Source organism: Leifsonia shinshuensis (assembly GCF_022606355.1).
Classification (GTDB): Bacteria; Actinomycetota; Actinomycetes; order Actinomycetales; family Microbacteriaceae; genus Leifsonia; species Leifsonia shinshuensis_B.
In genome coordinates this window covers 897,561-992,552 of sequence record NZ_JAHHZQ010000002.1, presented here as the reverse complement: position 1 = coordinate 992,552, position 94,992 = coordinate 897,561, and the positions used below count along the sequence as shown (strand labels likewise).

84 protein-coding genes, 1 pseudogene and 1 riboswitch (1 of these 86 cut by a window edge) are annotated in these 94,992 nt (G+C 71.3%); of the genes and pseudogenes, 44 read left to right on the top strand and 41 right to left on the bottom strand.

The annotated features are described in order from the left end of the window. Window positions 1-5 precede the first annotated feature (5 nt). Window positions 6-1,289: a serine/threonine-protein kinase gene (locus KNO15_RS11590; protein WP_241703877.1), complete on the bottom strand. Its 1,284-nt coding sequence runs from the start codon at window positions 1,287-1,289 to the stop codon at window positions 6-8. A gap of 97 nt (window positions 1,290-1,386) precedes the next feature. On the opposite strand from KNO15_RS11590, the gene KNO15_RS11585 reads away from it, so the two are divergent. The 3 genes from KNO15_RS11585 to KNO15_RS11575 all read left to right on the top strand — a co-directional run bounded on the left by KNO15_RS11585 (window position 1,387) and on the right by KNO15_RS11575 (window position 2,395). Continuing rightward, window positions 1,387-1,893, top strand: a complete 507-nt coding sequence (locus KNO15_RS11585; RefSeq protein WP_241703876.1) for a MarR family winged helix-turn-helix transcriptional regulator — start codon at window positions 1,387-1,389, stop codon at window positions 1,891-1,893. Window positions 1,894-1,964: 71 nt separating this feature from the next. Further along, window positions 1,965-2,129: a hypothetical protein gene (locus tag KNO15_RS11580; RefSeq protein ID WP_208039134.1), complete on the top strand. Its 165-nt coding sequence runs from the start codon at window positions 1,965-1,967 to the stop codon at window positions 2,127-2,129. Window positions 2,130-2,140: 11 nt separating this feature from the next. Further along, a complete protein-coding gene (locus KNO15_RS11575) occupies window positions 2,141-2,395 on the top strand; it encodes a DUF6458 family protein (protein WP_241703875.1) in 255 nt (84 codons plus the stop codon). 55 nt (window positions 2,396-2,450) lie between these two features. On the opposite strand, the gene KNO15_RS11570 is transcribed toward KNO15_RS11575, so the two are convergent. Further along, window positions 2,451-3,818, bottom strand: a complete 1,368-nt coding sequence (locus KNO15_RS11570; protein ID WP_241703874.1) for a pyridoxal phosphate-dependent decarboxylase family protein — start codon at window positions 3,816-3,818, stop codon at window positions 2,451-2,453. 115 nt (window positions 3,819-3,933) lie between these two features. On the opposite strand from KNO15_RS11570, the pseudogene KNO15_RS23500 reads away from it, so the two are divergent. The 3 genes and pseudogenes from KNO15_RS23500 to KNO15_RS11560 all read left to right on the top strand — a co-directional run. After that, window positions 3,934-4,098 (top strand): annotated as a pseudogene (locus tag KNO15_RS23500) (class I SAM-dependent methyltransferase); the annotation flags it as partial. Continuing rightward, a complete protein-coding gene (locus KNO15_RS11565; RefSeq protein WP_241703873.1) occupies window positions 4,092-4,727 on the top strand; it encodes a class I SAM-dependent methyltransferase in 636 nt (211 codons plus the stop codon). The pseudogene KNO15_RS23500 and the gene KNO15_RS11565, both read left to right, overlap by 7 nt. 34 nt (window positions 4,728-4,761) lie before the next feature. Then, window positions 4,762-5,643, top strand: coding sequence for an aminoglycoside phosphotransferase family protein (locus KNO15_RS11560; protein WP_241703872.1), 882 nt, complete (start codon window positions 4,762-4,764; stop codon window positions 5,641-5,643). Between the two features lie 120 nt (window positions 5,644-5,763). On the opposite strand, the gene KNO15_RS11555 is transcribed toward KNO15_RS11560, so the two are convergent. Beyond that, a complete protein-coding gene (locus tag KNO15_RS11555; RefSeq protein WP_241703871.1) occupies window positions 5,764-7,905 on the bottom strand; it encodes a DEAD/DEAH box helicase in 2,142 nt (713 codons plus the stop codon). 272 nt (window positions 7,906-8,177) lie between these two features. Here KNO15_RS11555 and KNO15_RS11550 point away from each other — a divergent pair, with 272 nt between their 5' ends. The 3 genes from KNO15_RS11550 to KNO15_RS11540 all read left to right on the top strand — a co-directional run bounded on the left by KNO15_RS11550 (window position 8,178) and on the right by KNO15_RS11540 (window position 10,844). Beyond that, the gene (locus tag KNO15_RS11550) at window positions 8,178-9,674 is read left to right on the top strand and encodes a phytoene desaturase family protein (protein WP_241703870.1); all 1,497 of its coding nucleotides are present in this window, start codon (window positions 8,178-8,180) and stop codon (window positions 9,672-9,674) included. Next, window positions 9,674-10,129, top strand: a complete 456-nt coding sequence (locus KNO15_RS11545) for an SRPBCC family protein (protein ID WP_241703869.1) — start codon at window positions 9,674-9,676, stop codon at window positions 10,127-10,129. Before KNO15_RS11550 ends, KNO15_RS11545 begins: the two co-directional genes overlap by 1 nt. 247 nt (window positions 10,130-10,376) lie before the next feature. Then, window positions 10,377-10,844, top strand: coding sequence for a GNAT family N-acetyltransferase (locus KNO15_RS11540; RefSeq protein WP_241703868.1), 468 nt, complete (start codon window positions 10,377-10,379; stop codon window positions 10,842-10,844). 13 nt (window positions 10,845-10,857) lie between these two features. Here the strand turns inward: KNO15_RS11540 and KNO15_RS11535 are convergent, their stop codons facing one another. Continuing rightward, window positions 10,858-11,256, bottom strand: a complete 399-nt coding sequence (locus KNO15_RS11535) for a phage holin family protein (RefSeq protein WP_241703867.1) — start codon at window positions 11,254-11,256, stop codon at window positions 10,858-10,860. Between the two features lie 95 nt (window positions 11,257-11,351). Between KNO15_RS11535 and KNO15_RS11530 the strand changes: the two genes are divergently transcribed. After that, complete coding sequence (locus KNO15_RS11530) at window positions 11,352-12,416, top strand: S1C family serine protease (RefSeq protein ID WP_241703866.1); 1,065 nt, start codon at window positions 11,352-11,354, stop codon at window positions 12,414-12,416. Window positions 12,417-12,654: 238 nt separating this feature from the next. On the opposite strand, the gene KNO15_RS11525 is transcribed toward KNO15_RS11530, so the two are convergent. Then, the gene (locus KNO15_RS11525) at window positions 12,655-13,413 is read right to left on the bottom strand and encodes an IclR family transcriptional regulator (protein ID WP_241703865.1); all 759 of its coding nucleotides are present in this window, start codon (window positions 13,411-13,413) and stop codon (window positions 12,655-12,657) included. Window positions 13,414-13,533: 120 nt separating this feature from the next. On the opposite strand from KNO15_RS11525, the gene hutH reads away from it, so the two are divergent. From hutH to hutI, 3 genes are all read left to right on the top strand, one after another. Further along, on the top strand, window positions 13,534-15,123 hold the full coding sequence (gene hutH / locus KNO15_RS11520) for a histidine ammonia-lyase (RefSeq protein WP_241703864.1): 1,590 nt from the start codon (window positions 13,534-13,536) through the stop codon (window positions 15,121-15,123). Between the two features lie 98 nt (window positions 15,124-15,221). Then, entirely contained in the window at window positions 15,222-16,895 is a 1,674-nt protein-coding gene (gene hutU, locus KNO15_RS11515) for a urocanate hydratase (RefSeq protein ID WP_241703863.1), read from the top strand. Then, window positions 16,895-18,055, top strand: coding sequence for an imidazolonepropionase (hutI, locus tag KNO15_RS11510; RefSeq protein WP_241703862.1), 1,161 nt, complete (start codon window positions 16,895-16,897; stop codon window positions 18,053-18,055). Before hutU ends, hutI begins: the two co-directional genes overlap by 1 nt. A 103-nt stretch (window positions 18,056-18,158) precedes the next feature. Here hutI and KNO15_RS11505 read toward each other — a convergent pair whose 3' ends face one another. The 3 genes from KNO15_RS11505 to KNO15_RS11495 all read right to left on the bottom strand — a co-directional run bounded on the left by KNO15_RS11505 (window position 18,159) and on the right by KNO15_RS11495 (window position 23,473). Next, the gene (locus KNO15_RS11505) at window positions 18,159-19,094 is read right to left on the bottom strand and encodes an arginase family protein (RefSeq protein ID WP_241703861.1); all 936 of its coding nucleotides are present in this window, start codon (window positions 19,092-19,094) and stop codon (window positions 18,159-18,161) included. Between the two features lie 156 nt (window positions 19,095-19,250). Next, window positions 19,251-22,715, bottom strand: coding sequence for an efflux RND transporter permease subunit (locus KNO15_RS11500; protein WP_241703860.1), 3,465 nt, complete (start codon window positions 22,713-22,715; stop codon window positions 19,251-19,253). Between the two features lie 104 nt (window positions 22,716-22,819). After that, a complete protein-coding gene (locus KNO15_RS11495; protein WP_241703859.1) occupies window positions 22,820-23,473 on the bottom strand; it encodes a TetR/AcrR family transcriptional regulator in 654 nt (217 codons plus the stop codon). Between the two features lie 90 nt (window positions 23,474-23,563). Between KNO15_RS11495 and KNO15_RS11490 the strand changes: the two genes are divergently transcribed. Then, complete coding sequence (locus KNO15_RS11490) at window positions 23,564-24,520, top strand: SDR family oxidoreductase (RefSeq protein WP_241703858.1); 957 nt, start codon at window positions 23,564-23,566, stop codon at window positions 24,518-24,520. On the opposite strand, the gene yczR is transcribed toward KNO15_RS11490, so the two are convergent. Further along, a complete protein-coding gene (gene yczR, locus KNO15_RS11485) occupies window positions 24,484-25,962 on the bottom strand; it encodes a MocR-like transcription factor YczR (protein ID WP_241703857.1) in 1,479 nt (492 codons plus the stop codon). The genes KNO15_RS11490 and yczR overlap by 37 nt on opposite strands. 63 nt (window positions 25,963-26,025) lie before the next feature. Between yczR and yczE the strand changes: the two genes are divergently transcribed. Further along, complete coding sequence (gene yczE, locus KNO15_RS11480) at window positions 26,026-26,946, top strand: membrane protein YczE (RefSeq protein ID WP_308220435.1); 921 nt, start codon at window positions 26,026-26,028, stop codon at window positions 26,944-26,946. A gap of 80 nt (window positions 26,947-27,026) precedes the next feature. On the opposite strand, the gene KNO15_RS11475 is transcribed toward yczE, so the two are convergent. Next, window positions 27,027-27,803 carry a MerR family transcriptional regulator gene (locus KNO15_RS11475; RefSeq protein ID WP_241703856.1) on the bottom strand — a complete coding sequence of 259 codons (777 nt, stop codon included), beginning with the start codon at window positions 27,801-27,803 and terminating at the stop codon, window positions 27,027-27,029. Between the two features lie 65 nt (window positions 27,804-27,868). Between KNO15_RS11475 and KNO15_RS11470 the strand changes: the two genes are divergently transcribed. Then, window positions 27,869-28,606: an MBL fold metallo-hydrolase gene (locus tag KNO15_RS11470; RefSeq protein ID WP_241703855.1), complete on the top strand. Its 738-nt coding sequence runs from the start codon at window positions 27,869-27,871 to the stop codon at window positions 28,604-28,606. Here the strand turns inward: KNO15_RS11470 and KNO15_RS11465 are convergent. The 5 genes from KNO15_RS11465 to KNO15_RS11445 form a co-directional block, all read right to left on the bottom strand. Continuing rightward, the gene (locus KNO15_RS11465) at window positions 28,603-30,780 is read right to left on the bottom strand and encodes an APC family permease (RefSeq protein ID WP_241703906.1); all 2,178 of its coding nucleotides are present in this window, start codon (window positions 30,778-30,780) and stop codon (window positions 28,603-28,605) included. The two genes, KNO15_RS11470 and KNO15_RS11465, sit on opposite strands and share 4 nt — an antisense overlap. A 249-nt stretch (window positions 30,781-31,029) precedes the next feature. Beyond that, the gene (locus KNO15_RS11460; RefSeq protein WP_241703854.1) at window positions 31,030-31,662 is read right to left on the bottom strand and encodes a PadR family transcriptional regulator; all 633 of its coding nucleotides are present in this window, start codon (window positions 31,660-31,662) and stop codon (window positions 31,030-31,032) included. Continuing rightward, the gene (locus KNO15_RS11455) at window positions 31,659-32,486 is read right to left on the bottom strand and encodes a DUF4097 family beta strand repeat-containing protein (protein WP_241703853.1); all 828 of its coding nucleotides are present in this window, start codon (window positions 32,484-32,486) and stop codon (window positions 31,659-31,661) included. Before KNO15_RS11455 ends, KNO15_RS11460 begins: the two co-directional genes overlap by 4 nt. Before the next feature lie 239 nt (window positions 32,487-32,725). Beyond that, window positions 32,726-33,325, bottom strand: coding sequence for an antibiotic biosynthesis monooxygenase (locus KNO15_RS11450; protein ID WP_241703852.1), 600 nt, complete (start codon window positions 33,323-33,325; stop codon window positions 32,726-32,728). Window positions 33,326-33,440: 115 nt separating this feature from the next. After that, window positions 33,441-34,484 (bottom strand): LacI family DNA-binding transcriptional regulator, encoded by a 1,044-nt coding sequence (locus tag KNO15_RS11445; RefSeq protein ID WP_241703851.1) that lies wholly within the window; start codon window positions 34,482-34,484, stop codon window positions 33,441-33,443. Between the two features lie 283 nt (window positions 34,485-34,767). Here KNO15_RS11445 and KNO15_RS11440 point away from each other — a divergent pair, with 283 nt between their 5' ends. The 5 genes from KNO15_RS11440 to KNO15_RS11420 are packed head-to-tail and all read left to right on the top strand — an operon-like array spanning window position 34,768 to window position 40,895. Further along, entirely contained in the window at window positions 34,768-36,021 is a 1,254-nt protein-coding gene (locus KNO15_RS11440) for a sugar ABC transporter substrate-binding protein (protein WP_241703850.1), read from the top strand. 14 nt (window positions 36,022-36,035) lie between these two features. Then, window positions 36,036-37,169, top strand: a complete 1,134-nt coding sequence (locus KNO15_RS11435; RefSeq protein ID WP_241703849.1) for a carbohydrate ABC transporter permease — start codon at window positions 36,036-36,038, stop codon at window positions 37,167-37,169. After that, window positions 37,166-38,077, top strand: a complete 912-nt coding sequence (locus KNO15_RS11430; RefSeq protein WP_241703848.1) for a carbohydrate ABC transporter permease — start codon at window positions 37,166-37,168, stop codon at window positions 38,075-38,077. Before KNO15_RS11435 ends, KNO15_RS11430 begins: the two co-directional genes overlap by 4 nt. Next, the gene (locus KNO15_RS11425; RefSeq protein ID WP_241703847.1) at window positions 38,074-38,904 is read left to right on the top strand and encodes a peptidase E; all 831 of its coding nucleotides are present in this window, start codon (window positions 38,074-38,076) and stop codon (window positions 38,902-38,904) included. The genes KNO15_RS11430 and KNO15_RS11425 overlap by 4 nt, the downstream gene beginning before the upstream one ends. Beyond that, window positions 38,901-40,895, top strand: a complete 1,995-nt coding sequence (locus KNO15_RS11420) for an amylo-alpha-1,6-glucosidase (protein ID WP_241703846.1) — start codon at window positions 38,901-38,903, stop codon at window positions 40,893-40,895. Before KNO15_RS11425 ends, KNO15_RS11420 begins: the two co-directional genes overlap by 4 nt. Before the next feature lie 794 nt (window positions 40,896-41,689). Here KNO15_RS11420 and KNO15_RS11415 read toward each other — a convergent pair. Beyond that, window positions 41,690-42,763, bottom strand: coding sequence for an NAD(P)-binding domain-containing protein (locus KNO15_RS11415; protein ID WP_241703845.1), 1,074 nt, complete (start codon window positions 42,761-42,763; stop codon window positions 41,690-41,692). Window positions 42,764-42,949: 186 nt separating this feature from the next. Between KNO15_RS11415 and KNO15_RS11410 the strand changes: the two genes are divergently transcribed. Then, a complete protein-coding gene (locus tag KNO15_RS11410; RefSeq protein WP_374113162.1) occupies window positions 42,950-43,135 on the top strand; it encodes a DUF3073 family protein in 186 nt (61 codons plus the stop codon). Between the two features lie 111 nt (window positions 43,136-43,246). On the opposite strand, the gene KNO15_RS11405 is transcribed toward KNO15_RS11410, so the two are convergent. Genes KNO15_RS11405 through KNO15_RS11390 form a run of 4 tightly spaced genes read right to left on the bottom strand, consistent with a single transcriptional unit; the run spans window position 43,247 to window position 46,685 of the window. Next, window positions 43,247-43,855 carry a response regulator transcription factor gene (locus tag KNO15_RS11405; protein WP_241703843.1) on the bottom strand — a complete coding sequence of 203 codons (609 nt, stop codon included), beginning with the start codon at window positions 43,853-43,855 and terminating at the stop codon, window positions 43,247-43,249. Beyond that, window positions 43,852-44,994: a sensor histidine kinase gene (locus KNO15_RS11400; protein WP_241703842.1), complete on the bottom strand. Its 1,143-nt coding sequence runs from the start codon at window positions 44,992-44,994 to the stop codon at window positions 43,852-43,854. Before KNO15_RS11400 ends, KNO15_RS11405 begins: the two co-directional genes overlap by 4 nt. A 27-nt stretch (window positions 44,995-45,021) precedes the next feature. Further along, window positions 45,022-45,765 carry an ABC transporter permease gene (locus tag KNO15_RS11395; RefSeq protein ID WP_241703841.1) on the bottom strand — a complete coding sequence of 248 codons (744 nt, stop codon included), beginning with the start codon at window positions 45,763-45,765 and terminating at the stop codon, window positions 45,022-45,024. Then, the gene (locus KNO15_RS11390) at window positions 45,762-46,685 is read right to left on the bottom strand and encodes an ABC transporter ATP-binding protein (protein ID WP_241703840.1); all 924 of its coding nucleotides are present in this window, start codon (window positions 46,683-46,685) and stop codon (window positions 45,762-45,764) included. The genes KNO15_RS11395 and KNO15_RS11390 overlap by 4 nt, the downstream gene beginning before the upstream one ends. Window positions 46,686-46,799: 114 nt before the next feature. Then, a riboswitch (M-box (ykoK) riboswitch) is annotated at window positions 46,800-46,978 on the top strand. 263 nt (window positions 46,979-47,241) lie between these two features. Here KNO15_RS11390 and mgtA point away from each other — a divergent pair. Both mgtA and KNO15_RS11380 read left to right on the top strand, forming a co-directional pair. Beyond that, window positions 47,242-49,974: a magnesium-translocating P-type ATPase gene (gene mgtA / locus KNO15_RS11385; protein ID WP_241703839.1), complete on the top strand. Its 2,733-nt coding sequence runs from the start codon at window positions 47,242-47,244 to the stop codon at window positions 49,972-49,974. A gap of 10 nt (window positions 49,975-49,984) precedes the next feature. Next, on the top strand, window positions 49,985-50,698 hold the full coding sequence (locus tag KNO15_RS11380) for an MgtC/SapB family protein (RefSeq protein ID WP_241703838.1): 714 nt from the start codon (window positions 49,985-49,987) through the stop codon (window positions 50,696-50,698). A gap of 46 nt (window positions 50,699-50,744) precedes the next feature. On the opposite strand, the gene KNO15_RS11375 is transcribed toward KNO15_RS11380, so the two are convergent. The 7 genes from KNO15_RS11375 to KNO15_RS11345 form a co-directional block, all read right to left on the bottom strand. Further along, window positions 50,745-52,025, bottom strand: coding sequence for a Calx-beta domain-containing protein (locus tag KNO15_RS11375; RefSeq protein ID WP_241703837.1), 1,281 nt, complete (start codon window positions 52,023-52,025; stop codon window positions 50,745-50,747). 186 nt (window positions 52,026-52,211) lie between these two features. Next, complete coding sequence (gene purM, locus KNO15_RS11370) at window positions 52,212-53,333, bottom strand: phosphoribosylformylglycinamidine cyclo-ligase (protein ID WP_241703836.1); 1,122 nt, start codon at window positions 53,331-53,333, stop codon at window positions 52,212-52,214. A 26-nt stretch (window positions 53,334-53,359) separates the two neighbouring features. Further along, entirely contained in the window at window positions 53,360-55,216 is a 1,857-nt protein-coding gene (locus KNO15_RS11365; RefSeq protein ID WP_241703835.1) for a putative Ig domain-containing protein, read from the bottom strand. 201 nt (window positions 55,217-55,417) lie between these two features. Beyond that, the gene (locus KNO15_RS11360; RefSeq protein ID WP_241703834.1) at window positions 55,418-57,259 is read right to left on the bottom strand and encodes a putative Ig domain-containing protein; all 1,842 of its coding nucleotides are present in this window, start codon (window positions 57,257-57,259) and stop codon (window positions 55,418-55,420) included. A gap of 159 nt (window positions 57,260-57,418) precedes the next feature. Continuing rightward, a complete protein-coding gene (gene purF / locus KNO15_RS11355) occupies window positions 57,419-59,005 on the bottom strand; it encodes an amidophosphoribosyltransferase (RefSeq protein WP_241703833.1) in 1,587 nt (528 codons plus the stop codon). 33 nt (window positions 59,006-59,038) lie between these two features. Further along, window positions 59,039-59,512 (bottom strand): MFS transporter, encoded by a 474-nt coding sequence (locus tag KNO15_RS11350; protein ID WP_241703832.1) that lies wholly within the window; start codon window positions 59,510-59,512, stop codon window positions 59,039-59,041. Between the two features lie 63 nt (window positions 59,513-59,575). Beyond that, the gene (locus tag KNO15_RS11345; RefSeq protein WP_241703831.1) at window positions 59,576-59,932 is read right to left on the bottom strand and encodes a sterol carrier family protein; all 357 of its coding nucleotides are present in this window, start codon (window positions 59,930-59,932) and stop codon (window positions 59,576-59,578) included. 59 nt (window positions 59,933-59,991) lie between these two features. Here KNO15_RS11345 and purD point away from each other — a divergent pair, with 59 nt between their 5' ends. After that, window positions 59,992-61,254 (top strand): phosphoribosylamine--glycine ligase, encoded by a 1,263-nt coding sequence (gene purD, locus KNO15_RS11340; protein WP_241703830.1) that lies wholly within the window; start codon window positions 59,992-59,994, stop codon window positions 61,252-61,254. A gap of 441 nt (window positions 61,255-61,695) precedes the next feature. Here the strand turns inward: purD and KNO15_RS11335 are convergent, their stop codons facing one another. After that, window positions 61,696-62,946, bottom strand: a complete 1,251-nt coding sequence (locus KNO15_RS11335; RefSeq protein WP_241703829.1) for an FAD-binding protein — start codon at window positions 62,944-62,946, stop codon at window positions 61,696-61,698. A 178-nt stretch (window positions 62,947-63,124) separates the two neighbouring features. Here KNO15_RS11335 and KNO15_RS11330 point away from each other — a divergent pair, with 178 nt between their 5' ends. Beyond that, on the top strand, window positions 63,125-63,598 hold the full coding sequence (locus KNO15_RS11330) for a DUF6325 family protein (protein ID WP_241703828.1): 474 nt from the start codon (window positions 63,125-63,127) through the stop codon (window positions 63,596-63,598). Window positions 63,599-63,608: 10 nt separating this feature from the next. After that, a complete protein-coding gene (locus KNO15_RS11325) occupies window positions 63,609-63,965 on the top strand; it encodes an SHOCT domain-containing protein (RefSeq protein WP_241703827.1) in 357 nt (118 codons plus the stop codon). Between the two features lie 318 nt (window positions 63,966-64,283). Here the strand turns inward: KNO15_RS11325 and KNO15_RS11320 are convergent, their stop codons facing one another. Then, complete coding sequence (locus KNO15_RS11320) at window positions 64,284-64,796, bottom strand: MarR family winged helix-turn-helix transcriptional regulator (protein WP_241703826.1); 513 nt, start codon at window positions 64,794-64,796, stop codon at window positions 64,284-64,286. A 53-nt stretch (window positions 64,797-64,849) separates the two neighbouring features. Between KNO15_RS11320 and KNO15_RS11315 the strand changes: the two genes are divergently transcribed. The 3 genes from KNO15_RS11315 (at window position 64,850) to KNO15_RS11305 (ending at window position 67,332) form a co-directional block, all read left to right on the top strand. Next, window positions 64,850-65,578, top strand: coding sequence for a hypothetical protein (locus tag KNO15_RS11315; RefSeq protein WP_241703825.1), 729 nt, complete (start codon window positions 64,850-64,852; stop codon window positions 65,576-65,578). Then, window positions 65,575-66,333, top strand: a complete 759-nt coding sequence (locus KNO15_RS11310) for an SDR family NAD(P)-dependent oxidoreductase (protein WP_241703824.1) — start codon at window positions 65,575-65,577, stop codon at window positions 66,331-66,333. The genes KNO15_RS11315 and KNO15_RS11310 overlap by 4 nt, the downstream gene beginning before the upstream one ends. A gap of 96 nt (window positions 66,334-66,429) precedes the next feature. Continuing rightward, a complete protein-coding gene (locus KNO15_RS11305; protein ID WP_241703823.1) occupies window positions 66,430-67,332 on the top strand; it encodes a phosphoribosylaminoimidazolesuccinocarboxamide synthase in 903 nt (300 codons plus the stop codon). Between the two features lie 105 nt (window positions 67,333-67,437). Here the strand turns inward: KNO15_RS11305 and KNO15_RS11300 are convergent, their stop codons facing one another. Next, a complete protein-coding gene (locus tag KNO15_RS11300; RefSeq protein ID WP_241703822.1) occupies window positions 67,438-69,339 on the bottom strand; it encodes a heavy metal translocating P-type ATPase in 1,902 nt (633 codons plus the stop codon). A gap of 175 nt (window positions 69,340-69,514) precedes the next feature. On the opposite strand from KNO15_RS11300, the gene KNO15_RS11295 reads away from it, so the two are divergent. Together KNO15_RS11295 and KNO15_RS11290 are read left to right on the top strand one after the other, a co-directional pair. Then, entirely contained in the window at window positions 69,515-70,219 is a 705-nt protein-coding gene (locus KNO15_RS11295; RefSeq protein WP_241703821.1) for an RraA family protein, read from the top strand. Window positions 70,220-70,271: 52 nt separating this feature from the next. Beyond that, the gene (locus KNO15_RS11290; RefSeq protein WP_241703820.1) at window positions 70,272-71,165 is read left to right on the top strand and encodes a VOC family protein; all 894 of its coding nucleotides are present in this window, start codon (window positions 70,272-70,274) and stop codon (window positions 71,163-71,165) included. Between the two features lie 110 nt (window positions 71,166-71,275). Here the strand turns inward: KNO15_RS11290 and KNO15_RS11285 are convergent, their stop codons facing one another. The 3 genes from KNO15_RS11285 to KNO15_RS11275 all read right to left on the bottom strand — a co-directional run bounded on the left by KNO15_RS11285 (window position 71,276) and on the right by KNO15_RS11275 (window position 74,794). Beyond that, window positions 71,276-73,000, bottom strand: coding sequence for an MFS transporter (locus KNO15_RS11285; RefSeq protein WP_241703819.1), 1,725 nt, complete (start codon window positions 72,998-73,000; stop codon window positions 71,276-71,278). A 13-nt stretch (window positions 73,001-73,013) separates the two neighbouring features. Then, entirely contained in the window at window positions 73,014-73,595 is a 582-nt protein-coding gene (locus KNO15_RS11280; RefSeq protein WP_241703818.1) for a PadR family transcriptional regulator, read from the bottom strand. Window positions 73,596-73,771: 176 nt separating this feature from the next. After that, a complete protein-coding gene (locus tag KNO15_RS11275; protein ID WP_241703817.1) occupies window positions 73,772-74,794 on the bottom strand; it encodes a hypothetical protein in 1,023 nt (340 codons plus the stop codon). Window positions 74,795-75,311: 517 nt separating this feature from the next. Here KNO15_RS11275 and KNO15_RS11270 point away from each other — a divergent pair. The 3 genes from KNO15_RS11270 to KNO15_RS11260 all read left to right on the top strand — a co-directional run bounded on the left by KNO15_RS11270 (window position 75,312) and on the right by KNO15_RS11260 (window position 77,769). Next, window positions 75,312-76,088: an ATP cone domain-containing protein gene (locus KNO15_RS11270; protein WP_241703816.1), complete on the top strand. Its 777-nt coding sequence runs from the start codon at window positions 75,312-75,314 to the stop codon at window positions 76,086-76,088. Window positions 76,089-76,297: 209 nt separating this feature from the next. Next, complete coding sequence (locus tag KNO15_RS11265; protein WP_241703815.1) at window positions 76,298-76,870, top strand: TetR/AcrR family transcriptional regulator; 573 nt, start codon at window positions 76,298-76,300, stop codon at window positions 76,868-76,870. Continuing rightward, entirely contained in the window at window positions 76,867-77,769 is a 903-nt protein-coding gene (locus tag KNO15_RS11260; RefSeq protein WP_241703814.1) for a DMT family transporter, read from the top strand. Before KNO15_RS11265 ends, KNO15_RS11260 begins: the two co-directional genes overlap by 4 nt. On the opposite strand, the gene KNO15_RS11255 is transcribed toward KNO15_RS11260, so the two are convergent. From KNO15_RS11255 to KNO15_RS11235, 5 genes are all read right to left on the bottom strand, one after another. Further along, the gene (locus KNO15_RS11255) at window positions 77,759-78,370 is read right to left on the bottom strand and encodes a uracil-DNA glycosylase (RefSeq protein ID WP_241703813.1); all 612 of its coding nucleotides are present in this window, start codon (window positions 78,368-78,370) and stop codon (window positions 77,759-77,761) included. The two genes, KNO15_RS11260 and KNO15_RS11255, sit on opposite strands and share 11 nt — an antisense overlap. A 54-nt stretch (window positions 78,371-78,424) precedes the next feature. Then, the gene (locus KNO15_RS11250; RefSeq protein WP_241703812.1) at window positions 78,425-79,081 is read right to left on the bottom strand and encodes a TIGR00645 family protein; all 657 of its coding nucleotides are present in this window, start codon (window positions 79,079-79,081) and stop codon (window positions 78,425-78,427) included. A gap of 70 nt (window positions 79,082-79,151) precedes the next feature. Then, the gene (locus KNO15_RS11245) at window positions 79,152-80,300 is read right to left on the bottom strand and encodes an alcohol dehydrogenase catalytic domain-containing protein (protein ID WP_241703811.1); all 1,149 of its coding nucleotides are present in this window, start codon (window positions 80,298-80,300) and stop codon (window positions 79,152-79,154) included. A gap of 11 nt (window positions 80,301-80,311) precedes the next feature. Continuing rightward, complete coding sequence (locus tag KNO15_RS11240; RefSeq protein ID WP_241703810.1) at window positions 80,312-81,340, bottom strand: HAD family hydrolase; 1,029 nt, start codon at window positions 81,338-81,340, stop codon at window positions 80,312-80,314. Window positions 81,341-81,447: 107 nt separating this feature from the next. Then, entirely contained in the window at window positions 81,448-82,605 is a 1,158-nt protein-coding gene (locus tag KNO15_RS11235; protein WP_241703809.1) for a TIGR03364 family FAD-dependent oxidoreductase, read from the bottom strand. A 192-nt stretch (window positions 82,606-82,797) separates the two neighbouring features. Here KNO15_RS11235 and kynA point away from each other — a divergent pair, with 192 nt between their 5' ends. From kynA to purQ, 6 genes are all read left to right on the top strand, one after another. Beyond that, window positions 82,798-83,658 carry a tryptophan 2,3-dioxygenase gene (kynA, locus tag KNO15_RS11230; protein ID WP_241703808.1) on the top strand — a complete coding sequence of 287 codons (861 nt, stop codon included), beginning with the start codon at window positions 82,798-82,800 and terminating at the stop codon, window positions 83,656-83,658. A gap of 47 nt (window positions 83,659-83,705) precedes the next feature. Continuing rightward, on the top strand, window positions 83,706-84,980 hold the full coding sequence (locus KNO15_RS11225) for a hypothetical protein (protein WP_241703807.1): 1,275 nt from the start codon (window positions 83,706-83,708) through the stop codon (window positions 84,978-84,980). Next, window positions 84,977-86,296, top strand: coding sequence for a kynureninase (locus KNO15_RS11220; protein WP_241703806.1), 1,320 nt, complete (start codon window positions 84,977-84,979; stop codon window positions 86,294-86,296). Before KNO15_RS11225 ends, KNO15_RS11220 begins: the two co-directional genes overlap by 4 nt. Then, on the top strand, window positions 86,293-87,180 hold the full coding sequence (locus KNO15_RS11215) for a PaaX family transcriptional regulator (protein WP_241703805.1): 888 nt from the start codon (window positions 86,293-86,295) through the stop codon (window positions 87,178-87,180). Before KNO15_RS11220 ends, KNO15_RS11215 begins: the two co-directional genes overlap by 4 nt. A gap of 64 nt (window positions 87,181-87,244) precedes the next feature. Further along, on the top strand, window positions 87,245-87,502 hold the full coding sequence (purS, locus tag KNO15_RS11210; RefSeq protein WP_241703804.1) for a phosphoribosylformylglycinamidine synthase subunit PurS: 258 nt from the start codon (window positions 87,245-87,247) through the stop codon (window positions 87,500-87,502). Beyond that, on the top strand, window positions 87,502-88,200 hold the full coding sequence (gene purQ / locus KNO15_RS11205) for a phosphoribosylformylglycinamidine synthase subunit PurQ (protein ID WP_241703803.1): 699 nt from the start codon (window positions 87,502-87,504) through the stop codon (window positions 88,198-88,200). The genes purS and purQ overlap by 1 nt, the downstream gene beginning before the upstream one ends. A gap of 82 nt (window positions 88,201-88,282) precedes the next feature. Here purQ and KNO15_RS11200 read toward each other — a convergent pair whose 3' ends face one another. After that, the gene (locus KNO15_RS11200; RefSeq protein WP_241703802.1) at window positions 88,283-89,074 is read right to left on the bottom strand and encodes a helix-turn-helix transcriptional regulator; all 792 of its coding nucleotides are present in this window, start codon (window positions 89,072-89,074) and stop codon (window positions 88,283-88,285) included. 76 nt (window positions 89,075-89,150) lie between these two features. Here KNO15_RS11200 and ilvD point away from each other — a divergent pair, with 76 nt between their 5' ends. Both ilvD and KNO15_RS11190 read left to right on the top strand, forming a co-directional pair. Further along, entirely contained in the window at window positions 89,151-91,016 is a 1,866-nt protein-coding gene (gene ilvD / locus KNO15_RS11195) for a dihydroxy-acid dehydratase (protein WP_241703801.1), read from the top strand. Window positions 91,017-91,133: 117 nt separating this feature from the next. Then, window positions 91,134-91,553, top strand: a complete 420-nt coding sequence (locus KNO15_RS11190; RefSeq protein ID WP_241703800.1) for a hypothetical protein — start codon at window positions 91,134-91,136, stop codon at window positions 91,551-91,553. Between the two features lie 7 nt (window positions 91,554-91,560). On the opposite strand, the gene KNO15_RS11185 is transcribed toward KNO15_RS11190, so the two are convergent. Beyond that, entirely contained in the window at window positions 91,561-92,229 is a 669-nt protein-coding gene (locus KNO15_RS11185) for a cyclase family protein (RefSeq protein ID WP_241703799.1), read from the bottom strand. A gap of 3 nt (window positions 92,230-92,232) precedes the next feature. Then, the gene (locus tag KNO15_RS11180) at window positions 92,233-92,610 is read right to left on the bottom strand and encodes a TfoX/Sxy family protein (RefSeq protein WP_241703798.1); all 378 of its coding nucleotides are present in this window, start codon (window positions 92,608-92,610) and stop codon (window positions 92,233-92,235) included. 161 nt (window positions 92,611-92,771) lie between these two features. Between KNO15_RS11180 and purL the strand changes: the two genes are divergently transcribed. Then, a protein-coding gene (purL, locus tag KNO15_RS11175; protein ID WP_208039065.1) for a phosphoribosylformylglycinamidine synthase subunit PurL crosses the window boundary here: on the top strand, window positions 92,772-94,992 show its 5' portion. The gene runs 98 nt beyond the window's last position; the window shows 2,221 of its 2,319 coding nt (coding positions 1-2,221); the start codon lies at window positions 92,772-92,774; its stop codon lies off the right edge, out of view.

Here is a 94,992-nt window from a genome sequence, read left to right as displayed (position 1 = left end):
AGCTCTCAGCCCTTGCCCTTGCCATTGCCGGAACCGTTGCTCTTGCCGTTGTTCTTCCCCGATCCCTTGCCGGGATGGTCGCCCTTCTGCGGCGCGGGCGGCTGCTGGACGTGCTGCGCCGGCGCCGCCGGTGGCGGGGGCTGGGTCGTATCCGCCGGCTCCACGGTCTGCGGCGGAGCCGTCACAGTCGGAGTCGGTCGGTGCGTCGGCTCGCTCCGAGCCGCGGGTGCCGCCGGCGCGAAGACGATGCCGAGGCTCAACGCGACGGCCACGATCGCCGTCACGCCCGAGACCAGGAGCGCGCCGTCGGTGAGCCGCCGCCGACGGCGAGCGGCGCGCCCGCCGTTCCGCGGGCGTCGCAACGGAGCGGGGCCGGTCACCGGCAGAACCGCGGGCGGCATCGCCGCGGTCGGCGCCTCACCTCCCCTGTCGGAGTCCGCGACGGGTCCCGGGGCGACCCAGCCGGCAAGCTGCGGAGCGAGCTCCCGCGCCATGACCGCGACCTCCAGTGCCGTCGGCCGCAGATGGGGATCACGCGAGGTCATGGCGCCGATCAGGCCACGCCACTCCTCCGGCAGCGACGCCGGGATACGCGGGTCGCGCACGAGCCGCGCGGTCACGGCCTCCACCGGGGTACCCGGATACTCGCGCACACCGGTCAGCGCCTCCAGCACCACCAGTCCCAGGGAGTAGACGTCCGCCGCCGGGCCGGGCTCCGCACCGGTCGACTGTTCGGGGCTCAGGAAGCCGGCCGTGCCGATGATGGTCCCCGCCGTCGTCACGCGCTCGGCGCCCATCAGGTGCGCGATGCCGAAGTCGGTGAGCTTGGCGTGCGGCATCCCGCCCGGCACCTCCGAGTCGGCGAGGAGGATGTTCGCCGGTTTCAGGTCCCGGTGCACGATCCCCGCGGCGTGGACGACCACGAGCGCCTCGGCGATCCCGGCAGCGATCGCCGCGACCTCCGCGCCCGGCAGCGGACCGCGGTCCAGCCTGGTGCCCAGATCCTCCCCCTCCACGAGCTCCATCACCAGGTAACTCGGTGCGAGGTCGTCGTCGGCCGAGAGGTGCGCGTCATACAGACACACCAGGTTCGGGTGCGACAGGCGAGCCAGCGCCATGGCCTCGCTGCGGCGGCGGGCGCCGTCGGCCGCTCGACCCGGCACGAACAGCTTGATCGCGACGGAGCGCCCGAGTTCGCGATCGTCGGCGCGGTAGACCGTCGCCATTCCGCCACGACCCAGCGGTTCACGCAGTTCGTAGCGGTCGAGCATGACGGTGTCGGGAAGCACCCCGCGAGCATACGCGCTCGATCGGATGCCGTGAATCCGCCGACAGTCATCGATCCGCCCGTTGAAATCGTCGACGAGCGGGAGATGACTGAGAGGAGTGAGCGAACGATCGGATGCGCTGCCCGCGGATGTGCCGCCGCCCGACCGGGGCGTGCTCGAGGCGCTCCAGGTCTACCGGGCCGCGGAGACGGCGATGCGCCGGCGCACCGGGGCGGCCATGGGCATCGGCGAGAACGACTTCCTCGCGCTCCGGCTGATCCTCGACAACGCAGCGGGAGGCCGGCGCACCGCCGCCAAAGACGTGAGCGCCTATGTCGGTGTCTCGAGCGCCTCGACGACCGCTCTGATCGACCGGCTGGTGCAGGCCGGTCTGGTCGAACGACGAACCAACGACACCGACCGCCGGTCCGTCGATCTGGTGCCGACGCGCGCGGCCTTCGGCGACACCGGGCCGATGGTCGCCGCCCAGGAGCAGATCGCAGCCCGGGCGGCCGAGCTGAGCGAGGAAGACGCCAAGACGGTGACGCGCTTCCTCACCACGATGCGCGAGACCGTCGACCGCATCAGTGCGGAGCGACACGCGAATAGGCCGGAAAGGACCTGACGTCAAGGGGATTGTTCGACAACCGAAGCAGTTGTTCGGTGGTCTATGTCAAGGAAAGGACAACCCCTCCCATGAACATCCTGCTCATCATCATCGCCATCATCGCGATCGTCCTGCTGCTCACCGGCGGCTTCGTGCAGTCTCTGAACTTCCTGCTGTGGGTCGGCATCATCCTGCTGGTCCTGGCCGTGATCGTCTGGCTGGTACGACTGCTGACCGGCAGCCGCCGAGTGTAGGGAGGCCCGCCATGAGCCTCGGTACCGGAATCGTCCTGTTCGTCATCGGCGCCATCCTGGCGTTCGCCCTGAACGTGCAGGTCAGCTGGATCGACCTCCACCTGGTGGGTTACATCCTGATGATCGCCGGCGCCGTCGGCATCATTCTCGGCATCATCCTGATGACCCGCCGTCGCCGCACCATCGCGACCACACGCACAGCGGTCGATCCGGTGAGCGGTGAGCGCGTCACCCGCCGGGTGGGCGACAGCGACGACATCGTCTGACCCGGATGACGCGAAGGCCCCCGCCGTGCGGCAGGGGCCTTCGTGCTGTGCGGACTCAGTCCATGGTGTCGAGGATCTCGATGAGGTCTTCGTACGTCGTCAGCGGGTTGAGCACGGCGAAGCGGGTGTTGGGGCGTCCGGCGTGCGAGCTGGGCGTCACGAAGGCGCGCTGCTCGTCGAGGAGGCGGGCGGACCAGAGCGCGTAGTCCTCCTTGGTCCAGCCGTCGCGCTCGAACACCACCACCGAGAGCTGCGGCTGGCGCACCAGGTGGAATCCTTCGCGCCGGTCGATCTCGTCGGCGATCCGCCGCGCCAGCTGGAGCGACGCGGTGACGGCGTCGCGGTACGCGCCTGCGCCGTGCGAGGCCAGCGAGAACCAGAACGGGAGGCCGCGAGCGCGCCGCGTGAGGTGGGCGGCGTAGTCCGACGGGCTCCACTCGGTGGTGTCCGTCAGCGTGTCGAGGTACTCGGCGTGCTGCGTGTGGGCGCGACGGCCCGCCTCCGGATCGCGGTAGAGCAGCGCGCAGGCGTCGAAGGGTGCGAACAGCCACTTGTGCGGGTCGACGATGAGCGAGTCGGCCCGCTCGACGCCGGCGAAGCGCGACCGGGCGACGGGCGACAGCATCCCGGCGAGACCGTAGGCGCCGTCGACGTGCAGCCAGAACCCGAACTCGTCCTTCAGGGCGGCGATGGAGGCGATGTCGTCGACGATTCCGAAGTTGGTGGAGCCGGCGGTCGCGACGACCGCGAAGACCGCGTCGCCGTGCTCGACGAGCGCCGGGCGCACGGCTTCGCCGGTGAGCACTCCGGACTCGCCCGGCGAGACGGTCACCACCTCCACGTCCATCACGCGGGCGGCGGACGCCACGGAGGAGTGCGCCTCTGCGCTGCAGACGATGATCCAGCTGCCGGGAGGGTTGCCGCGTTCGGCACGGGCGCTGTCGCGCGCGGCCACGAGCGCGGAGAGGTTGCCGAGCGTCCCGCCCTGCACGAAGACGCCGCCCGCCGTGGGAGGCAGCCCGAACTCCGACGCCAGCCAGGTCAGCACCTGGTTCTCGGCGTAGACGGCGCCCGAGCCCTCCAGCCAGGAGCCGCCGTAGACGGCGCTCGCGGAGACGACGAGATCGAAAGCCGTCGCAGCCTTGGTCGGCGCGGTCGGGATGAACGAGAGGTACCGCGGGTGGTCGGTGGTGATGCACGCCGGGGCGAGCACGTGCTCGAACACGGCGAGCGCGCGCTCGGCACCCATTCCGCCCTCCGACACGGTGCGCCCGGCGAGCCTGCGCAGCTCCGACTCGGGCAGCGGCTTGTCGAGTGGCGTGTCCGTGGCGAGGATGCGCCGGCGCGAGTAGTCGAGCACGAGATCGACCAGTTCGCTGGTCTCGGCGGTGACACTGTGCATGCGTGCGGAATCGGTAGTCATGGGTCCTCCGCACCCATGCTGACATACGCTCCCTGTCACCTTTCCGTCCGCAGACGCAGCTTTGCTGCGCGTTTTCGACTGCCCACGCGCATTACCCGCGCAGTAGGGTGTGGCCATGCCCGGCGGGAGCGGTATCTGGGGACGCGGCAGCGCCTACGAACGCTATGTCGGGCGTTGGAGCAGCCGGGTCGCTCCGCTCTTCCTCGACTGGCTCGACCTGCCGCCGGGACTGAGCTGGCTCGATGTCGGCTGCGGCACGGGCGCCCTCACCGAGTGCATCCTCGACCGGACGGCGCCGGCACGGGTGGTCGGCGTGGACCCGCCGAGGGGTTCGTCGCCGCCGCGAGGCAACGCCTGGGCGGGCGATCGACCTTCTCGGTCGCCGCCGCGGACGACCTCCCCCTGCCCGACTCCTCCGTCGACTGCGCGGTGTCGGGGCTGGTGCTCACATTCGTGCCGGACGCGCCGTCGGCGCTGGCCGAGTCGCTCCGCGTCGTGCGCGCAGGCGGGACGGTCGCCGCCTACGTGTGGGACTACGCGGGCCGGATGGACCTGATGCGACGCTTCTGGGACGCCGCGGCGGCGCTCGACCCGGCGGCCGCGGAGCTCGACGAGGGCCTGCGGTCCGCGCTCGCGCATCCCGACGCCCTCGCGGCGCTGTTCGGGGACGTCGGCTGCTCCGGCGTCGGGGTGACGGCGCTCGACGTACCGACGGTCTTCGCGCACTTCGACGACTACTGGGAACCGTTCCTCGGCGGCCAGGGGCCGGCGCCCGCGTACGCGATGTCTCTCGACGAGGACGCACGGGAGGCGCTCCGCCGCCGGTTGGACACGACCCTGCCGCGCGAGCCCGACGGCTCGATCGCGCTCGTGGCGCGAGCGTGGGCGGTGCGCGGGATCGTGCCATAGGTCTGTCAACAACCTCCTGCGCTAAGGTCGCACGGTGTCATCGACCCCCACCGCCGATATCCCCACGGACGCCGAACTCGTCGCCGCGCTGGTGGCGGCGCAGCATCCCGACTTGGCCGGACCGCTTCGGCTCGTCTCCGACGGCTGGGACAACCAGTTGTACCGGCTGGGCGACGATCACGCCGTCCGCATCCCGCGGCGCGAGGTCGCGGCGCACCTCATCGAGCACGAGCAGCAGATGCTGCCGGGGATCGCCGCACGCGTCCGCGCACGCGTGCCGGTGCCGATCCGCGTGGGCGTTCCGTCCGCGGCGTTCCCCTTCCCCTGGAGCATCGTCGACTGGATCGACGGCGTCGACGGGGCCTCGGTGGCCGCAGCCGAACGCTCGGGGCTGGCGGAGCCGCTGGCCGCGTTCGTCGGGGAGCTCGCCGTGCCGACTCCCGACGCTCCCCGCAACCCGGTGCGGGGTGTTCCGCTCCGGACCCGCGCGGAGGTCGTGGGCACGCGGCTCCGCTCGCTGTCCGGGCGGATGGAGGTCGCGGCTCTCGAGCAGGCGTGGCGCGAGGCGCTCGCGGCACCCGAGTGGGACGGGCCGCCGCTGCTGCTGCACGGCGACCTCCACCCGGGCAACCTGCTGCTGACCCCGGCCTCCGGCCTGGCGGCGGTTCTCGACTTCGGCGATGTCACCTCGGGCGACCCGGCGACCGACCTCGCCACGGCGTGGCTGACGTTCGACGAGGAGGCGCGCGAGCGTTTCCGTGCAGCGCTGCCCACCCCGCCCGACCCCGCGACCTGGCGCCGAGCGCGCGGCTGGGCCGTGACGATGGGCACCGCGCTCGCAACGTCGTCGGACGACAACCCGCGGATGGCCTCCCTCGCCCGGCACGCCCTCGACCAGATCAACGCCGACGACTGATCGGGACGGCGCGACGTGGGCGCGAATCGCGCGAGACGACGTACTTTCGGCCGTCTCGCCCGACGAGAAAGCCCCCGCCCGCAGCGTGAGCTGCGGGACGGGGGCTGAGGGTTCTGCGGATCAGACCTCGTCGGAGGCCTCGGGCGCGGACGCCGCGAGCGCGAGGTCGGTGATCAGCTGGTCGCCCGGGATGGCCGGCACGAAGTCGGCCTCGATCTCGGCGCGCTGCAGCAGGTCGCCCATGCGGCGCTGACGCTGACGCGGGATGAGCGTCACGACCGTGCCCTGCTTGCCGGCGCGGCCGGTGCGGCCGGAGCGGTGCAGATACGTCTTGTACTCGTCCGGCGCGTCGGCCTGGATCACCAGGTCGATGTCGTCGACGTGGATGCCGCGGGCGGCGACGTCGGTCGCGACCAGCACGTTCACCCGGCCGCTGGTGAGCTGCGCCAGGTTGCGCGTGCGACGCGACTGGTTGAGGTCGCCGTGGAGGCTGACGGCCGGGATGCCGGCGTCGTCGAGCTGGTCGGCGAGCATCTCGGCGAACGCGCGGGTGCGGGCGAAGATCAGCGTCTTGCCCTCGCGGTCGGCGAGCTGCTCGATGATGGCGGGCTTGTCGCGGTGCTCGATGACGAGGACGCGGTGGTCGATGGTCGAGGACGCCTGGTCCTCGCCGGCGACCTCGTGCACCGCCGGGTCGACGAGGAACTCGTCGACGAGCTGAGCCACGCCCTTGTCGAGGGTCGCCGAGAACAGCAGCTTCTGGCCGCCCTCCGACGTCTCGCGCAGGATGCGCTGCACCGGCTCCAGGAAGCCGAGGTCGCACATGTGGTCGGCCTCGTCCAAGACGGTGACGACGACCTCGCTGAGGTCGAGGCGGCCCTGCTCGATGAGGTCCTCGATGCGGCCGGGGGTGCCGATCACGATGTCGACGCCGCGCTGGAGCGCGCCGACCTGGCGGCCCTGCGGCACACCGCCGTAGATCTGCGTGGTGAAGAGGCCGACGCTGCGCGCGATCGGCTGCACCGTGCGGTCGATCTGGAGGGCGAGCTCGCGGGTCGGAGCGAGGATCAGCGCGCGGGGCGCGCGGCCCAGCTGACGCTTGCCGCCCGACTTGCCCTGCTCGGCCCACAGCTGCATGAGCCGCTCGACCAGCGGCGCGCCGAAGGCGATCGTCTTGCCGGAGCCGGTGCGGCCACGACCGAGGACGTCCTTGCCCGCGAGCACGTCGGGAATGGTGGCCGCCTGGATCGGGAACGGCGTCTCGGCGCCCAGCTCCGCGAGGGCGCGGACGATGTTGCCGCCGAGGCCGAGGTCGCCGAAGGTCACGCCCTCCACGTCGGACGCCTGGATGGCGTCGGCCTGGAGGCGCTCGAGCACGACGTCGTCCTGCGCGTTGAACGCGGGCTTCTCGTCACGCGACGGGTAGTAAGAGGAGTCGCGGCGCGGGCGCTCGGCGCGGTCGTCGAACGAACGGCGCGGACGCTCGTCGCGGTCGAACTGACGGCGCGGACGCTCGTCGCGGTCGAAGTCGCGGCGGGGCCGCTCGGCGCGGTCGCCACGGTCGTCGAACTGACGGCGCGGACGCTCGTCGAGGTCGCGACGCGGGCGGGCGGCCCGGTCGGCGCGGTCGTCGAACTGACGGCGCGGACGGTCGTCGTCACGACGGGGACGGTCGGCGCGGTCGTCGAACGAGCGGCGCGGACGCTCGTCGCGATCGAAGTCACGACGCGGACGGTCGGCGCGGTCGAACTGACGGCGCGGACGCTCGTCGCGGTCGAAGTCGCGGCGGGGCCGCTCGGCGCGGTCGCCACGGTCGTCGAACTGACGGCGCGGACGCTCGTCGAAGTCGCGACGCGGGCGGTCGGCCCGGTCGGCGCGGTCGTCGAACTGACGACGCGGACGGTCGTCGTAGTCGCGACGGGGACGGTCGTCTTCACGACGGCCGGCGCGCGAACGGTTGTCCCACTCGCGCTCGGTGCGACGCGCGTCCTTGCCGCGCGGCTCCCAGTTGGGGCGCTCGGTGCGGCCGGCCGAGCCGCCGCGCTCCGAGCCGCCGCGCGCGTTGTCGCGGGTGCCGAAGGTGTCGCGGCCGCGGGCGGCGCGGTCGTCGGCGGTCCAGCGGGCCTTCTTGCCGGCGGCCGGGGCCTCGTCGCGGAATCCGCGGTGCTTCGGGCTGCGGCTGCCCGCACCCTTCGGGGCGCCGTGGGAGGCGCCGGTGCGCGGCTGCGAGGATCGTCGGTCGGTCTTCTTGTACGGGGGCATACGTGTTCTTCCTGGGTTGCTTGAGAAATGCGCGGCGGCACGCTGAAGCGCACCGGAGATTCCCCGGCAGACATCGCCCGGGGCCGTTCACATCGTGATGAATCCGCTTGCCGAATGGCTGCGGAACCGGCCCACCTGACTGACAAACCCATCCGCGCCGAAATGCGCGGTGTCAAGAGCCGACTGATAAACGATACAGGATGCAGGCTGGGAAGACACTGCTGATCGTCGAGCTCCCTGCCGGGCCGCGACGAGCGGGGTATACAGGAGGCATGACCTCCGTCGACGCGATCGTCATCGGCTCGGGACCGAACGGCCTCGCCGCCGCCGTGACCCTGGCCAGGGCCGGGCTGCGCGTGCACGTCTACGAACGCAATGCGACCGCCGGCGGCGGGATGCGGACCGAGGAGGTCACCCTCCCCGGCTTCCGCCACGACATCTGCTCGGCCGTGCACCCGCTGGCGTTCGCCTCCGGCTTCTTCCGGAGGTTCGGGCTCGCCGACCGGATCCCGTTCATCACGCCGACGGCCTCCTACGGCCACCCGCTGCCCGGCGGGGAGGTCGCGCTCGCCTACCGCGATCTCGAGCGCACCGCGGAGGCTCTCGGCCCCGACGGCCCGGCCTGGCGCGCCCTGCTGGGCCCGCTGGCACGCGAGGCCGACGCGGTCGCCCAGTTCACCGGATCGAACCTGCTCCAGCTTCCGCGGCATCCCCTCGTCGCCGCCCGGTTCGGCCTCGCCGCCCTCTCGCAGGGCGGACCGTGGTGGAACCTGCCGTTCCGCACCGAGAAGCCCGGCGCGCTGCTGACCGGCGTGATCGCGCACACCACCCTGCCGCTGCCGAACCTCGCGGGAGCGGCCGCCGGGCTCGCACTGGCGACGTACGCTCACGCCCGCGGGTGGCCCATCCCCGTCGGCGGCTCGCAGTCGATCGCCGACGCCCTCGTCGACGACCTGCGCGCGCACGGAGGCGAGGTCGTGACCGGCGCCGAGATCCAGTCGCTCGGCGACCTCCCCGACGCCAGGGCCGTGCTCTTCGACACGCACGTGGCGATCGCGGCCCGGCTCGGCGAGGACCGCCTTCCCGCGGATTACCTGCGCAGGGTCGGGGCGTTCCGCAACGGCAACGGCGTCTTCAAGATCGACTTCGCGCTCTCGGGACCCGTGCCGTGGCGCAATCCGGAACTCCTGGAGACCGCGACGGTGCACCTCGGCGGCGAGCGCTCGGCCATCGCCCGCTCCGAGCGGGTCGTCGCAGCGGGGCGCGAGAGCGACGACCCGTACGTCCTCGTCGCGCAGCCCACCCTCTTCGACGCCGGCCGGGCTCCCGCCGGCAAGCACGTGCTCTGGGCCTACACACACGTGCCGCGCGGGTCGACCTCCGACCGCAGCGAGGCCGTCATCGCCCAGATCGAGCGGTTCGCCCCCGGATTCCGCGACCTCGTCCTCGCGACGGCGACCAAGACGGCGCACCAGATGGAGGCGTACAACCCGAGCTACATCGGCGGCGACATCTCGTCGGGAATGCCCAGCCTGTCCCAGCTCGTGATGCGACCGGTGCTGTCGACGGACCCGTGGCGGATGCCGGGACGCGGGCTCTACCTCGCGTCTTCGTCCACGGTCCCCGGCCCGGGCGTCCACGGGCTGGCCGGCTACTACGCGGCGCGCAGCGCCCTGCGTCACGAGTTCGGCGTCACCCGGATGCCGTCGCTGTCGCCCTCCGCCTCCGCCGCGCGGGCGATCCCGGACGACGAGGACGAGGTCGCCTGATGTCCGTCAACGTGCGCCGTTTCGCCTGCACCCCCGACGAGGTCTTCACGGCGCTCGCGGACCCGTGGGTGTTCCCGACCTGGGTGGTGGGGGCGTCGCGGATGCGTGCGGCCGACGGCCGCTTCCCCGAGCCGGGGTCGCGCCTCCACCACTCGATCGGCGTGTGGCCGTTCGTGCTGAACGACGAGACGACGGTGCAGGTGTGGGACCCGCCGCGGCGCGTCGAGCTGGAGGCCAAGACGCGGCCGTTCGGAACCGAGCGCGTCGTCATCGAGGTGCGCCGGCGCGGCCGGGGCTGCGTGGTGCGCATGGAGGAGGAGGCGATCACGGGGATCGCCGCGCGCATCCCTCGGCTGATCGCCCAGCCGATCCTCTGGATCCGCAACCGGGAGGCGCTGCGCCGCCTGGAGTGGGTGGCGCGCGGCATCAGCCGACAGAAGTCAAGGACCTCCTGACGTCGGCCTGTAGTTCTGACCTCGGTTGCAGGCTCTCACCTCGGTCGCAGGCTCCCTCGGCGCTGGGGTCGCGGCATCGCTCCGCGCTGCCCCTGAGCTCCACCGCGCGGCGCTGGGGTCGCGGCATCGCTCGGCGCTGCCCCTGAGCTCCACCGCGCGGCGCTGGGGTCGCGGCATCGCTCCGCGCTGCCCTTGAGCTCCACCGCGCGTAACCTCCACGACACACGCGCTGGCTAGCATCGTGCGCATGATCACGAGCGTGTCCGCCGAGCCCGCCCGCTCCCCCGGCGTCGAGGAGCTGCTGCGGCTCAGCGACGAGTTCACCTTCGCGCTCTACCCGGCCGAGAGCTGCTACCTGCTCGACGTGTCCGAGCTGGAGCTCCCGGGGGTCACCGTGTTCGTCGGGCGCGACGAGAAGGGCGGGGCGCTGGGCATGGCCGCACTCGTCGAGAAGGGCGACGGCACCGCCGAGCTCAAGCGCATGTTCGTCCACCCGGACGCGCGCGGACGCGGTCTCGCCGCCGGCCTGCTCCGTGCCGTGGAGGCGCAGGCGGCCGTGGCCGGCATCCCGGTGCTGCAGCTGGAGACAGGCCCGCTGCAGCACGCCGCGATCGCCCTCTACGAGAGCCGCGGGTACGTGCGCATCCCGAACTTCGGCGACTACGTCGGCGACCCGCACTCGGTCTGCTTCGCGAAGACGCTGCGCGCCGCGTGACGTTCGGTGCCGCTCAGCCTCGCGCCGCGGCTCCCCTGCCCGCCACCTTCTTCTTGAGGAAGATCAGCGGAAGCAGCCAGCCGCCCAGCGCGGTCACGATCCAGACCACGAGTGCGGCGAGCACCCAGGTCACGAAATCGTCCACGCGGATCCCGCCGGGGAACAGCGAGGCGATGATCAGCGCGAGCAGCGTCGAGACCAGTCCGATTCCGCCGAGGACGGCGGAGGCGTACTTGCGGGCGAGATTGAAGATGAAAGGCGCCAGGATGCTCTGGGCCACGGCGAAGACCGCCACGGCGATGAGGAGGCCCTCCCAGTCCAGATGGAAGCCGGGGAGGAGCCAGGACGCGACCAGGAGGCCGAGCGCAGCGGTGACGACGAAGATGGCCGCACGGATCAGGAATCTCACCATGCACGAAGGGTAGCGCCCCCAGAAGCGATGAGGACGGTCCTGGTGCTCCGTCGACGCTCCCGCTAGCCTGGCGCCACCGTCGAGAGAGGCCGCCTGTGACCGACACGAAGTCCACCCTGCGCCCGTGGACCGTCGCACTGCTCGTCGTCGGCTGCGCCCTGGTCCTGATCGGCGGCGGGATGGTCGCGGGAGGCTTCGCCGTGGCCGCGCTCTCGGCCGGCCGCAGCGGATCGTGCGACGCCGCGCGCGTGGCGGACCAGGTGCTGCCGAGCGTTGTGACGATCGCGGTCGTCGGCCAGCGCGGCACCAGCAATGGAAGCGGCGAGATCATCACCGATGACGGCTACATCCTGACCAACAACCACGTGGTCGCCGACGCGGCGTCCGGCGCGAAGCTCACGGTCCGGTTCAGCGACGGGCACGAGCTGCCGGCGACGCTCACCGGACGCGACCCCAAGACCGACCTCGCGGTGATCAAGGTGACCGACGACCAGCCCCTCCCCGTCATCGCCACCGGCGACTCCGGATCGCTCGTCGTCGGCCAGCCGGTCGTCGCACTGGGTGCGCCCCTCGGGCTGTCCAGCACCGTGACCGCGGGGATCGTCAGCGCGCTGGGACGCACGGTTCCCGTCCCGAGCGACGACGACAGGAACGCGGTGCTCGCCGGCGCCATCCAGACGGACGCATCCATCAACCCCGGCAACTCCGGAGGTGCGCTCGTCGACTGCAGCGGCCGCCTGATCGGCATCAACACCGCGATCGCGACGGTTCCGGGTTCGGGCGGCCAGGCCAGCACCGGAAGCGTCGGCATCGGCTTCGCCGTGCCCGAGTCGCTCGCGCTGCCGATCGCCGACGAGCTGATCGCGCACGGAAAGGTCTCGCACCCGACCGCCGGGCTGACGGTCGTCCCCATCCCGCCGTCCGCCGCCGCGGCGTTCGGCGTGACGGACGGGCTGTTCGTGCAGTCGATCGTCTCGGGCGGCCCGGCGCAACGGGCGGGCCTCCGCGTCGGCGACGTGGTCACCTCGGTGAACGGGCACACCGCGAGCAACATCGACGTGCTCACCGCGATCCAGGTGACCAGCAAGGCGGGCGACGAGGTGACGGTCGAGTACCTCCGCAACGGCGCCTCCCATACGACCACCCTCACGCTCGAGTAGCGCTGCTTCGCCCGCGCGAGGCGGCGCCGAGGGGCACCCAAGTGCCCCTTTAGGGCCGGTTTAAGGGCGCTTGCGTGCCCCTCGACTCGGGCCACGCGCTCGGCGCGCCCGAACCGGCAGCGGGCGCGGGCCACTCCGGCGACCGAAGGGTCGTCGAGGGGCACGCAGGCGCCCCTAAAGGGCGGGTTTTAGGGCGTTTGCGTGCCCCTCGCGGGCGGGTCGGCGAGCACGCTCGCGCTCAGCTGCCGCGGATGCGGCGCGAGAGCTCGGCGGCCGCCTCCCGTACCCGGGCGGCCAGCGCGTCCCACTCGGCCGGCGGCACGTTCTCGCGCGGGAAGGTGACCGCGATTCCCGCCGCAGGCCAGCCCGCGTGGTCCCGCACCGACACCGCGACCGACGCGAAGCCCGGGGTGACGTCGCCGTCCTCGGTCGCGTAGCCGCGCTCCCTGGCCTCCACCACCAGGCGGCGCAGCTCGGCGTAGGAGTGCGGCCCGGCGCCGGTGCGGTCTTCGAACGCGTCGGCGTCCGGGTACAGGGCGCGCAGCTGGCCCGGCGGCAGCGACGCGAGCAGGGCTCGGCCGCTCGCGGTCAGGTGCGCGGGCAGCCGCACGCCGACGTCGGTGACCAGTCGCGGCCGCCGCGGCGCTCGCTCCTCCACGATGTAGACGACGTCGCGGCCGTGCAGCACGGCGACATGCCCGGACTCGCCCAGCGCATCCACCAGCGCCGCGACGATCGGGCGGCCGAGCCGGCTCAGCGGCTGCTGGCGGGAGAACCCGCTCGACAGCTCGTAGGCGGCGACGCCGAGGCCGTACCGGCGTGCCTCGGGGAAGTGCAGCACGAAGCCGTGCTCGGCCAGAACGGTGAGCAGGTGGTAGACGGTCGAGCGCGGGAGGCCGAGGGAGGCCGCGATGGCGGCGGCCGGCACCGGGCCGCGCTGGGTGGCCAGGAACGCGAGGATCCGCAGGGTGTTGTCCGCGGCGGGGACCTTGCTCATGGCGCCTCCACTGTGCGTTCGCGCGGCAGCGGGCAGCCCGCATCCGCGAGTCTGGTATCCCGGACACCGAAGAGCCTAACCCCCGGGCGCCGACACGGCACCGCGGCGCATGATCGGAGCATGTCCGCCCTCACCACCGGTTCCACCCCCGCAACCACCCGACCGTCCGACGGCGACACCACGCCCGTCACCGTCGGCGCGCGACCCCTCACCATCGCCGAGGTCGTCGCCGTCGCCCGCCACGAAGCGCCCGTGCACCTGGACTCCGCCGCGCTGGAGAGCGTCGAGGCCTCCCGGGCGATCATCGAAGCCCTCGCCGACGACGTCGAGCCGCACTACGGGATCTCCACGGGATTCGGCGCGCTCGCGACCACCTTCATCCCGGAGCAGCGCCGGGCGCAGCTGCAGGCCTCCCTGGTCCGCTCCCACGCGGCCGGCTCCGGCCCGGAGGTCGAGCGCGAGGTCGTGCGCGCCCTCATGCTGCTGCGCTTGGCGACCCTGATGACCGGGCGCACCGGCGCGCAGCGGCACACGGTCGAGACGTACGCCGCACTGCTCAATGCGGGCATCACGCCGATCGTGCGCGAGTACGGCTCGCTCGGCTGCTCCGGCGACCTCGCCCCGCTCGCCCACTGTGCGCTCGCTGCCATGGGCGAGGGGCAGGTGCGCGTCGACGGACGGCTCATGGAGGCCGCCGACGCTCTCGCGGACGCGGGCATCGAGCCCGTCGTGCTGGCCGAGAAGGAGGGCCTGGCGCTCATCAACGGCACCGACGGCATGCTCGGGATGCTCGCGCTGGCGCTCGACGACCTCGACACCCTGCTCACCACGGCCGACATCACCGCGGCGATGAGCGTGGAGGCCCTGCTCGGCACCGACGCGGTCTTCGCCGCCGACCTCCAGCAGCTGCGGCCGCAGGCGGGCCAGGCCGTCTCGGCGGCCAACCTCCGCGCCCTGCTGGCGGACTCGCCGCTCGTCGCCAGCCACAAGGGCCCCGAGTGCACGCGCGTGCAGGACGCTTACTCGCTCCGCTGCGCACCCCAGGTGCACGGCGGCGCGCGCGACACCGTCGCCCACGCCACCAGCGTCGCCGAGCGCGAACTCGCATCGGCCATCGACAACCCGGTGCTCACGCCGGACGGCCGCGTGGAGTCCAACGGCAACTTCCACGGCGCGCCCGTCGCCTACGTGCTGGACTTCCTCGCGATCGTCGTCGCCGACGTCGCCAGCATGTCGGAGCGCCGCACCGACCGGTTCCTCGACAAGGCCCGCAACCAGGGCCTCCCGCCGTTCCTGGCGCACGAGGTCGGCGTCGACTCCGGACTGATGATCGCCCAGTACACCGCTGCGGGCATCGTGTCCGAGCTCAAGCGGCTCGCCGTGCCGGCGTCGGCGGACAGCATCCCCTCGTCGGCGATGCAGGAGGACCACGTCTCGATGGGCTGGGCCGCCGCGCGCAAGCTGCGCCGGGCGATCGACGGCCTCGGCCGGGTGCTCGCCATCGAGCTGATGACCGCGGCGCGCGGCGCCGAACTGCGCGCACCGCTACGGCAGGGTCCGGCGACGGGTGCTGTGACCGCCGCGCTGCGCGCGACCGTCCCCGGCCCCGGCCCCGACCGCCACCTCTCCCCCGAGATCGAGGCCGCCGTCGCCTTCGTCGCCTCCGGCGCTGCCGTCGCCGCCGCCCTCCCCGTCACCCCCCTCCACTAACCCGCCTCCGACGCCATCGCTTCCTCACTTCCTCCCGCGACACGCCGGTGGAAGGCGGGAGAAAGTGAGGAACGGATAGCTTGAAAGGACCACACGACATGCAGGGATCACGACCGGTGCGCGCGCCGCGCGGCACCGAGCTGAGCGCGAAGAGCTGGCAGACCGAGGCACCGCTGCGCATGCTGATGAACAACCTCGATCCGGAGGTCGCGGAGCGCCCCGACGACCTGGTCGTCTACGGTGGCACCGGCCGCGCAGCGCGCAGCTGGGAGGCGTTCGACGCGATCGTCGCCACGCTGCGTGATCTGGAGGCCGACGAGACGCTCCTCGTGCAGTCCGGCAAGCCGGTCGGGGTGTTCCGCACCCACGAGTGGGCGCCGCGCGTGCTCATCGCCAACTCCAACCTCGTCGGCGACTGGGCGACCTGGCCCGAGTTCCGCCGGCTGGAGGCTCTCGGGCTGACCATGTACGGCCAGATGACCGCCGGCTCCTGGATCTACATCGGCTCTCAGGGCATCCTGCAGGGCACGTACGAGACGTTCGCGGCGATCGCGGACAAGAGGTTCGCCGGCACCCTCGCCGGCACGCTGACCCTCACCGGCGGCTGCGGGGGGATGGGCGGCGCGCAACCGTTGGCCGTCACACTCAACGGCGGCGCCGTGCTCATCGTCGATGTCGACCGCACCCGACTCCAGCGCCGCGTCGACCACGGCTACCTGGACGAGCTGACCGACGACCTCGACGACGCGGTCGCCCGCGTGACCGCGGCGAAGGACGAGCGCAGGGCGCTCTCGGTCGGGCTGGTCGGCAACGCGGCCACGGTGTTCCCCGAGCTGCTGCGCCGCGGCGTGCCGATCGACATCGTGACCGACCAGACCAGTGCGCACGACCCGCTCAGCTACCTCCCCGAGGGCATCACCGTCGAGGAGTGGCACGACCGCGCCGCCGCCGACCCCGAAGCGTTCACGATCGCCGCACGGCTGTCGATGGCGAAGCAGGTGGAGGCCATGGTCGGCTTCCTCGACGCCGGCGCCGAGGTCTTCGACTACGGCAACTCGATCCGCACCGAGGCGCAGCTCGGCGGCTACGACCGCGCGTTCGCCTTCCCCGGGTTCGTGCCCGCCTACATCCGGCCGCAGTTCGAGGAGGGCCGCGGCCCGTTCCGCTGGGCGGCGCTCTCCGGCGACCCGGCCGACATCGCCGCGACCGACCGCGCGATCCTCGAACTGTTCCCCGACGACCACAAGCTCCGCCGGTGGATCACGCAGGCCGGCGAGAAGGTGCACTTCGAGGGCCTGCCCGCCCGCATCTGCTGGCTCGGCTACAAGGAGCGGCACCTCGCGGGACTGAAGTTCAACGAGATGGTCGCCTCGGGCGAGCTCTCGGCGCCGATCGTGATCGGCCGTGACCACCTCGACTCCGGTTCCGTCGCCTCCCCGTACCGGGAGACCGAGGCGATGAAGGACGGCTCGGACGCGATCGCCGACTGGCCGCTGCTCAACGCCCTCCTCAACACCGCGTCCGGCGCCACCTGGGTCTCCCTCCACCACGGCGGCGGCGTCGGCATCGGCCGCAGCATCCATGCCGGCCAGGTGGTGGTCGCCGACGGCACACCACTCGCCGCGGAGAAGATCGAACGCGTGCTGACCAACGACCCCGGCACCGGCGTCATGCGCCACGTGGACGCCGGCTACGAGCACGCGGCGGAGGTTGCGCGCGAGCGTGGACTCCGGGTCCCGATGGGCGAGCGCACCCCGACGCAGGAGGCGTGATGCCGCACGCGACGCTGCTGACCGGGATCGGCGAGCTCGTTACTTTCGACCCGTCGCACGAGGGGCCGCTCGGCGTCGTCCGCGACGCTGCGCTGCTCGAGGTGGACGGCCGGGTGGAGTGGACCGGACCCGCGGCGGCGGCGCCGCGCTCGGACGCCGACGCGGTCTTGGACGCCGGCGGCGCAGCGGTGATCCCGGGCTTCGTCGACAGTCACACCCACCTCGTCTTCGGCGGCGATCGCGCCGCGGAGTTCGAGGCGAGGATGGCCGGGCGACCGTATTCCGCAGGCGGCATACGAAGCACGGTGGCGGCGACACGGGAGGCGTCCGACGAGGTGCTGCGTGCGCGGCTCGCGCGCTTCGTGATCGAGCTGCGGGCACAGGGAACGACGACGTTCGAGATCAAGAGCGGCTACGGCCTGACCGTCCCGGACGAGGAGCGCATCCTGCGGCTGGCCGGGGAGGTCACGCCCGAGACCACATTCCTGGGGGCGCATGTGGTCCCCGCGGAGTACGCCGATGACCCGGAGGCCTACGTCGAGCTGGTGACGGGCGCCATGCTGGACGCGTGTGCGCCGCACGCCCGCTGGATCGACGTGTTCTGCGAGACCGGCGCCTTCACCGTGGAGCAGTCACGCCGCATCCTGACCGCGGGAGCAGAGCGGGGGCTCGGCGTGCGCGTGCACGCCAGCCAGCTCGGGCCCGGCGACGGTGTCGCCCTCGCGGTCGAGCTGGACGCCGCGAGCGTCGACCACGGCACCTACCTGACCGACGCCGACGTGGCGCTGCTGGCGGGCTCGGACACGGTGGCGACCCTCCTGCCGGGCGTCGAGTTCTCGACGCGGCACCCCTATCCCGACGCTCGAGGCCTGATCGACGCCGGCGTGCGAGTGGCGCTGGCGAGCGACTGCAACCCGGGTTCGTCGTTCACCTCGTCGATGCCGTTCTGCATCGCCGTCGCCGTGCGCGACATGGACATGACAGTGCCGGAGGCCGTGCGTGCTGCGACCCTCGGCGGCGCGGAGGCGCTGCGCCGCGACGACGTCGGCCACCTGCGCCCCGGCGCCCGCGCCGACTACGTCGTCTTGGACGCCCCCACGTACGTGCACCTCGCCTACCGCCCCGGCGTCCCCCTCGTCGCGAGCACCCACGTCGCCTGAGGGCGCGCGCTCCGAGACGGCGCGAACCGGGCTCCACGCGCGCGAGCCGGCCGAGACGCGCCGCCTCGACACGCAGCCGGGAGGCCGGACGCGGCTCGGGCGATCAGCGCGCGCGGGAGGCGAGGCCGGCGGCGGCCTCCAGCACCAGCAGGGCGGCGAGGCGCACGGTGCGCTGGTCGTCGGCGTCGGAGGTGGCGTCGACTTCGGCGATGTCGATCGAGTGCACCAGCGGGGAGGCGCCCGCCAGCCGGGCGAAGCGGCGCAGCTCCCACGCGGCGAGGCCACCGGGCACGGAGGCCGGGCAGCCGGGCGCGACCGACCGGTCGCAGACGTCGACGTCGAGGTCGACGTGCACCGGTCCTCCCGCGGCACCGGCGATCTCCAGGGCCTCGGCCATCACGTCGTCGAGCGGTCGGCCGTGCAGCGCATCACGCGGCACGACCGTGATGCCGAGCTCCTCCGCGCGCCGGGAGTAGGCCGCCGAGTTCGCGAAGTCGGCGATCCCGATCTGGACGATCCGCCGGCCGTCGAGCCCGGCCTCCACCAGTCGCCGCACCGGAGAGCCGTTGGAGACGCCGTCGCGCAGGTCGTGGTGGGCGTCGAGGGTGATCAGTCCGGCCGACGGGAGCCGCTCCCCCCACGCCCCGAGCGCCGCGGGCACGGTCAGCGAGTTGTCGCCGCCGACGGCGACCGTCACGCGCGAGCGGTCGGCGGCCTCCCGCATCGCCGCGATGGCGCGCTGCTCGCCGTCAGCGCCGTCCGGTTCGGCGACGTCCCCGGCGTCGGCGAAGCGCAGCGCCTCCACTTCGAGTCCGGGGACGTGCAGCGAGTAGCGTCGCAGCGCATCCCGTACGGCCGCCGGCGTCGCGTGCGCGCCGGTCGCCGACAGGGAGGTGCGCCAGGTGGGGAGGCCGATCAGCGCGAGATCGACAGCCTGACCCGTCGGCACGTCCGCGAGCGCCGGCCAGGATCCGGCCCGCGGCCAGAGCGGGTCGACGGAGAGGGCACCGGAGGAGAGGGCACCGGAGGAGAGGCTCATACCCGCGACGCTAGCAATGTGCCCGCACGCCAGTGAGCCCCCGGACCGCTCGCTCGTCTGGCATCCCGGACATCCGGCGACCGAAACCGATCGAGGGGCGCGCAAACGCCCTCATCCGCGCAGGATGAGGGCGTTCGCGGGCTCCTCGGTGTCAGGTCAGAGCTGCTGGCCTCCGGCCGGCGTCGTGAACACGGGAGGCTCGGGCGACTCGGCGTCCGCGTCCTGCTCCGCCGCACCCGGACCGTCGGGTCCCGATCCCTCCGGACCGGATCCGCCGTCACCGTGGCCGCCCTCGCCACCGGCGCCGCCGTCACCGCCGCTCTTGGCCGCGCGGCGGGCGAGCCGCCGTTCGCGGGCGCCCTCCACGAGGTTGTACAGCGTCGGCAGCACGACGAGCGTCAGCACGGTCGACGACAGCAGGCCGCCGATCACCACGATCGCGAGCGGCTGCGAGATGAAGCCGCCGTGCCCGGTCAGGCCGATGGCCATGAAGAACAGCGCCGCGATGGTCGCCAACGCGGTCATCAGGATGGGCCGCAGACGGCGGGAAGCGCCGTGCACGACCGCCTCGCTGACCGACATGCCTCTGGCCCGGTACTGGTTGACGAGGTCGATGAGCACGATCGCGTTCGTCACGACGATACCGATCAGCATCAGCACGCCGATGAGCGAGGCGACACCGAGCGGGATGCCCGACACGAGCTGCAGCAGGATCGCGCCGGTCGCCGCGAACGGCACCGACACGAGCAGCAGCAGCGGCTGACGCAGCGACCGGAACGTCGCCACCATCACGATGTAGACGATCAGGATGGCCGCCAGCAGGGCGATCCCGAGCTGGCCGAACGCGCTCGACTGGCTCGACGAGACACCGCCGATCTTCGCCGTCGCGCCAGCCGGGAGGTCGGCGGCGTTCAGCGCCTTCGTGACCTCCTGGTTGGCCGTCGTCAGGTTGTCGCCCGGCGTCGCGGTCACCGTCGACGTGCGCAGCCCGCGCTGCGTGGTGACGGTCGACGGCCCCTTCGTCTCGGCGACGGTCGCGATCGAGCTCAGCGGCACCACGCCCGTGGCCGTCGGGATGGGCAGCTTGGAGAGCCCGGCGACGGTCGTCGGCGGATTGTCCGCCTGCAGGTAGATCTTGAGCGTGGAGTTGTCGATCGCGACGGAACCGATCTGCGTGGGCTGCATGGTCTGCGACACGAGCGTGCCCACGGCGACCTCGCTGAGGCCGACCTGCGCCGCTTTCGTGCGGTCGACGGTCACCGACACGTACGGCAGGGAGGCGCTCAGGTTGTCGGTGACCTGACTGAGCGACTTCTGCTTCTTCAGCTCGGCGACCACAGAGTCCGTGGCCTTCTGCAGATCGGCGTTGCTGCTCGCGGTGATGTCCACCTCGATGTCCGTGGAGCCGCCGAACCCGCTGGACGCCGACACCTGCACGTCGCCGGCGTCGGTGATGCCGCTCAGTTCGCTCTGGATCGTCGTCTGGAGCTTGTCCTGATCGGCGTTCGGGTCGGTCGTGATCGAGAACGTCGTCGCGCCGCCTCCGCCGGTGAACGCGTCGCGCAGCGAGGAGCCGCTGGAACCGATCGACACCTGGACCGTCTTCACGCCCTTCGTGTCGAGCAGCTTCTGCTCGACCTTCTTGGCCGCGTCGTCCTTGGCCTGGAGGCTCGCGCCCGGCTCGAGCGTCTGCGTGACGGTCAGCGAGTTCTGTCCGCTGGATCCGAGGAAGTTCGTCTTGAGGAGCGGGAACGCCGCGAAGGTCAGGACCAGCACGATCGCCGAGGCGATGATCGTCAGCCACGAGTGCTTGAGCGTCCAGTGGATGATCGGCAGGTAGCCGCGCTGGAGCAGCGACGGGTGCTCGAGCTCGTCGTGCCCGGAAGCGATCGCGTCCGCGATCGACAGATGGGCCGCCTCGTCGTCGTGCTCGCCGCCCTCGTGCTTGCGCGCCTTGGGCGCGCGCAGGAACCAGTACGCGAGCACCGGCACGATCGTCAGCGCGACGAGGAGGGACGAGAGCAGCGCGATGGTGACGGTGAGGGCGAACGGTCGGAAGAGTTCACCCGTGACATCGCCCACGAAGGCCAGCGGCAGGAACACCGCGACCGTCGTGATGGTGGAGGCCGTGATCGCGCCGGCGACCTCGCGCACCGCGCGCACGATCGTCACCGCCCGGTCGGCTCCCGGCACGAGTTGTCGTTTGATGTTCTCGATGACCACGATCGAGTCGTCGACGACGCGGCCGATCGCGATCGTGAGGGCACCGAGCGTGATGATGTTGAGCGTGTAGCCGCTCGCCCACATGACGATGAAGGTGATCAGCACGCTGGTCGGGATCGAGATCGCCGTCACCAGCGTGGAACGCACCGAGAGCAGGAACACCAGGATCACGATGACCGCCGCCGCGAGGCCGAGCAGGCCCTCCTCGGCGAGCGAGTTGATCGACTGCGTGATGAACGGCGCCTGGTCGAAGACGACGGTGATCTTCGCGCCGTTGCCGAGCTTGGTCTCCAGGTTCGGGATGAGCGCCGAGACGCTGTGCGAGACCTCCACCGTGTTGGCCGAAGGAAGCTTGGTCACCGCGATGGTCAGCGCCGGCTTGCCGTCGACGCGGGAGAGCGAGGTCACCGGGTCGTCGGTCTGGGCGACCGTGGCGACGTCTCCGATGGTGACCGGAGTGGAGGCGGCGGCCGCCTGGGCCGCCGCGGCCTGCTGGCTCGCCGACGAGCCGCCGCTCGTCCCACCCTGCTGACCCGTTGAGGATCCACCGCTCGCCGAACCACCGCTCGCCGAACCACCGCTCGCCGAACCGCTGCCCGCCGAACCGCTGCCCGCCGAACCGCTGCCCGCTGCGCCGCTGCCCGCCGACGCGGAGGTCACCTTGACCAGCGGCAGCGACGCGATGTCGGCCACCGACGTCAGCTGCGTGCCGGACTGGATGGTGAGGGTCTTGCCGTCCTCGGTGAGGGACCCGCCCGGGAGGAGCACGCCGTACTGCTGCAGCGAGTTCTTGATCGCCGAACTGGTGACGCCCGCTCCGGCCAGCTTGGCCTGGTCGGGCGTGATGGTGATGCGCTGGCCGACCTCACCGACGAGCTGGGCGTCGTTGACGCCCGTCAGGTTCTTGATGTCGGGCAGCGCGAGCTTGGTGATGTCGTCGCCGAGTGTGCGCTGGTCGGTGTTGCCGGTGACGGCCAGCTGGATGACGGGGAGGTCGTCGATGGATCCCGACAGCACCTGCGGGTCGACGCCGGACGGCAGTGTCGACTTGATCCGGTTGATGGCCTGGTCGATCTTCTGCTCCGCCGTCGCCAGGTCGGTGCCGTACGTGAACTTCGCCGTGATGATCGACTGGTTGGTGCTGCTGACCGCTGAGGTGGAGTCGAGGTCGGGCACGCCCTGGATGGCGGCCTCCACCGGCGTGCTGACGTCGTTGTTGACCACCTCGGGAGAGGCGCCGGGGTAGCTGGACAGCACGACGAGCTGCGGGAAGGAGATCGAGGGGGCGAGCTCCTGCTTGAGGCTCGTGAGAGCCACGCCGCCGAAGATGGCGGCGACGATCGTGACGAGTGCGATCAGGGCGCGATTCCTCATACTGAGGACGGCGAGATAGTGCACGGGGGATCCCCTCGAAAAGCGTGAGTGCATGGCATGCGGCAGCGACGGCGCTGGTGAAGTCTCTCATTGCAGGCTGTGCAATTTCCTCATGCCGTGGTACCACTTCAGGCGGCGCGGAGTCCCCTGACGACCGTGACGAGCAGGACCTCGAGGCTCTCGCGGAAGTCCACACGGAAGCCGGCGAGCTCCGGGTCGAGCCGGTACGCCTCTGCCATGCCCGGCGACAGGCGGCAGGTCGACCAGATGCCGCCGATCCCCAGCGTGACGGTTCCGACGAAGAGGAGCACGTCCGCCTGGTCCTCGCCGATCCACGGGGAGGCCAGGGCGCCAAGACGCGCCACGTGCGCCAGCAGCGCGCGCTTGTAGTCGCGCGCGACCGGTCCCGAGATGTTGTGCTCGAGGATGCCGGGAGCCGCCGCGCACAGCTCGGCGAACACCGGGCGCTCGGCAGCGGTGTCCGCGACGGCCGCGGCGAGCGACTCGGGAGTGTGCGCCGCGAGCGCGGCCAGCCGGGCTTCGAGGGCGTCGAGCCAGGCGGCGAACTCGCGGCCGTACAGCTCCAGCAGCACGGCCTCCCGCGATTCGAAGTAGCGCAGCACGTTCGACTTGGCGAGGCCGACCCGTCGCGCCAGCTCGTTGAGGCTGAGCTCGGCGACGCGGGTGTCGACCAGCATCTCGGCGGCGGCGGAGAGGATGGCCTCCCTGCGCTGTGCGCGCTGCTCCTCGCTCCGTGCGCGGCTGAACGTCGCCTGGGACATGTCCCTCCCTCTTGCTAACAGACCATCGGTCTATTACCGTGATCCCTAACAGACCATCGGTTCATTATTTCACGACCAGCGGAGGACACCGTGTACACCGTTCCCGACCAGACCGGACGCCACATCGTCGTCACCGGCGCCAACAGCGGCACCGGCAAGGAGGCCACGGCCCGGCTCGCCGCAGCCGGCGCGCGCGTCACCATGGCCGTACGCTCCCTCGACAAGGGCGAGGCCGCGCGCGCCGAGCTCCTGACCCGCGTACCGGGGGCCGACCTCCGGCTGCGCAGGATCGACCTCGCCGACCTGGCCAGCGTTCGCACCTTCGCCGAGGGGATGCTCGCAGACGGCGAGCAGATCGACACACTCGTCAACAACGCCGGTGTGATGATCCCGCCCGCGCGCATCGAGACCGTCGACGGCTACGAGCTGCAGTTCCAGAGCAACTTCCTCGGCCCGTTCCTGCTCACCAACCTCCTCCTCCCGCGCCTGCTGCAGTCGACGGCGCCGCGGGTCGCGACCATGTCGAGCGGCGCGGCGGACATCGGGTCGATCCACTTCGGCGACCTGCAGTTCCGGGGCCGCTACAGCGCGGTTCGCGCCTACGCGCAGTCCAAGCTCGCCGACCTCCTGATGACCCTGCGACTCGCCGAGCTCTCGGAGGCGAACGGCTGGGGGCTGCTCAGCACCGCGGCACACCCGGGGTATACGCGCACCAACCTGCAGACCGCAGGCCGCAACCTCGGTCGCGAGAAGCAGTTGCAGCCGGCGAGCCGCACGCTCCTGCCGTCGCAGGGCGTCGAGCAGGGAGCCGAGCCGCTGCTGTTCGCCGCCGCCGACCCCGCCGCCGTGCAGGGCGCGTACTACGGGCCGTCGACGATGGCGCTGGTCGGCCCGACCCACCGGGCCCGCCTCCCGCGCAGCGCACGCGGACGCGACCTCCCCGCCTCGCTGTGGGCGGTCGCCGCGGAGCTGACCGGGCTCACGGACGGCGAGACGACCGGCACCGGCACTCAGACCACGTTCGGCAGCGCGGCAGCCTCGAAGTAGGGCACGGGCTCGGACGACGCCACCGCCCACGCGCCTCGGAGTGCCGCGAACGCCCGCACGGTCTCCTCCTCGGTGTAGGTGATCGGCACGCGCAGGAACCGCTCGAATGCACCGTCGAGCCCGAAACGCGGCCCGGCGGCGATGAGCAGGCCGTGGTTGCGGGCCGCCAGTGCCAGCGCCGAGCTCACGGGCGCGCCGATGCCGACCCACGCCGCGAGGCCGCCGTGGAGGCTCGGGATGCGCCAGTCGGGGAAGATCTCGGCCGCCAACCTGCGCACGGTCTCGCGCCCCGCGCGCAGCTGCAGCCGCCGCTCCTCCACGATCTCCCGCGACTGCGGCAGCATCCGCGCCACGACCAGCTGCTCGAGCATCGGAGTGCCGAGGTCGGTCGACGGCTTCGCCGAGAGGAGTCGCTGGATCAGCGGGCGCTCGGCGCGGATCCAGCCGATCCGGAGGCCTCCCCACAGGCTCTTGCTGGCCGAACCGATCAGCAGGACGGGGGCGTCGCCCGCCTTCCTGTGCGCAGACGCCGCCAGCGGGAGGTACTCGCCGACGCGGTCGATGTCGAGCTCGGCGGTCGTCTCGTCGCCGACCACGATGGTCCCGTGGGCGGCCGCCGCCGCGAGCAGGCGTTCGCGGGTCGCCGGCGACATGGAGGCTCCGGTCGGATTGTGGAAGTCCGGGATCAGATAGGCCAGGGCCGGATTCGCCCTCCGGATCGCCTGCTCGGCTGCGGCGACATCCCAGCCGTCGTCCTCCGCGCCGAGCGCGTGCGGCGCATCCTCCGGCGGCGTCACGGTGATCGGGAGCAGTCGCGCCCCCGCGAGCTTCAGCGCCTCCGTCGCGTGCGGGTAGGTGGGCATCTCGACGAGCGCCCGGTCGCCGCGCGTCAGGAAGGTGCGCGCGATGAGCGCGATCGCCTGCTGCGCGCCGACGGTGACCAGCACCTGGTCGGCGGAGGTCGGGAGGCCGCGCTCGGTGTACCGGTCGGCGATCGCCTGACGCAGGTGCGGAAGACCGACCGGGTCGTAGCCGGAGTCGGGCAGGAAGTGCGGGAGCTCTTCCGCGGCCGCGCGCGCGGCGGCCGGGAGGGAGGCTGCGGCGGGCAGCGCGGCCTTGGTGAAGTCGAGCATCCCCTCGCCACCGGCGAGTGGCAGGGCGAGCGTCGGCCCGGGCAGCCGCGCGACGCTGCCGGAACCCCGAACACTGTCGAGGAACCCTCCCTCCCGCAGCTGCCGGTAGGCGGCGGTGACGGTGGTGCGGCTGAGTTCGAGCCGACCGGCGAGGTCGCGTTCGGCCGGCAGCCGGGTGCCGATCGGGATGCGGCCGTCGAGCACCAGGAGTCGCACCCGGTCGGCCAGGGATTGATAACCGGGTGCCGCGCTGCGCCAGTCGCCGAGGAGGGACTCGAGGGAGCGGGCGGTCAGGTGCGCGTCGGACATGCGGGCCACTTTATCCGAATTGGCATCTTGTTGTAATGCCAATCGGCCGATTGGATTGTCACTATGTCCCGGTTCCTCCTCGTCCGCCGCATCGGCCAGCTCCTGGTCGGCCTCTTCCTGTACGGCATCGCCATCGCGCTGATGGTCCGCGCCGGGATCGGCGTGTCGCCGTGGGACGTGCTGGCGCAGGGCATCTCGTTCAAGACCGGCATCCCGTTCGGGCTCGTGACGAACATCGTGGGCCTGGTGGTGCTGGCGTTCTGGATCCCGCTTCGGCAGAAGCCGGGACTCGGAACCGTGCTCAACGTGCTGCTGGTCGGGCCGAGCGCGCAACTCGGCTTGTGGCTGATCCCCCAGCAGACCGAGCTCTGGGCCGAGGTGCTGCTCTTCGCGTCCGGCCTGGTGCTGCTGGCCGTCGCCACCGGGCTCTACATCGGGCCCAAGCTGGGGCCGGGGCCGCGCGACGGCCTCATGACCGGCCTCCATGCCCGCACCGGCCGGCCGATCTGGGCCGTGCGCACGGCCATCGAGGTCACGGTGCTGATCATCGGCTGGTTCCTCGGCGGCGACGTCGGCGTCGGAACGCTCGCGTTCGCGCTGCTGGTCGGGCCGCTCTGCAGTCTCACCCTCCCGTTCTTCGCCATCCGGCTGCCGGAGCCCGCACCAGCGGACGCCGAGCTGGAAGGCGAACTCGAAGGCACGGCGGAGCAAGGCCCCGGCCTCCGTGGGGAGGGCGTGGGCGAGCAGGATGCCGTCCGTTTCGACGTGCGAGACGGCATCCTGCTCGAGTCCGACGCCTCGGCGCGCTCGCGCGCCGTCGACCGGGCGGCCTCCCCCCTCGTGCGCGGCCCGCAACCCGACCGCGCCACCGCCGAACCGCGCACACCGCCGCGCGCGTCACGGATCATCGCCGCGCACTGGCTCGACGATCGCCTCACCGGCCGCGCCCGGGGCGCCCGGCGCGCCCGCCCTCGCCGCGCCTAGCCAACCGTTCCTCACTTTCTCCCGCCTCCACTCGGCGTGTTGCGGGAGAAAGTGAGGAATCGATGGCTGCCTGGCGGGTGCTACGCGAGGTGGGCTGCGGCATAGACGCGGAGAGCGTCTCGCACGAAGGTGGCGCCCTCGGTGCCGCCGTAGTTGGCGGCGAAGCGCGGGTCGGCGACATACATGTCGCCGAGGCCCGTCAGGTAGGCCGCCGGCGGGCCGCCGGCGCCGTGACCCGGGGTTCCCGGGATGTCGGCCAGCCACTGCCAGTGCCGCTGGGCGAGCGCCTGCGCCTCGTCGGAGGCCGGGTCGGCACCGCGCTCGGCGGCGGCCATCCAATCGGCCGCCAGCTGCTTCTGCCGCTGCTGCCAACCGGCGCGCTCCTGCGCGGTCATCCCGCGCCACCAGCGGTCGGAGGCCGCGTACGCGTCCGTGCCCCAGCGCTGCTCGACCTCCTCCTTGTACCGGGTGTGATCGAAACCGTCGAACATGTCTTCCGCCACGATCTCCTCTCCTTCCTCCACTGCGTGGATCGTCGCCTCGACCGACGCGATCTGCCGCGCCAGCCGTTCCCGTTCGCCGCGTAACCAGGTGAGATGGTCACGCAGTGCGGGCACCGCATCCTGCCGGTCGTCGAGCACCCGGGCGATGGCCGGGAGGCCGAGGCCGAGGTCGCGCAGCAGCAGGATGCGCTGCAGCCGCACGAGGGAGTCGCGGTCGTAGCGGCGGTAGCCGTTCGCGCCGATCCGGCTCGGCACGAGCAGGCCGAGCTCGTCGTAGTGACGCAGCGTCCGGCTCGTCGTGCCGGCGATGCGAGCGATGTCCTGGATGCTCCAGTCGGCGTCCGCCTCCACCATGTCCGTCCCCTCTCCGTGGGCTGTGCGAACCACGCTAAAGGTTGACGTTACGTCAATGTCAAGCTATGGACGGTACTGTCTACCCTGTGCGCGCGATCCGTTCCCTGACCACCGTCGCCCCCGGCATCCTCTTCGTCGAAGGCCCGGCGTCCAACTGGACGGTGTTCCACGGCGACGGGCGCGTGGAACTCGTCGATTGCGGCTACCCTGCCGACCGGCTCCTGGTGGAGGAGTCGATCCGCGCGGCCGGGCTCGACCTCTCGGCGCTCGCACGCATCATCGTGACCCACGGGCACTCCGACCACCTCGGCGCCGGCCGGGTCTGGAGCGAGCGCTACGGCGTGGAGGTGCTCGCCGCCGAGGACGAGCTGCCGAACGTGCGCAGGGAGGTCACCGAGCAGGTCACTGTCGGCGATCTCCTCCCGTTCGCGCTCCGCCCGGGGACGATCCCCTGGGCGGTCGCTGCCATCCGCGCGGGTGGCCTGGGCGAGGTCGGCGTCCCGGCGGCGCAGCCGATCACGGTCGACGTGCTCGAGCTCTCGACCGGCCACCGCCTGGAGCTCCTGCCCACTCCGGGCCACACGACGGGCCACGCCTGCTTCTTCGAGCCGGACGCCGAGGCGCTGATCACGGGCGACGCCCTCGTGACCGGGCACGCGCTCCTCGCCGACGACGGCGAGCTGCAGCAGCTGCCGTCCTTCTTCCACCACGACGCCGACCGCGCCGAGGCGAGCGCGCGCCGGCTCAGCCTGTGCGACGCACGGTGGGTGCTGCCAGGGCACGGGCCGGCAGTGCGGCTCTAACGCTTCGCCTTCGCCGACGCCTTCTGCTGCTCGACGTCGACAGGCGCGTTCTGCTCGCTCGCGCTCACCGGCGGCACGGCCGGCTCACCCTGCGCCGCGAATCCGGCCTGGGCGGCCTCCGGCCCGCTCACCGCGACCGGCGTCGAGTGGATGTGGATGCGGGCACGCGCGGCCGACGCCGGAGCGAGCGGCCGGCGGGCGATGGGTCGCGTAGGCTCGCCGCGACGGTCCTGACCGGGCAGCGGGCGCGAGCGCCGGCCGTAGATGAGCGACGACGAGTCGAGCAGCCACGGCACGAGCGCGACGGTGACGCCGTGGCACAGCATGAGCTGCTTGCTCAGCCTGCGGGCGCGGTGGTTGTGCAGCAGCGACTCCCACCAGTGGCCGACGATGTACTGCGGGAGGTACACGGTCACGACCTCGGAGCCGTGCTCCTCCCTGCGGTGCTTGAGGTACTTGATGAGCGGCACGCCGAACTCGCGGTACGGGGACTCGATGATCGTGAGCGGCACATGGATGTTCTGCTCGATCCACTGGCGCTGCAGCTTCTGGGTCGCCTCCTCGTCGATGGAGACGTGCACGGCTTCGATCGAGTCGTGGCGGGCGGCGATCGCGTAATCGAGCGCCTTGAGGGCCGGCTTCTGCATCTTGCCGATCAGTACCACCGCGTGGTCGCCGACGCTGCCGAAGGTCGTGACAGGGTCGACCTCGATCTCCTTCTCGACATCGCGGTAGTAACGGTTCACGCCGAGCATCAGGAACCACAGGATCGGCATGAAGATGAAGACCAGGTAGGCGCCGTGCGTGAACTTCGTGATCGTGACGACGATGAGCACGATGAAGGTCAGTGTCGCGCCGAAGGCATTGATGCAGAGCGAGCGCACGATGCTGCTGCGCTCGCGCGCGTTAAGCGTCGCCGCGCCGTCCTTGCCCGCACCGCGCAGCAGCGTGACCCAGTGCTTCACCATTCCGGACTGGCCGAGGGTGAACGACACGAAGACGCCGATGATGTAGAGCTGGATGAGCTGCGTGAGGTTCGCTTGGTAGACCAGCAGCAGGATCGTCGCGGCCAGGGCCAGCAGGATCATGCCGTTCGAGTAGACGAGGCGGTCGCCGCGCGTGTTGAGAGCCTTCGGCGCGTAGGAGTCGCGCGCGAGCACCGAGCCGAGCAGCGGGAAGCCGTTGAACGCGGTGTTCGCCGCCAGCAGCAGCACCACAGCGGTCGCCGCCTGCACGATGAAGAAGAAGACCGTGTTGTTGCCGAACGTCGCCGACGCGATCTGCGCGATGAGCGAGCGCTGCGGGGAGGTCGCACACTGCGCCCAGCCCTGCAGGTCGCACGGGTTCTCCGCGTAGTGGACGCCGCTGATGAGCGCGGTCGCCGTGAGGCCGGCGAACAGGACGATCGCGATGCCGCCCATCAGGCCGAGCGTGGTGCGGGCGTTGCGGATCTTCGGCGTGCGGAAGGCGGGAACGCCGTTGGCCACGGCCTCCACTCCCGTGAGCGCGGAACAGCCGCTCGAGAACGCGCGCAGGAGCAGCAGCACGACGCCCGCCTGCGCGATGTTCGCCGTGTGCACCGAGTAGCCCGCCGACTCGGCCACCGGCGGGTTGCCGAGCGCCGTGCGCACGAGCGCGGTGGCGATCATCACGAAGATGCTGCCGATGAAGATGTAGGTCGGGAGGGCGAACGCCTTGCTCGACTCGCGCACACCGCGCAGGTTGACCGCGGCGAGGATGATCACGCAGATCACGGCGAGCTCGACGCGCCACGGCGACAGGAACGGCAGCGCCGAGATCACGTTGTCGACGCCGGAGGCGACCGACACGGCGACGGTCAGCACGTAGTCGACCAGCAGCGCGGAGGCCACGACAAGGCCGGCCTTCTCGCCGAGGTTCTTGTGCGCGACCTCGTAGTCGCCGCCTCCCGACGGGTAGGCCTTGACCAGCTGCCGGTAGCTCAGCACGACCGTGATCAGCAGGATGACGACGGCCGCGGCCACCCAGGGGGCGAACGAGAGGAAGGCCAGACCGCCGAGCAGCAGGATCATCAGGAGTTCCTGCGGAGCATAGGCGACGCTGGACAGTGCGTCGGAGGCGAAAATCGGTAGCGCGAGGTGCTTCGGGAGTAGCTGTCCTTCGAGTTTCTCGCTCGGAAGCGGGTCGCCGATCAACCACCGCTTCGGGGATCTCCCCTCAGTTGTCACGAGGGTCGAGAATACTCGCTGCCAAAACACTGTCAAGTCGGCGCGTTGCGTCGTCACCAGGATGTGATTCTGGCAAGACTTGATCCACCTCGAGCGCGCGGTCCGTTGCCGCGGAATCTCGCGGGAGGCGGCTCGTCATCGGTCTCACTGGGAGCGAGATGAGCATGGCCTGAGACTTTCTGGACGTCGTTCACGAAACCCGGTCTCACCGGCGAGTTAACTGCGGGCGATCGCCTCTGCGATCGTCCTGCGGACGCGCGTCAACTCCTCCTTGAGGAGTGGCACCACGTTCGCCGGGAGCGAGCCGCGCGCAGCCTGGGAGCGCAGATCGGTACGCAACTGCTGCCGGAAGTCGTTGATCGCGACCTCGGCCTCCCGAGCCGCCGCATTGGCCGCCGCGCGCGCATCGCGGCCCGCGTCGCGGGCCTCCTGTCGCGGATCCACCCGGGTCGCGTCGCGTTTCGCCTCCCGTGCGGCCGAGGCCAGCTCGGCACGCAGCGTGCGCATCGCGTCGTTCACGCCGGCGCGCACCTCGTCGGCCAGCCGCCGTACGGAGTCGGTGACCTCCTCCTCGATGGCGTCCAGCTCGTGCTCGCGCGAGGCCAGCTCGGCCCGGCCCGCGTCGGTGATGGAGTACACGGTCTTGCGGCCGTCTGTCGTCTTGGTGACCAGCCCCTCCTCCTCGAGCTTGGCCAAGCGCGGATAGATCGTTCCGGCGCTGGGCACGTAGGTGCCCCCGAACCGGTCGCTGAGCGCCTGGATCAGCTCGTAGCCGTGGCGCGGCTCCTCCGCGAGAAGGCTCAGCAGGTAGAGGCGGAGGCTGCCATGCGCGAAGACCGCGGGGGTCACGCCGACGCTTCGTTCTGTGCGACGGAGCTGCGGAGCACCGACACGGCGCCGGAGACCGAGTTGACGGAGATGTCGACCCAGTAGCCGTCGAGGCTGCCGCTCTTCGCGGTGTAGCCCTTGCCCGCCGAGCCGACGACCATGACGTTGTCGAGCTGCACGCGGCCGGAGACGGTGTTGGCGCGGTAACGGGCGCCGAGCGCCTCCGGGATGCGGATGGTCGTGTCGCCCGAGACGGTGTTCACCTGGATCTCGTCCGGGGTGCCAGAGATGTCGACCATGATGTCGGCGGACACGCCGTCGGCGCTGAAGCGCGGGATGGAGCCCGTCGCCGTGATGTCGCCGGAGACGGTGTGCGCGTTGATGCGGCCGGTGTGACCGCGTGCCGACAGCTCGCCGCTGACCGAGTTGAGCTCCAGGTCGCCGACCAGGCCGTCGATGACCACGTCGCCGGAGACCGTGCTCAGGCGGGCGTCGGTCTTCAGGCCGGAGACGAGGGCACCCGCGGAGACCACGCCGAACTTGAGGGCGACATCCCGTGGCACCAGCACACTGATGTCGGCGCGTGCGCTCGACTTCATCGACTTGAAGACGTCGATGAAGTTGTCCCACCGCAGCTGCGGGTGGTCGATCTCGAGCCGGTCGCCGTCGACCGAGACCTTGAGGTCGCGGCCGGAGACCGAGTGGACCTCCACGCGTGCGCCCTGCTCGTCGTGCCCGAGGATGTCGATCTGGCCGCCCAGCAGCCCGACCTTGAGGGAGCGGACGAGCTCCACGTCGATCGTGCGGCTCTCGCCCGGCTGGATCAGCCACTTCTCCTGTGCCATGTTTCTCGCGCTCCTTGCGTCGTTTCGTGCAGTGAGGCTCCGGCGGAGCCCTCGGTGACTCGCGATATATCGCGATGTTGACGTATTCACGATATATCGCGAGTCGGAGCCACGCAAGCGCTCCGCCCGAATCTCAGGGTCACCTCAGGGACATCCCCCACCCGCCCAGCCATCGCTTCCTCACTTTCTCCCGCGACACGCCGGGAGGGAGCGGGAGAAAGTGAGGAAGCGATGGCTGCTCAGTGGCGGAGCCAGGGGTGCAGGAGGCGCGTGACGAACGGGAGCAGGAGGTAGGTCATCGTCGGCGTCAGGCAGAGAGTGGTGATGAGCACCGTCGCGAGCGGCCAGAGCTGATGCCAGCCGGGCACGAGATAGAAGGTCGCGTACGTGAAGGCGAGCGACAGCGGGAAGAAGCCCAGCCAGATCGTGACCGCCTGCTTCCAGCGCGGCGGCGCCGCCGGCACGCCCGGTTGCGGCGCGTCGAACCAGCCCTCGATGCCGGTGCGGCGCTCCACGCGCGACACCTCGACGAGCTCGCGCCCCTCGAACAGCCACTCGGCCCGGGCATCGGAGGCCTCCCACGCATCGAGCGACGCCTCGTCCGCGAACCGGTAGAGCATGTGCCACTCGTGCGAGTCGGCCCTCGAGCGAACCCATCCGGAGCCGAGGAAGCCCTCGTACGTGTTCGCGAGGTTCACGCCGGCCTGCACCCAGTGGGTCACCTCCGGCAGGCGGCCGGGGTCGACGCGGCGGGTGATGGAGACGGTCACGGGGATGCGGGGTGCCTTGCTCGGGTTCTGCGCTTGTGGCGCGGGGAGGTTCGGCTCTTGTGGAGTCATGCCTCCCATTGTCGCCGCGGCCGGTTACATGCGCGTTTCGCCGGAAGCGGCCAACGAAGGAGTTGTGCGGGTGTGGAGGGCGGATGTCCTCCGTTCGCGACGGCGCGAGCAGGGCTCAGCGGCCGCCGATCAGCGAGCCTCCCTCGCGCACGACCAGGCGGGGCGCCACCAGCCGGTGGCGGGGGTCGTCGATGCCCGACTCCGGCCGCACCCTGCCGCCGTGGGCACCGGTCAGCAGGTCGAGCACGCCGGCGGCCACCGCGTCGAGCGGCTGCCGCACGCTCGAGAAGCCGAGGGACGCAGCCACGGGAGTGTCGTCGTACCCGATCACGGGAACGCGGCCGCCGGAGGCGGTGAGGGCTCCGAGCGCCAGCGAGTCGGAGGCGCACACGACCGCATCCACCTCCGTCCGGTCGGCGAGCCGGCGCATGGCCGCCGCGCCGAAGGTGACGCCGTCGTGCGCGGTCTCCTCGAGTACGGCGAGGGTCGCCTCGTCGACCGCGCGTGCCGAGCGCATCGCCTCCAGCCAGCCGGCCCGGCGGTCGTCGCCGGTACCCGACCCCTCCGGCCAGCCCAGGTACCCGATGCGCCGGAGCCCGAGGTCGAGGAAGTGCCGCGTCGCGTCGCGGAGGCCCGCCCGGCCGTCCACATCCACCCACAGGTGCAGCGGGTCGGTCATATCGTCGATGCCCCACGGCCGCCCGAACGTCACGAACGACTGACCGTGCTCGATGAGCCACTCGGTCCTCGGGTCGCCGTGGAAGGTGGAGGTCAGCACGAACGCATCGACATCGGCTCCGTCGGAGAGCCGGCGGAACTGCTCGATCTCGTCCTCCGGACCGGCGGCCGTGAACAGCAGCACCCGCAGGCCCTTTCGGTCGGCCTGTTCGGTGAGGGAATGCAGGAAGCGGTCGAGCACGCTGCCCGAGATGCCGTCCTGGGTCAGCGGGTCGAGCCGGATGCCGATGGTGGAGCTCTTCTGGGTGCGGAGACGGCGCGCGGAGGCATGCGGACGGTAACCGAGCGTGCGGATGGCCGCCTCGACCCGCTCGCGGGTCTCCGGCCGGACGATCGCCGGGGTGTTCAGCACGTTGGACACGGTCTGCCGCGAGACGCCGGCCGCGTCGGCGACGTCGCTGACCGTCGGCTGCCCGCCCATGCTGCTCCTTCCCCGACGCGCCCGGCTGACCCGAGAGGTTTTCTCAGACCCTACCGTTCGGTCGCTTCTTTCGGCCGTGGCGCTCGTCCGTTGCTCCGCTTGACACCTTCCGAGGCCGTGGTTATGTTGGCAGGGTCCCGGTTTGATCGTTCAAACTGCAGCGTAGCACTACCGAATTTGATCGATCAAAGGGACGCTCGTGGCGACCCGCCCACGGTCTTCTTCGACCCCGACCCGCGTGTGCCCGTCCCGTCGGGCACACTCACACCAAGGAGAGAAACACATGCGAAGAATCACATCCCGCTGGCTCGCGGGCGGCGCTGTCGCCGCCGCGGCCGCCCTCGCCCTGACCGCCTGCGGCTCCGGCTTCAACGGCGGCAGCGGCAGCAGCGACACCGGCAAGCTCACCTCGTCGAACAAGGCGTTGACCGTCATGATCGGCTCGTCCGGCGACGCCGAGACCGCGGCGGTCAAGTCGGCCGTGAGCGACTGGTCGGCCAGCTCGGGCACCAAGGCCAGCGTGGTGGCGGCCAGCGACCTGAACCAGCAGCTCTCGCAGGGCTTCGCGGCGAAGAAGCCCGCGGATGTGTTCTACCTCTCGACCGACGCCCTGGCCGGCTACGCCTCCAACGGCTCGCTGCTCGCGTACGGCGACCAGCTCTCCAACAAGAGCGACTTCTACCCGAGCCTGGTCAAGTCGTTCACCTACGACGGCAAGTTCTACTGCGCGCCCAAGGACTTCTCGACGCTGCAGCTCATCATCAACAAGGACCTGTGGAGCGCCGCCGGCCTGACCGACAGCGACATCCCCAAGACCTGGGACCAGCTGGAGGCCGTCTCCAAGAAGCTGACCGCCGACGGCCACGTCGGCCTCGGCATCTCCGGCGAGTACGCCCGCGTCGGCTCCTTCATGGTGCAGGCAGGCGGCAACCTGATGAACGACGACAGCACCAAGGCGACCGCGAACAGCGACGCCAACGTCAAGGCGCTCGACTTCGTCAAGCAGATGCTGAACGCCGGCGACCTCAAGTACGCCAAGGACCTCGGCGCGGGCTGGGGCGGCGAGGCGTTCGGCAAGGGCCTGGCCGCGATGACCATCGAGGGCAACTGGATCACCGGTGCCATGAAGTCCGACTACCCGAACATCAAGTACCAGGTCGCCGAGCTGCCGAAGGGCCCGGCCGGCGCCGGCACGCTGCAGTTCACCAACTGCTGGGGCATCGCCGCCGACAGCCCCAACCAGGCCGCCGCGCTCAAGCTCGTGGAGAAGCTGACCAGCAAGGACGACCAGCTCGCCTTCTCGAAGGCGTTCGGCCCGATGCCGTCGATCAAGTCGGCCGCGTCCGAGTGGAAGTCGGCCAACCCCGACCTCGTCCCGTTCCTCGCGGCAGCGGACTACGCCAAGGGCGTCCCCACCGCCAAGGGCTCCGCTGATGTCGTGACCGACCTCAACAGCAAGCTCGAGACGCTGGCGACAGGCGACCCCAAGGCGATCCTCGACGCCACGCAGAAGAACCTCGAAGCTCTGCTGAAGTAAGGACCGCATCCACCATGTCGCAAGCCACGAGTCGGTCTCGCCGTTCCGGAATCCGGCGCGGCGAGGCCGCCTCGGGGTGGTTGTTCACCGCCCCGGTCATCCTGCTCCTCGGCGTCTTCCTGGTCATCCCGGTGCTGATGGCGCTGTGGGTCAGCTTCTCCGACTGGGGCGGGCGGGGCAGCCCCTTCTCGTCCGACGTGAACTTCGTCGGACTCAAGAACTACTCGACCCTGCTCGCGGGCGGTGGCCTCGCCGAGCAGGACTTCGGGATGTCGCTGAAGAACAACGCCTGGTACGTGGTGCTGGTCGTCCCCATCCAGACCGCCGTCTCGCTGTTCCTCGCCGTGCTCGTCAACCGGGCCATCCTCCGCGGCCGCGGCTTCTTCCGCACCGCCTTCTACTTCCCCTCGGTGACCAGCTCGGTCGCGATCACCGTGCTCTGGCTGTTCCTGTTCAGCACCTCGGGCGCTGTCAACCAGGTGCTCGCCTGGTTCGGCATCAACGGGCCGAACTGGTTCAACGACCCGAACGGGATCATCCACAACTTCCTCGGCCTCTTCGGCATCACCACCGGCCCGGCCGCGCTCACGCAGAACACCCTCCTCGGCGTCTCCTGGTGGGACTGGCTGGGCGGCCCGTCCGTCGCGATGAGCGCGTACATCGTCATGGCGGTGTTCACCACGAGCGGCACCTTCATGCTGCTCTTCATCGCGGCCCTCCAGAACCTCGGCGGCGACGTCACCGAGGCGGCGATGATGGACGGCGCGAACGGCTGGCAGCGCTTCTGGCGCATCACGCTCCCGCAGCTGCGCCCCACGCTCTTCACCGTGCTCACGCTGGGCCTGATCGGCTGCTGGCAGGTCTTCGACCAGATCTACACCGGCAGCAAGGGCGCACCGAGCAAGACGACGCTGACACCGGCCTACCTGTCGTACCAGACCTCCTTCGGCAATCAGGAGTGGGGCCAGGGCGCCGCGATCGCGTTCATCCTCTTCGTCATCATCGTGCTGTTCACGATCTTCCAGCGCTGGGTGCTGCGCGAGCGGAAGGTGTCCAAGCGACGGATGCGGCCCTACGCGGCCGTCGTCATCGCCTCGACCTCGCCGAGCACCTCGTCCGGCTCCGCCGCGAAGGGAGGCCTCCGATGAGCGCCACCGCTGTGACCCCCGAGGCCTCCGTCTCACCGCGCACCGTCCCGCCGCACCCGTCCGGTCGCCGCCGTCGGTCGACCAGCAGCGTCGTCGCCACCTCGATCACGTACGCGATCCTCGTCGTGCTCGCGGTCGTGTACATCATGCCGTTCCTCATCCAGATCGCGACGTCGTTCAAGACCGACGCGGATGCGACGGCCAACCCGGTCTCGCTGATCCCGCAGGTGTGGACGACGGCCGCGTACACCAAGCTGTTCGTCAACTCGGACTTCCCGATCTGGTTCGGCAACTCGGTGATCGTCACGGTTTTCGTCACGCTCGGCCGGGTGTTCTTCGACTCCCTGGCCGGTTACGCCCTGGCCCGCCTGCACTTCCGGGGCCGCAGCGTCGTCTTCGCGGCGCTGGTCGCCGTCATGTCGGTGCCGATGGTCGTGCTGCTCATCCCGAAGTTCCTCGTGATCAACCAGCTGGGGATGTACGACTCGTACACGGGCATGATCCTGCCGCTGCTCACCGACGCGGCCGGCGTGTTCATCATGAAGGGCTTCTTCGAATCCATCCCGGCGAGCGTGGAGGAGCAGGCGCGCATCGACGGCGCCGGCACCTTCCGGGTGTTCTGGTCGATCGTGCTGCCGATGGCGCGGCCGGCGCTCATCACGATCATCATCCTGTCGTTCCAGGGGTCGTGGAACGAGCTGGCGCACTTCATCATCTCGACGCAGGACCCGGCGCTCACGACCCTCACGAAGGGCGTCGCCGGCCTCGCCAGCGGCCAGCTCAGCCAGGGCAGCCAGTATCCGCTCAAGCTCGCGGCGGCGGCCATCATGACCATCCCCGTCGCGGTGCTGTTCTTCATCTTCCAGCGCAGGATCATGAACTCCAGCGAGGGGGCGGTGAAGGAGTGACCGCGATCGCACCGACGATCCTCGCCACCTGCGGCGGCCTCGTCGCCGGCGACTGGACGGACTCCCTGTACGGCCCGCTCCTCCACCACGCGATCGAGCTGGCGCAGGTCGCCGGGCGCACGCCGCGGGTGACGCACATCAACACGGCGGGCGGCGATCAGCGGCACGTGGAGGGCGCCGAGCTGGAGGCGGCACGGGCCGCCGGCGTCGACGCCAGCCATGTGCGCTTCTTTCCGCACCCGAACGTCCCTGACCTGCGCGCGCATGTTCTGTCGCAGGACGTCGTCTGGGTCAGCGGCGGCAGCCTCCTGAACCTGCTCGCCATCTGGCGCGCGCACGGGCTGGACGGGATCCTGACCGAAGCGTGGCAGCGCGGTGTCGTGCTGGCGGGCGGGTCGGCGGGAGGGCTCTGCTGGCACAAGGGCGGCACCACAGCCTCGCGTGGACCGGAGATCTCGGCGCTGGCCGACGGTCTCGGCCTCGTGCCCGGCTCGCTCGCGGTGCACTACGACTCCGACCCCCGGCGTCGTCCGGCGCACCAGGCGGCCATCGCCTCCGGGCTGCTAGCCGATGGCTACGCCCTCGAAGAGGGCACCGGGCTGGTCTACCAGGGCACGACCCTCGTCGATGTCGTCTCGGAGCGGGAGGGCGCGGCGATCTGGCGGGTGTCGCGGTCCGGCGACGCCACCTCGGGGACGTCCGTCGCCGCCGTCGTCACCGAGACCCGCATCACCCCGCGCGTCCTCCCGACCGTCGCCTCCACCATCATTCCCACGACCCCCACCACCATCCCCACCACGATCGAGGAGGCGCGAACGCCCCGATGACCCAGCCGCTCCAACCCCTGCTGCACGACAGCGTCGTACTGCTCACCGCCCCCAGCCAGGCCTGGTCCGCCGCGGACGGCACCGTCGACGGCAACGGGATCCACGGGTTCTACCACTCCGACCTGCGCGTGCTCGACCGCGTCGTCCTGACCGTCGGAGGCGAGCAGCCCGAGCACATCGCGACGGCAGGACCCGACGCGGCGACAGCGGTCTTCACCGCGCTGGCCCGGCGCCTCGACGACGCGACGGCAGACCCACGCGTCCGCGTCGACCGCACGCGCACCGTACGCGAGGGCAGGCTGCACGAGCGCATCGAGCTCCGCAACGCCCTGGGCAGCCCGATCGCGACCACCGTCACGGTGTCGGTGCGCGGCGACTTCACGCCCATGCAGACCATCAAGGCCGGGCTGTCCGGCGCCGAGCACCCGGTGTCCGCACAGCCCGCGGGCGAGGGTGTGGAGTTCCGGTCGGGGCAGGTCACCGCGCAGCTGACGGCCGTCGGCGCGCGCGTCGCGCTCGACGACGCGGACGTCTGGATGGACTGGGAGATCGAGGTTCCCGCCCACGGTCAGGTCGCGCTGGAATGGACGGTGGCGGTCGACGACCCGACCGCCGTCGTCGCCGGCGCCGCACCCTCGGCAGACTGGGCCGCCTTCCGCGCGACCACCGGCGACTCGCGGCTGGCATCGTGGCTCGACCGCGCTGTGGCCGACCTCCAGTCGCTGCGCATGTCGACGACGGCGCGTCCGGACGATGTCTTCCTCGCGGCGGGCGCCCCGTGGTTCTTCACGCTGTTCGGCCGCGACTCGCTGTGGGCGGCGCGCATGCTGCTGCCACTCGGCACTGACATCGCCGCCTCCACGCTGCGCGTGCTCGCGCACTTCCAGGGCACGCGGAATGTGGCGGAGACCGCCGAGCAGCCGGGCAAGATCATGCACGAGCTGCGACCCGCCGCGTTGACCATCCCGGGCGAGGGCGTGGTGCTGCCCCCGCTGTACTACGGCACCGTCGACGCGACGGCCCTGTGGATCGGCCTCCTCCACGACGCGTGGAAGTGGGGGATGCCCGACGACCAGGTGCGCGACCTGCTCCCCGCGATGCAGGCCGCCCTCGCCTGGATGCGCGACCACGGCGACAGCGACGGCGACGGGTTCCTGGAGTACGTCGACACCACAGGCCACGGACTCGCGAACCAGGGTTGGAAGGACTCGGGAGATTCCATCCAGTGGAAGGACGGCACCCTGGCCGACGGCCCGATCGCGCTCTGCGAGGTGCAGGGCTACGCGTACGAGGCCGCCATCGGCGGCGCCGAGCTGCTGGAGGCGTTCGGCCTCGAGGGCGCCGACGAGTGGCGGCGCTGGGCCGCCGGCCTCAAGGCCCGCTTCGCCGACGCGTTCTGGATCGACGACCCGGACGGCGCCTACCCGGCCGTCGCGCTCGACGCGGCCAAGCGGAAGGTCGACACCGTGACCAGCAACATCGGCCACCTCCTGGGCACCGGCATCCTCACGCCCGAGCAGTCCGCGCTGATCGCGCGTCGCCTCGCATCGCCGGAGCTGTCGTCCGGCTACGGCCTGCGAACCATGTCGACCGACGCGGGAGGCTACTGGCCGCTCAGCTACCACGGCGGCTCGGTCTGGGCGCACGACACGGCGATCGCGATCACCGGGCTCGCCCGCGACGGCCACATCGCGGAGGCCGACCAGCTCGCCGACGGCCTCCTGGCCGCCGCTTCGGGCTTCGGCTACCGGATGCCGGAGCTGCACTCCGGCGACCCGGCGGCGCAGACCTCGTCGCCCGTGCCCTACCCGGCGGCCTGCCGTCCGCAGGCCTGGTCGGCCGCGGCGGCCGTCGCTGTGCTCTCGGCCCGCCTCGGCCTCCGCCCCGATGCCCAGGCCGGAACGCTCGACGTGCGCCCGAGTCCGGCCGCCGGCCGCATCCGCGTGAGCGGCCTGCGCTTCGCGGGCGCCGAGCGCACCGTGGAGGTCTGACACCGCCGCGCCCCGCGCCGCGTCCCCGAGGGGCACGCTGTCGTCACTTTCCGCCCCCGAAAGTGACAACAACGTGCCCCTCGCCGCTTCGGCGGCGGAGGTCGCCCGTCCCGTCGCCAGTCCAGGTGCGAGCGAAGGGCACGTAGGTGCCCGAAGGGGACGCGGGCTGGGGCATCTGCGTGCCCCTCGACGCTTCGCGCGCGCAGGGCCCGAGCGCACGTCCACAAGTCAAGTTGCAACCGAAGGGCACGTAGGTGCCCGAAAGGGACGCGGGTAGGGGCGTTTGCGTGCCCCTCGACGCTTCGCGCGCGCAGGGCCCGAGCGCACGCCCACAAGTGAAGGTGCAACCGAAGGGCACGTAGGTGCCCGAAAAGGGTCCGGGTAGGGGCGTTTGCGTGCCCCTCGGCTTCACCTTGCAGGGCACCGGGTGCGCGTCCACAAGTCCTGGTGCGACCGAAGGGCACGTAGGTGCCCGGAACGGGTCCGGGTAGGGGCATCTGCGTGCCCCTCGCCGCTTCACCCGTGCACGGCACCAGTTGCGCGTCGACGAGTCCAGGTCCGACCGAAGGGCACGTAGGTGCCCGAAACGGGGGCGGGTAGGGGCGTTTGCGTGCCCCTCGGCGCTTCGCCCGGGCGGGCCCGAGCGCACGTCCGCCGGTCCAGGCGCGATCGAAGGGCACGTAGGCGCCCGAAAAGGGGGCGGGTAGGGGCGTTTGCGTGCCCCTCGGCGCGCGACGTGCGCGGCGCGAGGGCGGCGCGCGGAGCGGGCGGCGTGAAGCGCGCGGCGCGGCGCGCTAGATCTGGGCCATGATCTGGCGGGCGATCACGCGGCCGGCGCGGTTCGCGCCGATGGTGCTCGCCTGGGGGCCGTAGCCGGCGAGGAAGATCCGCGAGTCCTGCCAGGCGGCTCCGGAGGCCACCGTCAGGCCGCCCGCCTTCTCGCGCAGCTTGAGCGGGGCGAGGTGCCGCAGCTCCGGACGGAAGCCGGTCGCCCAGATGATCGCGTCGGCGCGCGTCGTGGACCCGTCGTCCCAGACCACTCCGTCGCGCTCGATGCGCGCGAACATCCCGCGCTCCACCAGCAGCCCGCGGTCGATGCCGGCGGCGATGCGCCGGGTGCGCGGAACGCCGGTGCCGCTGACGATGCTCGGCAGGGCCTGGCCGGCGCGAGCGGCGGCGTCCTGCGCCGCGACGGCTGCGACACCGCCCTCGATCGTGAGCTCCGACTCGTCGCGGAAGTCCACCGGCCGACGGGTCGCCCAGGTCAGCTCGCCGGCCACGCCCTCCAGCTCGAGGAGGAAGCCGATCGCGCTCGTGCCGCCGCCGACCACGACGACGGACTGCCCCGCCAGCTCCTCGGCCGAGGTGTACGACGAGGTGTGCAGATGCCGCCCGGCGAAATCGCCCATCCCCGGATACCACGGGATGAACGGCGCGCCCCAGGTGCCGGTCGCGTTGACGACGATGCGGGTGCGCGTCTCGCCCTGGTCGTGCGCGACGACGAGGTCGGCGCCGCGGTCGAAGACCCGCGAGACAGTGACCGGGCGCTGCACCTGGAGGCCGAAGTGGTCCTCGTAGCGGCGGTAGTACCCCGCCACGATGTCCTTGGCCGGAAGGGTGCGGTCGGCCGTGTCGAAGCTGAGTCCCAGCTCGGACATTCCTGGAAGATCGTTCACGTGGTGAGCGCTGCCCAGACGCAGTGCGTCCCACCGGTGCTGCCACGCGCCCCCCGTGCCGGGACCGCGGTCGAGGATCACGAAATCCTCGCCGGGAGTCAGCTCGAACCGACGCAGGTAGTAGGCGACCGCGAGCCCGGCCTGCCCGGCGCCGACGATCACCACCTGGGTGTCGGTCATTCCAGTGATCACGCGCTCATTCCATCATTCGACGCTGTGCGACGACTCGGGGTCCATGGGGGCCACCATGCTAAACTCGACGCTAGTTTTCACTATTTCTGTTGGATCCCCGGGTGCCATTCCCCGGGCAGGACCAAAAGGGGGTCACGCATGGGGCGCGGCCGTCAAAAGGCAAAGCACACGAAGATCGCTCGCCAGTTGAAGTCGTTCAGTCCGAACGTCAACTACGACGCGCTCGAGCGCGAGCTGACCGGGCATTCCCACCACGACGACGAGCACCAGTACGACGCGTGGGCCGACTACGAGCCCGAGGGCGCCGACGAGTACGACGACGCCGAAGAGGACTACGAAGAAACCGAGTCCGAGACGCCGAAGCGCGCCTGAGCGCGTCGGCGCACTGCGCGCTCCCCGAGCCGCACACATTCGTGACGAATCCCGACATTCGTGCCACGAAACAGCGGATTCGTGACGAATGTCGACGCGCCGTAGGCGCTTCTACAGCCAACCCTGGCGCGTCGCGATCGCGACCGCTTCGGAGCGGTTGCGCGCTCCCGTCTTGCCGATCGCGCTCGACAGGTGGTTGCGCACGGTGCCGTCGCTGAGGTGCAGCCGGCGCGCGATGTCGGTGATCGTCCCGCCCTCCCCGGCCACCGCCAGCACCTCGGCCTCTCGCACCGTCAACGGGGAGGCGCCGGAGGCCAGCGACTCGGCGGCGAGCGCCGGGTCGACGACCCGCAGGCCCGAGGCGACCCGCCGCACCGCGTCGGCGAGCTGGCCCGACGGGGTGTCCTTGACGATGAAGCCCGCGGCACCGGCCTCCATCGCCCTGCGCAGGTAGCCCGGCCTCCCGAACGTGGTGACGATGAGCGAGCGGCACGACGGCAGCGCCGCCTGGAGCTGCGCCGCCACCTGGATGCCGTCGAGGCCCGGCATCTCGACGTCCAGGAGCGCGACATCAGCGGCGGACGAGCGCGCGGCGTCGATGACCTCGTCGCCGCGGCCGACCTGGGCCACGACCTCCAGGTCGGGCTCGAGGTCGAGGAGCGCAGCCAGCGCCCCGCGCACCAGCGCTTGGTCGTCGGCGAGCAGCAGGCGGATGGTCATGGCAGCCTCCGGACGGTCAGGAGGGTGCCGCCGCGCGGCCCGGCCTCCACGGTGAGCGCGGCCCCCGACTCCCCCGCTCGCGCCGCGAGGCCGGCGATGCCCGACCCGCGCACGAGGTCGCGGCGGTCGGAACCGAAGGGCGCGGGCCCGCGGCCGTCGTCCTCGATCCGCAGCGCCTCCGGCTCCACGGTGACCCAGCAGTTGCGCGAGCCGGAGTGCCGGATGACGTTCGTGACGCCCTCGCGCAGCACCCAGCCGAACAGCTCGCGGAGGTCGGGGGCGACCTCCTCGCCGTTGCGCGGGAGGTGCGCCTGGATGTCGGCCGCCGCCAGCCCGGCCTGCGCAGCGGCGAGTTCGGTGGACAGGCTCATCTCGCGGTAGCCGGCGACGGCCGCGCGGAGGTCGGCCAGCGCCGACCGGGTGAGCCGCTCGATGTCGGCGAGTTCCTCTTCCGCCCGGCCGGGGTCGACCGGGATGAGCCGGCGGGCCAGCTCCGACTTGACCGTCACGACGGTGAGCGAGTGGCCGAGCACGTCGTGCATGTCGCGCGAGAACCGCGCCCGCTCCTCCACGACGGCCAGGCGGGCGATCTCGCCCTGAGCCCTCCGCAGCCTCCGGAGGGCGTCGATCTGGCGGGCGAAGGCGCTCATCATGATGCCGATCGAGACGGTGATCAGCGCGATGTACCAGTTGTCGTCGAAAGTCCCCGTGAGCAGGAAGACGATCAGCTGCACGGCTCCCAGGCCCAGGATGATCGTGGTCGACACCCACGTGCGCGCTATCGCCATCCCGGCGGCGCAGGCGACGTAGACCCATGTCCAGAGGGTCGCGACGCCGATGAACGGGATGAGCGTGAGCGTCAGCGCGAAGTAGGCGAGCACGCCGATCAGCCGCGTGCGCTCGCCCTCCCACCAGAGCAGCGGAGGGAGGGCGAGGAAGCCGAGGTAGACGAGGGCGAGCAGCGCGGTCGCGACGATCTTCGTGGCGAGCGCCTCGGACGACGTCCAGAGGCCGCCGAGCACCGAGATCTGGTACAGGAGGCCGATCACCGCGCCCGGGTACCAACGGAACGCCGAGCGGTGCGTCAGCCGCGCCCACACCCCGACGGGCCGGTACTCGTCGACGTCGCTGCTGAACACGTCCCTACCCTAGCCAGCTTCGGCCGGTCAGCCGCGGGCCGCGTCACGGCGGTAGCGCCACACCACCAGCGCGCCGAGCACGACCGTCCAGGCCGCCAGCACCAGGGCCGGGGTGAGCGCATCACCGCTCTGCAGCGCTCCGAGCTGACCGACCCGGTTGAGCCAGTACGACGGCACGGCCTGCGCCACGTTCGCCACCCACGCGGGGAAGATCTGGAGAGGGACCCACAGTCCTCCCAGTACCGCCATGCCCATGAACACCGCCATGAACAGCGGCTGCGCGAACTCGGGCTTCGCGAACTGCCCGACCAGGATGCCGAGCAGGGCGAACGGCACGACGCCGCACCAGATGCCGAGGCAGGCCAGCAGCCAGCTCCCGATCGACAGGGCCGGGTGGTACAGCACCATCGACACCGTCACGATCACCACGATGCTGAACAGGGCCAGGGCGAGTGCCGCGACCAGCTTGGAGACGAGGTAGCCCGTCCCGCTGAGCGGGGTGATCCGCAGCTGCCGGTTCCAGCCGAGCGAGCGCTCTGTGACGATCGTGAAGGCCTGCGACAGGGCGGCCATCATGCCGCCGTACGCCGACACCTGGATGGTCGTGACGACGATCCAGGGGAGGTGGGTCACGGCATCCACCTGGCCCTGGCCTCCGAAGGTGCCGCCGAAGGCCAGCAGCATGACCAGCGGCACGGCGAGGGTGAAGATCATGGCCCGCATGTTCTTCAGCTGGCGGAGGGACTCGCGCCCCATGTAGGCGATGCTCATCGGATTGCTCCTTCCGGGTCGCGCTGGTCGGTCAGGGCGAGGAAGGCCTCGTCCATCGTGTGCGCGGTCACTTCGATGTCGTGCAGGTCGTCGTGCGCGGCCAGCAGCCCGCGCAGAGTGGCGTCGGAGTCGTCGCTGACGACGGTCAGCAGGCCGGCGCGGTATTCGACGGTGCGGACGCCGGGGAGGGCCGAGATCGCCGCGGAGGCGTCGCCCGTCCAGGCGAAGCCGGCGGTGGCGCGGATCCGGCGGCCGGACACGACCGCCTTCACCTCGGTGGGGGTGCCGTCGGCGACGATCCGTCCGCGGGCGAGCATGACGATGCGATCGGCGTAGGCGTCGGCCTCGTCGAGGTAGTGGGTGGCGAAGACGACCGTGCGACCCTCCGCGGTGAACTCCCGCATCGAGACCCAGAAGGTCCGCCTGGCCTCCACGTCCATCGCCGCGGTCGGCTCGTCGAGGAAGAGCAGGTCTGGATTGGACACGACCGCGACCGCGAAGCGCGCCCGCTGCATCTGACCGCCGGAGAGCTTGGCCACGCGCTGCTTGGCGATCTCCGTGCAGCGCGCCCGTTCGAGCGCCTCGGCGACGCTGAGCGGGTGCTTGTGCGCCGCGGCCACCAGGGCGACCGACTCGGCGACAGTGAGGGTCGGCAGGAGGGCACCGCCCTGCAGCATGGCGCCGACTCGGCCGTCGCGGATCGCGCGCCGGGGGTCGCCGCCGAAGAGCTCGGCAGTGCCGGCGGACGGCCGGGCGAGGCCGAGCGCGAGGTCGATCGTGGTGGACTTGCCCGCGCCGTTGGGGCCGAGGAGGGCGACGACCTCGCCCGGGCGGACGGTCAGGTCGACGCCGTCGACGGCGGTCGACGACCCGAAGGTCTTGCGCAGACCGGAGAGGCGGATGGCTGGTGTCTCTTTCACGTCTCCCAGCGTGGCGGCTCGCGGGCGGCGGCACGCAGGGCCTCCGTCAGGATCTGGGGGTGACATTCGTCATGTCGTTTGACATGAAATGTCAGGGGTCGGTATGGTTGCCCCGCAGCACTTCGTTAGGCGAGGCTCCTGCGCGAACACAGGCCACTGATCTCACGACGTCGAGAGACGCCCAAGATCAGGACAGGTCTCCCCGGATTAAGGGGTGACCCCAAGTGGCTTCCCACCGATCTGATCGGCGGGACACGTCGTGCAGTGCCGAAACTCTTACGTGGAAGTGACTTCGATGAGACACCGTGCCTCATGCTCCCACGTCTGCGGAATGCGTGCCGACCGTGAGGAGGTGACCCGATGAGCGACGGCGACAGTCGATCTCTCTGTGCTCGCGGGCCGGCTCCGACACGGTCCCTCTGATCGCGCGTTCTGCGTCTCGGTCGCTCTGCGTCTCCTCCTCGCGGGCATTCGTCCCCCTGCTCCATCACGCGACCCGGTCCGCCGTCACGGCGACCGGTGATCCGTCGCGCCCGAATCCGAGGAGACCCCTCTCATGCGCCCCTTCTTCCGCACCGATCTGGACACCCTGAACCCCGCCATCGCCGACAGCCGGCCGGCCCCTCGCAACGCGCGCGCTTCCACCGAAGCAGCCCGCCGCGGTGCCCTCCCCGAGGGCCAGCAGCGCCTCCTGGTGGAGGCCGCCCGCCTCCCGGCCGAGGCCACTCTCAAGTCCTTCTCCACCGACCTGGACGGCCTGACGGCCGACGCGGTCAAGAGCCGTCGCGCACGGTTCGGCGACAACGCGGTGGACCACGGCAAGCCCGCGCCCGCCGTGCTCCAGTTCCTCCGCACGTTCACGAACCCGTTCATCCTGATCCTGCTGTTCCTGGTCGTGGTCATGGTGTTCACGGACATCGTCTTCGCCGACCCGGCGGACGGCCCGGACTACACCGGAGTCGTCACCGTGAGCATCATGGTGCTCGTCAGCGCGACCCTGCGGTTCTGGCAGGAGTACCGCTCGTCCCGTGCGGCCGAGGAGCTGAAGGCGCTCGTGCGGACGACCACGGCCGTGACCCGCTCGGTGCACGGCACCCCGGTGACCTCCGAGATCCCGGTCGAGGACATCGTGCGCGGCGACATCGTGCAGCTGGCCGCCGGCGACATGATCCCGGCCGACCTGCGGATCGTGCGGGCGAAGGACCTCCAGATCAACCAGTCCATGCTCACCGGGGAGGCGCTGCCCGCCGAGAAGTCGGCCGCGCCCGACGTCGACGTGACGGAGCCGACGCTGCTCGACGCCCCGAACCTGGGCTTCATGGGCACCTCGGTCGTCTCGGGCTCCGGCACCGGCGTCGTGATCGGCACCGGCCGCTCGACCTCGTTCGGCAGCCTCTCGTCGGCGATCGTCGGCGCGCGGCCGGACACCGCGTTCGACATCGGCATCCGCAAGGTCACCAGGACCCTCATCCGCTTCATGCTGGTCATGGTCCCCATCGTGTTCGTCATCAACGGGATCACGAAGGACTGGACCACCGCCTTCCTGTTCGGGGTGACGACCGCTGTCGGCCTGACGCCGGAGATGCTCCCGCTGATCGTGACGGCGAACCTCGCCAAGGGCGCGCAGTTCATGGCGAAGCGCAAGGTCATCGTCAAGCGGCTCAACTCCATCCAGAACCTCGGCGCCATCGACATCCTCGCCACGGACAAGACCGGCACGCTCACCGAGGACCGCATCGTGCTCGAGCGCCATCTGAACACCACCGGCCGCTCCAGCGAGACCACGCTGGGCTACGCGGCCGCGAACGCGATGTTCCAGACCGGGCTGCGCAACCTCCTCGACGAGGCCGTCATCACGGCGGCCGGCCCGGACGAGCTGGACCGCATCCGCCGCGAGTGGACCCTGGTGGACGAGCTGACGTTCGACTTCGAGCGCCGGCGCCTGTCGGTGGTCGTCGACCGCGCGGACGCGCACGTGCTGATCACGAAGGGCGCGACCGAGGAGGTCCTCTGCGTCTGCCGGACGGAGCGGGTCGGCGGTGTCGATGTCGAGCTGACACCCGGCCGCCTGGCCGAGATCGACCAGCTGGTCGCCTCCCAGAACGAGCAGGGTCTGCGCGTGCTCGCGGTCGCCGTGCGGGAGTTCGACGACCGCGACCGCGACGAGTACACCCGCGACGACGAGGACGGCCTGACCCTGCTCGGGTTCCTCGCGTTCCTCGACCCGCCGAAGGCGAGTGCAGGGGCCGCGATCGCGAGCCTGCGCAAGCACGGGACGAATGTGAAGGTGATCACCGGCGACAACGCCCTGGTCGCCGCAGCGGTGTGCGGCAAGGTCGGGATCGACGCGGGCACCATCGTGCTCGGCCCCGAGACCGACGAGCTCAGCATCGAGGCGCTCGGCGAGCTCGCCGAGCAGACCACGGTGTTCGCCAAGGTCGCACCGGCGCAGAAGGCCCGGATCGTGGAGGCCATGCGGCAGCACGGCCACACCGTCGGGTACCTCGGCGACGGCATCAACGACGCCGCCGCCCTGCGCGCCGCCGACGTCGGGATCTCGGTCGACACCGCGGTGGACATCGCCAAGGAGTCGGCGGACATCATCCTGCTCGAGAAGGACCTCACCGTTCTCGAGGGCGGGGTGATCGAGGGCCGTCGTACCTTCGTCAACACGATGAAGTACATCAAGATGACCGCGTCGTCGAACTTCGGCAACATGTTCTCCGTCCTGGTCGCGAGCGCGCTGCTGCCGTTCATCCCGATGATCCCGATCGTGGTGCTCGTGCAGAACCTCGCCTACGACCTCTCGATGCTGACCCTGCCGTGGGACCGCGTGGACAAGGACGACCTCCGCACGCCGCGCGCGTGGGAGTCGAAGAGCCTCGCGAGCTTCATGATCCGGATCGGTCCGATCTCCTCGATCTTCGACATCACCACGTACGCGCTCATGTGGTTCGTCTTCCAGGCGAACAGCCCGGCCCACGCCGCGCTCTTCCAGTCCGGCTGGTTCATCGAGTCGATCATCTCCCAGACGCTGATCGTGCACATGCTGCGCACCAAGCGCCTGCCGTTCGTGCAGTCGCGGGCGAGCCTCCCCGTGCTGCTGGCGACCGGCGCGGTCTGCGTGTTCGGGCTCGTCCTGCCGTTCACCGGCTGGGGTCACAGCCTCGGGCTCGTGTCGCTGCCGTGGACCTACTTCCCCTGGCTGATCGCGACGCTCGCCGCCTACTGCGCGCTGACGCAGGCGCTCAAGACCGTCTTCATCCGCCGCTACGGCACCTGGATGTGAGGAGAGACCCGTGACCATCACATACGACATCGCACTCCGCGTGCTGCTCGCCGTCGGCTGCGGAGCCCTGATCGGGCTGGAGCGGCAGTGGCGGTCGCGCACCGCAGGCGTCCGCACGAACGCGCTCGTGAGCCTCGGGGCCGCGCTGTTCGTGGTGATGGGCGCGTTCAGCTTCCACGGTCCCGGCGCCGATCCCACCCGGGTCGCCGCCCAGATCGTCTCGGGCATCGGCTTCCTGGGCGCCGGCGTCATCATGAAGCAGGGTGCTTCGGTCTCCGGGCTGAACACCGCGGCGACGCTATGGGCGTCCGCGGCGGTGGGCGCTCTGGCCGGCGGCGGCCTCTACGCGGTCGCCGCCGGCGGGACGCTCATCGTCATGCTGGCGAACACACTCCTCCGCCCGCTCGGCCGCCTGCTCGACCGGAGGACCGGCAGCACGGGCAAGGAGACGCCGGAGGCGGACTACACGTTCGAGGTCCGCTGCCGGGTGCAGGCCGAAGCGGAAGTCCGCGCGCTCGTCTTCGACGCGGTGCACCGCCCCGGCTTCACCGTGCGTTCGATCACGGCGACGGACGAGCCGGACTCCGCGGTGCTCATCACCGCGGTGGTGCACAGCCCGGAACGCGACGACCAGGCGATCGAGGAGGCCCTCGCGGCGGTCGTGCTCGCCGACGCGGTGACGGCGGTGCGGTGGACGGCGGCCGAGCTGAGCGTCGTGGACTGAGCCGGGAGCGGGCGCGCCTCGAGCGGGTGCGTCGGGCGCGGGAGGATCAGGAGAAGGCGTCGCGCGAGCGGACCGCACGCACCAGGCCGATGACGCCGGCGATCCCTCCCGCGGTGACGAGCAGGGCGCCGAGCATCAGCAGGAAGTCCTGGCCGAGCGCCCCGGACGGCACGCCGGTCGGTGCCGTCGGGTCGGCCTCCGGCAGAGCGGAGGACGGCCCCGCGGCACTGCCTCCACTCGTCGAGGTCGCGCCGATTGCGGCGGGCGCGGCCGGCACCGCAGGGAGCGACACCGTCGCGACCCCCGCGGCGATCGGGATGGATGCCCGGGTCAGCAGCACGAAGAACCGAGACGCGGGCGCTCCTGCCTCCCGCGTGAGGAGCGGGACGGTTGCCGTGGCGCTGGACTGGCCGTCGGCGAAGGTGACGGTTCCCGCGGTCGCGAGGTAGTCCGTCCCTGCGATGGCCGTGCCGTCGCCCGTCGTGAACGCGGCGGTCGCCGGACCGACCGGGCTGGGGCGCGTGACCGTGACCAGGACGCTCCGGCTTCCGGCGACGACGCTGTCCACCGCTATCGTGAGCGGTCCGGAGGCCGGCGCGACCGTGAGCGCTGCGGTCGAGGTCGACGGCCGCAGCGACGATCCCGCGGCGGGGACGAACTGCGCGGTCACGGTGTGGTCGCCGATCGCCGGGGCCGGGAGGTCGACCCGCGCGACGCCGCCCGTCGCGACCGGGGCGACGGTGGGTGCTGCGCCGTCGACGGAGAACGCCACGGCGCCGGTCTCGGGCGCCCCGAGCAGGAAGCGCGAGACGACGGCGGTGATGCCGACGCGGCCGCCATCGGTCACGGTGGTGGGAGCGCTCAGGGTCACCGCGGTGGCGTCGGTGCAGGAGGGCACCGACGCGTCGATGGTGGCCGTCGCGCCGCCGATGGTCCAGGTGACGGCGGGCTCGGCGGCCGCGTCGAGGGTGAGCAGCCACACGCCGTGGTGCTCACCGGGGAGGAACGTCGAGGGCTGCCCGCGGTCGGCTGCTCCCGGACCGAGGTCGTTGTCGCCGGTGCCGGCCGGGACCTCCATCGCCGCCGCAGCCGTCGAGCGGTAGCCGAGGACGACCGTGCGCGAGGTGACCGCGCCGAGCGGCGCGTCCTGGATGCAGTCGACGACCGGGGTGAGCGGCGGAACAGGCGCGGGGGTGGGGGTGGGTGCTGTGGGCGTCACGGGTGTCGCGGACGCCGGCCCCGCGATCACACCGAGCGTCGCTGCGGCGGCGGATACGAGAATCCCGAGCGCGCATGCCAAACGAATGCTGGCATGCGGAGGGGTCACGCGGCCACTCTAGCGGCCGGCCGGCCCGATTCGCGCCTCCACGAAGGGGTCACGCCCTCCGGTCGGCCGACGAGGGGCACGTTGTTGTCACTTTCGGGGCGCGAAAGTGACAACAACGTGCCCTTCGGCGGCTCGGGGGCGGGTGTGAGAGGGAGTGGGCGCGGTGGGTGGGAAGGGGAGCGGGGCTCAGTTTGCGTAGGTGCCGACGAGGCGCACCGCGCCGCCGTCGACGCCCTTCGCGCCCTGCTCGAAGCCGGCGAGGTCGCGGGCCGCGGTGGAGACCGTGCCGACCGGCCAGGTCGGGATGCCGTCCGCGGTGATCGCAGCGGCGACCGCGCTCGCCGCCTCCGGTGCGACGACGGCGAACATGCCGATGCCGAGGTTCCAGGTTCCCTCCGACGACTCCAGCGTGCTGCCGGCGAGGTCGCTCAGCACCCGGAACACGGGGGTCGGCGACCAGCTGGATCGGTCGACCTCCACCCACGAGCCGACCGGGAGGACGCGCGCGAGGTTCGCCGCGATCCCGCCGCCGGTGACATGGCTGAGGGAGTGCACGGCGCCGCTCAGCGACGGCTCGTCGAGCACGCGCAGCAGGGGAGACGTGTACAGACGGGTGGGCTCGAGCAGGGCCTCCCCCACGACGCCGCCGAAGTCGTCCGAGCGGTCGTCGAAGCCGATGCCGCGCTGCGCGAGGATGTGCCGGACGAGCGAGAACCCGTTCGAGTGCAGGCCGGACGACGCCAGCGCCAGCACCACGTCGCCATCCCGCACGCGATCGGCGCCGAGCAGCCGGTCGGCCTCCACGGCGCCGACGGCCGCGCCCGCCACGTCGTAGTCGTCGGGCCCGAGCAGGCCGGGGTGCTCGGCGGTCTCGCCGCCGACCAGCGCCGTTCCCGTCGCCTCGCAGGCGCGCGCGATTCCCGCGACGATCGCCGCGATCCGCTCGGGGACGACCTTGCCGCACGCGATGTAGTCGGTCATGAACAGCGGGCGGGCACCCACGACGACGATGTCGTCGACGACCATGCCGACCAGGTCCTGCCCGATCGTGTCGTGCTTGTCGAGCGCCTGCGCGATCGCGACCTTCGTGCCGACACCGTCGGTGGAGGTCGCCAGCAGCGGACGGCGGAAGTCTTTCAGTGCCGACACGTCGAACATCCCGGCGAACCCGCCGACACCGCCCAGCACCTGCGGCCCCTGCGTGCGCGCGACGGCCGCCTTCATGAGCTCGACCGCGCGGTCGCCCGCCGCGGTGTCGACACCGGCGGCGGCGTAGGAGGAGGACGAGGATGCGGTGGGGTCGGTCACTGCTCCATGGTATCGGGCGCGCCCGGTCAGGAACGTGCCGCCCGACGCCGCCGGAGGGCCACCGCGGTGACACCCGAGACGAGAAGGAGCACGGCGATGCCGATCGGCGTCCCGAGGTCGCTTCCGGTCGCCGCCAGCGCGGCCGGCGCACTCGCCGCCGTGACCGTGAGCGCCGCGCTCGCGATCACGGTCGATCCCGACAGCAGCTGGACGGTGTGCGCGCCCGGTGCCACGGAGGCCGGGACCGTGGCGCTGAAGGAGAGGACGCCGCTCGCCGGGACGGTCGTGCTGCCGAGAACGATGGGGTCGGAGTGCAGGACGACCGAGTAGGTGCCCGGCTGCAGGTCGACGCCGGTCACGGTGAGCGCGCTTCCGCTGGTCACGCTCGCCGGGACCACGATGGCGGAGCTGTAGACCGCGATCGTGAAGGGGCCTCCCGTGGCGGTCGCGACAGGCGACGACGAATCGATGGCGAGCACCTGGAAGCCGCGGCTGCCCGCGGTGGTCGGTGTCCCCGTGATCGCGCCCGTGCTCCGGTCGAGGCTCAGGCCGCCAGGCAGGGAGCCGAGGACGGTGTAGGCGTAGGGCGACGTTCCTCCGGTCGCGGCGACAGACGCCGTATACGGCTGGCCGACGACCGCGGCGGGAAGCGACGACGTGAACTGCAGGGCCGGGGCGGAGACCGTGACCGTGACGGTCGCCGCCGGCGTGGTGCCGCTCGGCCCGTTCGCGACGTAGCTGAAGCTGTCGCTGCCGGAGAAACCGGGCGCGGGCGTGTACAGCAGATCCATCCCGCTGACCTGGGCCGTTCCGTGCGACGGCGTCGAGCCCAGCGAGATCCCCCACGCGTTGGTCACATCGACCGGGATGGTCACCGGAGTTCCGAACGCCGTGGTCGCCGACGTGCCGGCGGCCGTCGCCGTCGGGACCGTGTAGCGGAACGCGACGTAACCGTCGCCGGGGTTGGGCGACAGGGCGCTGGCGGTGACGCCCGCGATGCTCGCCAGATAGCCGGAGCCTCCGCCACCTGCGCCGGAGTCGCTCTCGAACCCGGAGGGGCCCGCGACGACGTCAGTGGTTCCGCCGGCACCGCCGGTGTATCCCGAACCGCCACTGCCACCGAGATATCCCGAGTACCCGCCGATGGCGAGGCTTATCACGCCAGCCGACACCGACGCGGGCCCCGACGACCCGGCCTGCCCGCCTTGGGCCGAAGACCCCGCGCCAGACGCGCCGGGGTCCGTCGCCCCGCCGACCGTCGTTCCGCCGCCGCCCGGAGCGCGCGAGCCGGGAACGGCGGCGTCGCCCGCCGAACCGTCGCCGACTGCTCCGGGCGACAGGGAGACACCGCCCGCGCCTCCAGCGGAACCGCCGGTCGGCAGACTCCACACGACGGCCCCGCCTCCTCCGCCTCCCGCCACGGCGATGAGGGAGTCCGCCGTCCCCACAGCGGAACCGCCGCCACCCGCGGACACGGTGGAGGCATCGGGTCGCGGCGAGCTGCCGCCGCCGACACCGCCGACCAGGTACGACAGAGTCTGCCCGGCGAAGCTGTCCGGGAGTGAGACCTGGCTCGCACCGCCCGAGCCTCCCGGGCTGCTCGGCGGAAGGGAGCCGGGGGCTCCCGCAGCCCCGACGACGAACACGCTGATGCCCGTGGCCGAGGCAGGGATGGTGACCGTGCCGGTGCCGACGGTGGAGAACGTGCGCGTGACGACCGTCGTCGTCGCGGCCTCCGCCGGGGTGACGACGGCGAAGGCGGACGCGGCAGCGATCGTCGCGGTGACGACCGCGAGGGCCGTAGCCCGGCCGGCGGAGCGCCGTGGCGACATCCGGCCGGCCCGCTCGATCGTCGTGCGTCCGGTCGTGATGCGCTCGGTCATTCCGGCCTCCCCGATCGGGCGACACGCCGCGACCCCGGCCATGCTATCGGCCTCGACGAGAGACGACCCGGCGGATCCGCAACAGGACCACCCCAGTTCGGGGCGGTGCCGCTCCTCCTTCCGGGCCGGGTCGCCGACGCTCAGCACGCGCTCGTACGTCGAGCTCGTACGTCGAGTGGGCTCAGCGAGCGGTGGCCACGGTCACCGCTCCGCGGGGTCGGGTGCGCCCACGGGCTCCCGCCTCGCGCGCCGGCGCAGCACGAGCGCCGCTGCGCCGGCCAGCGCGAGCAACGCGGCGAACGAAGCCGTGCCGGTCAGGTCGCTTCCGGTCGACGCCAGCGCTGTCGGCGCGACCGCCGCCGGCGCGACCGCCGCCGCGACGGTGAGCGAGGCGGCGGCGATCACAGTGGAGCCGGAGACGAGCTGCACCGTGTGCGCACCGGCCGGAACGGAGGTCGGCACGGTGGCGGTGAACGACAGCGCTCCGCCGGCGCCGACCGTGACGCTGCCGAGCACGACCGGGTCGGAGTGGAGGACGACCGAGTACGTCCCCGGCCGCAGGCCCGAGCCCGTCACCGTGATCGCGCCTCCCGGCGACACCGTCGGCGTGACCGCGATCGTGGCGCTGTAGACGTGGAGGGCGATCGCGGCGCTCGTCGCCGTGGTGACAGGTGAGCTGGAGTCGGTCGCAGCGACCCGGAAGGACGTGTCGCCCGCCACAGACGGCGTGCCCGTGATCGCGCCCGTTGCGGCGTCGAGCGTCAAGCCGGCGGGCAGCGCGCCCACCACCGAGTAGGTGTACGGAGCGATCCCGCCCGTGACCGCGACGGAGGCCGAGTACGGCTGTCCGGCCACGCCGGCCGCAACGGAGGCGGGGAACGTCAGGCTCGCCGGTGCGACGGTCACCGTCACGATCGCCGGCGGCGTCGTCCCGCTCAGCCCGGTCGCGGTGTACACGAAGCTGTCGGTTCCCGAGAAGCCGGCGGCCGGCGTGTAGGTGACCGTGGTGCCCGAGACCGAAGCGGTGCCGAACCCCGGGGCGATGACCACCGAGGCCGAAGTGGCGTACGTCACGGCGAGCGGGATGCTCACCGCGGTTCCGAACGCCGTACTGGCATCGACGGAGGCCGCCGTCGTGGTCGGGACGCTGTACTGCACGGTGACGACGCCGGTGCCGACGCGGGGTGCCGCACTCGTCGCGGTCATCCCGGAGAGCGTGCCGAGATATCCCGACCCTCCACCGCCCGAACCGAAATCGAAGGTCGAGGTGGCGGATTCGTAGTCGGTCGTGCCGCCGGCGCCGCCCGTGTATCCCGAGCCGCCGCTGCCGCCGGTGAACGCTCCCGTTCCTCCGGGTGCGAGGCCGATGGCGCCGCCCGAGACCGCGGCAGGGCCGTCCGAGCCGGGCTGCCCGCCGTAGACCGTGTTCCCGCTGTAGCTCGCCGCCGGGTCGGCGACGCCGCCGACCGCCGTTCCGCCGCCTCCGGGTGCGTGCGAGCCGACGAACCCCGGCGTACCGGCCGCTCCGTCTCCCACCGTGCCGGCGACCGTCGAAAACCCACCGGCGCCGCCGTCCATGCCGCCCGCAGACGCACCTTCGGTGGACCGCTCCGCCGCGCCTCCGCCGCCCCCGACCACCGCCAGCAACGAGGTCGCCGTCGACAGGGCCGAACCGCCGCCACCGCCCTGCGCAGGACGCCCATCGGTCCGGGCCGGAGCACCGCCGCCGACACCGCCGACGACGTACGACAGCGTCTGCCCCGCGAGGCTGTCGGGGAGACTCAGTGCGACCGCCCCGCCGGGTCCTCCCGACGCGGAGTACCCATTGGCTCCGGAGGCCGCCGCGACGGATGCCCCGATGGCGGTCGCGGATGCCGGAATGTCGATCGTGCCCTGACCGGCAGTCGCGAAAGTCTTCGTCACCACCGTGAGCGAGAGTGGTGCGGCGTCGGCCGGAACGGCGAACGCCACGGCCGCGGCGGCCGCGATCGTGGCGGTGGCCGCCACGAGCGCGGTTGTTCGGATCACGGTACGAGCGGGCATTCGGGCCTCCCCGATCGGGGCGCCGTGCCGCGATCGCGGCAATGTTATCGGCCGGCGTGGCGTGCCCGCCGGGCTGTTACGTCCGACGATCACCCCAGTTCGAGGGCGGTGGAGACGAAAGCGGATGCGACGAGCGCGCTCCTCGGTCGACGCCTGTCGCTACTCCTGCCGGCCCGGGTCGCCGAAGCTCAGCAGGCGCTCGTACTCCGAGTCCGGGCCCGGCTCGCAGCCGTCGCTGGTCTCGCTCGCGCCGTCGTCGGTCGCGGCGATCGTCTCTGCCGCGGCCTCCGGACGCTCCAGGAGGTTCTTGCCGAGGTGGTGGGCGTCTGGGAGCTCGATCGGGTACACGCCGGTGAAGCACGCCGTGCAGAGACGCTCGCGCGGCTGCTCGGTCGCGGCGATCATGCCGTCCTCCGACAGGTAGCCGAGCGAGTCCGCGCCGATCGACTGGCGCACCTCGTCGACACCCAGGCCGGTCGCGATCAGCTCCGCCCGCGAGGCGAAGTCGATTCCGTAGAAGCACGGCCAGGTGATGGGCGGGCTGGAGATGCGCACGTGCACCTCGGCCGCGCCGGCCTCCCGCAGCATCGACACCAGCGCGCGCTGTGTGTTGCCGCGCACGATCGAGTCGTCGACCACCACGAGGCGCTTGCCCTTGATGACCTCCTTGAGCGGGTTCAGCTTGAGCTTGATACCGCGCTGGCGGATGGTCTGCGACGGCTGGATGAACGTGCGGCCGACGTAGGAGTTCTTGACCAGGCCCTGGCCGAACGGGATGCCGGAGGCCTGCGCGTAGCCGATCGCCGCCGGAGTACCGGACTCGGGCGTCGGGATGACCAGGTCGGCCTCCACCTCGTGCTCGCGAGCGAGCTGACGGCCCATCTCGACGCGAGCCTCGTAGACGCCACGGCCGGCGATGGTGGTGTCGGGGCGGGCGAGGTAGACGTACTCGAACACGCAGCCCGCACGCTTCTCTGCGGCGAACCGCTGGGTGCGCAGACCGTTCTCGTCGATGACGATCAGCTCGCCGGGCTCCACCTCGCGCACGAAGCTCGCGCCGACGATGTCGAGCGCCGCGGTCTCGGAGGCGACGACCCAGCCGCGCTCGAGGCGGCCGAGCACCAGCGGCCGCACGCCCTGCGGGTCGCGCGCGGCATACAGCGTGTTCTCGTCCATGAAGACCAGGCAGAAGGCGCCGCGCAGCCGGGGCAGGACCTCCAGCGCGGTGGCCTCGAGCGTGTGGTCGAGGTCGCCGGTGAGCAGCGCGGTGACGACGGCGGTGTCGGTCGTGTTGCCGCGGCTCAGCTCGCCGTCGAGCTGCGGATAGCGGTCGTGCACGAGCTGCATGAGCTCTGCGGTGTTGGTCAGGTTGCCGTTGTGGCCCAGGGCGACGGTGCCGCTGGCGGTGCGGCCCAGCGTGGGCTGCGCGTTCTGCCAGCTCGAGGCGCCGGTGGTGGAGTAACGCGTGTGGCCGACGGCGATGTGGCCGGTCAGCGAGTTGAGCGCGTTCTCGTTGAACACCTGCGAGACCAGACCCATGTCTTTGTAGATGAGGATCTTGCTGCCGTCGCTGGTCGCGATACCTGCGGACTCCTGGCCGCGGTGCTGCAGCGCATAGAGACCGAAATAGCTGAGCTTGGCGACCTCCTCGCCGGGAGCCCAGACGCCGAAGACACCGCAGGCGTCTTGGGGGCCCTTCTCTCCGGGCAGAAGATCATGACTCAGACGACCGTCGCCTCCGGCCACAGCGGACCCCTTTCTCGAGGTGTGTCGGGATGTTCAGCTGTCGACGGACGGGCGCTGATCGCTCGGCCGCGGGTCGCTCGGCTCGGAACCGCTCGGGGAGTCGGTCTCGGAGTCGGGCAGGCGCACGTCGATTCTATCCGCCTGGACGGTGCGTGCCCTGCGAGTCGCCGCCCGGTCGATCAGGAGGGCGACCAGGGCGCCCAGGGCGACGCCGACCGTGGCGCAGATCGCGAGCAGGAAGCCGAAGACGGCTCCGCGGTCGTAGGTGGGGTTCTCGGGGAACGCGTAGGTGAGGATGAGCGCGATCACCGCGAAGACGACGGCGCCGGTGATCATGAACCGGAAGTAGCGCGGCGAGCGCTGGACGCGGACGGCGGCCTCGGTGACGGTGGCCTGCTCTTCGGTGAGCGGCTGTTCGGTCTCGTGCCCGCTTTCAGCAGGAGGGTGCACCTCGAGCCGCGGCTCCTCCTCGGGCTGCGGCTCGGGTTGCGGGTGGGACTCGCTCATGACCCCCATTCTCTCGCACCGTGCCTGAGCGCTCGCCCACACGGCGGGCGGTCGCGGACGGCTTCAATAGCGCAGCGGGAGCAGCCCCTCCAGCGACGCGCGCTGACCCGACGCGTGCACGGAACCGGAGGCCAGGGCGTCGCCCCAGGCGAGGCGGCCGGAGGCCAGGGCGAGCCAGGTCGCAGCGTCGGTCTCGATCACGTTCGGCGGAGTGCCGCGCGTGTGCCGCGGCCCCGGGATGCACTGCACGGCCCCGAACGGCGGCACGCGGACCTCCACCGTGTTGCCCGGCGCACGCTCCGCCAACAGCTGCAGGAGGTACCGCACCGCCGTCGCCGTCGTGTCGCGGTCGACGTCGTCGCCCAGAGCCGCACGCACCGCTGCGCCGCCCTCCTCCACAGAAATCCTCGCTCTGGCCATATCCCCATCTTTCCACCGCGGTTCCACGTGGCTTCGCGGCGCCCTCTAGCATTGGTCGCGTGAAGATTCTGGTCCTCGGTTCCGGTGCCCGCGAGCACGCCATCATCACCGCGCTCCTGGCCGAGGAGGCGGAGCACACGATCGTCGCGGCACCCGGCAATGCGGGGATCGCCGCGGAGGTCCCCGTCGAGACCGGTCTCGACCCGCTCGACGGCGCAGCCGTCGCCGAGTACGCGATCGAGAACGGCATCGAGCTCGTCGTGATCGGGCCGGAGGCTCCGCTGGTCGCCGGCGTCGCCGACCCGCTCCGCACGCGCGGCATCGCGGTGTTCGGCCCCGGCCGCGCTGCCGCACAGCTCGAGGGGTCCAAGACCTTCGCCAAGCGGATCATGGAGGAGGCCGGCGTTCCGACCGGCCGCGCCGTGCGGGCGCGAACCCTCGAAGAGGCCGAGCGCGCACTCGACGAGTTCGGGGCGCCGTACGTCGTGAAGGCCGACGGCCTCGCGGCGGGCAAGGGCGTCATCGTCACCTCCGACCGCTCCGCCGCCGTCGAGCACGCCCGTCACTACCTCACCCAGGGCGGAGTGCTCGTCGAGGAGTTCCTCGACGGTCAGGAGGTGTCCCTGTTCCTCGTGAGCGACGGGCACACCGTCCTCCCGCTGAGCCCGGCGCAGGACTACAAGCGCCTCCTCGACGGCGACGCCGGCCCGAACACGGGAGGCATGGGCGCCTACTCCCCGCTCCCCTGGCTGCCCGAGACCTTCGTCGACGAGGTGATCGACACGATCGCCCTGCCCACCGTGCGCCAGCTCGCCGCCGAGCAGACCCCGTTCATCGGCCTGCTCTACTGCGGCCTGATCGTGACGGACAAGGGCATCCGCGTCATCGAGTTCAACGCGCGCTTCGGCGACCCCGAGACGCAGGTCGTGCTGCCGCGGCTGGTCACCCCGCTGTCCACGCTGCTGTACGCGGCGGCGACCGGCGAGCTGGGCGGGATGCCGCGCCCCGAGTTCGCCCTCGACACCGCCGTGACGGTCGTGCTCGCGAGCGAAGGCTACCCGGAGGCACCGCAGACCGGCCGCCCGATCACCGGTCTCGCCGAGGCGGCGCAGGTACCCGAGGTCACGATCGCCCACGCGGCGACCGCCGTCGACCCGCAGACCGGCGCCCTGCTCGCGACAGGAGGGCGCGTGCTGTCGGTCGTCGCGCGCGGCACCTCTTTCGACGAGGCGCGCGAGCGCGCATACGACGCGATCGCCCGCATCGACCTCCCCGGCGCCCAGTACCGCACCGACATCGCCGCCCGCGTCGCGCACTCCTGAGCGGAGGCGCGCCGGCCCGGCGCCAGTGACGGCGCTGGTGCCGCCGCGTCGTACGCGCTCAGCGGTCGTGGACGGCCGAGCATGCAGATACTCCGCATACTCGAGGGCTTGTTCGCGACCGGCCAGCAGCCGCGTCGGTTCGCGGGCCGCGAAGCGGCGCACAGTGGGGCGGAACGCGCCGAGGCGGCGGATAGTGGGCCGCCTCGCGAGCGGCCGGCGCGCGGCGGGGTCCCCTCCGCGCACCGCCGCGCACGCGCATGGTCGGTCGTGGACGGCCGAGCATGCGGATACTCCGCGAACTCGGCGGCTTGTTCGCGACCCCGCCCGCGGCCCGCACCGGTGCGCGGGCGGCGAAGCGGCGCAACGCGGGCGGGGCGCGCCGAGGCGGCGGACGATGCGCCGCCTCGGCGGGCGACCGCACTCGGCGCGGGCGCCCGGCATCTAGCCGAGCAGGCGGGTGAGGAACGGGTTGCGGAAGACCCCGGCCGGGTCGAGGCGGTCGGCGAGGGCGCGGAACGCGTCGAGCTTCGGGTACAGGCCGGGGACCACCGCGTCGGCGTCGAGGTAGAGCTTGCCCCAGTGCGGGCGGGCGCCGAGCGGCAGCAGGGCGGCCTCCAGGGCCGGGAGCACCGCCTCCACTCCGGCCTGGTCGCGCAGCCACGTGAAATGGAGGCCGACCACGTCGGTGCCGTACGCGCTCGACAACCACAGGTCGTCGGCCGCCACGGTGCGGATCTCGCTGATCTGCAGAAGGGGAGCGATCAGCGGAGCGAGCTCGCGCACGGCCCGGATCGCGTCGACGGCGTGCGCACGCGGCACGAGGTACTCCGACTGGATCTCCTCGCCGTTGGAGGGCGTGAACTCGAAACGGAAGTGCGCCAGCCGCTCGCTCCACGGGCCGACGATGCCCAGTTGCTGAGTGGTGTTGCGAACGTCCATGGTCGGGATCATGTGCCGCGCCTCGGTGAGGGCGGGGGCGCCGAAGAAGTCGCCGCCGATCTCGGTGTCGGCTCCGTCGAGCTCCTTCAGCCAGGCCAGCGCGACGGAGTCCTCGTGCCAGGTGGTGAACAGTGAAACGCTGTAGGCGGCCGAGGTGACCTCGTCGAAGCGGTCGAGCACGGCCTCCCACGGCACGCCGCCGAACAGCCGCTGACGCACGCCGAAGGTCGGCCGGATGTCGAGGGCGACCTCGGTCACCACGCCGAGCGCGCCGAGCGACACGGCGGCTCCGGCGAATTCGGGATCGCCGCGGACGAGGTCGACGAGGTCGCCGGACGCGGTGAGGATGCGCAGGCCGGCCACTGCCGACGACAGGTTGCCGTTGCGGTCCCCCGACCCGTGGGTCGCGGTGGCGATCGCGCCCGCCACCGAGATGTGCGGCAGGGAGGCCAGGTTGTGCAGCGCCCACCCGGCGGACTGGAGTTCGCGGGCCAGGTCCCCGTAGCGCACGCCTCCGCCGACGGTGACGGTGCGCGCGTCGGCGTCGATGCGGGTGTCGGCCGGAAGTGCGGCTGTGCTCACGAGCACCCCGTCGGCGACGGTGTCCGCGAGGTCGTTGAACGAGTGCCTGCTGCCGAGCGCCCTGACCTTCGGCGCGGTGGTGACGATCTCGCGCAGCTCGTCGAAGTCCTTCGGCTGCACGATGCGGTGCGCCCGGTACTCGTGGTTCCCCGCCCAGTTCTTCTCGCCCACGTGGGTCCTCCCTCGCGTCGGTCCGCCCGTCAGCGGCCGCACTGTCGGTCTCAGTCTAGGGATGTGAACGTGCACATTTCGCCAGGCGGACGGGCGGAAAATCGGTCATTGCCGGGCCGAGTACGCGTGTGTATCGTCTGCCGTGAAAGCGGGACCGGCCCGCAGACGGAGGCACGAGATGGCTGAATTCGAGTACGGTCCGGCGGAGTTCATCGTCGCCCAGTTCGACAACGACAGACCCTCGCCCGGCGTGGTCCAGGCCATCCTCGACCTGGTCGAAAGCGGCACGCTGCGGCTGCTCGACCTCCTCTTCGTCACCCGTCACGACGACGGCAGCGTCGACATCGTCGAGCTGGAGGAGATCGGCGACGAGATCGGCATGGCCGGTGTCACGCTCGAAGCGAGCGGCCTCGCCGGCAGCGAGGACGTCGACTCGATCGCCGAGCTCGTCGAGCCGGGGACGACGGGGGCGATCCTCGTGATCGAGCACCTCTGGGCGAAGGACCTCGCCAGCAAGTTCTTCCAGGCCGGCGGTCTGGTCGTGCACAGCGAACGCATCCCGGCGCCGGTGGTCAACGCCGTCATCGCCGACGACTTCGAGGCGTTCATCGAGTCGGATTCCGAGCCGGACATCCAGCCGGTCGAGAGCTAGAGGAGCAGACATGCCATTACGACGGATGGGACGACCGGGACTCATCGGCATGGCCGCGCGCACCGCGGTCGTCGCCGGAACCGCCACCGCGGTCTCGGGGGGCGTCGCGCGCCACCAGCAGGCGAAGGCGCAAGACCAGTACGAGCAGCAGCAGTACGAGGCCCAGCAGCAGCAGATGGAGATGCAGGCGATGGCCCAGCAGGCCGCCCAACAGCAGGCGGCGCAGCAGGCGGCGGCGCTCCCCGCGGCGCCGGCGGCGCCCGCCGACGACCTGATGTCGAAGCTGCAACAGCTGGGGACGCTGCACTCGCAGGGCATCCTCTCGGACGACGAGTTCACGGCCGCCAAGGCAAAGCTGCTCGCCTGAGGCCGAGCAGGCGGGACCGGGGCCGGCGCGGGCGTCGGCCCCGCGACGAGCGGGCGGGGGGTGTCCGCGGGCGACGCCGCGCGGGCGCGTCCTGGCCCTGCTCGCTTGAATCACACGGGCGCAGCAGCCGCCCGCACCGAGGTGACGTCGGGGCTCCACGCGGCCGTCACCGCGGACTCGCCCCGCCGTCAGGCCCGACGCTGCTCGCCTGGGCCGCGCCGTCACGGGCCGACGGCTGTTGTCCACGCGACGCAGGCGCGGCACGGCGTCACAGCGCCCTGTGTCGCGCGTGCCGTCCGTCCGCCGACGGGGCGCGCGTCAGCGGCGGAAGCCGGGGTGGCCGTCTGGGGTGAGGTCGGAGGCCGCGGCGAGCTTCGCGAGCAGCGCTGCGAGTGTCTGCTGTTCGTCGGGAGCCAGCGGCGACAGGAGGTCGCGCTGGTGGGCCTGGGCGACCTCCCGCAGCTGCGCGAGCATCCGCTCGCCTCCCGGCGCGAGCGTGAGGACGTTGTTGCGTCGGTCGCCCTCGCTGCGTTCGCGCAGCACGTACCCCTTGGTCTCGAGTTCGTCGACGAGGGCGACCAGGCGGCTCGGCACGGTGCCGAGCAGTTCGGCGAGCTCACGTTGGCTGAGGCCCTGGCGGCGGCCGAGGACGCGGATGGCGCCGGCCTCCCGTGGCGTCAGACCGAGAGCGGCGATGCGGTCGGCGAAGCGGTCGGCGGCGTCGGCTCCGAGCTGCGCGAGGAGGAACGCCGTGCGCGGCGGCGCCCCGCGTTGCGCTCGCGCCGAGGGGACGGCGCCGTCGGCGGGTTCGATCAGAGGGACGTTCGTCACGGATCCAGAATAGCGCTTGCGCGTAATGATTACACTGTGTAACGATTACTCATATGAACGATATTCAGCCGACCTCTCGTCGTCGCGGGTCCGGCGGGCCGCCGCTCGGAGTTCTCGCGATCGTGCACGCGGGGCTGTTCCTGCTCGCCCTGCTCGTCGGCGTGCTGCTCTCGGGCCCCGGCGCCGCCTTCCTCTCGCCGTTCGCCGGCGCGGACGCTGTCACGGCCCACGCGCACGCCGACTGGGCCGCGATCCGCATCGGCGCGATGCTGCAGTTCGGCTCCGCCGTGCCGCTCGGCATCTATGCCGCGACCGCCTTCGCGCGGCTGCAGCGGCTGGGGGTGCGCGTTCCCGGCCCGGCGATCGGATTCGCCGGAGGTCTGACCGCATCCATCATGCTGATGGTGTCAGCGCTGGGCAGCTACCTGCTCAGCCGGCCCGAGCTGACCTCCGATCCTCACCTGGCACTGGCGTTCTCCTACCTCGCCTTCGCCGCGGGCGGCGTCGGCTACGTCGTCGGTCTGGGGCTGCTCATCGCCGGGATCGCCGTGCCCGGCCTCATCCTCCGCCTCTTCCCGCGCTGGCTGGCCTGGGTCGGGCTGGTGGTCGCCGCCCTCTCGGAGCTCTCATTCCTGTCGCTCGCCGTGGACCCGCTGCAGTTCCTCCTGCCGATCGGACGGTTCGCCGGGATGGCGTGGCTGATCGCCGCGGGCTTCCTGCTCCCGGTGGACCGGAGAGAGGTGCGCGACGCGCGCGGCGCGCGGGCGGAGGTGCGATCGTGAACCAGGAATCCGCCTCCGCCACCCGGGTCGCGATCGTGCTGGGCGCCGACGGGCGGATCGGCAACGCGATCTGCCACGCGCTCGGCGCGGACGGCCTGACGACCGTGCCGTGCGCACGAGACGCCGCCGCGCTCGAGAAGCTGCGGAGCGAACTCGTCGCCGCCGGAGCCGACTGTCCGCGTGCGATCGCGGTCGACGCGACCGACGATGTCGCACTGGCCGAGGCGGTCGCTCAGGCGGCCTCCCTCGGCGACCTCGCCGTCGCGGTCAACAACGTCGGCCGCGGCCACCAGCCGACTCCGCTCGCGGACATGCCCCTCGCCGAGTTCGACTCCGTCATGGCGGTCACGTTCCGCAGCGTCGCGGTCGCGGTCCGTGAGGAGGTGCGCGCGATGCGGGCGGCGTCCGGGCCGCGAGCGATCGTCATGGTCTCCTCCACCGCCGGCGTGCGGGGCGCACCCGGGATGGCCGCCTACGCGGCCGCGAAGCACGCGATCGTCGGGCTCACTCGCACGACCGCACTCGACGAGGCCCGTGCGGGCATCCGGGTCAACGCCGTCGCCCCCGGGCCGATCGAGTCCGGCACGATCATGAAACAGGATGAGTCCGTGCGGGAACGGGTCGGCGGCTACGTGCCGCTGGGCCGCATGGGGACGCCGACGGAGGTCGCGGCCGCGGTGGCGTGGCTGGCGTCGCCCGCAGCCGCCTACGTCACGGGGACCGTGCTGACGGTGGACGGCGGCCGCACGATCTGAGGTGGTGCGCGGCTCGAGGTGCTGCTCGGTCGCGTCGCCGCGCCCACCGCGCCCACCGCGGTCCGCTCGGGCTGTTGCCGCCTCTACGATGGACGGGTGAGCGAACTGGCAGGCTGGAAGCACGTGTACTCCGGGAAGGTCCGCGACCTGTACGTGCCGGAGGGCGCGGGTGGGCTGGAGGACACCAGCGCGGTGCTGGTCGTCGCCTCCGACCGGGTGAGTGCGTTCGACCATGTGCTCGAGCCGGGGATCCCTGGCAAGGGCGAGCTCCTCACCACGCTGAGCCTGTGGTGGTTCGACCGTCTGCACGGCGTTCCCAACCACCTGATCGCCGATCACCAACTCCACGGTGACCGGATCGTGGAGCGGATCCCGGCCGAGGTCGCGGGTCGCGCGATGCTCGTGAAGCCGCTGGACATGTTCCCGATCGAGTGCGTGGTGCGCGGATACCTGACCGGCAGCGGCTGGGCCGAGTACCAGCGGACGCAGAGCGTCTGCGGCGTGCCCCTCCCCGCCGGGCTCACCGACGGCGACCGCCTGCCCGAGCCGATCTACACGCCCGCTTGGAAGGCTCCGCTCGGTGAGCACGACGAGAACATCAGCTTCGAGCGCACGGTCGAGCTGGTCGGGCCCGAGATCGCCGAAGAGCTCCGCCGGCTCTCGCTCGAGGTCTACGCCCGCGGAGCGGCGATCGCGGAGGACCGCGGCGTCATCATCGCCGACACCAAGTTCGAGTTCGGCGCCGACCGCGCGTCGGGCGAGATCACCCTCGCCGACGAAGTGCTCACGAGCGACTCCAGCCGCTACTGGGACGCACGCGTGTTCGAGACCGCCGCGTCGCCCCGTGAGCGGATGGCGAGCTTCGACAAGCAGATCGTCCGTGACTGGCTGGCCGCCAACTGGGACAAGACCGGCACCCCGCCGGCGCTCCCGGCCGAGATCGTGACCCGCACCGCCGACCGCTACCGCGAACTGCTTCAGCGGCTGACCGGCGAGTAGCCCGTCGGCAATTCCGGCGTTCTGACGCGGAGGGGCCGAAATAGTCCGTTGTTCCGGAGTATTCGGCGGGTCCGCGCAGAGACTCCGGAGTTGTGGACAGGTCGCTCACCCGGCGCCGCTCGAACCGCTCCCGGCGGGAACGCCGGCCGCGGCGTCGACGCCGCGCGCGCCCTCGCGCGCGTCGAGGCGACCGCCGATGGCGCGGAGCGCGGCGAGGATCGTTGCGAGGTCGACGAGCTCCTGGATGAGCGCTCCGGCCGTGGCGGGGATGAAGCCGAACGCGGCGATGACCATCAGAACGACCGACACGATGATCCCGAGCCAGATGCTCTGCAGGGCGATGCGGACGGTGTCCTTGCCGATCCGCACCGCCCGGGCCACGCCGTGGATGTCGTCCACCAGGATCACCGCGTCGGCGGACTCGCTGGCGGCTGTCGCCCCTTTGGCGCCCATCGCGATGCCGACATCGGCCGCGGCCAGCACAGGCGCGTCGTTCACCCCGTCGCCGACCATGATCACCGGGCGCTCGGCGATGCCCGCCACCTCCGCCACCTTGTCGGCGGGGAGGCACTCGGCACGCACCCGGGTGATGCCGAGCCCGGCGGCGATGTGCTCGGCGGTCTCGCGCGCGTCGCCGGTGAGCATCATCGTGTTGGTGACGCCGAGGGCCGACAGCTCCTGGAGGGTGGAGGCCGCGTTCGCGCGCAGCCGGTCGCTGGCGAGCAGCGCCCCGGCATAGCGCCCGCCGATCGCGACGTAGACCGCGAGCTCTCCCGGCGCGATCGACGTGCGAACGGCGTCGGGTGCGTGCTCGGCGACGAAGGCGAACTTTCCGACCACGACCTGCCTGCCGCCGATGTCGGCGACGACGCCGTTGGTCGCGGCCTCCTGCGCGGACGACGCCTCGTGGAGCGTCAGCCCGCGGTCGCGCGCGGCGCGGATGAAGGATGCCGCGAGCACATGCGACGAGTACTGCTCGGCGCTGGCGACCGCGGCCAGCAGCTCGTCGGCGTCGAAGGGCGGCTCCGGCCGCACCTCGCTGAGCTCAGGCGCGCCGTACGTGAGCGTGCCGGTCTTGTCGAACACGGCTGTGCGCGCCTCCGCGAGCTGCTCGAGCACCCCGCCCGATTTCACGATGATGCTGTTGCGAGCACCGCGGCTCATGCCGCCGATGAACGCCACCGGCGCCGCGATCAGCAGCGGGCACGGCGTCGCGAGCACCAGGACCTCGGCGAACCGGACCGAGTCTCCGCTCACCCACCAGGCCACGGCGGCGAGCGCGAGCGAGAACACCGTGAACGGCACGGCGTACCGATCGGCGAGGCGCACCACAGGAGCCTTGCTCTCTGCGGCCTGCGCGACGAGGGCGACGATCTGCTGGTATTGCGAGGACGCCGCCGTCGAGGTCGCCCGCATCTCGACGGCCTCCTGACCGTTGACCGAGCCGCTCAGCACCTCGTCGCCCGCCGCCTTGTCGACGGGGATGCTCTCGCCCGTGATCGACGACTGATCCAGTTCCGCGTGAGCGGAAAGCAGTACGCCGTCGACCGGGACGATCTCCGACGGCCGCACCAGAAGCGCGTCTCCGACGCGCACCTGGTCGATCGGAACCTCCTGATAGCCGCCGTCGACCACGAGGTGCGCGAACTGCGGCGCCCGGGTGAGGAGCGCATCGAGTTCGCGCTTGGCCCTGCGGTTCGCGTAGTCCTCGAGTGCGTCTCCCCCGGTGAGCATGAGCACGACGATAAGCGCGGCGACGAACTCTCCGACCAGCACCGTCGCCACGATCGCCGTGATGGCGAGGATGTCGAGGCCGAACCGGCCGTGCATCATGGCACGCACCATGCCGACGGCCTGCCAGAGCGCGACCGCCAGCGCATAGGCGCTGAACACCCACTGCACCAGCCAGCCCGCACCGGCGAGTGCGAGCACGATTCCGACGACGCCGATGCCGAGCGTCAGCGTCACGACCCAGTACCGGCGGGCCAACCTCACGATCCGTCTCATCGCACCTCCCGCCTCCATCCTTGAGCAGTCGGCGGCCGGGGAGAAGGCCCGACTGGGATTCGTGGACAACTCGTTCTGCCCGATCGCTGTGGAGGACGTTCCGGCCGGCTGCATCGCCCACGCGTTCCCCCACGCATTCCCCCGCGCGCATGCGCCCAGCGGTAGCGTCGCGCCTATGGACACGAACGCCGCACCATCGCCCAGCACACCCGTCGCCACCGCAGCGCTGGCCGACGCCGCCGTGCGCCTCGGCATCCCCGTCGCCGTCGCGCCCGTCGGCCTCAGCGCCCTCCTCGCCGGGCAGCCCTTCCACGGACCCGCCGCCCCGGTGACGCACCTCGGCAGCGTCGACGTGCTGCTCGAGACCATCGACGATGCTCCGCAGGGCGCCGTGCTCGTCGTCGACAACCGCGGCCGCCGCGACGAGGCCTGCGTGGGCGATCTCATGCTGCTGGAGGCGAGGCTCGCCGGAATGGCCGGCGCCGTGATCTGGGGGCTCCATCGCGACACCGCCCAGCTGCGCGAGATCGGCCTGCCGGTGTTCAGCCTGGGTGCGCACCCCTTCGGTCCACGGCGCGTGCCGCCGGCGGGCACCGCCATGCGCAGCGCCTTCCTCGACGGCGTAGCCGTTCAACCGGGCGACTGGATCGCAGCCGACGACGACGGTGTGCTCGTCATCGGCGGGGACCGCAGCGACGAGCTGTTCGCGGAGGCGCGGCGCATCCAAACAGTCGAAGGGGCGCAGGCGGAGCGGATGCGAGCCGGTGCGTCCCTGCGCGACCAGCTCGACTTCCGCCGCTACCGCGAGCTCCAGTCCGCCGACCCGACGCTCACGCTGCGCCGCTACCTCGCCGAGACCGGAGGCGCGATCGAGACCTGAGAGCGCGCGGAGACCGGGAAATTCTGGACGGGTCCCGGCTGTTGCACTGACCATGCCCGAACTCCTGCCCGCCGACTCCGCCATGGGAGCGGTGACGCTGCGCGTCGCCGACCTCGACGCGATGACCGCCTACTACCGCGACGCCGTCACGCTCTCCGTGCTGGCCGCCGAGAGCGACCGGGTCATCCTGGGCCGGGGCTCGACGCCCTCCGTCATCCTGGAGCACGCGCCGGCATTGAAGCACGCGTCGCCCGGCGAAGCGGGGCTGTTCCACACGGCCATCCTCTTCGACAGCCAAGAGGCCCTCGCCGCCGCGGTGTACTCGGTCGCGCGGCACGCACCCGGCACGTTCACCGGCAGCGCGGACCACCTGGTCTCGCAGGCCTTCTACTTCACCGACCCCGAGGGCAACGGCGTCGAGCTGTACTGGGACCGCGACCGGAGTCAGTGGAGCTGGACGCACGGACAGGTGGAGATGGACACGCTCTACCTCGACCCGAACGCTTACCTGCGCGAGCACCTCACCGACCGCGGCGTCGCGCTGGCCGAGGCCGCGACGGGGACCGCGGGCGACGACCCGCGGTTCGGCGACGCGATCGTCGGGCACGTGCACCTCTCGGTGGGCGACGTCGCGACAGCCCGCGCCTTCTACGTCGACCGGCTCGGCTTCGAGGCCACGGCCTCCCTCGGCACGTCCGCGCTGTTCGTCTCGGCGGGCGGGTACCACCACCACATGGCGATGAACACCTGGAACAGTCGCGGAGCCGGCGCCCGCCGCCTCGCCCTGGGCCTCGGCCAGGTGGAGCTGCGCCTCCCCGCCGCCGATGACCTCGGGGCCCTGACCGAGCGGATGCGGCACTACGGGGTGCAGACCCGGGACGACGGCCGGTCGGTCACGTTCGACGACCCGTGGGCGAACGCCGTGCGCGTCGTCGCCGAGCGGTAGCGGAGGAGATCCGCGGCCGCACGCCGCCGGGATGCAGTGAAGGGAGGACTCCCGGGCCTGATCGGCTCGGGAGTCCTCCCTTCTTCGCAGTGCGAACGGTGCGGCAGCGCTCAGTCGGTGGCGGGCGCGGCGTGGATGCCGTGGTGCTCGTCGCCGTCACGGGAGCCGTCGGCCGACGGTGCCGCGTGCGAGCCGTGCTGCACGGCGTCGACGGGAGCAGCGGCCGCGTGCGCGCCGTGGGCGGCACCGACACCGGAACCGTCACCGTCACCAGCACCGGCGGTCGCCGGCTCGGGCACACCCTGCACAGCACCCTGCGCCGCTGCGCCGGCCCCGGCCGGAGCCGCAGCACCCGGTCCCCACGCGGGCGGTCGCGGCTTCTCCCACCAGATCACGATGAGTGCGCCGAGGAAGGCGACCGCGGCGGGCAGGAGCAGCGCCTCCGACATCGCCTGGGTGAACCCGGCGTGCAGGAAGGCCGGCAGCTCGGTGCCGGTCGTGGCGCTCGGTGCCGCGCCGCCCGGCGCCTTCGGCAGATCGGCGGCCAGGCGCCCGGTGATGAGCGCCGAGATCGACGCGCTGCCCAGCACGGCGCCGATCTGGCGCGTCGTGTTGAAGACACCCGACCCGGCTCCCGCCTGGTTCATCGGGAGGTTGCGGGTCGTGGTGGCTGAGATCGGACCCCAGACGCCCGACATCGCGATGCCGAGCAGCGCGCTCGGGACGAGCAGCCACCAGATGCTGACATCCGGCGTGAGCATCCGCGAGTAGAGGAACAGCGACAGCGAGAACAGCACCAGCCCCGGGGTCGCCACCCACTTCGGGTTGATCCTGTCGATGAGCTTGCCCATCACGGGCGCGAGGAAGCCCGAGAACACCGCCGTCGGGGCGAGCATCAGGGCCGACTCGGTCGGGGTGAGGCCCCGCACCGTCTGGAAGTAGAACACCAGCGGCAGCGCCATACACGTGACCGCGAAGCCGACCGTGGTGATCGCGCCGTTGGAGAGCGAGAAATTGCGATCGCGGAACAGCGGGAGCGGAAGCAGCGGCTCTTTCTTGTTGAGCGCCTGCCACACCACGAAGGCGATGAGCACGACGATTCCGGAGATGATCAGCCCCCACACCGAGAACGGTCCGTCTCCGATGGTTCCCCAGTTGTAGGTGCCGCCCTCCTGGATGCCGAAGACCAGCAGGAACATACCGACGGCCGAGAGCAGCACGCCGAGGAGGTCGAAGGCGTGCGTGTGCGTCGGCAGCTTGGGCACGAGGCGCATCGCGAGGATGAAGGCCACGACCCCGACGGGCACGTTGATGAAGAAGATCCATTCCCAGCCGAGCCAGTCGACGAGCACGCCGCCCAGCAGAGGGCCGATCAGGGTCGCGACGCCGGCGACGGCGCCCCAGAGGCCCATGGCCGCGCCCCGGCGGTCCGGCGGGAAGATGCGGGTGATGACGGCCATCGTCTGCGGGGTCATCAGCGCGGCCCCGAGGCCCTGCACGACGCGAGCGGCGATCAGCATCCCGATGCCGCCTCCCGGCATGACGCCGGAGAACCCGCACCACGCAGAGGCCAGCGTGAAGATCACGAGGCCGATCAGGTAGATGTTCTTGGGGCCGAAACGGTCGCCGAGGCGACCGGTGATCAGCAGCGGGACGGCGTAGGCCAGCAGGTAGGCGCTGGTGACCCAGATCACCGCGTTGTAGTCGGTTCCGAGGTCGAGGCCCTTCATGATCGACGGGTTGGCGACCGACACGATGGTCGTGTCGATCAGGATCATGAAGAACCCGATGACGAGCGCCCAAAGGGCGGGCCATGGCTTCAGTTGGCGTTCCATGTGATTCTTTCTCTCAGTGCTTCTTCTCCTCGTCCCAGGAGATCTCTCCCGAGGCGAGGTCGTCGATGAGGGCTTCGAGCGCGGCCACGTCGGCCTCCGCCATCGTGCGCAGGTAGCGCACGTCGAGCCAGTACTTCGCGGGCAGCCCCTTCGCCCTGACGCGGTGGATGCCGTCGTCGAGCAGCGCCAGGTCGGCACGCAGCAGCCCGACGCGCTTGCGCAGGAGGTCGATCACGGTCTCGACGGGCAGGTTGTGCGCCTCGCCGAGACCGAGCGGGAACTCCGGGAACTCGTTGACCGGCGTCGCGATGATGTCCGCGACGCGTTGGCCGAGAGCCAGGGTGCCCTCCTCCGTGATCTCGTAGGTGGTGCGCTCCGGTCGGTTGCCCTCGCGCTCGGTGCCGGTCGCCCGCACCAGTCCCTGACGGGCCAGCCGGTCGACCGTGTGGTACAGCGATCCTGGGCGCACTTTGACGAGCCGATCCTCCGAGCGCATCACGAGTGTCTGATACATCTCGTACGGGTGCGTCGGGCCCTCGGCGAGGAGCGCGAGCGCTGCGACGGCGAGAGGGGTCAGGGCGGGCGTGTGCGGCATGGATCGTGGGTTTCCGGGTCGTAGTGATGATCGGAGAGGATTATTCCACGTGGAATAGTACGCGAGGAGTGACCGTGAAGTCAAGCCTCCGCGCAACATGGTGAGGCCGACGCTAGAAGACGCGGAACCCTCGACGCGCTCTGTCAGCGCGTCGAGGGTCCTTGGTTTGACCGACGTCAGGCGCTTCTCTGCTGGGTGTAGCTTTCGGCACGCGAGAGGATCTCTGGATCGCGGACGGCGATCATCGCAGGAACGCGCTTCTCTTCCGTGACTCCCGCCTGAGGTTCGATGTTGAAGAGTCCATCGATGTCCAGCGGGTGGTTCGTCGTCGCATCGTAGACATGCCAGTCCGTTGCGGACAGAAAGACGACGTAGTTCGCGTCGTGAAGCGTGGCCCTTTCGGGGTCGTGAATGACGGAGGCCGTTCCGAGCAGGGCGCCCCAGATGGAGAGGTTGCCGGCGAACGATCCTTGAAACTTCAACGAGGGGAGGATGCTGCCAAGGTATTCGGCGGCGCGGATACGGCGACCTTCGGAGGCGGATGCGCTGATCAGGCTCACACCGTCCTTCTTGCGGAGATTCCGGTCCTCGAGATCGAACGCCTTGAAGGCGAGGTCCGGGTCGGTGCCGGCATCGCCGGAAGGGTGCGGGTTGAACGTGTGTGCGAAAATCTCGGCGTCGATCTCCGGCTTTCGAATCGTGCGACGTCGAACTTTGTAGGAGAACAGTATCCCCGAGTTGAGCGCGATCGCGCCCGCGTAGAGGCGCCACTCTCCCTTGCTGTTGAGATTCGAGTACACCAGGACCGAGACGCACCCGGTACCGAAAGCTCCGAGAATGCTAGAGCCATCAAGGGGGTCGACGATGACGCGGACGTGGGCACGATCGTCGCGAGAGCTGTATGCCGCGCGGCGCTCTTCCTGGAAGCACGTGATCGGGCCAAGGGCGAGCTCCATGAGCTCGTGCGACTTGATGAGCTCGTTCACGAATTCGCCGAGGTGGGTATCGATTCGGATCGCCTTGGAGCCGGAGTGGTCCTGGCGGTCTGTGTCGACTTCCGCGAAAGGGTCGTCGTCGGCGATCATGAATGCGTTCATGCGGCGAGCGGTCCGTGCGGCGATGATTTGAGCGATCTGAAGGCAGCGGGCCAGAGCGTCAGGGTAGCTGCCCGAGTCCGATCCGAATGCGGTGATGGTCAAGTCTGTCTCCTGCGCTATGAGGCCGACGTTGGCTCTTTCAGTGTCGCACCAAAATCGGTTGCAAACAACGAATATCTGCGCGAGTTTCGAGGCAGTACAGATATAGTTTTCTGACACACGCGCTCTCCCTAGTCCCGCCCGAATGGAGACATATATGGATGCGAATATGGAATCCTCCGCGAGAGATGAGTACCCATCCAGAACAAAGTTCCAGTGTCCGATCTGCAGAGCGGCAGGTGTGGAATCGAGCTCTGAGGTCTCCTACACACGTGTCAACGCAACTCGGGACAGGATCACACGACGACGTCGATGTACACGGGACACAAGCCACACGTTCACCACGGAGGAATCGACAAGGACGACGTCACTCACCGAGATCTGGATCCGCCGAAGTACGGATCAGAAGATCGAGTCGCGGTACTCTCCTGCACGCTTGCAGCGCGACATACGTCGAGCGTCTTTGGGGCACATAACCGATGCGCAACTCAGCCGAGTCATCTCGGATGTGACCTCGAGCTTGGCCGAGCGAATCAGTGAACTCGGCGACCCGCTGAACGCCCGGGAACGTGCAGAGCACGAGGCCGCCGCCGGGGCTGTCGCGGTCTGGGATGTGATCGTGATGGAGGAGGTCGAGCGAAGCCTCAATGACACATCAACGCGCATCCCCCACGTTCTTTACGCCCTCGGGGTTCGAGGGCAGATCAATCTTGCGCATCGCCCCGACGAGTACGCCGGTTTCGCGGATGCGACAGCGTTCCTCTCGTGGCTCTTCGCAGAGCACAACTACGCCCGGCTGAGTCGCGCTCTGCCACCGGTGCAGACGCAGCGGGAGGAGACGTGGTGGTCGCCCACGAACTTGCTCTACCCCGAGACGGTCATCAAGAAGAGCGGCGAGCGCCGGCCGTTCGATTTCGAGCAGTTCCAGAAGAGCATCGCTCGCGCCATGCGCGGACGCGCTCGCTGGGTCACAGAATCGAAGGCGTTGGCCAATTGGGTAATGGTTCAACTCGAAGGGCAACGAGTCGTCGCGAGCGCACAACTGTCTGCGGTCACAACGATGGCGTTGAGGCGCGCAGACGATATTGCATATTTGAGGTGGGCCATCGCGACCAAGGGGCTGACATCGATCTCTGAGATCGCCGACGAGGCTGAAGACCTCATCGTTCACCCCTCGGTCAGGCTTCGATTCGCAAAGGAAGGTCAGCCACGAATCGACACAGCCGCTCCTGCCGGTGATGTGGACCTGGCCGCGCGCCTTCGTTCACTTGCAGCGGAGCTCGAGGGGTCGCGATAGATCGCCGCGACGAAGAATGTGCTCAGCGGGTCTTCAAGGCCACAGTTCGGCGTCGAGCTCTTCCTCAAGCCTGACGATTGTCGACGCCGCCAGCGGGTCCAGCTGCGCAGGCCTACGCGGCGTCGGCGGCCTCCTGAGCTGCGGAATGGGATGACATCCCACTCCCTACTAGGTAGACTGACCTACCTAGTAGGGAGCAGACGGTCATCATGAGCACACGCCGCGGCGGCGCCAGGCAGCGCATCCTGGACGCGGCAGCGCGCCGCTTCTACGCCGACGGCGTCGCGGCGACCGGGATCGATGTGATCACGGCCGAGGCGGGCGTGGCGAAGATGAGCCTGTACAACAACTTCGCCTCGAAGTCGGCTCTCGTGGAGGCCTACCTCGACGCCCGCCACGGGGAGTGGCTGGGACTGTACCGTGCCCGAGCGGAGGCGGCGACGACGCCGGCGGAACGGCTGCTCGCGGTGTTCGACGCCTACATCGACCATGCCGACGCCGCCTACGAGCACGGCTTTCGCGGATGCGGTCTCCTCAACGCGGCTGCGGAGCTGCCCCGGGACGCTCCCGGGCGACAGGCCGTGCGCCGGCACAAGGAAGAGGTCGAACGCCTCCTCTGCGACGAACTCTCCCTGCTCACCGACGCGACGCGCGCCGGCGAGCTCGCGGAGCACCTCTCCTTCCTGCTCGAAGGCTCGATGGCCCGAGCCGGTCTCGAGGGCGACGCCGGCCGCCTGATCGGAGCCAGGCGCATCGCCGCAGAGCTGATCTCCGACCTGTGAAGCGGTCGTGGACGGGAACCGGTGCCGTCCTCCTCGCCGGCGTCCTCTGGGGCACCACGGGGACGGCGGCGAGCTTCGCTCCGGCCGTTCCGCCGATCGCGATCGGCGCCTTCGCGATGGGGGTCGGCGGCATCCTGCAGGGACTCATCGCCGTGCCCGCGCTGTGGGCCTCGCGCCGCCGGCTTCGGCCCGTTCGGGGACTCGTCGCGCTCGGGGCCGTCTCGGTCGCGGTCTATCCACTGGCGTTCTATGCGTCCATGCGCCTCGCGGGCGTCGCCGTCGGCACGGTGATCACGATCGCCTCCGCGCCCATCTTCTCGGCCGTGCTGGAACGCCTCCTCGACAAAGCGCCCCTTTCGGGCCGCTGGTACGGCTCGGCCGCGCTGGCGATCATCGGGAGCGCGGCGCTCTGCTTCTCCCGTCTGCAAGCGAACGACTCCGGCGCAGCGGCAACACTGAGCGGCGTCGGTCTCGGGCTCGTCGCGGGTGCGACCTACGCCCTCTATACCTGGGCCGTGCAGCGCCTGATGCGCCGGGGAGTCGAGCGGCCTGCCGCGATGGGTGCCGTGTTCGGGCTGGGAGGCCTGGCCCTGATCCCCGTCCTCGTCGCCACCGGAGAACCGATCCTGGACAGTCCGGCCACCGTGTCGGTGGCGATCTACATGGCTCTCGTCCCGATGTTCCTGGGCTACGTGCTCTTCGGCATCGGGCTTGCGCGCGTCCGCGCCAGCTCGGCCACGATCCTCACCCTGTGCGAACCGGCCGTGGCCGCCATCCTCGCCGTCGCGGTCGTCGGCGAACGGCTGTCACCGCTGGGCTGGTCCGGCCTCGCGCTCATCGGCGCCGGCCTGGTCGTGCTCACCGTGAGGCTCCCGGGCGTGCGCACCGTCAGAGCGTGAGTGCCCTGTTCAGTTCGATCAACTGCTCGGCGAACTGCGTCGCACCGCCCTGAGCGGGGTGGCGGATCGCGGGCGCCTCCAGGCCGGCCGTCGCGATCGCGCCCTGGGCCTTGCGGCCGACGGCCACCACGGTCTCGATATCCAGCGCGCGGATCAGCTCGAGTGCGACCGGCGCGCCCGCCCGCACCTCGGCAGGCCGCGGCGTGCGATTGCTGTGCGGATCGCCTGCCACGAACGGGTGCAGCGGATACACCGGCCACGACAGCGGGATCGGGCCGCGCCAGTCGCGGAGCGTCGCCCACACCACCCTGCTGGAGGCCTCCCACGGAGCCTGCGGATCCTCCGGAAGCTCCAGCCCCGGCACCACGCCCGCCTCAGCCTCCCGCACGGACACGAACGGCACCCCGGTCACGGTCATCCCGCGCCAGCCCGGGGCCTCGCCGAGCAGCAGCACGGAGGCGTGCGGCATCGCGAAGTAGCGCCGGAGATTGCGTTCCCGGCGCCGCCCCTCGACGTCAACGCCGTACAGCGCCTCCGCATCGGACGGCTCGGGGAGCGCACGCAACAGCTCGAAGAAGCGGGCGAGCGGGTCGGCGGACACGCCTCCAGCCTGGCACGACGCGGCCGCGCACGTCAGCGGTTCGACCGCACGGGGTCAGTGCGCCGCCGCGGCCTCGCGCGGTTTCGACATGCGATCGATCGCGGCCAGCGCCACGGCCGAGACGATGAACACCAGGTGGATCATGACCTGCCAGAACACGCCGACAGACGTGTACCGCTCCCCGTCGATCGACCCGCCGTTCGCGGCGCCGAGATCGCCGACGGCGATGAACGTCTTGAGCAGGTGGATGGACGAGATGCCGATGATCGCCATGGCCAGCTTGACCTTCAGGACGTTGGCGTTGACGTGCGACAACCACTCGGGCTGATCGGGATGCCCGTTCACGTTCACGCGCGAGACGAACGTCTCGTAGCCCCCGATGATCACCATGATCAGGAGGTTGGCGATCATCACCACGTCGATCAGCCCGAGAACGGCGAGCATCACGTAGGCCTCGTCGACGTGGGTCGGGTCGGAGACGACCTTCTCGGTGAGGTGCCACAGCTCCACCACGAACACGTAGACGTAGACCGCCTGAGCGACGATCAGCCCCAGATACAGCGGCGCCTGCAGCCAGCGGCTGGAGAAGATCAGCGCGCTGATGACGCGGCTCGGCCTCCCGGGCGACGGGACGGTGGCGGGCGCGAGGTGCGGCTGGCTGCCGGTGGGGCTCTGGGCGGTGGCGCTCTGGGCGGTGGGGGTCTCGATCACGGGGTCCTCACGGTCATGCGGATCCCAGGATACGAACTCGAAGATGTGAGAACGCTCAGGAAAACGGCTCCTACGGCCGCACCGCCACCCGGGGGAACCCGCTGCTCGCCAGCGCCGCATCCACTTCGGCGAGAGGGAACACGGCCCCGACCTGCTGTGCGAACGGGTACTTCGTGCCCGCGTCCGACAGGAACCGCACCGCTTCCTCCAGGTGTCGCGGCGCGTAATTGTGGACGCCGCGGATGGTCAGCAGGTGCCGCACGAGGATCTCGGGGACGACCGGCAGGTCGGATCCGGGCGACACCGACCCGGCGAGGACCAGCACGCCGCCGACATCGACGACGGAGAGCAGCGAGCGGACGGCGGAGTCCGCGCCGGAGAGCTCGAGGGCGATGGACGGCGCGGAAGCTCGCCCTCCGACCTTGGCGAGCGCGTGCGGAAGCCCGGAGCGCGAGCCCGGTGCAGCGGCAGGGTCGGCGACCGCGACGGCGCCGAACAGCAGCGCGGCGTCGCGGCGCTCCGGAACCGGGTCGCTCACGACCACCTTCGCGCCGGCCTCCGTCGCCATCGCCGCGGCCGTCAGCCCGAGCATCCCGGCGCCCGCGATGACCACAAGAGCGCCGTCGAGCGGGACGATCGCCGCGGCCGCCTCGAGCGCTGCCGCGACCGTCGCGGTGGGGCAGGACGCGGGCGCGAGGACTTCGGCAGGGAGGTGCTCCGGCACCGCCACCAGCGGAGTGCCGCCGAGGATGTGCGTGTGCGTCGCGAAGCCTCCCGACAGCTCCCAGCCGCGTCGCATGCGCTCGTGCCCGTACTTCTGGAGGCTCGCGCACTGCTGCGGCACACCGCGGCGGCAGCGCGCGCAACGGCCGCAGGGCACGGCCGCCGACCAGACCACGCGCTCGCCGAGCACCACCCGCTTGCCGTCGGTCGTCTTCGCCCCACCGCGCCCGAGCGCGATCACGCGCCCGACCTGCTCGTGGCCCAGCACCAGCGGCGTCGACGCCGGCCGGTGACCGAGCACCGTCTCGACATCGGACCCGCAGACGGTCGCGAGCTCCACCTCCACGAGCGTGTCGCCCGGTCCGAGCCGCACCCCGGGAACCGCGACCGCCTCGTGCGCGTGCCCCTCGCCCGGCCACACCATCGCCGTGGCCGACGGGTACACACTCACCCCCATCCCCAGGCTCGCCGGCGGCTCGACGACGCGTGGGGTCACTGCCTTGATCGTCACCGGAGGGTCTGCCCCTCCGACCGATGACGCTCCGACCGCTGCCCTGCAGGCGCGGCGTGCACGTCGTCCGCGACGTATACGACGTGCGTCTCGTCCACACCGTCGAGGTCGTCGAGGTCGTCGACGTCCTCCGGGTCGTGCAGGCCGTCGACGGGGCCGACGACATCGGACCCGTCCTCGGCGAACGCAGCGAACTCGTCGAAGTCGTCGAAGTCGTCGTCGAGCCTGTCGACGCTCTCCAGGTCGTCCAGTCCCAGCAGCTCGGCGAGGTCGGAGACGCTTGCGACGACGGCGTCGGCGCCGGCACCGGTCAGCGAGCGCTCGTCGCCCGAGCCGGTCAGCACGCCCACCACGAGCCCGGCGCCGGCGGCGAGACCGCTGGCGATGTCCGCCGGGGTGTCGCCCACGACCACCATCCCCTCGACGCTGGAGGCGCCCGCGCGCAGCAGAGCCGTCAGCGGGAGGTCCGGGTAGGGTCCCCCGCGGCCCGCTTCTGCGGGGGTGAGGGTGAAGTCGGCGAGGTCGCGCCAGCCGACGGCGTCGAGGACGGCGTCGGCGGTGACCCGCGAGAGCCCCGTGGTCAGCACGACGGCGACACCGATCGCGCGCAGGCGACGGATCAGCTCCTCCGCACCGGGAACGGCCCGGACGCCACCGTCGGCGGCGAACTCGGCGTACGACGACTCGAAGACGGCGTTGGCGTGCTGGGCCTGGTCCTCGTCGCCGCTGAGGGCACGGAAGACCGCGATCGTCGACCGACCGGTCGTCGCGCGGACGAACGTGAGCGCGCGAGCGAACTCGGCGTCGGAGTCGGCGATGCCCGCGGCGTCGGCGGCACGCTCGAACGCCCGCTCGATCAGGCGGTCGTCGACGACGGTGGTGCCCGTCAGGTCGAGCACCACGACCTCCAGGTCGGCGAGGTCGTCGGGATCGTCGCCGGCGGCGGCGCCGGCGTCGACGCCGGCATCGGCGTCGATGATCGCGGCGTCGTCGAACTCACTCGTGATGAGTCCTTCAGGGGACATGGCAGAGGCCTTTCTGTGCGGTCTTCCTGGTCGGCGGATACGGCGGGGCGGGGAGGTCGGCTGCGGAGAGGGTCGGAGGATAAGGAGGTCGGCGAGGCGGATCGACGTCAGTGGGACCGGGCGGCGCCTGCCGTGGTCAGCACGCCGGGAGCGGACGAGAAGAGCTCGTCGACGACCCGGTCGGCCAGCCCCAGCCCTGTCGTCATGCCCATGCCTCCGGTGACGGAGACGACGCGCACCGACGGGGCGGGCGACGACACGAGGAAGTCGTCGGGCGCCGAGGCGTCGACGCCCTGCCAGCGTTCGAGGACCCGCACGCGTGCGGAGCCGAAGAGCGCCCGCGTGCGTTCGAGCAGCAGGTCGAAGACGGCCTCCGACTGGAACGGCGACACGTCGTCGCCGCGGGAGCGGGTGTCGCCGACGATCAGGGCGCCGTCGGGCCGCTGCGCGTACATCTGGTTCGCGTCGAGCGCCGCCAGCACCGGGTCGTCCGCAACCAGCCGCTCGCGCAGCAGGTCGGCGCTGGGGGTGCGCGCGAATCCGGAGAAGCGCAGGAGCGACCACCCGGTGAGGACGGGCGCGGCGAGCGGTTCCTCCAGCTCGGCCTCCACGAGCATCATGTCGAGGCCGCAACGCTGGATGCTGTCGGCCTCGGCGATGCCGGGGAACAGCTGGTCGACATCGTGGTCGACCGCGACCACCACCGCGTCGGCGGAGACGCGCCCGCGCGAGGTGTGCACTCGTCCGGTCTCGACCCCGGTGACCGTGGTCTGCCAGAAGAAGTCGACGCCGTGAGCGTCGAGCCAGCGGGCGATCGCGGGAGCGGCCTCGCGGGGATCCACCTGGAGGTCGGCGGGGAGGAACGCGCCTCCGATCGCTAGGCCATCGCCCACGGGGATCCGCTCTCGCACCTGGGCCGGTGCGATCAGCCGCACATCGTGCCCGCCGCGCCGATCGCGGAACTCCTCGAGCACGGCCAGCTCCTCGGGCGACTGGGCGACCACGACCGTGCCGGATTCGCGCAGCCAGAACCCCGCTTCGACCGACAGGGTCAGCCAGAGTTCGCGCGCCAGCTCGGCGTAGGCGCGGGCTTCGCCCTCCAGACCGGTGACGCCGATGTGCCCGAAGTTGCGCACGGACGCGCCGTTCACGCTCGACGCCCGGTCGACGACGGCGACGGTGAGCCCGCGGCGCAGGGCCGCGACGGCATGGCCGAGCCCGACGATGCCACCGCCGACGATCGCGAGGTCGTAGTGCCTGCCCATGCCCGTCTCCCGTCCGCGTCCCGACGCAGCGCCTCCACGCTAGGAGGCAGCGACGACGGAGGCGGCAACTCCGGGTAACCGGCGGGTGAACGGAGGCGAACGCGCCGGTGCCGCCGGAGCCTCCCGGCACCTCTCGCCCCCGATTCCGGGATGGCTGTTGCACTTTCGTGACGATCGACGCAGAATCGCAACATGGCAGCGAACGAGAACACCAGAGAGTTCGACCCGGACATCGTCACGGACTTCCGCGAGCGCATGTCGTACGGCTCGTATCTGGATCTCGCCACCCTGCTGAGCGCGCAGAAGCCCGTGAGTGTGCCGGAGCATCACGACGAGCTGCTGTTCATCATCCAGCACCAGACGACGGAGCTCTGGCTGAAGCTGGTGCTCCACGAGCTGGAGGACGCGCGCGACCTGCTGCGCGCCGACCAGCTCCCGCAGGCACTGAAGCGGATCGCGCGGGTCAAGCACATCCAGAAGACCCTCACCGAGCAGTGGTCGGTGCTCGCCACCCTGACGCCGACCGAGTACGCGCAGTTCCGCGGCTTCCTCGGCAACTCGTCCGGCTTCCAGTCGTATCAGTACCGCGCCGTGGAGTTCGTGCTCGGCAACAAGAACCGGCGCATGCTGACCGTGTTCCGAGACGATCCCGGCGCGCTGGCGCTGTTGACCGAGCTGCTGGAGGCTCCCAGCGTCTACGACGAGTTCCTGCGCTACCTGGCACGCGCCGGCCACGCGGTGCCGCGCGCGGTGCTCGACCGCGACGTGACACAGGCCCACGTCTTCGCCCCGGAGCTGGTCCCGGTCTTCCGCGACATCTACGAGCACGCGGCGGAGCACTGGAGCGAGTACGAAGCCTGCGAGGAGCTGGTCGACCTGGAGGACAACTTCCAGCTCTGGCGATTCCGCCACCTCAAGACCGTGCAGCGCACGATCGGCATGAAGGTCGGCACCGGCGGCTCGAGCGGCGTGACCTTTCTGCAGAAGGCCCTCGACCTCACCTTCTTCCCCGAGCTCTTCGCAGTGCGCACCGAGATCGGAGCCCCGGAGTGAGTGACGGAGACGCGTCGGCACCCCGTCGGCGTCCGGATCCCCGTGGCGTGATCCTCCGCGTCGACGCGCTCTGGACCGGCGACCGCTTCACCGGCCCGACCCTCATCGCTCTCGACGGCGAGCGCCTAGTCGTGACGAGCGGGGAGGATGCGGCGAGCGCAGCCCACGCGGCGAGCACAGCCCACGCGGCTAGCACAGCCCACGCGGCGAGCACAGCCCACGTGGCGAGCACGGCCCACGCGGCAAGCGCAGACCCCGGAGCGTCCGCACCACCCGTCGCGGACATCCTCTCCCTCGGCGGCACCCTCTTCCCGTCGCTCACGGACCATCACACGCACCTGAGCCTGAGCGACCCGACCGCCCTCTTCCGCGGCGGCATCACGGACGCGGTCGACCTCGGCTGGGTCCCCTCCGTCGCCGCCACGTGGCTGGTCGACGTGCGAGACCGCCCGGCGATCGCCATCGCCGGCGCGCTCCTCACGGCTCCCGGTGGCTACCCCGTCTCGGCGGGGTGGGCTCCTCCCGGCGCCGCGAGGGAGATCGGCGGCCCGCGGGAGGCCGGGGAGGCGGTGCGGCAACAGGTCATGATGGGAGCCTCCCGCATCAAGGTCGCCCTCAACAGCGACGCCGGCGAAACCGTGGACAACGCGACCCTGAGCGCGATCGTGGAGGAATCGCACGCAGTCGGACTCCCGGTGGTCGCCCATGTGCAGGGCGCCGGCCAGACTGCCCGCGCGGTGCACGCGGGCGTCGACCAGCTCGCCCACGCCCCCTTCACCGAGCGCCTCGACGACGCCCTCGTCGCCGAGGCCGCCGGCGCCGGGATGACGTGGATCAGCACCCTCGACATCCACGGCTGGGGCGCCCCGACGGCGGGGTTCCGCATCGCCATCGACAATCTGCGTCGCTTCGCCGAGCACGGTGGTCGCGTGCTCTACGGCACCGACCTCGGCAACGGCGACCTCACCGTCGGTGTGAACGCCCGCGAACTCACGGCGATCCGCCAGGCCGGTCTCGACGGCCCCGACCTCGTCCGCACGATCGCGGGCGCCTCGACCCCCGCGCACATCGGCCCCCGGGTCGCGTGGATCCCCTCCCCGCCTCCCGCCGACTCCGCGCACCTCCCCGCCTGGCTCGCCACCGCGCGCGGCCTCCACGCCGCCGACCTCGCCACCATCGACTCCGCGACCATCGCCCTCGCCGCCGAAGCCACCACCGCCGCTGCTGCCGCCACCGCCGCTGCTGCCGCTGCCAAGACCGACCTCGCCACCCCCGCCCCCACCCCCATCGCCTCCGCGCCCGTCCGACAGGAGCACCCATGACCGACACCCCCACCGACGACCCCTTCGCCGACGACGAGGCCCTCGACGGCGACCCCCTGGCGGCGGCACGCGCCCTCGACGCGGCCGATCCGCTCGCCCACTACCGCGACCGGTTCCTCGGCGTCACGCCGAGGTCGCCCGAGAGCGGCGCCCCCGACCTCGCCATCCCCGAGTCCGTCGTCGCCTACTTCGACGGCAACTCCCTCGGCCGTCCGACCGTCGCGAGCGCCGAGCGCCTCCAGCGGTTCGTGGTCGAGGGCTGGGGTGGCCGGCTGATCCGCGGCTGGGACGAGGAGTGGATGGAGCTGCCCTTCCGCATCGGCGACGAGCTCGGCTCTGCCGCACTCGGCGCCGCGGGCGGTCAGGTCTTCATCGGCGATTCGACGACCGTCCTGCTCTACAAGCTGGCGCGGGCGGCCGTCGACTCGCTTCCCGAGCGCAGCGAGATCGTGCTCGACACCGACAACTTCCCGACCGATCGCTACGTGCTCGACGGCATCGCGCGCGAGCGCGGCCTCGACCTGGTCTGGATCGAGGCCGACACCGAGGCGGGCGTCACCCCGGAGCAGGTGTCCGCGGCAGTCGGGCCGCGCACCGCGCTGGTCGTGCTGAGCCACGTCGCCTACCGTTCCGGCTTCCTCGCCGATGCCCGGGCGATCACCCGCATCGTCCACGACGCCGGGGCGCTCGTGCTGTGGGACCTCTGCCACTCGGCCGGGTCCGTTCCCGTCGAGCTCGACGACTGGGAGGTCGACCTCGCCGTCGGCTGCACCTACAAGTACCTGAACGGCGGCCCGGGCTCCCCCGCCTTCGGCTATGTGAGCGAGCGCCTGCAGCGCGAACTGGTCCAGCCCATCCAGGGCTGGATGGGCGTGCGCGACGTCTTCCTGATGGGGCCGGAGTACCAGCCGGCCGACGGGCTGCGCCGCTTCTTGTCCGGAACCCCGCCGATCGTCGGGATGCTCGCCCTCCAGGACACGCTCGCGATGCTCCGCGAGTGCGGCATCCAGGCGGTGCGAGACAAGTCGATGGCCCTCACCGGTTTCGCCCTGCAGCTGGCCGAGACCTGGCTGACTCCGCTCGGCGTCGCCCTCGCCAGCCCCCGCGAACCGGAGCGTCGCGGCGGCCATCTCACGCTGAACCATCCGGCGATGCGCGAGGTCACCGTGCGGCTCTGGGAGCGCGACGTCATCCCCGACTACCGCGATCCGGGCGGTCTGCGGATCGGGCTCTCGCCGTTGAGCACGAGCTTCGAGGAGGTCGCGGTCGGCCTGGCCGCTGTGCGGGATGTGCTCGGGGAGCTGATCGACGAGTGACAGCGGGCCGCGAAGACCTGGAGGCGCGCAGCGGCTCGGCGACGGCGCTGCTGCGCACGCTCGTCGGCAGCACCCTGCGCCCGATCGGCGGGTGGATGAGCGCGGCCGGCGCGGTGGAGCTGATGGGCGCCCTCGGTGTCCCGGCCGCCACCGCCCGCTCCAGCCTGGCGCGCCTGTGCACGCGCGGCGTTCTCGTACGGGAGCCGCGCGGTGGAGCCGCCGGCTACGCCCTCGATCCGGAGGCCGTTCCGATGCTGGAGCGCGGGGATGCGCGGATCTTCGGCGAGCGCGGCGCGACCGCCCGGTGGTGCCTGGTCTCCTTCTCGTTCCCCGAGCATCAGCGGTCCCTGCGCCACCAGCTGCGCCGGCGACTCGCCGCTCTGGGCTGCGGCACCGTCGCCGACGGGCTGTGGATCGGCCCCGACCGTCTCGAACCCGAGCTCGCAGAGGTCGCCGCCGAGTTCGGCGCAGACCTCTTCACGGGCGCACGGCCCGCCGGCGGCCTCCCTGCCGACCTCGCGTCGGGCGTCGCGCGCTGGTACGACCTGGCCGCCCTCCGCGCGCTGCACGAGTCGTTCCTCGCGCGGGTCGGCGACGCGCTCGCGCCCACCGGCGACGCCGAGGCGTTCGCGCTGTGGATCCGCGTGCTCGACGAGTGGCGGGTGATCCCCTACCGTGACCCCGGCCTGCCGGCCGCGGCGCTGCCGGCCGACTGGCCGGGGAGCGCCTCTGCCGCGCTCTTCGCGCGCCTGCACCGCGACCTCGGCCCGCGCGCCGTCGCCTTCGCCTCCCGCGTCGCGACCGGATCGGCAGCCGACGACAGCGCGGCCCGGTCGCTCCCGCGGTCGGCCGCGCTCCCGGCCGCACTCCCGCCGTCGTCCTGAGCCGTTCGCGGGGACGGTAGAATCGTTGCTGGCCCCGGATGCGCGAGTGGAGCGGAGATCACCCTTGTCGACGATCGTTGTTGAAGTCATGCCCAAGGCAGAGCTGCTCGACCCCCAGGGCAAGGCGGTCGCCGGAGCCCTGGCCCGCATCGGCAAGGGCGGGTTCTCGGCCGTGCGTGTCGGCAAGCGCTTCGAGCTGACCGTCGACGGCCCGATCGACGACGCCACCAGGGCCGCCGTCGCCGAGATCGCCGGCGAGATCCTCTCCAACTCGGTCATCGAAGACGTGGTGGGCATCCACTACCCGGAAGACGACGCCTGATGCGCATCGGCGTCATCACCTTCCCCGGCTCGCTCGACGACAGGGATGCGCTGCGCGCGGTCCGCATCGCCGGCGCCGAACCCGTGGCCCTGTGGCACGGCGACCACGACCTCCAGGGCGTCGACGCCCTCGTGCTGCCCGGCGGCTTCAGCTACGGCGACTACCTGCGCTGCGGCGCCATCGCGAGCCTGTCGCCGATCATGACCGAGGTCGTAGACGCAGCCGGGCGCGGCATGCCCGTCCTCGGCATCTGCAACGGCTTCCAGATGCTGGCGGAGGCGCACCTCGTCGCCGGCGGCCTCATCCGCAACGACCACGGCAACTTCATCCGCCGCGACCAGCATCTCGTGGTCGAGAACACGGCCACCCCGTGGACCAGCGGCTTCGAGCAGGGCCAGGAGATCGTCATTCCGCTCAAGAACGGCGAGGGCGGCTTCATCGCCTCGGCCGAGGAGCTGAAGCGTCTCGAGGGCGAAGGCCTCGTGGTGTTCCGCTACACCGGCGTCAACCCCAACGGGTCGCTCGACGACATCGCCGGAGTGCGCAACGAACGCGGCAACGTCGTCGGCCTGATGCCGCACCCCGAGCACGCGGTGGAGCCGGGATTCGGCCCCGACACCGCGTCCGCGATGCGCTCCGGGACGGACGGCCTCACGTTCTTCACGTCCGTCATCCGCTCGGCCCTCGTCGAGGCGTAGCCCGCCCGACCATCCGTTCCTCACTTTCTCCCGCAACACGCCGGCCGCGGGCGAGAGAAAGTGAGGAAGCGATGGCTGCCGGCTAGGGGAGGCGCGTGTAGACGACCACGCGCAGGTCCGGATGATCGGTGGGCGCGAGCTGATGGTGCTCCAGGCGCACCTCGCCGTCGCGGGGGTGGCGGAAGCGACGCTCCCGCGAGGCGAAGCCCAGGATGTCGTAGCGATCCCACGCCTCCCTGAACTCCGGGCTCGACGAGCGCAGCCGCTCGACGAGCGCACGCACGGCGGGGTCGCCCGCACGCGTGCCGGTCTCTGCACGGAACTCCGCGAGGAAGCGCGCGCTGGTCTCCTCCCAGTCGGGCAGCAGCTCACGCACGGCCGGGTCGGTGTAGACGAGCCAGAGCAGGTTGCGGTCCTCGCGCGGCACGCGCGCCACGTTCGGGTACAGCCGGGTGTAGGCGGCGTTCCATCCGGCGATGCCCCAGTCGGGAGTCAGTGCGAACGCCGGGTTGTCGCCGAGCGCGTCGAGGAGGCGCTGCAGGTGCGGCGGGGCGTCCTCCACCGGTCTGGTGCCGACGGGCGCCGGGAGGCCGAAGCCTGCCAGCGAGAGCAGGTACTCGTGCTCGGACGCCGACAGTCTCAGCGTGCGCGCGACCGCGTCGAGCACCGACCGCGACGGGTTGATCGGACGCCCCTGCTCCAGCCAGGTGTACCAGGTGACGCTGACACCCGAGAGGTACGCGACCTCCTCGCGGCGCAGCCCGCGGTCACGGGAGCGGCCGACCGGCGGGAGGCCGTAGTCGGCACGTGCCGCCTGCTCGCGGCGGGTTCGGAGGAATCGGCCCAGCTCCGCCCGCGCTCCTTCGGCATCCATCTGTCGATACTAGTGCTCCCACTACTAGTAGCAGCACCGTCTTCCGGCGCGGGCCGGCGACCCGCAGCATGAGAGCATGCCCGCTCTCCGCTCCCGCACTGTCACCCACGGCCGCAACATGGCCGGCGCCCGCGCCCTCCTGCGCGCCGCCGGCGTCGCCCGGGAAGACTTCGGCAAGCCGATCGTCGCCGTGGCGAACAGCTTCACCGAGTTCGTCCCGGGGCACACGCATCTGCAGCCGGTCGGCCGGGTGGTCTCGCAGGCCGTCCAGGCCGCCGGCGGCATCCCGCGCGAGTTCAACACGATCGCGGTCGACGACGGCATCGCGATGGGCCACGGCGGCATGCTCTACTCGCTGCCGTCGCGCGAGCTGATCGCCGACTCGGTCGAGTACATGGTCAACGCGCACTGCGCCGACGCGCTGGTCTGCGTGTCCAACTGCGACAAGATCACGCCGGGCATGCTGCTCGCCGCCCTGCGCCTGAACATCCCGACGGTCTTCGTCTCGGGCGGCCCGATGGAGGGCGGCCGGACCGTGCTCGTCGACGGGACCGTGCGCAAGCTCGACCTGATCTCGGCGATCGCCGACTCGGCGAACGATGCCGTGTCGGAGACCGACCTGCTCCGCATCGAGGAGAACGCCTGTCCGACCTGCGGGTCGTGCTCCGGGATGTTCACCGCCAACTCGATGAACTTCCTCACCGAGGCGCTCGGCCTGGCCCTCCCCGGCAACGGCTCCACGCTCGCCACCCACACCGCCCGCAAGGAGCTGTACGAGAAGGCCGGGGCGACGGCCGTCGCGCTCGCGCACCGGTACTACGACCAGGACGACGAGTCGGTGCTCCCGCGCTCCATCGCGACCAGCGCCGCCTTCGGCAACGCCATGGCGCTCGACATCGCCATGGGCGGCTCGACCAACACGATCCTCCACCTGCTCGCGGCGGCCCGCGAGGGCGGTGTCGACTACGACCTGAGCGACATCGACGAGCTGTCCCGCCGGGTGCCCTGCCTGTCGAAGGTCGCCCCGAACGGCGCAGCCCTGGTGGAGGACGTGCACCGCGCCGGCGGAGTCCCCGCGCTCCTCGGCGAGCTCGACCGCGCCGGCCTGCTCGACCGCGGGGTCAACACCGTGCACGCACCCTCTCTCGAGCGATGGCTCGCCGACTGGGACATCCGCGGCGGATCCGCCACGGCGGAGGCGATCGAGCTGTTCCACGCCGCGCCGGGCGGGGTCCGTTCGTCGTCCGCCTTCTCGCAGTCGGAGCGGTGGCACGAGCTCGACCTGGATGCCGAGTCCGGCGTGATCCGCGACGTCGCCCACGCGTACTCGAAAGACGGCGGCCTCGCGATCCTGCGCGGCAACCTCGCGCCCGACGGCGCAGTGGTCAAGACGGCGGGCGTGGACGAGAGCATCCTCACCTTCTCCGGCCCTGCCGTCGTCGTGGACTCGCAGGAGGCCGCGGTCGAGGCGATCCTCGGCAAGCGCGTGAAGGAGGGCGACGTGGTCGTCATCCGCTACGAGGGCCCGCGCGGCGGTCCCGGCATGCAGGAGATGCTGTACCCGACGTCGTTCCTCAAGGGCCGCGGGCTCGGTGCGAAGTGCGCACTGATCACCGACGGCCGGTTCTCCGGCGGCACCTCCGGTCTCTCCATCGGCCATGTCTCGCCGGAGGCTGCGGCAGGAGGACTGATCGCCCTGGTCGAGGACGGCGACACGATCAGCATCGACGTGCACACCCGCGCCCTCCGCCTGGACGTTCCGGACGCGGTGCTCGACGCCCGCCGGGAGGCTCTGGAGGCCGGCCGCGGCTACCGTCCGCTCGACCGCGACCGCCCGGTGTCGGCGGCGCTGCGCGCCTACGCCGCCATGGCGCTCTCCGCCGACCAGGGCGCCGCCCGCGACGTCGACCAGCTCAGCCGCACTGCGCTCCCCATCGCCTGACCCCGCCGGGCAGCCGGGCGAGCACAGACTGGCGTGTCGAGCGTGGGGCGCTCAGACTGGTGGTGTGGATCAGGCTTTTTCGGTCGGAGCGCCCGGTCGGGCGGGGAGGAGCTGACGATGTCCCACATCACCCGCGCTGACCGTGAGGGCGCGCAGCGCTACACACAACTCGTCGCCGGCACCCCCCTCGACGATCGCGGCGAGGTCGAGCTGGAGGCGTTCACCCGGCTTTCGACGCGCGAGCTCGACGCGCTCGTCGCCGACCTGCTGGCCGGCGAGCGGGAGGAGCCGGACGCCGGCAGGGGGTCGGGGACGCTCGGCCGCTTCCTGCGCGGTGAGCTCGGCTTCGCCGCGGCACTGCTCGGCACCTTCGCCCTCATCGCCGTCCTGGTGGTCGGGGCGGCGGCGCTCTCGAACGGCGGCGCCGCCACGACGAGCCCTCCGGGCCAGACCGTCGGCTCGACCACGACCGGCCACTCGGCCTCGACCTCCGTCCGTCCCGGCGCGATCACGGACGGCTTCGGCACCGACTGGTGACCGGAGGTCACCCCTCCACCCGATAGGCCACGGCGCGCACCGGGGCACCGTCTGCGCCCTGCAAGGGGATCGGGAAGAGCGACACGACGGGGTCGTCGAAGGTCACATCCTCCAGCCGGGTCAGGTTCTCGCAGATCACTCCGCCCGCCGCGGCGATCAGCCGGTGGCACGGATAGCCGTCGCCGCCGCTCGCTGTCGCCGGGGTCTCGTCGATGCTCGGCGCGTCGATCCCGAATGTCCGGATCCCGCGGTCGAGCGCCCAGGCGCACGCCTCCGGGTCGAGGAAGGGATGGTCGTGGTACGCCGCCGTCCCGTACCGGCTGCTCCACCCCGTGCGGAACAGCAGGACGACGCCCGCACGCAGGCGACCCGCCAGCGGATCGAGGTGACGCCGCCCGATCCTCCCGCGCGGCCCGGGATCGCCCGCATCGACGATCACCGCCGGCCCGGCGAAGAGCGCGAGAGGAAGTTCGTCGACACGGGCTCCCCCCTGCGAGAAATGGAACGGCGCATCGACGTGCGTACCCGACTGCGAACCCAGGTGCACCGCCAGGAGGTTGTAGCCGTCGACCTCGATCGTCGCGTGCGGTTCGAGCCGTACCTCCGGGTCGCCGGGATAGACGTCCGTGTCGGCGCCCAGCGGACGCGACAGGTCGACGAACGGGCCGAAGCGCATCGGCTAGCCCTTGGCCGCGCGGGGGGCGCGCGGCTTCTTCGCCTTCGGCGGCATCGACCCGACCTGCTCGAGCGCGATGCCGATCCATTCGCGCAGTCGGTCCGGTTCGTCGCGCCAGCCGTCGGGGAGGGCGACGTATCCGCCCATGGGTCGCTCCGCCGGGCCGTAGGGACCCGTGCCGTCGATCGCGAGCAGTTCCTCGCGCACCGCCTCGTCCGGCAACCTGACCCCGACACTGTCGCCGAAGAGTCCGGCGAACATGTTGCCGTTCACGAACGCGCCGAGATTGGCGAACATCGGCTTGACCTCGACGCCCGGCGCGTCGGGCACCACCGAACGGAACAGCTCCATCGTCTCCTGCGACGGTCGTGGGATCTGCACGGTCGGCCTCCAGCGTCGGTCGGGACGGTGCACGGCGGCACCCGCCCACATCCTGCCACCGGGAACGGCGCCGGTACGAGCACCCCCCCGGCCCGACCCCCGGCTCAGCGCCGGTAGACTTGGCTCATCCCCGCCACCGCCCAGCAGCCTGGAGTGCCCGCGTGACCGACACCTCTATCCAGCACGTCGTCGACACCGTCGCGAACGCCGCCGCGACGCCGGAGAAGGAGCAGCCCTATGCGGCGCTCGGCCTCAAGAGCGACGAGTACGCGCGCATCCGCGAGATCCTGGGCCGCCGCCCCACCTCGGGCGAGCTGGCGATGTACTCCGTCATGTGGTCGGAGCACTGCTCGTACAAGTCGTCGAAGATCTACCTCCGCCAGTTCGGCCAGAAGGTGTCTCCGGCGATGAAGAAGAACCTCATGGTCGGCATGGGCGAGAACGCCGGCGTCGTCGATGTCGGCGAAGGCTGGGCCGTCACCTTCAAGGTGGAGTCGCACAACCACCCGTCGTACATCGAGCCGTTCCAGGGCGCGGCGACCGGCGTCGGCGGCATCGTCCGCGACATCATCTCCATGGGCGCCCGCCCGGTCGCGGTCATGGACCAGCTGCGCTTCGGTGCGATCGACCAGGCCGACACCGCCCGTGTGGTGCACGGCGTCGTCTCCGGCATCTCCTTCTACGGCAACTGCCTCGGCCTGCCGAACATCGGGGGCGAGACCTACTTCGACCCGATCTACCAGGGCAACCCGCTGGTCAACGCCCTCTCGGTCGGCGTGCTGCGCCACGAAGACCTGCACCTCGCCAACGCGTCGGGCATCGGCAACAAGGTCGTGCTGTTCGGCGCGCGCACCGGCGGCGACGGCATCGGCGGTGCGAGCATCCTGGCCTCCGACACCTTCTCGGCGGGAGGCCCGACCAAGCGCCCCGCCGTGCAGGTCGGCGACCCGTTCGCCGAGAAGGTGCTCATCGAGTGCTGTCTCGAGCTCTACCGCGACAAGCTCGTGGAGGGCATCCAAGACCTGGGAGCCGCCGGCATCTCCTGCGCCACCTCCGAGCTCGCCTCGAACGGCGACGGCGGCATGTTCATCGAGCTCGACAGCGTTCTGCTGCGCGACCCCACGCTCACGGCGGAGGAGATCCTCATGTCCGAGAGCCAGGAGCGCATGATGGCCGTCGTCAAGCCCGAGCTGCTCGACGCCTTCCTCGCGGTCACCGCCAAGTGGGACGTCGAGACCAGCGTGCTGGGCGAGGTCACCGACACCGGACGCCTCGTCATCAACTGGCAGGGCGAGGAGATCGTCAACGTCGACCCGCGCACGGTCGCGGTGGACGGCCCGGTGTACGAGCGTCCCGTGGCCTACCCCGCCTGGATCGACGCGCTGCAGGCCGACTCCGCGTCCGTGCTCGCACGCCCGACCTCCGGCGACGAACTGCGGGAGCAGACCCTCGCGCTCCTCGGCAGCGCCAACCTCGCCGACAAGAGCTGGATCACCGACCAGTACGACTACTTCGTCGGCGGCAACACGGCGCTCTCGTTCCCCGACGACTCCGGCATGATCCGCGTCGACGAGGAGAGCGGGCTCGGCTTCGCCATCGCGACGGACGCCAACGGCCGGTACTGCCAGCTCGACCCGAAGCAGGGCGCCAAACTCGCCCTCGCGGAGGCCTACCGCAACGTGGCGGCCTCCGGCGCCGTGCCCGTCGCCGTCACCGACTGCCTCAACTTCGGCAGCCCGGAGAACCCCGAGGTCATGTGGCAGTTCTCGCAGGCGGTCGAGGGGCTCTCCGACGCCTGCCTCGAACTCGAGGTCCCCGTCACCGGCGGCAACGTCTCGTTCTACAACCAGACCGGTGACACCCCGATCTTCCCGACGCCCGTGGTCGGCGTGCTCGGCGTCATCGACGATGTCGCCCGTCGCATCCCGGCCGGCTGGCAGGACGAGGGCGAGAACATCTATCTGCTCGGCATCACCCGCGAGGAGCTCGACGGCTCGGCGTGGGCCGGAACCGTCCACGGCCACCTCGGCGGCCGGCCGCCCGCGGTCGACCTGGCCGCAGAGCGGACGCTCGCCGAGACGCTGCACGCCGCATCGCAGGAGGGCCTGATCTCGTCGGCCCACGACCTCGCCGACGGCGGGCTCGCCCAGGCGCTGGCCGAGAGCGTGATGCGCTTCGGCGTCGGCGCCAGGGTCTGGCTGGGCGAGCTGCAGGAGCGCGACGGCGTCGACGCTGCGACGGCTCTGTTCAGCGAGTCGACCGCGCGCGTGATCGTGTCGGTCCCGCGGGAGGACGATGTGAAGTTCCGCGGCCTGTGCGAGGGCCGTGGCGTCCCGCTGCTGCGCATCGGCGTGACCGACGCGGAAGTCGGGACCCAGCCGG

Excerpts from the sequence above, each read along its gene's own strand:
- KNO15_RS11580 (WP_208039134.1), top strand. The coding sequence starts at position 1,965 with ATGAACATCCTGCTCATCATCATCGCCATCATCGCGATCGTCCTGCTG.
- KNO15_RS11575 (WP_241703875.1), top strand. The coding sequence starts at position 2,141 with ATGAGCCTCGGTACCGGAATCGTCCTGTTCGTCATCGGCGCCATCCTG.
- KNO15_RS11570 (WP_241703874.1), bottom strand. The coding sequence starts at position 3,818 with ATGACTACCGATTCCGCACGCATGCACAGTGTCACCGCCGAGACCAGC.
- KNO15_RS11555 (WP_241703871.1), bottom strand. The coding sequence starts at position 7,905 with ATGCCCCCGTACAAGAAGACCGACCGACGATCCTCGCAGCCGCGCACC.
- KNO15_RS11550 (WP_241703870.1), top strand. The coding sequence starts at position 8,178 with ATGACCTCCGTCGACGCGATCGTCATCGGCTCGGGACCGAACGGCCTC.
- KNO15_RS11545 (WP_241703869.1), top strand. The coding sequence starts at position 9,674 with ATGTCCGTCAACGTGCGCCGTTTCGCCTGCACCCCCGACGAGGTCTTC.
- KNO15_RS11540 (WP_241703868.1), top strand. The coding sequence starts at position 10,377 with ATGATCACGAGCGTGTCCGCCGAGCCCGCCCGCTCCCCCGGCGTCGAG.
- KNO15_RS11535 (WP_241703867.1), bottom strand. The coding sequence starts at position 11,256 with ATGGTGAGATTCCTGATCCGTGCGGCCATCTTCGTCGTCACCGCTGCG.
- KNO15_RS11525 (WP_241703865.1), bottom strand. The coding sequence starts at position 13,413 with ATGAGCAAGGTCCCCGCCGCGGACAACACCCTGCGGATCCTCGCGTTC.
- hutH (WP_241703864.1), top strand. The coding sequence starts at position 13,534 with ATGTCCGCCCTCACCACCGGTTCCACCCCCGCAACCACCCGACCGTCC.
- hutU (WP_241703863.1), top strand. The coding sequence starts at position 15,222 with ATGCAGGGATCACGACCGGTGCGCGCGCCGCGCGGCACCGAGCTGAGC.
- hutI (WP_241703862.1), top strand. The coding sequence starts at position 16,895 with ATGCCGCACGCGACGCTGCTGACCGGGATCGGCGAGCTCGTTACTTTC.
- KNO15_RS11505 (WP_241703861.1), bottom strand. The coding sequence starts at position 19,094 with ATGAGCCTCTCCTCCGGTGCCCTCTCCTCCGGTGCCCTCTCCGTCGAC.
- KNO15_RS11495 (WP_241703859.1), bottom strand. The coding sequence starts at position 23,473 with ATGTCCCAGGCGACGTTCAGCCGCGCACGGAGCGAGGAGCAGCGCGCA.
- yczR (WP_241703857.1), bottom strand. The coding sequence starts at position 25,962 with ATGTCCGACGCGCACCTGACCGCCCGCTCCCTCGAGTCCCTCCTCGGC.
- yczE (WP_308220435.1), top strand. The coding sequence starts at position 26,026 with ATGTCCCGGTTCCTCCTCGTCCGCCGCATCGGCCAGCTCCTGGTCGGC.
- KNO15_RS11475 (WP_241703856.1), bottom strand. The coding sequence starts at position 27,803 with ATGGTGGAGGCGGACGCCGACTGGAGCATCCAGGACATCGCTCGCATC.
- KNO15_RS11470 (WP_241703855.1), top strand. The coding sequence starts at position 27,869 with ATGGACGGTACTGTCTACCCTGTGCGCGCGATCCGTTCCCTGACCACC.
- KNO15_RS11455 (WP_241703853.1), bottom strand. The coding sequence starts at position 32,486 with ATGGCACAGGAGAAGTGGCTGATCCAGCCGGGCGAGAGCCGCACGATC.
- KNO15_RS11450 (WP_241703852.1), bottom strand. The coding sequence starts at position 33,325 with ATGACTCCACAAGAGCCGAACCTCCCCGCGCCACAAGCGCAGAACCCG.
- KNO15_RS11445 (WP_241703851.1), bottom strand. The coding sequence starts at position 34,484 with ATGGGCGGGCAGCCGACGGTCAGCGACGTCGCCGACGCGGCCGGCGTC.
- KNO15_RS11440 (WP_241703850.1), top strand. The coding sequence starts at position 34,768 with ATGCGAAGAATCACATCCCGCTGGCTCGCGGGCGGCGCTGTCGCCGCC.
- KNO15_RS11435 (WP_241703849.1), top strand. The coding sequence starts at position 36,036 with ATGTCGCAAGCCACGAGTCGGTCTCGCCGTTCCGGAATCCGGCGCGGC.
- KNO15_RS11430 (WP_241703848.1), top strand. The coding sequence starts at position 37,166 with ATGAGCGCCACCGCTGTGACCCCCGAGGCCTCCGTCTCACCGCGCACC.
- KNO15_RS11420 (WP_241703846.1), top strand. The coding sequence starts at position 38,901 with ATGACCCAGCCGCTCCAACCCCTGCTGCACGACAGCGTCGTACTGCTC.
- KNO15_RS11405 (WP_241703843.1), bottom strand. The coding sequence starts at position 43,855 with ATGACCATCCGCCTGCTGCTCGCCGACGACCAAGCGCTGGTGCGCGGG.
- KNO15_RS11395 (WP_241703841.1), bottom strand. The coding sequence starts at position 45,765 with ATGAGCATCGCCTACATGGGGCGCGAGTCCCTCCGCCAGCTGAAGAAC.
- mgtA (WP_241703839.1), top strand. The coding sequence starts at position 47,242 with ATGCGCCCCTTCTTCCGCACCGATCTGGACACCCTGAACCCCGCCATC.
- KNO15_RS11365 (WP_241703835.1), bottom strand. The coding sequence starts at position 55,216 with ATGACCGAGCGCATCACGACCGGACGCACGACGATCGAGCGGGCCGGC.
- KNO15_RS11360 (WP_241703834.1), bottom strand. The coding sequence starts at position 57,259 with ATGCCCGCTCGTACCGTGATCCGAACAACCGCGCTCGTGGCGGCCACC.
- KNO15_RS11350 (WP_241703832.1), bottom strand. The coding sequence starts at position 59,512 with ATGAGCGAGTCCCACCCGCAACCCGAGCCGCAGCCCGAGGAGGAGCCG.
- KNO15_RS11345 (WP_241703831.1), bottom strand. The coding sequence starts at position 59,932 with ATGGCCAGAGCGAGGATTTCTGTGGAGGAGGGCGGCGCAGCGGTGCGT.
- KNO15_RS11330 (WP_241703828.1), top strand. The coding sequence starts at position 63,125 with ATGGCTGAATTCGAGTACGGTCCGGCGGAGTTCATCGTCGCCCAGTTC.
- KNO15_RS11325 (WP_241703827.1), top strand. The coding sequence starts at position 63,609 with ATGCCATTACGACGGATGGGACGACCGGGACTCATCGGCATGGCCGCG.
- KNO15_RS11315 (WP_241703825.1), top strand. The coding sequence starts at position 64,850 with ATGAACGATATTCAGCCGACCTCTCGTCGTCGCGGGTCCGGCGGGCCG.
- KNO15_RS11300 (WP_241703822.1), bottom strand. The coding sequence starts at position 69,339 with ATGAGACGGATCGTGAGGTTGGCCCGCCGGTACTGGGTCGTGACGCTG.
- KNO15_RS11295 (WP_241703821.1), top strand. The coding sequence starts at position 69,515 with ATGGACACGAACGCCGCACCATCGCCCAGCACACCCGTCGCCACCGCA.
- KNO15_RS11290 (WP_241703820.1), top strand. The coding sequence starts at position 70,272 with ATGCCCGAACTCCTGCCCGCCGACTCCGCCATGGGAGCGGTGACGCTG.
- KNO15_RS11285 (WP_241703819.1), bottom strand. The coding sequence starts at position 73,000 with ATGGAACGCCAACTGAAGCCATGGCCCGCCCTTTGGGCGCTCGTCATC.
- KNO15_RS11280 (WP_241703818.1), bottom strand. The coding sequence starts at position 73,595 with ATGCCGCACACGCCCGCCCTGACCCCTCTCGCCGTCGCAGCGCTCGCG.
- KNO15_RS11265 (WP_241703815.1), top strand. The coding sequence starts at position 76,298 with ATGAGCACACGCCGCGGCGGCGCCAGGCAGCGCATCCTGGACGCGGCA.
- KNO15_RS11240 (WP_241703810.1), bottom strand. The coding sequence starts at position 81,340 with ATGTCCCCTGAAGGACTCATCACGAGTGAGTTCGACGACGCCGCGATC.
- KNO15_RS11235 (WP_241703809.1), bottom strand. The coding sequence starts at position 82,605 with ATGGGCAGGCACTACGACCTCGCGATCGTCGGCGGTGGCATCGTCGGG.
- kynA (WP_241703808.1), top strand. The coding sequence starts at position 82,798 with ATGGCAGCGAACGAGAACACCAGAGAGTTCGACCCGGACATCGTCACG.
- KNO15_RS11220 (WP_241703806.1), top strand. The coding sequence starts at position 84,977 with ATGACCGACACCCCCACCGACGACCCCTTCGCCGACGACGAGGCCCTC.
- purQ (WP_241703803.1), top strand. The coding sequence starts at position 87,502 with ATGCGCATCGGCGTCATCACCTTCCCCGGCTCGCTCGACGACAGGGAT.
- KNO15_RS11200 (WP_241703802.1), bottom strand. The coding sequence starts at position 89,074 with ATGGATGCCGAAGGAGCGCGGGCGGAGCTGGGCCGATTCCTCCGAACC.
- ilvD (WP_241703801.1), top strand. The coding sequence starts at position 89,151 with ATGCCCGCTCTCCGCTCCCGCACTGTCACCCACGGCCGCAACATGGCC.
- KNO15_RS11190 (WP_241703800.1), top strand. The coding sequence starts at position 91,134 with ATGTCCCACATCACCCGCGCTGACCGTGAGGGCGCGCAGCGCTACACA.
- KNO15_RS11185 (WP_241703799.1), bottom strand. The coding sequence starts at position 92,229 with ATGCGCTTCGGCCCGTTCGTCGACCTGTCGCGTCCGCTGGGCGCCGAC.